Genomic DNA, 115343 nt, shown 5'->3' with positions numbered 1-115343 from the left:
TATTATCGATTATCTCCAGGCAGAGCATTCTCAAGCCCCAGAAATACTAGAAGTAATTGACCGTTTGCTTGCCTCTGAATCTGCTGCATCGAGTGCATACTACGAAGAATCTACGAAGATGAGACTTCTACAACCTTACTTAAAGGACCCGGTCGTTAAATGGTATTTCGGGTTGCGACAGTTTACTGATAGTTTTTTTAACAAAACCTAACTATCAGTAATCATTCAGCTGCTATCAGCCAATGGCCAAGGCCATTGGCCTTGGCTCACGGCTGACCGCTGACTGCTGTTCGCGCAGCGTGCGCGTAGCGCATATGCTTACGGAAAAACTAAAAGACCCAGACGCTCATGCTCCCAGCCTCTGTTTTTTGGATAATCGTGAGATAAGTTTGTTATACAAAGACGGATCAGAGATTTGTAATGGTTGAGGCATGGCATCAAACTCTTCCTCTTCCAAAGCGAGGTAAGTATCAATCTGCTCACGATTAGCTAAGTAGAACGCGATCGCTCCGTAAACCTGTTCAAGGTTGACAGTGGGAAGGATTGAACAATACTTTCTGGTGATAATCCGTTGCGGAAAGTATATACAACGGAGTCTAGAGAAATTCGTGTGCCTGCAATCCAGTAACCATTGTCCCGATATTCTATATAAGTCTTAGCTTCTATAACTGGCATCAATTTACCTTGAATATATGTATTGAGATCATATAACTGAAACAACTGAAACAAAAAACTGAGATCAATACTGAGGCATTCTGCTCTTGTCTGCCAATTATTCTGAAAGTATCGATTACCGCTAAGTATTTTTACTTACGTTACTTGGAGGTTTAGGGATGCAGTCGGCCAAAGGGGGTTTCCCCCACTCGCGCTTTGCATCAAGACAGTGCTCAGGCTTCTCTCGATATCCCCTGAAGCGCGTTCGCGTTCGCGCAGCGTAGGCAAAGCCTAAAGCGTGACCTACGGTCAATCGCGTTTTCTGGTTGCTTTACCGATGTGATACTTAAGGATAGGTGTGGGTGGGATACAAAGTACCCGCAAGGGTACTGTAAAGTCTCGTAAACTTTGCCATCATAACTAGTATAAAGCCTATTTACAGTAATCCTTGCAGAAAAATCCCAACTCAAGGTGATAAGTAATTAAGGCGTCAAGTTACCCACTCGTAATTAACGTGAGTTGAGGGGTCTAACCAATCCCTAATTTCTGGAAATTTATAGGAGTCAGATCATCATGGAAAAACATCAACCAATAGAATTTTCCCTAGAACAGGAGTTCAATCTTAAAGTTTTTGAGACGCAAATTCAAAATCTCGACCTTGAACAAGCAAAGAATCTTCTGTGCGAGCTCTATAGACAGATGTCAATTCGTGAAATTCATTTCAGGAATTTCGTTAAGCACAGTTTAATCGGAAATCCTCCACCTTGGAGTGAGTAAGCTCAGGGAGCAAGGGATGAAAGTAAGCTTATGCGCTATGCGCACGCTACTTGAGGTGCTATCAGCTATCAGCTATCAGCTATCAGCTTGCATAGGTAAACATTCGTTTAATTTATTGCGAATCGGCGCAGCTACCCTGGGTTTATGTTAAGCATGATAGCTGACGGCTGACCGCTGACCGCTGACCGCTGACCGCTGACCGCTAAATGCTTACTTTTGCCTCATACGGTAAATTTGCCAATTAAATTCTGATTAGCTTAACCCAATTATCCGGAATCCACAGCTAAATTACTGAAGAAACAATAAACACAGCAGTTAGAGTCAAGGCGACTGAGACATAATAACATTATTAAGTGCATCAAGTAGGTAGCTAGAGATACATTTAACATGACTGAATTGCTAAATTATCTATGAATTCAGTAAATCAGCAATTCAGGGTTATTTCTCACCTACTTACTGTTCAAATGGTCAGTTAACCAAGGCTCTCTAGCTTTAATTCACAATCAAGGAGTATCCCATGGTAAAACAAATGTGCTGGTTATCGAGCTTTGGTAGCAATGAACCAAAAATGTTGCACTTGCGGACTTCCCCTTATGAGGCTTGGCGTCCGTACACAGCTTTTCCCCAATATGCTGTCCCAGATTATCCAGTACCTGGCGGTTCTAAAGGCTGGGCAACCTATCAGAAACTAAGACTCTCAGACTGGGTTTTGGTTCCTAGTGACAATGAAAATATGGATTATAAAGCAAGTTAATAATTTAGTAATAAATGAAGAATTAAGAATGTAGAATGTAGAATGTAGAATTCTTAATTCTTAATTCTTAATTCTTAATTCTTCAACAGTTAAACTAATTACTTGACTAGATAAGGACTGGTTAACTTATCTAACTGTTGCACTAACAAGCTAAGGAATAAACCGACATCAGTAACAACACCAACCGATTCTACTGAACCGCGATCGCTTAATTTTGTCACTACGGCGGGGTTAATATCCACACAGACCATCTTCACTCCGGCTGGAGTCATATTGCCGACGCCAATAGAATGGAGCATAGTAGACAGCATCAAGATCATATCTGTCCCTTCCAATAACTTGGCATAGTCTTGCTGTGCTTTAATCAAATCCATCTGGGTATCTGGCAGAGGACCATCATCTCGGATGGAACCAGCTAGGACAAATGGTACGTTATTGCGGACGCATTCATACATCACCCCTTTAGTTAATACACCCTGTTCTACAGCTTGGGCAATACTACCGCAGCGACGGATAGTATTGATTACCTTGAGATGGTGTCGGTGTCCACCATGGACAACTACTCCTCGTTTCATATCCACACCCAAAGAGGTTCCCATCAGGGATTGCTCGATGTCATGAACTGCGATCGCATTTCCCCCTAACAGCGCCTGAACATACCCAAGTCGAATCAAACTGGATAAATGTTCACTACCGCCAGTGTGAATTACCACAGGTCCTGCTGTCACTACAACTCTGCCCCCTTGGTCCCGAATTTGGCGCAGCTCCCAAGCAATTTGTTCGACTACTAATTCTACCCGGCGCTCACTAGAGACCCCAGATGCCATAAAACTAAATTCTTGCTGATTGCGTTGTTCACGGGATTGAGTTTTGCGCACCGTGCGGATTCCTTCTACTCCCACGATCACCTGCTCTCCAACTTCCAAATCCCGCAGCACTTTACAACGAGCGATTACACCGTCTGGGGTTTCAGTTATTGCGATCGCACCATCCATGCGTTGATGTTGTACCTTCACCCACTCACAATTTACCCGTACTTCCGTCGGATAAATGGTAGTAACATAAAAGTCATCAGGAGCAACCCCTGCTTGAGTAACAGGTTCCAAGTTAGCATCACACACCTCTTGGGCAGGAGTGACAGCTCCTAGATCAATCAGCTTAGTCATAATCTCTGCCATCACCTCATGATCTGGTGCAGAGACTTTCAGTTCAGCATTAGAGGTGCTTTGCCGCTGTGTTCCTAGGTCGAAGTTAAGTACCTGGAAGCTACCCCCACCTCCTACAATTAAATCCAAGGCACGGCTGATGATACCAGAATCAAGCAAATGACCTTCCAAACGAATAATGCGACTTTCAACCGGTTGATTGCCATGGATTTCACTGCGGACTGGTTCAGTTACCCGTAAGGTTAGGCATTTAGCAGCACCACCAGCTTTGAGAAATTCCGTCAAGGGGGTTTCAATCACCTCAAACCCAGCTTGACCGAGCCGATCTTTCAAGCGATCGCTAACTTTGTTCATCACTACAAGTTGATCAATATTGACCGCATTGCAAGCAAAGTTCACTGCATCAGCTTCCTCTATGGCGATTCGTTTTTCCGGTGCTACCCGCATTTCGATTAAGCGGTTGGAATAGGCATCAAATGCTGGGGGATAGTAGAGTAAATAGCCACCACTCAGGGGACAGAAGCAAGTGTCCAAGTGATAGAAACGTTGATCCATTAGGCGCAGGGACACAACTTCAATATCTAGCCATTTAGCAAGGTATGGATGGGAATCAAGTTCTGAGCGGAAGCCATAGCCAGCCCACAGCCAACGCCCTTCCCGGTCTAGCAGAGCATCCCCAGCTCCTTCAAAGGGTAAGTCTTGAGGAAGTTCATAGACAGTGTAGCCATTGTCATTAAACCATTGCTTGAAATAAGGTTCTTCTCCCTGGCGCTCTTTGTGGAGGAAGCGGCTAAGCACTACATTCTTGCCCAAGACTAATCCGGCATTGGCTGCAAATACCATATCTGGCCAACCGGATTGAGGAGAAACTAAATCGACTAGGGCATGCTCTTTGATGACATAGTGCAGTTTTTGCCACTGTTCTACAGCGCGATCCCTCGATGACTTGTGAATATTTCCCTCCATCCAGGGATTAATCACATAATCCACATCGTAGTGGTCAGGGGGACACATGAGGAAGCGAATTGATTCTGTCATAGTCGATTTCTGATCTGGTAGATACCTACACGACCAAGGTAAGTCAGCAATCACACCAATGTCACGACAATTTGCCATTGACAGGGGGGTAAGTTAAGTTGGTGGATTAATCTTAAAGATTTTATCCATAAACTTATTATTATACCATGAAAAAAATATTTATAACTAGACTGAAGCGAATTCTGCTTACCACCAGCATCAGTATTGTGAGCGTGCCACTGTTGATCTATGGCGGATTGCTGGTCAAGCGTCCGCTTCCCACCGACAAGCAGCAACAACTGTTCCAAGGCATCGTATATCAAAGAGATGCTCGGAAATCCCCCCGTCCGCTGATGGTACATACTGTTACCATAGACCTAAGCGCACCAGGAATTAAACTGTTAGTAACACCAGGAAATAAAGTCGATAAAAACGAATTTGCTGCCCGGACTACCTCGGAATTTGTGCGGGAGTTTAAGTTACAATTAGCTATTAATGGTAGTTTCTTTTATCCTTTTCGGCAGTATCCACCGAATTCCTATCCTAACAGTGGTGATCCGGTCAAAGTACAAGGCCAAGTTATCTCTGATGGGAAATCCTATGCGCCTCCAAAATCTACTTCTTCAGTGCTTTGTATTTCAAAGTTTCTCCAAGCTGAAATTTATGCTCAAATTTATCAAAGCCGTTGTCCTCCAGGCACATCGGAGGGACTAGCCGGTAGAGAAATTTTACTAAAAGAAGGAAAGCCAGCAGTATTGGGAGGTCGTGGAGGTGAGAACCTATTCTCTCCCCGCACTGCTGTAGCTATTGATAAATCAGGCAAAACTTTGTGGTTAATTATTGTTGATGGTCGCCAGCAATTTTACAGCGAAGGAGTTAGTTTGGCTGAGTTGACTACTATTATTCAAGAATTAGGAGCCGATAGCGCCCTCAATTTGGATGGGGGTGGTTCCAGCACTCTCGTAATAGCAAATAAGACTAAGTTACGGGTATTAAATTCACCGATTCAGACTCGTATTCCTACGCGCCAACGTCCAGTTGCTAACCATCTGGGCATCTATGCTTTACCGGTAGAGAATAGGGAGTAGGGAATAGGGAATAGGGAGTAGGGAGTAGGGAGTAGGGAGTAGGGAGTAGGGAAAAAAATATCACCATTAATTGATGATTTTTATAGCTATTTTATACCCAAAGATAGTAGTTAATAAACCCCATTAATATAATACAGTTTAAATGCACAATATACCAATCCTAAATGAATTGTGATAATTTTTGTTCCCTGTTCCCTGTTCCCTGTTCCCTTTGGTATAGCTTAGAGCATGAAAAAATTAAATATAACTAGACTTAAGCGAATTATGGTTATCACCAGCATCAGTATTGTGAGCGTGCCAGTTTTTATCTATGGCGGATTGCTGCTCAAGCGTCCGCTTCCCACCGACAAGCAGCAACAACTTTTACCAGGCATTTTTTATCAAAGAGATGCTCGCAAATCACCCCGTCCGCTCATAGTACATACTGTGACCATAGACCTAACAACACCAGGGATTAAACTATTAGTAACACCAGGAAATACCATCAATAAAAACGAATTTGCTGCCCGGACTACTTCGGAATTTGTGCGGGAGTTTAACTTACAATTAGCTATCAACGGTAGTTTCTTTTATCCTTTTCGGGAGTATCCACCTAACTCCTATCCTAAATCTGGTGATCCGGTCAAAGTAGAAGGGCAAGTTATCTCTGATGGAAAATCCTATGCTCCTCCAAAATCAAAAAATTATTCAGTGCTGTGTATTTCAAAGCTTCTCCAAGTTCAAATCTATCAAAACCGTTGCCCTCTAGGCACATCTGAGGGATTGGCGGGTAGAGAAATTTTACTAAAGGAAGGGAAGCCAGCAGTATTGGGAGATAGTACAGATGAAAAACTATTGTATCCCCGCACTGCTGTGGCTATTGATAAATCAGGCAAAACTTTGTGGTTAATTATTGTTGATGGTCGCCAGCGCTTTTACAGTGAAGGGGTTACTTTGGCTGAATTAACTAGTATTATTCAAGAATTAGGAGCCGATAGCGCCCTCAATTTGGATGGGGGTGGTTCCACCACTCTGGTAGTAGCAAATAATACAAATAAGCTAAGAGTATTAAATTCACCGATTCAGACCCGTATTCCTACGCGCCAACGGGCAATTGCTAACCATTTGGGCATCTATACTTTACCGATAGATGTGTTGAACAACCTCCCATTAATCCAGGACGAAAGGATCTCACCCAATTTACAACTACTATATCTTTTGCTAATGATAGTTGCTCTATAGCAGTGCTAAATGATTCGTGAAATGTAGTGGCCGAAGCGAACGTGATAGCCTCGTCTTAGCCGAATCCCCATAACCATTGCCCAGCAATGATTTTAATATTTACAGATTTTTTGAATAACTTAGAATTGGTATATAGTCAATTGCTTGTGGTATTCTAATCAAGGCAATCGGATTAAATTACAGTAATGCTTAATACAGATTTACTTGATCAAGAAGTTCAGTCACTTTTTCAAAGGATACGGACTAACTTAACTTTACCTGAGTGTCCTCCCGAAAGGTTAGAATACTATATCAAAGAGCATAGTGGATTTTCCCGGCACAATCCTATGCTCCTGTCTGTAGCTTCTGAGAATTCTCAATCTGCTCCTGCCATATCTGTGGAATTACAGCGAAACTCTGATGAAGAAAGTGGAGCTTCTGGTGAAGAGTCCCATTTTGCTATCTATACCGATGGGCTTCGAGAGTCATTCCAATTTAAGGTGGATGAGTATGTGCTCTCAGTAGAAACTAAGGGTTTCCTGGAAACTATGCTTGACCTTTGTAAGTCAGGCTCTGCGAGTAAAATCTGTGGTGTTTTTTATGCAACTGAGGCAGGTGCTATTCCAGAGTTAGAGCTAGTTCGCAATCTAACCGATTTGTACTCAACGTCTCAGGAGAACTGTCAACCCTCAGAAAAATTGACATACTTCTTCGATCTTCATCTCAATGGAGTAGAACAGGAACATAAAGATGGTCTGGGTACCTTTATTAACCACTACGAACAACATAGTTTAAACTTAAGTGAAATCCATGAGGGTTTCTCTGATTCTATAGCAGCAATGGATACCTGGTGGAATAATCTAAAACAGGCAGTTATAGCTAACAATTAATTAATCAATTAATTCAAGAGTATCGACTGATTGTCCTATTTTAAAATAGGGAATTCCACTCGCAAGTCGTTTCCATCGTTATCAGGCAAAGCCTCCGATCAGACACTTCTAGGTAGAGCCTAAAAACGAGAGTTAAGTTATGGATAAAGCATAGAATAGGTGATTATTCTATGCTACATAAACTGTTATGGATTTAAACTATAGCTAATAAGGTATTTGGTGCAGGCGTTAATCATCGCAGATAAATAAATAACCCCAGAAAAAGAAGTTATCTCTTTTGATTATAATTTTTGCCTAATTTTAGGCATTGAGATGTACCCGGAAACAGTGGCGTTTCCTTACAGTAGTTAGCTTCCTTAGAAGCTATCACCCACTACCCACTACCCACTACCCACTAGCAAAGACACTATTAATTATGGGTAATTTAATGGACATAATATAACTACATGACAGATCAGTTCGAGTCAACAGAAGAGCAGTTTTCCCAAACCCTAATGATCATGGCGATCGCTGCTTTATTTTTCGCTTTAATATTTCTATCTTCAACACCAATCTTCATCCGATTCAGTGAGCGTGAAATCTCTGCGAGCGCTACAGCATTTAATCGCTTCTGGATTAGTACCACACTCTTGGGTCTGTGGAAAGGACTCCAAGGGTTACGCTGCCGAATTTCTCTTGATAAACCGATAACACAAGATTATTTGCCTGACTCAGGTTGGGTGTGGGGCGGATTGCTAGGAGTCGGGATTTTTTTCTCTGCTGACATCATCATCTGGGCTTGGTCATTAACTCAAACCAGCGTCGCCAACGCAACTCTACTGGCTAATCTCACGCCAGTGTTTACCATTTTAGGGGGATGGCTGGTATGGAAAAGAGGCTTTGAAAGCAAATTCCTGATGGGAATGAGCCTCGCCATGGCAGGAGCGATCGCAATTGGACTAGAAGACTGGCAAATCACCACTGGCAAAGTAGAGGGGGATATTGCTGCCATACTGGCTTCAATCACTTTTGCTGTCTATCTATTGATTCTCGAAAGACTCCAAACCAGGCTTAAAGCAACCACCATCTTGTTTTGGAGTTCTGCGATCGCTACCGTGTTTAGCCTACCTATCGCCCTACTGAGTGGAGATAACCTGTTTCCCTATTCCTGGCAGGGATGGAGTGCTATTCTTTGCTTTGCTTTAGTCTGTCAGATCTTGGGTCAATGGCTGCTGGTATATAGCCTCGATCACTTTTCCTCAGGATTTGTTGCTGTTTTTTTGTTATTAGAACCGGTCCTAGCAGCTATCGGTGCCTGGATACTCTTCTACGAACAATTGAGTCTTTTTAACTGGATTGCTTTTGGAGTTGTTTTGGGTGGCATCTATTTGGCACTATCTAGTGAATACAAATCACCTACTTAGTGAAGGTTCAACAGTGAAAATTGACAGAGAGTTAAGATAGCATAAATAAAACAAAAAAAATGTTTATTATGATCAACAACTTTCCACCAAATTACTATAATATTTTACTCGGAAATTAACTGTCACGAGTACTCAAGCATGGTAGACAAAAAAAAGCTCCTGGAAGACACCATGACTTTATTACTGTCAGTAACCCCAGATACATCTTTGGGTAAACTGTTAAACCTTTGTTTAGCAGCTAAGGCAGATCCGAGTATCAGCAAAAGTGCCCGTGAATTTGCTGTAGAACTTCTCGAAGATCCTAGCAACATTTACTCTTGGACCATGGATGTCATTGGGAGCGATGCCAACTATACCGATGCAGAGTGGGAAGCTTTGAACGATATGAAACTGGATGATACTGAAGCCTTTGTAGCAGACTTCCAGTCGGAGTTGGAAAGTCTGGACTTGGATTGAGATCACAGGGTATCGACGCAGGGTGAAGGGTTAAGAATTTAGGTGGGGAGAGGTCTAATCATCAATAATAATGTTGACTATAAACATATTATCAACACTCAACCTTGGCTTTTCGGCCACGCTACCGAAACAACCTACCCTTCACCGAAGGCCAAAGGCGAAAAACCTTCAACCTTCAACCTTCAACCTTCAACCTTCAACCTTCAACCTTCAACCTTCAACCTACACCCTTCACCATTACTTTACCCTAACAATCATCCCTTCTTTGACTATAAACGCGCGATCAAACACTTCTTTGACTTCCACTGCTAGGTTGTCGAGAAAATCATCACAGTGATTGGGTTCGTGGTGGAAGATAGCCAGTTTCTTAACACCAGCAGCTTCTGCGAGCTTCACCCCTTCCTGCCAGGTGGAATGTCCCCAACTTACTTTGGGAGATTTGGGGTTGTGGTATTCTTCATCGGTATACATAGCATCGTAGATTAACATATCAGCATCACGGGCTAGATACACCACATTTTGATCAAGGCGGTCGGGAAAATGTTCTGTATCGGTGCAGTAGCACACGGAATGCCCTTGCCAGCTTACGCGATAGCCTATAGCACCATTAGGATGATTTAAAGGAGCAGTTTCTATGGTAATATCTTTTATGGTGATAGTGTTATGACCTGCTTCTAAGTCATAGAACTTCAAATCTGCCTTGACTTTGTTAGTAGGAACTGGAGCATTCAAGTGTAAGACCCGCTCCTTGAAGTGTTTCTCCATGCACTCCCCGGGGGGAGCTGCGCCATAAATATGTAAAATGTTCCCTTCCACAAAGACTGGAATGAAAAATGGCACGCCTTGAATATGATCCCAGTGGTAGTGAGTAAAAAACCAATAAGCTTCAATGGGTAACTGCTGCTTAAGGCTTTTTCCCAGCAACCGCAAGCCAGTACCACCATCGAAAATCAGGCGTAACCCAGCCACTTGCATCTCTACACAAGACGTATTGCCGCCATATTGAATTGTGTCCTGTCCAGGGCTAGGTATACTGCCTCGGACTCCCCAAAATTTAACCGAAAACTCGGAGGAAGTGCTTATCTTCATTGGTAAGTTAATGCTTCAAAGTACCGCACTGACCCTGATGACGCAACAGGTGATCGCACAATACCAAAGCAACCATTGCTTCTACCATAGGTACGGCCCTGGGTAAAACACAAGGGTCGTGACGTCCTTTAGCAGCTAGAATGGTTTCTTCACCAGTAGTGGTGACAGTACGTTGTTCTTTGCGGATGGTAGCAGTGGGTTTAAACGCTACTCTAATAATAATAGTCTCGCCATTACTAATGCCACCTTGAATGCCACCGGAGCGATTTGTAACAGTGCGCACTGCACCGGTTTCGTCTGTGTAAAATTCATCATTATGCTCACTGCCGGTAAGTAGAGTGCCCCCAAAGCCAGAGCCAATCTCGAAACCTTTACTAGCTGGTAGGGACATCACCCCTTTGGCTAAATCCGCTTCTAGCTTATCAAAGACTGGCTCTCCCAAGCCTTTGGGTATATGGCGAGCCACACATTCTACTACACCCCCAACGGAATCACCGCTACGTCCAGTTTCTTCAATCAGTTCAATCATCCGTTCAGCACATTCTGAATCAGGGCAACGAACAATATTACTTTCTACCTGGTCTTGAGTAACGGTGTTGGAGTCTACGATACCTTCTAAGGTTTTGATACGCTTGACGTAGCCAATGATTTCTACACCAGCAGCTTGCTGGAGAATTTTTTTTGCGATCGCACCCGCTGCCACTCGCCCGATGGTTTCCCGGGCTGAAGAACGTCCTCCCCCCTGCCAGTTCCGAATGCCATACTTAGCATCATAGGTAGCATCAGCATGGGAAGGCCGATACGTCTTTTGCATCTCGCTATAGTCTTGGGGCCTAGTGTCTTTATTGCGCACCATAATCATAATTGGTGTGCCTAGGGTTTTGCCCTGAAATACTCCTGAAACAATTTCACAAGTATCAGTTTCTTTACGAGGAGTAGTAATCTTACTCTGACCCGGACGCCTGCGGTCTAAATCTACCTGAATTTCTGCCGCAGAAATTTCCAATCGCGGTGGACAGCCATCAATGACTACCCCAACCCCACCCCCGTGGGATTCTCCGAATGTAGTGATTCGAAACAGATGTCCAAAGGTATTGCCCATAGTTCGTGCTTTAGTAGTGTTCTAATCGTAGTACTTAGTTATTTTATGAAACCACGACTTGCTATCCCTTTAGCCTACTCGAGTCCATTCCCATCCCCTGTCGGTTTGAACACTGCCCAAACCTCAGATCACCTCCGTTTCTTTCCCTGATCCGACCTTCTCTATTCCCTACCTGCAGCGCTATAAATTTTAACTAACTTTTCAACAATCCCAATTTTTCCTGGAGAGCGTGACGCATAATATCCACTGGTGGAGTTTGTCCTAACCAAATTTTGAAAGCTGCTGCTCCCTGTTGCACCAGCATTTCCAATCCATCAATAGCGTACGCGCCCTGTTCCTTGGCTTGTCTTAAAAACTGAGTGGGATTAGGAGTATAAATCAAGTCATAAGCGATCGCATTTTCTGGCAACCTAGCCATGGTTACCTGATCCACAGGAGACTGCTCGACCTTGGGATACATTCCCACAGGAGTAGCATTAACTAACAAATTGGCTTGAGCCAGGAGTTCCGGTAGTTGTTGCCAAGGATGAGTATGAATAGTAATAGCAAGGTCAGAATTAATCCAGCTTTGCTTAAATTGACCTAACTTGTCCTGATTGCGGCCAAGCACATGAATCTCAGTACAACCGAGTTCAGCACAACCTACTACTACGGCTCGTGCAGCACCACCACATCCCAAAATGACTACAGTAGTTTGACTCCAATCCCGGTTATACCCTTGCAACGGGGTGATAAATCCTTCGATATCGGTATTCGTACCAATCCAACCGATATCGGTGCGATAAACAGTATTCACTGCTCCCACCCCTTGAGCCACTGTTGAAATTTCCGACAACAAGGGGATGATACTCTGCTTGTGGGGAATGGTGATACTGAAGCCCACTAGACCAATCGCCTCAAAACCAGCGATCGCATTTTTCAAATCTGCTGATTTTACCGGTAAGGGTAGGTAGACATAATCCACATCCAAAGATGCGATCGCTCGGTTATGCATCAGTGGTGATAAAGAATGTTCCACTGGATCACCAATCACACCCAGTAACTTTGTTGTTCCTGTTATTTGCACCATCACCCACGTTCTACGCACATAACTTTATAATTTTAAGCCTGAAATAGTTAATAATTGCGACCTTAATATTTCTTATTAACTATTTTTGATTAAGATTGCTGCCTTCGGTTGACAATTCGTTTACAATTCACCATCAACCGTCCACAATACTTACCCCAAGCATCACATTTGAATGAACTCTCATTTTTCTGATGGTGGCTAAAATAGATCATATCGAGCCAATTCTAGTGCCAATTATAATACTAATTAACTAGGCAGCAACGGCATGAACCCAACTGGTATTCAAAAGAGTGGAGCCATGAATTCAATCATTTGTATGAAATGTGAGCAAATCAATCCCAGTCGGGCAAGTTTTTGCTCTCGTTGTGGTGCCTCTCTACTCCCTCCCAGTAGCAGTCTCTTAGACACTAATCTAGACAATAGTAATCTAGACAATAGTAATCTAGACAATAGTAATCTAGACAATAAATTAGAGACTGGAAGCCGATTACGCGATCGCTACATAATTCAGCGCACCTTAGGACAAGGGGGATTTGGCAAAACCTACCTCGCCAAAGACACTGGACGCTTTAATGAACTAGTAACCCTAAAAGAGCTGACTCCAAGAAACCAGGGCACCCAACCCATTGAAAAAGCCGAAGAACTATTTCAACGGGAAGCAACCATGCTGCACAAGCTTTCATCCCCCCAAATTCCGAGATTCTGGGAATTTTTTCGGGATGGCAAACGGTTGTTTCTCGTCCAAGACTACATTGAAGGAAAAACCTATCAAACCTTACTCGAAGAACGAGTAAGCAAAGGGGAACGGTTCAGCGAAACCGAAATTCTCCAACTGTTTCAGCAATTGCTCCCGGTCTTAAGCTACCTACACCAATTAGGCATAATTCACCGAGATATTGCTCCGGACAATATTATCCGTCGTGCTTCCGATGGACTACCAGTATTAATTGACTTGGGTGGTGTCAAACAAATTGCCCTAGAAGTCAATACCCCCGTAACCAGTGGGCAAAACTCCGCCATCTACGCTGGTGGGACTTGCTTAGGTAAAGTTGGCTATGCACCTGATGAACAGCTACGCTTAGGGATTGCTGCTCCCCATAGTGACCTGTATGCTTTGGGAGTAACAGCACTAGTACTAATGACTGGTAAACAGCCCCAGGAACTGGTTGACCCTTATACCCTTAGCTGGCGAACTGAAGAAGAAGTAACTTTATCTCCAGATTTTAATACTATCCTATCTCGTTTGCTAGCATCCCAACCCTCTGAGCGATTCCAATCTGCTGAACAGGTTCTAGACCTAATCCAAACCGATGATTCTGATGATTCTAAGGTTAGAGAAACAGAAATCAAGGGTACTGTGGCTGTAACTCCCCAGTCTAAATCCTACCCACCACCTACTCCCATCAATAATTCCGGTTGCAAGCAAGTGTTTGACGAATCTGTTCCAGTGCCAGCAGAGATTCAAGGCTGGAACTGGGGTGCCTTTTGTCTACCAGGTTTGTGGTGTGTCACCAATCAAGTTTGGATTGGACTGATTGCCTGGACCGATCTATCCTTAGTGACTGGATTTTTGGCTTGGCCAGTGATGGGGATTATTTTGGGCATCAAGGGCAATGAGTGGGCATGGAAAAGTCGCCGTTGGAAGAGTATCAAAACCTTTAAGCGCCATCAACGGGGTTGGGCGATCACATCTTTCATCATTATTGGTATGATAGTTACCCTACTATTGTTGTTATTTTTAGTATTCTTTATTGGGATAACCTCCCTAGTGCCGTGGTGAATCACCGATTGCTCAACTGTAGCATCCGTGTGTTCAGTGCGTTGCATGCTAGTTTCAGGTTAAACCCAGGGCATTGCTATTACTACCTACCATCACTATCTAAAGGAGAAGAAAAATGACTAGCTTTCCTGCCTGGACTCAAATAATTGTCGCCATGTCAGAATCACAAGTTTTTTACACAGAAGAAGCAACAGGCTATGACAGCATCAGCTTGATTTTACCTGGAAAGCCCTTCGATCTAACCCTTTCCTTAGACACCTATGAAGACGCGATCGAGATAATTTTTTAAATTTATCCAGACCAAAATGCTTACCGATTAAATATGCGTAACAAGCAGGAAGGAGTAGACCTCCAACAGAAAAGTACTGAAGAAAATTTAGATTTAACTGGATTAGACGCACGGCAAATTGGAACCTACAGTGAATTTTGCCGACATTTAGAGGAATTGTATGGAGTAGCTCAAGAAGTAGGTTGGTAATCGTAAGCGATCAGCTTTTGAAGAAAGAGCTAAGCATTGGTTAATGTCACAGGCTAGAAGCCTGTGCCACAAATCTGTTCCCGTAGCGTAGCCATAGGCCAAGGACTTTTATCAATACTTTCACTTATCATTAATCTATCAATATTAAATTCTCCCGGGTTTATTTTAATCTGACCGCTGAACGCTGACTGCTGTTCGCGCACCGTGCGCGTAGCGCATATGCTTTGCTAACTAATTACCAGGTTTTACAGCTTGTCTTTTGATATTTTAAATGACATGATATACACTACCATGGGCAATTTAGCAAAGTCCATGGTTAAAACAACAACTGTCGATCGGATGAGCAAGACCTTATTCACTTACCGACCCAAAGAAATCCCACTCAGCCCTCAGCACTTAGCACTATTTTCAGCACTTAGAACTATTTTAAGATTAGCATCAGCCAGTTTGCTAACTATCAGCTTACTAGGTAGTGGTTGTGGAATGGCTAGCCATGAAGATCTAGATTCTGAACAGACCCATGCTCAGGTCCATGGTGATAAAACTGAAACCGGTAATCACCATAGTAAAGACATGGAGCATAATCACCATAATCACAAAGTCGGCAGCAGTAGTCACCATGGTGAAGATATGGGTCATCATCATGGCACAATGGAAATCCCTTCTGGTCAACCTGTTCCAGATGTTGACATAGTGGTGTCTCCAGATCCGATGATAGGATGGAATTTAGAAATAAAGGTTTCTAACTTCCAATTTTCTCCCAAGAATGCTAGCAAAGCCCATCAACCAGGAGAAGGACATGGCCATCTATTCATCAATGGCAAAAAAATTACCAGGATTTACAGCAATTGGTATTATATTGGCAAGCTTGAACCTGGTAGAAATGAAATCACGGTTACCTTAAATTCCAACAACCATCAGGATTTAGTTCATAATGGTGAATTGATTTCAGATACTGAAATTATCGAGCTTACCTCAAATTAGGCTAACTATAGGGTGATGATTGATGGGGGAAGCTAACACATCACTGGAAACTTCGGATCATTAGTAAACAGGGATGTATCGCTTTTTAGTAGTGTTTTCTTTCACTACTGTTTCCGCCAATTTTTCTTCCCTTGTCTGAAGTTACGCCGCCCGCCCGAAGTAACTAGATCTGAAGTTACTGATAACTGGAGGGATGTCTATTGTGTTATGGCTATGTGTTGTGGCTACGAGGATGACCCGGAGTCCACGCCTATCGTAAGCATCCCGTATTGCTGCTACCTTCCGGTCCTGACAAGGTTTGGGCGTTGCGATCGCGTCGATCCGAGCCACTTATTATAATAGCATCAATTTGGCAAAATGGGAAGGAAGATCTCAGTTTTGATCTATTTCGCGAATATCCCCACCCCGTAATAGCATGAAGAGCTTACACAGTGGGGCATACCGACTTTAACCATAAATTTCCCACTGCCGCGAGGGGTAACTTGAACAATCGGATATTGACCATAGTCAGTATCATAGTCAACGGTTTGGCCATTGTTATCATACAGACCTAGGTCAATATCGAGACAAGCATCATCACAAAAACTTACTAAGGTATAAGATTTACCAGCTTCTAGATCCAGGGTAAATGCATCGACTTGGTTCCGGGAAAGTCTATTTACTACCGGTCGATGAGTTGGCATATAATCGCGGTCTCTTAAATACTGTGCTGCTGCGATTAATTTATTTTCAACTTGCCCCTGACGAGGAGAGCTAGCCAAACCAGCAGTGGGGGTGAATAGTAAGCTACTAGCTAGGAGAGCTAGGCCATTCCGAACTATCTTAGTATTAATCATATATAATAGCAATAAGCGTTTGATTTAATGTTGACTTAAGAGTGATTTTTAGTTATTCCAATTCTCAGCAATGCCTGCAACCAATAAATCTTACCTTTTGGTAATTGATAATTGGAGTAGGATTACCGATGGCTCGAACAATCTTATGTTGCAGGCTTAAAAAGCCTTCTAGCATAACAATCTAGTAATCTTAGTGTCACTCATGGTTGATTAGTGCTTGTTGTGCCAATCCAAAATCACCAATAATGTAGAGGCGCACACACAGCATTTTCAAACGAGTAGCAGATTCTTGGGTAGTCAATAGGATTCACTATTAACAGTTATAGCAGTCGCCAGGGCAGGCGCGGACATGACAAAAGTCTCAAACCTAAGTAAGCGCAAGAGTTTGACTTCTGACTTCTGACTTCTGACTTCTGACTTCTGCTATATCACTAGAATCTTGATTACTGACTAGCTCCTCTAGGTGGCTTATGTTATGATTATCGGAGACTAATGTATGGGATAACGTATACTAATGTATAACTTATGTATGATTACCCTCAAGGATTATCAATCTGGCAGGTAATTAAAAATTAGCTATTAGCCATTCCAGAAGCTGATAGCTGATAGCACCTCAAGTAGCACCATCTGTAGCGCATTAGCTGATAGCTGAGGAATAAGTACTATTAAACTGACGATACTTACCAAAAAAAATACTCCGCTGGTGAGCGAAGTAAGTAAGTTTAAAGGAGCAATGATAAGCTTTGCTGAACTAAGGAATGATATGAATTAGACTTGGGTAGTTAGCAAATAGTGAATTACCAATTATCCATTACTATTATCTATTACCCATTACCCTAAATCATGCCATTAATCAGCAATGTCAAATCCTTAGGTACACAATATTAAAGCTTGGTGCCGCACTCAGGACAAAAATTGTTACTTGCTACATTCTTGGCACCACAGTTACTGCAATAGATTAGCTCCGTAGCATTCTTGAGTATTGGTTTTTCCGGTAAACCAATCATTTGGGCATTACTCTTACCAGGGGCTACCATTGGGTAACAATTCTCGTCTTTGGTTACATGAACATCTAACAACACAGGACCATCGTAGGCTAGCATTTGTGCGATCGCATCCTGTAGTTGATCCCGACTGGTAACTATCATGCCCTTAACCCCGTAAGCCTGAGCCAGTTGCACAAAATCCGGCATCCCGACTTCCATATTTGACGAGGAATAACGCTGCCCATAGAACGCTTGTTGCCACTGGCGTACCATTCCCTGCCAACCGTTGTTAATAATCACGGTCTTAACATTGATGCCATATTGGGCGAGGGTACCCAGTTCCTGGATATTCATCTGAATACTGGCATCACCGGCAATACAAATCACTTGCTGATCTCGGAATGCTACCTGGACTCCCATGGCTGCTGGCATTCCATAGCCCATAGTGCCCAATCCCCCACTGGAAATCCACTGGCGCGGTCCATTATTAAGAAATTGCGCTGCCCACATTTGATGTTGACCGACATCCGTGGTGTAGTAAGCTTTAGGTGATTGACGCCCTACCTCTACAATCACTTCTTGGGGAGATAGACTATCGGGGTATTCAGGCACCTGCAAGGGATATTCCTGACGCCAACGGTTAATCCGTGCTAGCCACTCCTGGGTTTGATTAGGTTCTGCTGAGATATTCATTTCCTGGTAACGGCGCAACATATCTTGCAAAACCCGGCGCACATCCCCTACTATTGGCACTTGGGGATAGCGGTTTTTCCCAACCTCAGCCGGATCAATGTCGATGTGAATGACTTGAGCGTGAGAGGCAAACTGATCCAGTTTCCCGGTCACCCGGTCATCAAATCGCGCTCCTACAGCAATCAGTAAGTCACACTCACTAACAGCAAAGTTAGCATAGGCAGTGCCATGCATCCCCAGCATTTTTAGCGATAGGGGATGGGATTCGTCAAATGCTCCCTTGCCCATCAACGTGGTAGTTACCGGAATTTGGAAGATTTCTGCCAGTTGGCGCAGTTCATCATGGGCACCAGCAGCAATGGTTCCGCCACCAACGTAAAGCAGGGGTCGTCGTGCTTGCCGAATTAAATTTAGGGCTTGGTTAATTTGGCGGGGATTGCCCTTTAGTGTTGGACGATAGCCCACCAACTTGAGTTGATTAGCTTCCACCGGTACATAGTCACATTCCTCTAAACCCACGTCTTTGGGTACGTCAATCAGGACTGGCCCAGGACGTCCGGTGCTAGCGATATGGAAGGCTTCGGCAACAATCTGCGCCATATCAGCAGGGTTACGCACCACATAAGAGTGTTTTACAACCGGCAAGGTAATCCCAAAGATATCGGTTTCCTGGAAGGCATCAGAACCAATAGCAGCACGGGCGACTTGACCGGTTACACAAATTAGGGGAATTGAGTCCATGTGAGCAGTAGCTATACCGGTAACTAGGTTAGTGGCTCCCGGACCAGATGTAGCAAAACAGACACCGACTTTGCCAGTAGCACGGGCATAACCATCAGCAGCGTGGGATGCTCCTTGCTCGTGTCGGACTAGGATGTGCTGTATTTTACCAGCATCTTCCCAGTGGTATAGTTCGTCATATATAGGTAGAATTGCACCACCGGGATAGCCGAAGATATGGGTCACACCGTGACGGTGGAGACTATCGATTAGAGCAAATGCTCCTGTGCGGCGAGTGGGGGTAGTTGATGAGGCTGGGGTTGTTGAGATTACTTGGGATTGCACGCTTATCACCTCTAGTGGTAGATCGGTTCCTTAGGTGCGACCTGTGGCCAATTAAATTCGCCAAGGTCAAGAACACCTATGCTGTTAAGGGTGTTAGATTGCTGATAATAGCTGAGCAGAATTTTAGAATAACTGTTAATTTTACTACAGTACGGGTTTTGTATTTCAGTTTACTCTTAATATATGGAACTGTCCAGACAACTTGGCAGGATTTTTCCTTTGAGCACTCTGGGTCTATTTATCAGCTAGAAGCCTAAGATAAATAAATCAACTTTTTACTATATACGAGGGTTAACTATAAGTAGTTATGCTTTAGGAAAAATTTATAATTTATGGTATTATTTTTTTTTAGTGCTAAATAATTCCAACTGGCATCAAGTTTCAAATTTATATTTGAGGGAATAGGGAATAGGGAATAGGGAATAGGGAATAGGGAATAGGGAATAGGGAATAGGGAATAGGGAATAGGGAATAGGGAATAGGGAATAGGGAATAGGGAATAGTAATACTATTTGAGGAGTTAAATACAATTGAAATTAATTTTATTTTTTTTCTGGTAATATATTTCAATATAAAATAAGTTAAATATGATAGTTTAAACACTAAAAAACACAACTAAAACCAACATTTATTTAAAATTGCCTCTTGTTTATTGCATTATTTAAATATTTGTTGAGTATAATAAAACCAGAATATCGTTGATTTATCAGACATTGCCAGGGAAATGAATATCCAAATCTGCCATCAGGGTGCTTAAGGATATTTGGCGCAAACGAGCTAATTCTGCCATGGCTTCGACACGTTTAGCTTCGATGGTTTCCACTTGATCACTTAAAGCCAAAAGTTCCCTATACTGACCAGGTGTCAGCATCTCCATTCTTCGTTTTTCAATCAGTTCATCGTAACGGTTTTGAATTTCTGGTGGTACACCTTGATTAATAGTTATTAGCAACCTAGCCTGATCTGAAGAAAGACTGGGGGCTTTCCGTTGTGCCTGGAGGGATATGATGTATGCTCCAACTTTCTCCAGTTCAGATAAACTGAGTTGTTCAACAGCTCTCAGTAACTGCTCGTAGGAGAGCTGAGCTTCAACTTTAAGATTTACCATTGGTTGTTGTCGATTTTAGCGCTAATTAAATTATAAAAAATTAAATTATAAAAAAATAGGAGCGAAGCATTGGGATAATGCTAAACACTCCAAGCTAGATTTTATGTTTAAATGTTTCGCGATAATTAGGATAAAAAACCCTTTTATAATCCAGTCCTTGATTAGGGTAGGAAAGTTGCTCGACGCGCGACCTAAGGGTCGAAACAACCCTTAGGTAGACTAAAAAACTTAATCAGCAGTGACAGGTAATTGGGTTTTTCCAGACAGCAACGCTTTAGTTGTGGATTCTCCTGCTTGTCGCAATTGTCGTCCTAGCTGTAGGTTCAATAACGCTAGGGCTAGGGACTGACCAATGATGGCCAAGAAAACACTTCCATTAGCATAGGGCAAAATACCCCAATGAAATACCGAAAATAGCCATACAGCAGGAGTCTCATAGGTAGTCATCGACCCAATCGCAAACAGGATGGGTGGTAAGAGAATCAATCCTCCTACCGCTATTACTGCACCAGCGGCTCGCTTCTGTGTTTTCATCAACAGCATCAACTGAGCAACTGTGGCGTAAATCATGATCAGACTGCTATTGAGCAACAGTGTGAACAGGGCAGTTATCTTGTAATCATTGGCAGGCCAAAGTAATATCCACGTCAGTAACATCGCAGATGCGATCGCACAATTTATTGCCACTGCCACCACAGCCGGACTTTTGTCACCCCAGATTAAGTCAGCTATCAGCCCTCCTTTTTTGCGGAAAGTCCGATCCTGATGTCGGTAACGAGCCCAATCTTGTAAGGTTTGTCGATGGGGACTCAAGGCAGCAATCAGAGCTAAAAACAGCACCACGTTGAACAGCAGCAGCATCTCTGAATTCTCCTCCAAGCCATGGGTATAACCACGCCAGTTTTTGACTTGAGGGTTGAGGGCAAATCCTAAAATCGCTGCTTGCAAGCTAGCGGTCAGCCAGTAACTCTGTTGCTTGTTAATCACGGTAGCTTTAGGGTTATGGAAGCAACGATTTAGCCCTTGCCCAAGCCAGTAGGTCCCAACACTGTAGTTGAGGACAATAAAACCAGCCATAGTCCAGAAACTGGCACCGATCTGGATACCAAACCAGCGCAAATCTTGGAAACTACGCTCAACAGGATAAAAACTATTCGGATCAAAGGAATTAGAATCAATCAGGTACGGTAAGACAATGGTGGGATTAAACAAAGTCAGCCAGTCAGCTGGGTAATGGCTGACACCAGCGTTATCAATCACCATGGTCGTGATCCACAAGGAAGTGAGTACAGCTCCTGCACCTAACCAAGCTTGGAAACCTCCTAGAGATTTGCCAACTAAACCAAATAGTAGCGCCATACTATAGCAAAATAGGCAACTGGTACCAAGAACGATGTAAAATCCTATAAGCTCAATCAAAGGGATTTTACCGGCAATAGCTGCCCAAAAATGCAATGGTAAGGCGAAACCAATTGCTAGATAAAGCAATGCTGGTACCCCCAGTAGTTTGCCACCTAGGATGCTCCGGCTTGACTGAGGTGTCAGGCGCAGAAAGTTCAGGGTGCCACGACTTTCTTCTTTGGAGAGGTCACTGATTAGCATATAGGTGCCAACCACCAACAAACTGAATATCCCGATAAGACTCAGGCAGACAAATACATTTTGCCACCATAGAGGCCAGTTAATCTCAGCTCCCAAGCTATATGGTAGCTCAAGTCCCAAATCGATCAGCATCACCAACTGACCAATCAAGGATATTGCCACTGTAATCAGGACATTCCGCTGTTTGAAACGGCCTTTGAGTTCTCGAAACACCTGGGGATTCAATTCCCCAAGTTGGTTAACTAAATTATTAAGTGCCATATCGCTATTAGTCTCCTTTTACTCGCCATGTGATGAGGCAGCTATGATCGAGCTATGATGCTTGCTGATGACCTAATTTAAGGAAAATTGTTTCTAAGTCTTCTTGAGAGCACTGGAATTCTGTCAAGGGAATCCCAGCATTAACCAGCGATCGCAATAGCTGTGCACAATCCTCTTGACCTCCTGAAAAATGAATCCGCATCCGACCTGGTTCTGGTAATATCTCCCAGTCTTCTACAAGGGGATTATTTTTCAATTCCCCTTTAAGTACATCCAGCTGACCTAGGCTTGACAACAGAATTTGCTGGCGACCAAGACGCTGGTAAAACTCATCTAGGGGTGCGCTTTCTACCAAATACCCTAATTCCATGATGCCTACTGAACTACACAGTTGGGCTAAATCACTCAAGACATGGGAGGAAATCAGAATCGTCATCCCCGCTTCTTGGAGAACCTTAATAATTTCCCGAAACTTCATTCTAGCAATGGGGTCAAGACCAGAGACTGGCTCATCCAGCAGCAGTAAAATCGGTTCATGAATGATAGTGCGAGCCAGGCTCAGGCGCTGTTTCATCCCCCGGGAGAGGGTAGAAATCAAACTATTACGCTTGTTGGTCAATTCAATCAGTTCCAGAACATCGTATAAGCGTTGTCGGCGTTTTGAGCCTCGTAATTTATATAGACGTGCGAAGTAGTCTAGGTAGTCCCAAACCGTCAAATCTTCATAGAGGGGAAAATCATCAGGTAGATAGCCTAAACGCTGTTTTAGCCTAGGATTGCTTTGATCTCTTAGCAAACGCTGACCATTGATGTAAATCTCACCAGTGGTAGGTTCTTCCGCTGCAGCTAACATCCGGATCAGGGTGGTTTTCCCAGCACCATTCGGTCCAATTAAGCCGTAAACTTCGCCGCTTTCCACTTGCAAATCTACCTCATGCACAGCCACATGGCGGTCGAATTGCTTCGTTAGTCCACGGGTATCAATAGCCAGTTCTTTTACCATCAGAGTCTGGTTTTACCTGTTTAAATTGCCTAAGAGTAAGGTCTTTCTAAGCCAATAAAGGACAAGACCAAAGCCTCCTCTTGGTGGGCGTTACCTAGCGCTTTCAAAAAGGGCGGGGTCGCACCACAAAGGGAAATTCATAGTTTCGCTTAACCCATTAAGAATTAAATTCGCTACGGGTCGCACCTGATGTTGGTTTTTTCTCCAGCCTAGCGCTTTCTTGTTGATCTATGGGTTGACCTAGGGCGGTTGAGCTTGGGTAGAATTATTTTAATTATTGATTTTTATCAGTTATCGCTAGCTTAGGGATTCGTTCCGGACTGTTACCTTGTTGCGAGGTCTGAGTCTATCAGTTACATCGGTGACATCCCTTAACCTATCCCTTGCCAGCTCTGCTGAACAAAAAATTACCCTGAGATACCGGCCAGATGCTATAGTATCGAACGCTATAACTTATACCCACGACACCTCATACTTGAGCATCGACCAAACTAACTATGACTTATTCCTACCGCATTACCCTGCTACCTGGTGACGGGATTGGCCCAGAAATCATGGCAGTAGCTGTAGATGTGTTGAACGTTGTTGGCAAGCGATTCGATATTAATTTTAAATTTACTGAAGCCCTAATTGGTGGCGTAGCTATTGATGCTACTAATGAACCCTTACCTACTGATACGCTAGAACTATGTCGCAATAGTGATGCAGTTTTACTCGCTGCCATTGGGGGTTACAAGTGGGATAATCTGCCGCGCCACCAACGACCAGAAACCGGATTGTTGGGATTAAGAGCAGGGTTAGGGTTGTTTGCGAATCTGCGACCAGCGACAATATTCCCCCAACTGATTGATGCCTCGACCTTGAAACGAAACGTGGTTGAAGGGGTAGATATTATGGTGGTTAGAGAACTGACTGGTGGCATCTACTTTGGACAACCTAAAGGGATTTTTTCTCAGGAAACTGGCGAGAAACGGGGAGTCAATACTATGGCTTACACCGAAGCCGAAATTGACCGCATTGCTAGAGTAGGGTTTGAAACGGCTAAAAAACGCGGTGGTAAACTTTGTTCAGTGGATAAAGCTAATGTGTTGGATGTCTCCCAGTTGTGGCGCGATCGCATTACAACCCTAGCAGCGGAATATCCGGATGTGGAACTGTCTCACCTATACGTGGATAATGCTGCTATGCAATTGGTCAGAGCTCCGAAACAATTTGATACCATTGTTACCGGTAATATGTTTGGGGATATTTTATCCGATGCTGCTGCTATGCTTACCGGTAGTATTGGCATGTTACCCTCTGCTAGTTTAAGCGAATCTAACCCTGGAGTCTTTGAACCGGTTCATGGCTCGGCTCCAGATATTGCAGGTCAAGATAAAGCGAATCCCCTAGCTATGGTACTCAGTGCTGCGATGATGTTACGTTATGGCTTAGACCAGCCGGAAGCAGCAGATTGCATTGAACAAGCAGTTGTCAAGGTTTTAGATAAAGGCGATCGCACAGGAGATATCATCTCAGAAGGCATGAATCTCTTAGGTTGTCGTGCTATGGGAGATTCCCTAATTGAGTGCTTAGAGCAATCTTGATGTTATCCCTTGATATTATCAATTGATTTTATCGTGTAAACCTGCGGTTACTTATAATAACTCAGGAAAATCTCTTGGTTTCACCTGGTTAATCAGTGCCCTCTTGTCGAAATACCCCCTTGCCGTGAGGGCGTGATTGCATTAAAGTCAAACTGAAATAATAGGGTAAAAAGTGTGGTGTATACATCACAGCAAAGACAAGAAAACTACCAAACTCGGATTGAGCTACCGAAGCTGATAGACCCTACGGTTTTGAGAGCAGCTAAGCATATCTACCGGGTTTACTACGAAGTTCATCCATACCAAGATGAACAGCCATCTGGTGTAGCCATTGACAGATATACCCTCAGAGGAAAGTTAATCTTTAGTCAGAGACCTATCCTTCTACCAACTGAATGCTTTGTGCCTTTGAGTCAACTAGAAGGAGACTTTTATTAATAAATATTAAGGAAATCGGTCATTGGTCTTACTTCTATGGTATAGAGCAATAGCAATTAGGAAGTGACACAGGATATGGTGGGAGTATCCGCTGCCTTGACAACGTTAATAGCTTTCGCAATAGTTTTCGCTATCGGTGCATCTATTGGCAGTTTTCTCAATGTAGTCGTTTACAGACTACCTGCTGGTTTATCCATCCTTTGGCCCCCCTCCCGCTGTCCCCATTGTCTACATAAGCTGGGAAAGCGAGAGAATGTTCCAGTAATGGGCTGGCTGTGCTTAAAAGGACGTTGCCGTCACTGTAATACCAAGATTTCCAGCCGCTATCCCCTAGTAGAGGCCATAACCGGTTTACTGTTTTTACTAGTTTTCTGGATGTATGGTTGGGGTTGGCAAACCCTAGGGTATTGGGCGTTTTTGAGCTGGTTGTTGACTCTGGCTCTGATTGATATCGATACTATGACCCTACCGAATGCCCTAACTCAGTCTGGATTAGTGGCTGGTTTAGTATTTCAAGGAACTACTGGTTTTTTGCAGGGGTCTCAACCCATAGCAATAATTCCTCAATTAATGACTGGGGTGGTAGGTGCAGTCTTAGGGATTTGGTTGTTTGACCTGATTGCCTTTGGGGGTTCGATTGCCTTTGGTCAATCTGCTATGGGGGGAGGAGATGCTAAACTAGCGGCGATGATGGGAGCTTGGTTAGGGTGGAAGTATTTGCTCTTGGCTAGTTTCATCGCTTGTGGTGTAGGGGCGTTTGCTGGTGGCGCAGCCATTGCCCTGGGTTGGATGAATCGCAAACAGCCAATGCCATTTGGTCCTTTTCTAGCCTTGGGAGCAGGATTGACCCTACTTTGGGGTAAATTAATAGTGTCCACTTACCTAGAACTATTTTTCCCATTTAGCTAAACATTATCGGTTGAAGAATGCTCCATCTAGGTTTTAGGTTTTAGGGAGTAGGGAGTAGGGAGTAGGGAAGTCAGAAAAGGGATCCCCCCTAACCCCCCTTAATAAGGGGGGAACGGAAGTGGGAAAAAATCCTTTGTACCTCATTGCTATGAGAAACACTATATAACAGTAAACCTATAACAGTAAACCTATAACAGTAAACCTATAACAGTTAATTGACTATCTTAATCTTAACTATAACTAACTATCAATTATAAAGCATAACCTACAAATATAAATAGAACTATATAGCGTTACTTATAATTATTATGAGGTAAATTATATGAGGTAAATTAAATTTTAATCAACGCCACTCCCGACTCCTGACTCCCTAAAACCTAAGACGAAAGTCCCTCACCCACTTGATAAATGCTATATAGATAGATGAAATTGAACGGCTCTGAAAAATCTTTGGAATCCTATTGGTATAGCAATCCGTGTAGGAATTCTGATAATTATTGATCCGAAGTTCCCAGATCCGCTGTTCCCTGTTCCCTTTGCTATATTAGCCTGTGTCTTGGATAACAATCAGAACTACCAATCTTCGCTGGGAAGCCGAGCTGATGCAGCAGGTGCTAGCCGCTCATGATATTCCAAGTCGGATTATTGATATTGGGATCATGTCTTATTTAGGTGCAGGTAGTCCTGCGGCTTTACAAGTTCGCTCACCAGATCAATGGACAGCCTTACTCTTGTTGAGTTCCCCAGAAGAAGAGCAGGCAGGACAATCATAAAAATCAGACTATAGCTAAAAAAATTTAGATAGTACGTTAACTTAATAATTTTTATGTCTCTATTCGATTGGTTTGCAAATAGACGAAAAATTGAACCAACCCCTAAACAACCTCAAGAACGGGAGATTGCTGATGGGCTATGGAAAAAGTGTGAAGCTTGCGGAGTTCTATCCTACGCCAGAGACCTGCAAGCTAATCAAATGGTTTGCAGTGAATGTGGCCATCACATGCGAGTCCCTAGTGACGAGCGGATCCGCCAGCTGATTGACCATCAGACCTGGATATCACTGGATGAACACCTACATCCGACGGATCCCCTGAAGTTTTGCGATCGCAAATCCTATAGTGATCGTTTGCGAGACAGCCAAGAAAAAACTAAGCTCACAGATGCCGTACAAACTGGCACCGGTCAACTAGAGAATTTGCCCATTGCTTTGGGAGTAATGGACTTCCGGTTCATGGGCGGTAGTATGGGTTCGGTAGTTGGGGAAAAACTGACTCGTTTGATAGAAGAAGCAACCAAGCGACAGCTACCGGTTGTAATTGTTTGTGCATCTGGTGGAGCCAGAATGCAGGAAGGGATGTTAAGCCTGATGCAAATGGCCAAAATCTCTGGTGCCTTGGAACGCCATCGTCAAGCCAGACTACTCTACATTCCAGTTCTTACTCATCCTACCACCGGTGGGGTGACTGCCAGTTTTGCCATGTTAGGGGATATTATCATAGCGGAACCGAAGGCATTAATTGGATTTGCTGGACGACGAGTGATTGAGCAGACCCTCAGAGAAAAGCTACCGGATAATTTCCAGACCTCTGAATATCTGCTAGACCACGGCTTCGTTGATGCCATTGTACCTCGCACCCAGTTGAAAAAAACCCTAGCCCAGCTGATTCGCCTCCATCAACCCCAGGCTACTATACCGGTAGCGGTTTCCCTGCCAAAAGCAGTAGGGATTAGGGAGCAGGGAGTAGGGAGTAGGGAGTAGGGATTAGGGAGTGTGGGGAGGGTGGGAAGTGTGGGACCCACCCCTAACCCCTCCCAGGAGGGGAAGTGTGGGGAGATGGGGAGATGGGGAGATGGGGAGATGGGAAGCGACTGGCTTGGTTTCTACGGGGCTGACAAGGTGCTCCCGATAGATTACAAAACCGAATGCTGCTTTCTGATAACACCACGAAATAATCCTTTGGTTTCATCATCTTCTCTATTGCTAGCATGCCTATTGCCTTCCCCTCCTGGGAGGGGTTAGGGGTGGGTTCCTCTTGCCTTCCCCTCCTGGGAGGGGTTAGGGGTTGGTTCCTCTTGCCTCTTGCCTTTTTCCCCCAAACCTCCCACACTTCCCAGACTCCCCCCTCTCCCCACACTCTTACCCCTGTTCCTTAGTTATTATCAGGTTTAATTATTATGGGCTTTGCAGACCTATCAATTGTGGAAATTGCTGCCGAGTATGACCTTCGGGTAGAAGAGGTATTCGATCTATGCCAGCAGTTGGGCATTGCTTACAAAAATCAAGACACCCATCTGCCTCTAGAAGATGCCAAGGCTGTTATATTAAAGATTTTGTCTCAAACAAAGGGTAATGGCTAATTGGTAATCGGTAATACCTGAGTTCGATAGCCGTGATTGGTTGACTCAGATCCCCCTCAGCGAGAGAATGTGCAGGGAATCAGTTAATGCTGTTTTGAAAAACTAATCCCATATGAGCCACATTTTTAGTTTAGAGGAGAATCAAAAATGAAGCGATTTATCTTGCTGATCACGGCAACCCTATTCTTTGCCTTTCAAATTGCAGTGGGCAGTTCAGCAGCCCTTGACCTGTCTAAAGAGCTCCGCACCGTACCTTCCAATGAAGCAGGTGACACGGTGGTGATGAGTAACAAAGAGATTGTTAAAGGCTTACGCCTGTTTAACACTGTATGTTCTCAATGTCACAAAGGGGGTTACACTAAAACTGACCCTAACGTTACTCTTGGTGCTGAGGACTTAGAATTGGCAACACCACCCCGTGATAACCTGGATGGTATCATAGACTATATGAACAATCCTACCACCTACGACGGGGAAACAGAGATTTATGAATTTCATCCAAGCACTAAGAGTGCTGATCTTTTTGTCTATATGAGGAACGTCTCCCAAGATGACCTCCGTAATATGGCTGGTTATATTCTCTATGAGATCAACCAGAGACCTGATACGTGGGGTTGTGGTAAAGTCTGTAACTAATTGTTGTTTGTACAGAGGTTAGAAAGCACGAAGCGAAAGGCTTTATGCTTATTTAAGCAGCAAGGGCAGAGGCTTCTTCTTTTGGCAGTTAGGGGTTAGGGGTTAGGAGTTAGGGGTTAACCAAAATCAATAACCCTAGCTTCTTTAACTAGACCTGATTCGCTAATAGAAGAAGCCGCTGCCCTGTTGCTCAATCAGTACATATCACTTTAAATACTCAATGCTCCGTAGATTATTAGACTTCTTTGAGAAGTTGGGAACAGTGGACAACAATTCACGGGAAAAGTATCAAAAAACTAGTTTGGCAAGAGGTCTATTCGTATCAATCCGTTATTTGCTGCTAGTTGTTCTGGTGTTCTGCCTAGGGACATGGACGGTTAGTTCACCAGCTGAGGCTGCGGTTAACCAATATGTCAGGCGCTACCTAGATGTGGCAGAACCTGTAGCGATTGCTGTAGATGGCAAGGGAGAGACTAAGCTGTTTAATGGCGAAGACTTGTCTGTTGGTATAAAATTGTTTTCCCAAAATTGCCAGATGTGTCATGTGGGAGGAGCTAATCTCATTGATCCCACTGTGTCTCTATCTCTGAAGAGACTAGCTAAGGCAACACCACCTCGAGATAATCTCAATGGTTTCATTGCTTTTATGAGGCAACCGAAGACCTATGATGGTAAAGATGATAGCTTCTCGTGCCGCAAAGTCCGAGAGAGTTGGATACCACAGGAGGAAATCGAGAAATTAGCGGCATTTGTGATCAGAGCCGCACAGAAAGGACCAGGATGGGGCACTGAGGATTTATTTTAAGTTAGGAAATAGGGAATAGGGAATAGGGAATAGGGAATCGGGAACAGGGAATCGGGAATCGGGAATCGGGAATCGGGAATCGGGAACAGGGAACAGCGAATAGGGAACAGCGAATGGTAAATAGGAAGAAACAGAGATAAAAATTACTACACTAATTGCTGATTTAACTCCCCATCTCCCCATCTCCCCATCTCCCCATCTCCCCATCTCCCCATCTCCCCATCTCCCCATCTCCCCACACCTCCCGCGCCCCCGCCCCACCCTCCCGACTCCCGACTCCCTAAAACTTAGTTAATAATCACCTGCTCGAATTTCTTCATTAGCTGCTTCTTGGGCTTTCTTCATAGCACTTTCTAAGGATTGCTCACCCAGTAAGGTACTCAGAAATTGATTATCGAAATGGGTTTGAATGGTTGGCAAGGTTTCCCCAGCCTGCCAAATGGTTGCATAGGCGGCTCCTTTAAGAAAAGGAGCATAGAGGGGATTGTTTTTATAGCCTAGTTCCGATAACACAGAGACCCGAGAAGGTAGTACTAGTCCCGCTTTTCCCCAAGCTTTCATTCCTTCTTTGCCGGTAAGATAGGAAATGAGTTCCCAAGCTGCTTCTTTATGTTGAGCTTGCTTGTTCATAACATAAGCAACGGTATAAGCCATGGTTCCTTTTTTACTACCTAAGGAGGGAACTTCAGCGGTGGCGAATTTAATGTTAGGAAATGTATCTTTGAGATAAGGAATAGCCCAGCTACCTTCCATTACCATTGCGGTTTTACCTTGACCAAACATTTCGCTACCAGAACTAGCCCCAACGTCTGAGGGTAAGGCAGCATACTGGTAGTTTCGGTATAGGTCAATGACAGTTTGAAGACTTTTAAAAGTTTCAGGAGTGGCAAAGGTAGCATAGCCGTTATTGTCAACTAACTTACCGCCAAAGGCTTTAATTAAAAAATAGAGACGAGCCAGTTCCTGATTAATTCCTAAACCATAGTGTTCATTCCTGCCATCGCGATTCTTATCAAAGGTTAGTTTTTGGGAATAATCCCGTAATTCTTCCCAAGTTTGGGGTGGTTGAGTTAAATTAGCTTGTTTGAATAATTGCTTATTGTAAAAAAGGGCAAGGGTGGAAAAATCTTTAGGCAATCCGTAGATTATTCCATTATATTGGAATGCTTTAAACAGAGAGGGTTCAAAGTCAGCTACATCAAAATTATCAGTGCGCTTAATGTAGTCATCCAAAGGCTCCAAAACATCATGAATCATTAGTAATGGGGCTTCATAGGCATCTAAATAAAAGACATCTGGAGCTGCATCACCAATTAATCGGGTTTTGATTACATCCATGTACTGACCAGTGATGACTTCAAGCTTAACCTTTACCTTGGGATGTTTAGCTTCAAATTCCTTTAGTAATTGCTCTAGTAATTGTTTTTCAGTAGGGCTGCTTTGCCAACCACCGAGAGTAACGGTGGTTACTCCATCTAGGTTACTGCTGCCACAGGCTATAATGCAGAGAATTATCAGCGGTAAGATTACCCATTTTGACAGGATTTTATTCATTTGTTGAGGGTTGACGGGTAAATTTAAATTAATTTAACCTACTCATTCTACTAGAGGGCAATACCAATTATGATCAGAGTGTCTAACCAATTCAGAAATCCTAAAACACTGATTAAGGTAACTGGTTGGCTACTGTTACTACTGACTGGGCAAACAGTTATGGGGGACCTTACGCCAGCTAGTGCCCAAACTTCACCAGAACCGAGATTTTTTGGGGAACCTCTACCAACTATGAGGCCATCTTCTCTACCATCGGTTAATACTTCCCCTTTAATTTTGCCAACCGCCTCACCCAATCGGCCAAGCAATACACCAAATACACCATTACCACCTGAGTTAAACGTCAACGACACTAATAGATCAATAACTAATCCATCAAGAACTAATAGATCAATACCCATCGCTAATCTCTATCGGGTTGATGTGGTGGGTGATAGTGATTGGTTGTTATCCCAAGTACAAGCAATTGAAGCACAAGCGTTTGTGCGCGAGGGAGAGGGGGTGATTCAAGCAGGTACATTTATGGATCGCTACAATGCTCAGTCTCGTCTCCAGGCTTTGGAAGCTTTGGGAATTCCAGCCCGCATCACAACAATTGCACAACAAGTATTTGATAATGGTGCTACAAATATGAGCAACATAGCAACTTTCTCATCTGATGGCTCAATCACCTATGGCTCCCGTTTGGTGTATCCAGAAACAGGATTAGATTTGGCGAACCGTGGTGCTGTCAGTTCTGGTTCTAATCCAGGGGATTCAGGAGAATCCAGGGGTAGGAGCTATTTTGTGGCTATTCCTGGAAATGCTCAGAGGTTACCAGAGATGGTCACGGAATTGGTTAAAATTGGGATTGCCCAGGATTTAGTCAGCCAACGAGATGCCCCAAGAGGTAAACATGTTGCTGTTGGTCCGTTTAAAAAGCGGGGTGATGCAGAACGTTGGAGTAATCGTTTGCGCTCTGCTGGTTGGGATGCACGGGTGTATTTTGGTCGGTAGGAGCTCAGGGTTGAAGGTTAGTGGGTTGAAGGTTGAAGGTTAGTGGGTTGAAGGTGAGTTGCTTGAAGGTGAGTTGCTTGAAGGTGAGTTGCTTGAAGGTTGAAGGGTTAAGGTGACGCGGTTGAAGGGTTAAGGTGAAAAAATTAACAGTTAAGTAGCTGGACAAGAATAAATCTCGCTGTATTGACTTGTGTAAAATTCCTAAAAGTACCTCTCTGTTTTCCCTGTTCCCTGTTCCCTGTTCCCTGTTCCCTATTTCAAGAGTTAATTTTACTTTTGTCGGACACTTAATAATTAAGAATTGATGGAGTCTCAGAATCGGCGAGAAGTAATTGAGCAAGTGGTGGTAACTGCTGAGCAGATGCGTGAGATTGAAGGGCGCATCTTTGAGGCGGGGATGCCTGTAGCAGCTTTGATGGAAAAGGTGGCAGGATTGATTACTCGCTCTATTCAAAGTCTTTATCCCTGTGCTGAGAAGAGGCGAGTGGGTGTGTTAGTTGGTCCTGGTCATAATGGGGGTGATGGGTTAGTTGTTGCTCGTGAACTTCATTTACAGGGGTATGAGATCCACATTTACCGTCCTTTGTCGAAACTGAAGGAATTGACTGACTACCATGCTCGGTATGCGCTTAGCTTGGGGATTCCTTTTTATGACGAGATTGAACCGCTGTATGAGTGTGACCTGATTATTGATGGTTTGTTCGGATTTGGACTGACGCGATCGCGAAGCGTGGCCTACGGCCAATCGCTTTCTGGTAGTATCGCTGAGGCGGTTGAGCTGTTGAATCAATGGTCACAACCGGTGGTGAGTATTGATTTACCTTCGGGATTACATACTGATACTGGGGAAGTTTTGGGCATCGCGGTTCGGGCTACCCGGACATTGTGCTTAGGGTTGTGGAAGTTGGGGTTTCTCCAAGACCAAGGGTTGGATTATATTGGTGAAGCTGAGTTAATTGATTTTGGTATTCCCCTCAAGGATATTTGGTCAATTTTAGGTGAACCACCAGATTTGCTCAGAGTGACAAAAACTGTTGCGAAACATTTTTTACCCTTACCTCGCCCTAAGGTAACTCATAAGTACCAACAGGGTCATCTGTTGCTGATTTGTGGCTCTAGACAGTATTCAGGGGCAGCAATTCTGGCGGGATTAGGGGCTCGTGCTAGTGGGGTGGGGATGCTTTCGATGGCAGTGCCGGAGTCTATCAAACTGCTAGTGGTCAGTCACTTGCCAGAAGCAGTGGTAATTGGTTGCCCAGAAACGACGGCGGGTGCTATTGCATTTTTGCCTGAGTTAGTCTTAGAGAAGTTACACCAACCCTCTGGTAGCTATCAGACTTCAAATCAGACTTATAATGCGATCGCATGTGGTCCTGGTTTAACAAAGGATGCTAAGGATATAGTGCAAGGGGTTTTAGCTGCCCAATGCCCAATGGTTTTGGATGCGGATAGTTTAAATATCCTGGCGGAACTGATCACTATTCCCACTTTGTTGAAGCGTCCAGGCCAGACAGTGTTAACGCCTCATGTTGGAGAGTTCCGACGTTTATTTCCTGATTCCGCAGAACTGTTACCGGATCGAGTCAAGGCGGTGCGGAAGGCATCCCAACTGAGTCGGTCTGTGGTGTTGTTAAAAGGAGCCAGGAGTGCGATCGCAAATCCTATGGGCTCGGTGTGGCTGATTCCTGAAAGTACACCAGCTCTAGCCCGAGGGGGGAGTGGGGATGTGCTCACTGGACTAGTGGGAGGTTTGATGGCTCAGCCACTCCTGTCTGAGCATCCTTTGGAGGCAATAGTGGCAACGGCAGCCTGGTGGCATGCCCAAGCTGGCATTTTAGCGGCTCAGGAGCGGAGTGAGTTGGGGGTCGATGGGGTAACCTTGGCGGAGTTTTTGATGGCAGTGGTGAGAGGGAATAGGGAGTAGGGAATAGGGAACAGGGAATAGGGAACAGGCAAGAGGCAAGAGGCAAGAGGCAAGAGGCAAGAGGGAAAACTAATCTGACTCCCCATCTCCCCATCTCCCCATCTCCCCATCTCCCCACACTCCCTGCTCCCTACTCCCTACTCCCTACTCCCTCTTGTTAACAAATTAAACCTAGAGCTTTCTCTTTAATTTTATCTTCGTCAATCTTTTCTTTGAGTTCACTATCTGTATATCTGCCTTCTAAGGCTTCTAATGCTGCTTTTTTTAGGGCTGTTTCAAAGGCATCGGTTAAAATTTCTAATAATTCCTCTTGATTGGCATAATATCCCCCTGATTTTCGCCGTTTGTTAACTCGTTTAATGGTTTTGCTGGCATTATAAATCGAAAATTCCCAAGAGCGGGTAGTGCGTTTTTCTACTTCTTGTTTTATTAAATGTAATAGTAAAATGACTGCATAGCTATAAATTTTATTTAGTTTATCCTCCCTTGACATTTCTTCTAGTTCATCAACAATTTCTAAGGCTTTATGATAGTTTCTTTCTTCAATGAGTTGACGTAATAAGGTTAATTCTTCCATATTCTGGGTTGATGGCATTAGGGAATCGGGAATCGGGAGTCGGGAATCGGGAGTCGGTACTATGAAAAAATTATAGCTATTAATTTATCATAACTACTCTATAAGAGCCGACTTTTTTAATTAAGCAGCTATTCTTCGAGCACTTCATCAGCCATCTGCACAATCTCTCTATACAAGCGATCGCTCACTCTAAATCCGGCTTGATTGATTAGATCATCGACAATCGGTTTCACTGCTGTAATCAATCCCTGTTTCTTGGCAGCTAAAAGCAATCCCAGAATACCTGTAAATTTTCATCCAAACCGAGATGCAATTACTCTTGCCTGATAATCATCAATCAGTAATCGATTGGCGTTGAGTTCAATTGCTAAAGCGATCGCTTCAGATTCTCCTGCATCAATTTCAAGCCTAAGTTCTGCAACCAAGCTACGATTCGTAGCTTGTCGAGTCTGAATCCAGGATAGAGTTTGCACTTCTTCCGACCCTGGAACCTCGTATGGTAGATCTACCATCTCATTGTAAACCGCTTGAGGAATTATCAACACTCCATAGAGCTGCCGCAGTATATCAATTTTTTGAATCGCTGATAAATTAGTAATGGGTGATGTGTTACTAACCACGATCATATATCGCCCAATTCCTTCAATGTTTGAATGTCTTGTTGAAAATCTTCACGGTCATAATTGATACAAATGCTCCGATTAGAGAGTGCTTGTTGAAACTCAATTAGGTGCATCCCAGCTAGCTCACGGGCTTTACCAATACTAATTCTTTTCTGTTTATATAGCATAATGGCAATCTCAAGCTTCAAATCGGCTGCCGATAGTTTAGCAGCTTGCAACAACTCATCAGAAATTACAACACTCATAACCGACTCAGCATTTTCAACCCATTGTTTTGATTGTAGCCCAATGCCCACCTATTCAGAAGCGTCAACTTATCCAGGTATTGGCGGACTATCAGCCGATTCTTCACTTTCGGATTTTCTTTGCTTTTGGAGCAAGAACTCAGCAAAGTCAAACACTAATTGACGTTGCTTTGGCGACAATACCTGCAAAACTGCCAGCACATCATGTGGAATTACCATCGGTGGGGATTTTGATGTTCCCATAGACTACTCCTATATAGCACTACCCATTAAGATGTTTGACATTGTCAGCCATGCAAAGCGCGAGTGGGGGAAACCACGGCAGTCGCTCATGGGGGGGACCCCCAAGACCGCGCTGCCTTCCCAAGACCGCGCTGCATCGCTTCTAAACTCCGAAACCTACTCCTAGCTTACTTTTGACTTCTGACTTCTCACTTCTGACTTGCGCGTAGCGCTATAAATCATCGGGATTGATGCCAAGGGTACGCAATTTTTCTGCCAATCGTTCTGCCCGTTGGCGTTCTTGTTTTGCCCGTTGGCGTTCCTGTTCTGCCCGTTGGCGTTCTTGTTCTGCCCGTTCTGCTGAAGTCTCAATCCAATTACCAACTCCATCATACCAACGCAGCCACAACCCTTGTGTTTCTTGATATTTCCCAAGCCAGACTCCTAACCCTAATTCCAGTTCTGGAATCCAAAATTTAGGTTCAGAAAGTTCTACTTCCTGATACTGGGTGGGCATTAATTGAAACACTCGCAACTGGTTTTCATAACGGTCAAAGACCACATAGTAAGGAATGCGCATATACTGCTCATAAGCTTGCCATTTGCTTGGTGGCTTGTTGGCAGACCTTAGGGTTTGTCCTAAATCTTCAGCTTCGGTACCTGGTGATAGGAGTTCCACTACCAAAAATGGCGCTCTTCCTTCCTGCCAAACCACATAATTCCAGCGCAGGTCTTCTTGTTTTTCAGCAGGAGTTACATCTAATACCAGAAACCAATCTGGTCGCTTATGCCATAAGTAATGACGACTGTTGTAATATACATTCAGGTTTGTAGCAATGAACATCTCCTCCCTGGGATAGTTGGGAGGTTGGCAGGTTTCTCGCAGTAGTTGGGGTTGGAAGTCGTGAAATTCGTCAGGCAAACCAGGTTCCTCCCGGTCTTAACGAGGTGGATCAGTATTTTTGAATTTAGAATGAAGAATTTAGAATGAAGAATTTAGAATGAAGAATTCACCATTCTGCCTTCACCATTCTCCATTCTTACAAACAACCTCCCCTTCACCTAACACCAAAGGCGAACAACCTTTTTGATTTAAGAATTAATAATTTAAAATGCGCGAATTGGTAATTATCCATTCTTAATTCTACATTCTCAATTCTACATTCTCAATTCTACATTCTTCATTCTGAAGATTCTTCTTCACCAATAGGATTAGGAACATCAAAAATAATCACAAATTCAGCCTCGGGCATCAGCCGTTTAAGAGCTGTCATATGACCCTCCGCATTGGATCGGTTACGGAAACGAGCGACAACGACTCGTTGCATCTGTGGTAACAAGCGAACGATTGCCCATGGGTATAGGCGTTGACTGTACGACATAATAAAATTACCTCCTTTTGAGTGGGAGACCCAGAGCCAGCCCGTGACGCTCTAACATCTGTGGGCTGGCTCTTCACTTATCTCCTTTTGAGTGTTCCTTTTTCTAGAATAGCATAAAAATTGCATAATTATAACATATTTTGAAAATTTTTGTAACAATTTTTTGATGGAGAGGGAACAGCGGATCTGGGAACAGCGGATCTGGGAACAGGGAATAGTAAGTGCGATTGACTTGCTTGTCACGCTACGCGATGCTCCAAAAGAGCCGCTACGCGATTGACCTGCTTGTCACGCGGGGCGCGTTCGCTTTTACTGATCACAGCTAGATGCGATCGCATTTACTGATCAAAGCTAGATGCGATCGCATTTACTGATCACAGCTAGATGCGATCGCATTTACTGATCACAGCTAGATGCGATCGCATTTACTGATCACAGCTAGATGCGATCGCATTTACCGATCACAGCTAGATGCGATCGCATTTACTGATCAAAGCTAGATGCGATCGCATTTACCGATCACAGCCAGATGCGATCGCATTTACCGATCACAGCTAGATGCGATCGCATTTACCGATCACAGCTAGATGCGATCGCATTTCCGTATCACAGCCAGATGCGATCGCATTTACCGATCACAGCCAGATGCGATCGCATTTACCGATCACAGCTAGATGCGATCGCATTTACTGATCAAAGCTAGATGCGATCGCATTTTCGAGACCACAGCTAGATGCGATCGCATTTACTGATCAAAGCTAGATGCGATCGCATTTTCGAGACCACAGCTAGATGCGATCGCATTTACCGATCACAGCTAGATGCGATCGCATTTACCGATCACAGCTAGATGCGATCGCATTTACCGATCACAGCTAGATGCGATCGCATTTACTGATCAAAGCTAGATGCGATCGCATTTACTGATCACAGCTAGATGCGATTGACCTGCTTGTCACGCGGGGCGCGTTCGCATTTACCGACCATAGCCATCTGCGATCACATTTATCTACCACAACCCATACTCTTCCCCCGATTCCCGATTCCCGATTCCCGATTCCCAATTCTAAATTCGCGCATTCTAAATTCGCGCATTCCCGATTCCCTGTAGTATCCACTGTCTAGAGAGGTATTTTTCACTTACGATTGAAAATTGTTATAGTTACGGGTTATTCAACAGGAAAACAAAGGGAGCTCTTGCCGAAATACCACCTGTAATTTCTGAAGCTTACAATAGTGATGGTTAAGGGAACAGGGAACAGGGAATCGGGAATCGGGAACAGTGATGCCCTAAATCAAGACAGGGAATCAACCTCAAAGAAGACTGTAGCTCATAACTGCAAGAAATGCCATATTTGGAGTTTAGGCAAAAGGTAATAGGCAATAGGGAAAAAATCTTGTGTATGTCAGATGGTGGTGCGTTACGGGACGGGCTTTAACAGGGGCGAAGAGTCTCAAAATCATAGGCTTTCTGTCCCTAACGCACCCTACACCCTACACCCTACACCCTACTCCCTATTCCCTATGGTGGTGCGTTACGGGACGGGCTTTAACAGGGGCGAAGAGTCTCAAAATCATAGGCTTTCTGTCCCTAACGCACCCTACACCCTACACCCTACACCCTACTCCCTACTCCCTGCTCCCTACTCCCTGCTCCCTACTCCCTCCTACCTAACCAATTGAAAACCTTTAATAGTCGCTTGTTAACCTATTCACAACTTCAGCACAAATCATGAAAAACAACTCAGAAATACCAATCCCCAATCCTGCCCAAACCATGATGGCGGATGACCAATCCATGACCAATTCACCAGAAACTATGGACAATCAAGACCTAGGGATGGCAACCGCCCCATCCATGGAAAGCCCAAAAGAAGTCATCAACGTTGACGCCCAACATTCCTATCCTCCCTATCCTCCCTATAACCCACCATCCCTAACCCTTGACACAATTACTACTGTGACTATGCCAGTGCTGACTCCTGGTAACAATGGTGACGCCGTGCGATTTTTGCAGCAGATCCTAATCAGCTTGGGCTACACCATTGTTAAATTTAACGCCAATTTTGACCGATATACCTACCTAGGTGTAACTCAATTCCAACGCAACAACCGTTTGAAAGTGGATGGAGTAGTTGGCTGGCATACCTGGCGTAAGTTGGGTGAAGCTAGTGTCTCCCGGCGTCGTTACTAGGGAGTAGGGAAAGTTGAATGTAGAATTAAGAATGTAGAATTAAGAATGTAGAATTAAGAATGTAGAATTAAGAATGTAGAATTAAGAAGGTAGAAGGGAGAAGGGAGAAGGGAGAATTAAGAAGGTAGAAGGGAGAAGGGAGAAGGGAGAAGGGAGAAGGGAGAATGGTTAATTTTAAATTCTTAATTCTTAATTCTCAATTCTCAATTATTAATTCTCAATTCTTAATTCTTAATTCTTAATTCTCAATTCTCAATTATTAATTCTCAATTCTCAATTATTAATTCTCAATTCTCAATTATTAATTCTCAATTCTCAATTCTCAATTCTCAATTATTAATTCTCAATTATTAATTCTCAATTCTCAATTCTCAATTCTCAATTCTTAATTCTCAATTCTTAATTCTCAATTCCCTATTGATTAATCATTGGTCAAGGAAAAATTGACAAAAATATTCTATAGTTTCACTATTGCTCAAACCCGTCTAGAATCTCATCTGGCAACGGGGCATCAAAATCATCTGGGACTTTGAACTGGCCTAGACAGAGTGCAAATGGACGTAACTGCTTTTGAGGAGGAGTGGTTTCAGACTTAGGAGCATCCATGATTGATTACCCTAAACTATAGTCCACTTTATTCTAGCTGGGAGTAGGGAACAGGGAACAGGCAAGAGGCATGCATGCAAGAGGCAAGAGGCAAGAGGGAACGCTGAGCTGACTCCCGATCTCCCCAGACTTTCGACAGTTGAGAAAACCGTTGCACTGAGCACATAGTTCCGAAACTCCCCCCCCCCGAAGTCGCTTTTCCTAATCAATAGTGATCACAAAACCGTTGCACTGGCCGCACAGTTGAGACACTTGGGACACTCCCCTTGCTCCGAAGTCCCGTTTTTATCAATAGGTATCAGAAAACCGTTGCACTGGCCGCACAGTTGATAAAACCATTGCACTGGCCGCACAGTTAATAAAACCATTGCACTGACCGCACACTTCCTCCTGTTCCCAGATCCGCTGTTCCCTGTTCCCTACTCCAAAAACCGTTGCACTGACCGCACACTTCCGACACTATTGCCTATTGCTAGCATGCCTATTGCCTACTCCCTACTCCCTGCTCCCTACTCCCTACTCCCTTCTAATTGCTATACTCAAACCGTTGGCTCTGGAACCGTGATCATGTACCAAATTCAGTTGAAGGAAGCAGAGACTAGACTCGCGGAACTACTTGAAGCAGCAGCAGCAGGGGAAGAGGTTGTCATCCTCGGTAGTGATGGGAAATCGTTTAGAATTGTGCCAATGATGGCAGTACAAGCAACGCCTAAGTTTGGTAGCGCTAAGGGGTTAGTTAAAATGTCAGAGGATTTTGACCAGCCGTTATATAGCAATTCTCTTTCCCATGAGGTACAAAGGGATCCCCCTAAATCCCCCTTATAAAGGGGGACTTTGAAGTTCATAAGCGTACCTCATAAATGCTAGAAACGTTATAATATTCTAGGGAACAGTGTATCTATTGATTTTTGAATCATTATAAAACGTAAATGTAGCAATGCCTGCTAAGGATATATTTCATGATGTTGTTAAAAAAGCGCTTGTCCAAGATAATTGGGTAATTACTCACGACCCCTTAACCTTAGATTTACGCGATCGCCAATTGCATATCGACTTAGGTGCCGAAAGGTTAATTGGTGCACAGAAGGAGAATCAGCAAATTGCTGTTGAAATTAAAAGCTTTGTCTCATCTTCTAGTGTTTTTCAATTTCATTTAGCGTTAGGGCAGTTTTTGAATTACCGAATCGTACTAAGCCTCAAACAACCACAAATAGTACTTTATTTGGCTGTTCCTTTATCGATTTACGACGATTTTTTTTGTGAAGAGCTCCCTCAACTTAGTATTAAAGAGTATGAAGTTAAGCTGTTAGTATTCGATCCTAACCAGGAGGTAATTGTGCAATGGATAAATTAAACCAGTATCGTGAAGCGATTAAAAAAATCTTGACCGATTACAGCAAGATAAAACCTTCGTTTGGTGATATAGACCGCTATACTTCCTTTGATCTAGAAAACGACCACTATCAAATATTCAGTGTGGGTTGGGAAGAGCATCGCCGTGTCTATGGCTGCTTGATTCACATTGATATTATCAATGACAAGATTTGGATTCAATATGATGGGACGGAATATGGTGTAGCGAATGAGCTTACTGATGTGGGAATTCCTAAGTATGACATTGTATTAGCCTTTCACACTCCGTTTATGCGTCGGTATAGTGATTTTGCGGTCGGTTGAAGGGAATAGGGAGTAGGGAGTAGGGAGTAGGGAGTAGGGAGTAGGGAGTAGGGAGTAGGGAGCAATGGAAAGAGCCCGTATTCAAAATTTTTTGTGAGTTGAATCGCAGAATTTTTCTTATACAGTAAGCTTTCTAAGTTTTTTGACTGTAAATTTAGCATAAAAGGTACTGAAGAACCGATTTTGCTTTTGTTTCAGGATTGTGACAGCATAGGGATACAGCGTTTTTCATAACTATCAGGTAGACAGGATTTTTTCCCTCTTCCCACTTCCGACTTCCGAAGTCCCTACTCCCTACTCCCTACTACTCCCTACTCCCTGCTCCCTACTCCCTAAAACCCAAGAATTTTTACCTCACCCAAATAAGAATTGCCATCAGTGAAGAACCGATTTTGCTTTTGTTTCAGGATTGTGACAGCATAGGGATACAGCGTTTTTCATAACTATCAGAGGGAATAGGGAGTAGGGAGTAGGGAGTAGGGAGTAGGGAGTAGGGAGTAATGGAAAGAGTCCGTATTCACAATTTTTTGTGAGTTGAATCGCAGAATTTTTCTTATACAGTAAGCTTTCTAAGTTTTTTGACTGTAAATTTAGCATAAAAGGTACTGAAGAACCGATTTTGCTTTTTTTTCAGGATTGTGACAGCATAGGGATACAGCGTTTTTCTTAACTATCAGGTAGACAGGATTTTTTCCCTCTTCCCTCTTCCCTCTTCCCTCTTCCCTCTTTCCTCTTTCCTCTTCCCTCTTCCCTACTCCCTACTCCCTACTCCCTACTCCCTACTCCCTCTTCCCTACTCCCTACTCCCTACTCCCTACTCCCTACTCCCTACTCCCTAAAAAAATCTACCTCACCCAAATAAGAATTGCCATCAATGTCAGATATTAATAATTTTAAAGACTTACTAATTTGGCAAAAAGCCATGGATATAGCCGAAAAGTGTTATTTATTAACTAAATTTTTTCCTAAAGAAGAATTATACGGTATGGTTCAACAAATTAGGAGAGCTGCAGTTTCTATTCCAGCCAACATAGCAGAGGGATATGGGAGAAGGTCAACTCCTGAGTACATTAGATTTCTTAATATTGCCCAAGGGTCAATTAATGAATTAGAAACACATCTTATTTTATCTTCTAGAGTAGGACTATCTAAGCAAGCAGATATAGAATTGATTGTTTCTTTACTCACAGAAGAAACTCGAATGATTATTGCTCTGATTAGAAAGCTAGAGCAATGATAGGGAGTAGGGAGTAGTAGGGAGTAGGGAGTAGGGAGTAGTAGAAAGAGGCCGTATTCAAAAAAATTTTTTAGTTGAATAAGGGAGTAGGGAGCAGGGAGTAGGGAGCAGGTAAGAGGGAAGAGCCAAAAAATCGGCTCTTCTGTACCTGATAGTTATGCAAACCGCCGTAATTATATTACCTGCTACCTGTTCCTTTACACTAAAATAGTACGTCCTAAACCATACTTCGGTTGCTATAACTTTAAAAAAGTTATAGCGTTTCTAGGACTCATGAGGTACACGGGATTGTTTCACTCTTGGCTATTGGCTATTGGCTATTGGCTAATCCCTACTCCCTACTCCCCAGCTCCCCTACTCCCTACTCCCTACTCCCTACTCCCTACTCCCTACTCCCTACTCCCTACTCCCTACTCCCTACTCCCTACTCCCCAGCTCCCCTACTCCCTACTCCCTACTCCCTACTCCCTACTCCCTACTCCCTACTCCCTACTCCCTACTCCCTACTCCCTACTCCCTGTTCCCTATGCAATAATAACGATAGACAACAATGGGGGAGTCATGAACATGAGCGAAGTTGTGTTTTTGGTTGAGGAAGATCCGGAAGGGGGTTATACAGCCAGAGCTTTAGGAGAATCTATATTTACTCAAGCAGACACGTTAGATGAGCTGAGAACGATGGTTCGAGATGCTGTTGAGTGTCATTTTGAAGGTAGTGATAAAGATGTAGTGGTTTCGCTACGGTCTGGTAAAGGTAACAGGATCTAAAATCACGAATTGTTTACCACTATAGCAGTTCTCAAAGATCTGACTCCCCATCTCCCCAAACTTCCCATCTCCCGATCTCCCCAGCTCTCCATCTCCCGATCTCCCCAGCTCCCCAGCTCCCCACACTCCCCACACTTCCCACACTCCCTACTCCCTACTCCCTACTCCCTACTCCCTATTTCCCGTCGATAGCGAGCACGTGCTGGTGTCCCCCAGCATACTTGCTGCTCTGGGATATTACTAAACACACTGCTGCGAGCACCAATTACGGCATTGGCTCCAATTTGGACACCGGGCGCAACGAAGCAATCGGTGGCAATCCAGGCTCCGTTACCAACATGAATCTCACCTGTGATTAACCCAAATCTTGGGTCTTTGATATCGTGACTACCGGTACAGAGGTAACATTTTTGGGAAATAATGCAGTGACTACCAATGCGAATCCGATCGATGCTGTAGAAAACCACATCATCCCCAATCCAACTGTAGTCACCAATTTCTACTTTCCAGGGGTAAGTAAAACGAGCAGTGGGTCGAATAACGACATTATTACCAATCTTGGCTCCAAATAATTGGAGCAGCCATCGGCGGAAACCATTGAAGTTATGAAGACTTAAGGGAAATGCGATCGCTTGCACCAACCACCAGATTAAGACTAACCAACTGGGACGCCCTCGGTCAAATCGAGATGAGTCGTATTTGCTTAAATCTACTAAGGGGGCTATTTCTAAAGCTGGTGGTTTACTTAAGTCAGTAGTCATATATTGGTTTGGTTGAAGGTTATCTGTCAGAATTAAGAATTAAGAATGTAGAATGTAGAATTAAGAATTAAGAATTAAGAATGTAGAATTAAGAATTAAGAATCTATAAGGCAGAATCTAGAATGTAGAAGGCAGAAGCCAGAAGGCAGAATCTAGAATGTATAATTTATAATTCTACATTCAAAAATGTTGTTCGCCTTTGGTATTCGCGTAGGGTAGATTATCTGTCAGAATGCATAATTCCAAATTCTACATTCTTAATTCTACATTCTTAATTCCCGATTCCCGACTCCCGATTCCCGATTCCCGACTCCCGATTCCCGACTCCCGATTCCCGATTCTTCATTCTTCATTCTTCATTCTTCATTCTTCATTCTTCATTCTTCATTCTTCATTCTTCATTCTTCATTCTTAATTCCCAATCATGCTCTCAAATAATAATGAAGACTCGCTCCAGTACGACCAGTGATAATCCAGACCACCGAGCGCCCTACATCCCGTAGCACTGGCAGCCAGGATTCCTCAGGCTGCTGGGAAGGAATGGCGACAGGAGTGAAGGCAATACCCTGACTGCCGAAAATAAAGAAGGCGATCGCAATCGACCGACGCATATGAAAGTCTGAGGTGATTAGATAGACATGGTGGATATCATGGGTTTGGAAATCTTGAACCAGGGAGGTAAAGTTGGTGACGGTATCGATAGCACGGCGATCAAGATTTACTCGCTGATCAGGAATACCTGCTTCCCGAAAGACCTTTTGGGCTTGTGGGGTCGGCTCTCCAGAAGAGACCCAAATATCAAGGTTAGGATGTTGCTGAGCAAACTCAGCTGTAAATTTTTCCCGTGTGATATCTCCACCGAGGGTCAGAATCACCTCAGGAGTGGGGGATTGGAGATGGGCGAGCCCTAAGCGAATGGGAATAAAACTAACAGCAATACATAGGATGCTAAAGGTAAATGCTACCCGCATTTTGCCTAGGGTTTTGCGAGGGTAGCCAAAGCCAGGTTTATTGGTGAAACGTCGGCGTGAAGATAAGTTTCGTTTCATGGCTCAATACAAGGATTTTCCCGTAGGTTGAGTTGTAGGAAGCTTCGGAGCAGGGAGTAGGGAGTAGGGAGTAGGGAGTAGGGAGTAGGGAGTAGGGAGTAGGGAGTAGGGAGTAGGGGTAGGTTTTTTACATTTGGGTCGGGAGTCGGGAATCGGGAGTCGGGAATCGGGAGTCGGGAATCGGGAAAAGCGGGAAATGGGGAGAATTATCCCGGAAATAATTGTGTATTTTGATACAGATTTTTAGGAATTTATACCTAATAAAAGTACATACTCGCCCCTTTGTAAAAAACCTACCCTTGTCAGGTAGGGAGTAGGGAGCAGGGAGTAGAAGAGTCTTGGGGATCCAGTCCGGTCTTGAGGGTTCCCCCCATCTCCCCATCTCCCCGCGCCCCCGCCCCGCGCCCCCGCCCCACACTCCCGATTCCCGATTCCCGACTCCCTACTCCCGATTCCCGATTCCCGATTCCCGATTCCCGATTTGACAATGGTTAAAATTTACTGCTTCTGTAATTTTTCAAATTCAATCAACCGAATAGATAACAGAGTTTCCGCTAGCATCCGTTGAAATGCATAATACCAACCATGCCAACCATCGAAAATTCCGCCCTTAAGAATCAGACAGTAAAATAGGATAATAAAGGGAGCAATAATTTTTTGTTTGCGAATTTTATCCCCTAAACTCAATTCATGTTTGGGTGCCTGTGTAAGCTTTTTGACTTCAATTATCATGTATCGGTCTTGCGCCCACAACCAACGATTTAACGGTTTGCGGTCATCATGATGGATATAAGCAGAGAGTATTGCTGATTTGCCATCTACAATAACTCGATGTGCATGACCATCATCTTGATAAGTTGCTTTTTCTCTTTTGTAGAGTACTTTTCTTGGTGGCAATAAAGTACCATGCAAAGGTTTTCCAAAGATACAATACTTGAATCGAACACTATAACTGTTTAGGTCTGGTGACGTTTGCAAGGTTTGTATTTCACTAATTAGCTCATCTGTTAAAACATAATCAGCATCTAGGGATAGTACCCATTCAGATTCTATTTTTCCTAGTCCATAATTACACTGGGCAGCAAAGGAATCAAACTTTCTTTGAAAGACTTGTAATTGAGGAATTGAATCTAAAATTTCTAAGGTTTCATCTGTGCTGTAACTATCAATTACAACAATTGTCTTTGCCCAGGTAAGCTGTTGAAGGGTACGTTGGATGTTGGGCGCTTCGTTGTAGGTCAGAATGAGTGGGGTAATTTTTTCTAGCATTCCAGATAAATTAATTAGGGTGATTCGGACTGAATTAATGTGCTAGATTACAATATGCTTTGCTTTCCAGAAGTCCAGAGCCAGAGGTTACCTTACTGAATCGGTAAATTAATTTAAATTTTCGGTATTTTTAAAACAACGATTATCAAATACATTTGTGCCTTTACGTGAGACTCATTCATACTTTCAATCGGCAAAACCAAAATCACAGAAGTACATATTCAATATCAATTCAGTTGATTATTTGATCACAGATTTAAATCCTACGATATGTAAAAAATCTATCCATGTCGTGGAAAAGCCATATTTATGTAGTATTTTAACTATCATTTCAATAGCATTTGTGTAACCGTTTTCTTCGAGAAGCTTAAAATGAACTTCAATGAAAACTGCTTTTAATGTTGAGGAGGAAAGAACTGTCTGAATTCCTTTAAGTACTTCTAGTTCAAAACCTTCTACATCTATTTTTATGATATTGGGGTAATAACCCAGATTTTATAATAGAAGATCACCGGTAGTGACAGATATTGTCAAAGTATTTGATGAGGACTTTGATAAGCGATTATTTGGTGAACTTGGATCTTCATCAACAGAAAGCTCGGCTGTTCCAACATCACTACTAAGTGCTGATTCAACTACAGTCAAGTTTGTATAACTATTCGGATTAATAAGCTTTCTACATGCGTTCGCACTCGATGGCGCTGGTTCAACTGCAACGACGTGACCTTCAGTTCCAACAATATCCAAAAATTTCCGGGTATAGAAGCCAATATTAGCTCCTATATCCCACACTGTATCTCCAGATTTTATACTCTCAAGTAACTCTTTATTAAAATGAGCTTCATACTCTTTATTTATTGAGCCAGCAATAGTTTGTATAATTGTTATTCAAAAATAATATTTTCTCAAATTAGAGCGAATTTTAATTGCGAATGGAGACTGAATTAAATACGATGTTATTTTCATAGTACAGTAGTAATCAATAGGCTTAAATTTCAACTAGAATTTGATTGAATAACTCTGCTTGCTTCTGAGTTAGCGCAGGTCTATTTATAATCTCTTGATTTTTTTTAATATGAGATGGATTGAACATGCTAGTGACAATAGCATAGGGAGAATAAATAGATTTGAAATAACCCAGTAAAATTGAATAGATATCTTGAGGCTTTTCAATCGAAAAATTAAAAGTACTACTGAAGTTATTTAAGGAGTCAATACGAACTAAATTATTAAAATTTTTTTGAGAATTTTTTCCTATATTAAACGGTGAATGAACAATGACTTTTATTCCATTTTTATTAAGTTTTTTAATATAAACATAATCTTGTTTTTGGCTGATTTGGCAAGGAAGTTGAATTAGATCAGGGTTCAAATTATTGGTGGCAAAAAACTTGGCGGCTAAATCTAGTGATTGATCAGTCGAGAATCCATAATTTTTGATCGTACCACGTTTTTTTTCTGAATCCAAAAAATTAACTATATCAGTAATGTCATTAGGCGGATTTTGAAAATCGTATCCGTGGAGTAATATATTATCAATATAATCAGTACGCAAAGATTTAAGGCTTTTTTCTAGACTTGTCTTCGCTGTATCTACAGAAAAATCAATTTTTGGTGCAACTTGACTAGCAGCAGACTTAACTAAGGTTTGAGTTTTAGGATTAATACTAATAACTTTTCTGGCTATATTTTTAGATAATCTGATCAGCCTGTTGTTTTTTGGGACAAGACCAAATTTTGTTGTTATTTCTACACTGTCTCTAGGTATTTTATTTTGGACTAAGAAATTTCCTATCCTAGTATAGATTCTGCTTCACCCCAGCCATAAGAGCGTGCAATGTCAAAGTAATTAATTCCTTCTTCGTATGCAATTTTTAGTGCTTGAATACTTTTACGCTTGTCAACTCTACCTAATATAGGAGCGCAACCGAAACCTAGTTTAGTTGTTTTCATATTAGTAATACCTCAATTGTAGAAATAAGCGATCGCGTTGAATTGGTGGTAAAGCTTTATGGAAACAAGAGGCATCTTCTAGAAAGCATTTTCCTGCTTTTCCTTGAATTGTTATGATATCCTCTTGGGGGTAATATTGCTGTATTGTTTTATCTGGACATCTAGCACTGCGAAGAAGCATTGATATTTTTTTATTTTTATGGCTAGACTTGACGAGGACATGGGCACCACTATTAACATCTACATTGGTTAAGTAAAAACTAATGTATAAGAAATTAAATCCATGAATGTCGTAATGATAATCAATAGTTTGTGACTGTATTCTTCTTTCTTCTGAAGATAGGTTATTTGCAAAGCTCCACCATAATCTTACATCACATTTTTCAGGAAAATAACCGAGATATTTTTCTGAAATTTCTAGCAATAAATCATCATGTCTAAGCCGATATATTTCATTTATTTTCAGTGGTTCATCTAGATCTGCCATAGCAATTGTATGTTTTGCTTTGAGATGAGTAATATATTCCTGATAAGTAAATGACAGATTTAGTGATGCGGTAGATAAGGGCAATTTTTTAGCATAATTTACTATAGAAGCTAATGATTGCTCATTTAATTCTAGTTGATCGTAGTAAGAGTCTTGCTTGATAGATTCAACAATCCTATAAATATTGAGATTATATTTTTGAATTATTTGGCTTGTAAAGCTTATTTTTGTTTGTGGTTTATTTATAATTTGTATAAGTTTTTTATACTGAGAATATAGACCTCTAAATAACCAAAATCTGCCCAGTATATATTCAAAGTTACCGTTTTTGATTCTTGTAAAAATAATCCGATAGTCTAATTTAGGGTTATCAGATGTATATACTACTTTGTCGATGAAATTGTTCATATTTATAATCTTATATTAATTAGTACTTTAAAGTTGATGTTTCTGTCTCTTTAATAAAGATGATAACTCAATCCTCAAATATATTCTTAGAAAGGTTTTTGATGAAGAATAGCTTGATAAATGTCAATCAAATTAGCTGCAATCCTTTTCCATGTGTATTGTTCAAAGATAAGTTGACGAGCGCGAGTTCCCATTTCTTTGGCTTGTTGGGGAAATTGCAAACACTGGGTTAAAGCATTGGCAATAGCATCAGCATCAATATCAACTACATATGCAGCGTCAGCCTTCGCAGCTTCTGGAAAATTACAGCCTGTGGTAATAACACAAGGTAAGCCTGAAGCCATACCTTCCAGCACAGACATACTAAACCCTTCAGAATAGGATGGGGCAACATAAATACTAGCAGCAGCAAGAGCAGCATATTTGAGAGAGCCTGTTAGCATCCCTGTAAAAGTAACAGCATCGAGGCAACCTGCGTTAGCAAAGTAGTCTTTAGCCGTAGATAAGAAACCAATGTTATCAGGACCAGCAAGAATTAGGTGAGTGTCGGAAAATTGAGGGTGTATCTTACCAAATGCTGTGGCTAGCAAGTCTAATCCTTTTTTGGGGTCGATACGTCCTAGGAAGAGAATCAGAGTTTTGTTACGAGTAGCTGGAAACTGTTGATAAAAAAGTTCCGGATTAGGGAGTTCTTCAAAGTCTTGACGGTGGATGCCGTTAGGGGCAATAGTAACAGGAGTTTTGAGGTTGAGGGGTTTAATTTGTTCCGCTTCCGTAGAGGCTAGCATTTGCAGTGCGCTAGCGTTTTGGAGAGCAGGCTTTTCTAATAGAGTGTAGTAGATACGTTTTTTCCAGCCTTTATAGGAAAGTGCCCAAGGGTCAAGCATGCCGTGGGGGATAATAACATAAGGGATATTATACCATTGACAAGCCCAGTAAGCAGCTAGGTTAGGAACTGAAAAAATTGCATTAGTTTGGACTAAGTCATAATCGCCGATGTGTTGGAATAGCCACTTACTAAGGGAAAAACTAAATTTGTAGTCTCCAATCCCTTTGTAAGGAAAAAACTGCAGGCGATAATTAGTTTTAGGTAACCAGGTTTTGATAGGGGCTTCTATCACCTCAGAACCATTAGCATTAGTGGCTACCAGGTCAACAGTAATGCCTAAGTTACCCAATGCTTGAGCTAGTTCCACTACGCATTTAGATGTACCCCCATAAACAGCCCCTAAAGCAGGAATAACAATCAGAAGTTTCATCAGTAATTAGTGATTAGCTAAGGCGTATTTAGCAGCTTTTATCAACCCTTCAGCAAAATAGTCCGGAGAGAATTTCTGGATGTGTTCCAGGGCGGATTGACTGATATTGTCTAGGTCAATTTCCCCTGAACTTACCTTAAGCATTAACTTAGTTAGCTGTTGCTTATCATAGGGATTAAAACCAAATCCATTGATACCTTCAACTACTAAATCTTCAAAACAGCCACAGCGATTAGACACTAGCACTGGTAAGCCAGCCGCCATAGCTTCATTCACAACTAATCCCCATTGTTCGTGAGTACTAGCATGGATAAAGCAGCCAGCGTGAGCAAAATAAGGCAGAAGTTCTTGTTGTTGTAAAAAACCAGTTAGATGAATAACCTTAGTCAACCCTAAGTCTTTAATCTGTTTCTCAATTTGAGAGCGCATTGAACCATCCCCACACAGGACTAAATCCCAAGCCCTGTCTTTAGCTATTTGACGATAGGTAGCGTAGGCTGAAATTACAAAAGGGAGATTTTTCTTAGGTATAAAGCGATTGATAGCCAGGAAGTAGGGCTTGTTTAAAGGAGGTGCCAGAGATTTAATTTTGTCGGGATGGAAAGCATCATTACCTACGACATTATAGCCGCAAAAAATGGCTTCCTTAGGTACTCCTAATTTGATCAAGTAACGTTTTTGTGGTTTTCCGCCCACTAAAGCCGATTTATACCGGTTAAGTAGCCAGCGCTTTATCGTTTCACGCCACCAAATTCTAGTAAAATCGGTTTCTGTAGTCTCCGAAAGCAAAATTGGTAGTTTACCGTGCCATAAACTCCATACTAAAGTGGCAATCATAGCTGATCCAAAATAGCCAGCAATCACCACCACATCAGGCTGAACCTTCCTTAGGGTAGAGTAAATTTTTGGGAGTAATTGATGATTTTTTACATCCTCTCGCTGCCGGTCTTTAACAATAGAAATTAGCGCAAAAGGAATATTATTTAAGTTAGCTTTCCAGGCATATTCAGCTTCGGATCTTGCTAATTCTATGCCAATCACATTCCAGCCTATTTGATGACAATGCTGGTGTAAGGCACTGACACGGGCAATATGGTAGGGGCCATAGTTAGTAAACAATACTGCGATTTTGAGCACTTGATTTAGATAAAAAAATATATATACTAAATTCTGTTTTAAGTCGCACCTAAATTTTGCGTAGGGTGCGTTAGGGGGGTTTTCATTTTCCGCCTCGTAGCCAGGGTTAGGTTGCTGCCCGTAACGCACCACCGGGTCAAACAGCTTTTAGGAGATGCACCCCTTTTGCCTCTTGTATGCCTTTTTCGGAAATACTTGCGTTTACAACCTAGATCCAAACGCTATAAATGAGATGTAGAAATAAATCTTCCCTGAGCTTTTTTGGATCCGTAGCGTTCTAGCATAAGCACAAACACATATCCAAACAAAGCGGGCCATAATACCAGTAGGGTAAATTCTCTACCTAAGTTAAACGTTAGCCCTAAACAAATCAGAAATAATCCTAACCGCAAGGTGGAATATTGCTGCTTCCAAAGCCTACTCATAAAACTCACCCAGCTAGCCATTAAAACCGCTGCACCCATTGGTCCCAAAATAGGACCAAAATTATAAAATCCTTGTCCAATTAATCCAGTTGAAATAGTAGCAAATACCCCAATGTCATTATCAGCACCACCAAATCCCCTTAAGATAGCATAATCAATTCCAATTAGAGGTTTATTAGCCCATATTGCCCTAGGAATTATATTAGCTGCTTCTGCTAAATAGCGACCTCCGTACGTTAACTTTAGGCTTCCTTCTTGGTAAAATTGATTGATATAACATAGCTCTTCTAGCATATTTAATCCCAAGTGCCCTTCTTCCTCTACTTCTTCTTGGAATTGCGGGGCAACATCTGGATTCAATAATTCATTAAAACCAATGTTACGATAAGTAATAATTAACGTCAGCAATTCATTAATAGCCCAAAAAGTAGCCATGCTAATTAACACCTTTTTCCAAAGCGGATCTGGGGAAAATAACGCATAGCTAAAATAGCCTGGCATAATCACTGCTAGAAGTTGGTTACGGGCTCCCATAAAAATAAAATAGGGCAGTACAATCAAGACAAGCAAAAGATTTAATGTCTTCAATTGACGGCCCATTGGGAGGGGCAAAAGCACGCCAAAGAAGGCACAAACTAGGGTATAAACATAGGCTGCGGAAGAAACGATAAATCCATCACCACCAGCAGCAGCGGCTCTTCCCCACATCTGCCGTCCCACACGAGCTCCAAGTGGAAATAAAGCAGTGAAAATATCGCCGTTGAGACGGCTAACACCATATCCTAATAAACATAGCCAAACAAAAGCTAAAACTATTAAAAGTTGCTCAGGATTAAAGGCAGTAAATTTCCAAGCAGTATGGTAGTTTTTAAGGAATCGGCGAGAAAGGGAAGGGATTACTAGGCGAAAAGTGATTAAAAAAGTAATTATTTGCCAATAACAGTATTCTAGTATTAATGAATCAAACTGCAGAAAATTTTCAGGGGTGTAAAATAGTTCTACAAAATACCAGGCTCCAATAGTGGCATACACCGCCAGGGCGGGAATACTCCAAGCTCGTTTGTCTCTGACTAAAAACGCTTCAATGACTAAGATAAAAAGTAGGCTTGAAGCCATGACATAAATAGGGACAAGGGCTTCGGGAAACCCTACAGAATCAGTCATTAATCAAAACAATAACAAAGGGAACAGGGAACAGGGAATAGGGAGTAGGGAGTAGGGAGTAGGGAGTAGGGAGTAGGGAGTAGGGAGTAGGGAGTAGGGAGTAGGGAGTAGGGAGTAGGGAGCAAAAATTCTCACAATTCATTTAGGTACCCTATATGTTGCAGATTTTGTTGGAGTTGGGACAAACTAAATTGAGAGAGATTTGTGGAGTTTTGAGCAAAATACTGCAATTGTTGAGGGTGATTAAGACACCATTGCAAGGTTTGAGAAATCGCTTCTCCTGAAACCTCTGGTAAGATCAAACCATTCTCTTGATCTTTCACCACTTCTCCACAATATCGGGACACTATCAGGGGTAATTTCCAAGCTTGAGCTTCTAGTTGAGTTAAACCAAAGCCATCGGAAAGGGTAGGGAAGAGAAATACATCTGCTTGTTGATAATACTGGCTGGTGGCACTGCGAGGAACGGAACCAATCCAGCGCACATTTGGCAAGTTTTGTTGGGCTGGGGTGAGGGTAATCCCTACGGATCCTACAATCTGAAATTCAATGGGTTCGTTTTGTAATAATCTAGCTGCTTCCAGCAGGGGAAAGATACCTTTACGTAGGATAACTTGTCCGAGGAATAGCACTCTGAGGGGACGCTGAGGGGAAAAGTGTTCTGGATAGGTGCGCACAAACCCTTGAGATTGGGTAGGTGCTTGGTAAGCTAAGGGAATTACGGCAATTTTCTCTGAGGGTACCCCAACTTGTTGTAGGGCTTGGCTAGACCAGGTGGAGTTAACTAAAATCCGGTCTGCCAAATGACATTCTTTTTGCCAGTTAGTCCAATAGTCTGGGGGTGCTGGTTGCCAGGTTGATTGATAATGGGGATATTGGCGGTGGGCTTGGGCAACAATTTTTTCTTCGACAATTCCTGGATCTATTTGTCCGAGGACAGTGCGCCACCCTTGAGCTTTGGCAAATTGTAATAGATCTAAGGCTGCGTAGCTGTAAGTAAAGAGGATGGGAGGTTTATTAAATTTTGGAGCAATTTTTGCCAGATAGTTGACAGCGTTTTGTTGAAACCAGTGATTACGGGCAATAATTTGTTCCCAACCACGCACTTTTTGCAGACGTTGCTGGATTTCTAGCTGAATCAAGGAATTGGTAAAGGCGTGAGTGGATGCTTGAGCAAGATCTGGGTGGAAGCGATCGCGTAAACTGGTGAGTAGGTTTTTGGGTAGATAGTTGAGGGGAGATTGGGGGGTAATCCAAGCGTCTGTGATTAGGTGAGATAGATTACCTTGCTGATGTAGGGATCTGGGGATTGCGTAATGTTCTCTTGCTCCGATTTGACAGCAGATCCACTGATGAGATTGTTTAAACACAATTTTAATTATTATCTAATTGGTATTTTTTACAGGATCCATGGGTGGTAATGTAAGTGATAGTCTAACTCTGGATTTCTCTTCTTGATAAATCTAGCGGGATTACCTGCCACAACGGTTTAGGGTTCCACATCTTTAGTGACTACTGACCCTGCACCAATTACCGCACCTTCTCCTATTTTTACTGAAGGTAAAATAATAGCTCGATAGGCAATCCAAACGCGATCGCCAATAATGACATCTCCACCTCGATCGGCAAAACTAGGGGATTGGGGATTATGTCCTAAGGTTAAAATTGTTGCCTCTGGACCAATAGAAACATCGTTACCAGTGTGAATTTGATAATGGCGACCATCCAATAAACAACCAAAGTTAATTACGTTGCGATCGCCTAAATAGACTTTACGCCCGTTAAGAAAGCGACAGCCCATTTGAACCGATGTTTCCTTTCCTAGCCTGGCTAAATATGCCTTGAGGTAAGCAATGCGGATTTTACGGGAGGGACAGTTACTAAGCCAATGGTTGTAGTGATAGTTGAGCAAACTACCTGCAATAATTTTAGGATTCACTGATTAGGACTTATAGGCAGATTTGTTTAAGTTTTTAAAACACTAAGAACAATCTGGGCATTTTCCTGCCAAGAATTGTCCCGAAAATACTCTTCCCAGCAAGGTTTAACTGGCGTTTCCAGCCATGACTTTAAGCCCTCGACAATTGCTGTTACACTATTAGGTTCAACCCACAACCCCAGTTGATATTTTTGCACTACCTCTTTCAAAGGTCCTTCTCCACTAGAAGCCAAGCAAAGTTTATGATGGTGAGTTGCCAAGCTTAACACACCACTAGCAGAGCGAAATGTCTGATCATAAGTCAATAAAACTAAATCACTCATGTCAAACAAATTAGGTATTTTACCTTCAGGAATAAAGCCAATCTGCCAGCGACAGCGATCCGCTACACCTAATTCCTCAGCTAATTCTTGATAACGACGAGCAAGTTGTTGACTAGAAGACTGTTCTTTTCCTGCAACTACTAAATATACATCAGGGACACGAGCCATTGCCTCAATTACCAGGTCAAGGTTTTTGTTCGGACGAATATGCCCAAAGGACAACATCACCTTAGCCTCTGGAGGTAGATCAAGTGAGTTGCATGTTTTTTCCCTAGATTGATTTGCTGGGGGCAATTCATAAATACCGTGGGGAATTACGGTTGTGCGCAATTGAGGCATAGGGCGAACCGTATCCAAATCAATTGCTTCATGAACAAATGCCTCCCGCAGAAACGAATAGCCTGCTGCAATAGAGCAACGATGCCACCATTGAGGCCCCAGGACAAAATCTCGCACGGGATCGTGAACTACTGCACCGAATATTACTCCCCGATTGGCTAATTGCCTCAGGCGATGGGCCCACAAGGGCGCAAGGTATTCCAGGTAAGAACCCATTAAGACGTGACAAAACCGATTTTCTTCAATAAAACGGGTTAATCTAGCAATATTGGTGAGCAGATTATAGGAAAGATAGCCTGCTTTAAGAACCTTGGGCATTCGTTTATGCACCCCAGGACTTGCCGTGGTATCATCCAAAATAGGTACAATCTCATAGGCTTCTCCCCTACCTACAGGATAGTTGGGCGTAGTCAGTAACGTTACCTCTGCACCAGCAGATACAAGGGCATTAGCTTGGTAATGGGCATAGTCAGCTAGTCCTCCATAGCTGGCAGGAGAATAGTATAAAATCCTCATGAAATTAGTTAGCTTTGAGCAAGTTATGTTAGATAATTCAAGAGCAATATAATTAACAAATATCCATGCGAAACATAAAATCAGAGCTTTTTTAAAATGTACGTATACTCATCATAATAAAGATCTCTCGTTTGAAAACGATAGTCTTTCCATAGACTGAATAAAAGCTTCCTTAGGCTTCTGAATTTACTTCCTAGCGGCTTAGGATAGATTGATTTTTCAAATTCAAAATCATATCTTCTGCAAAGCTCATTGATACAGGATGGTGTTATCCAGTTAACGTGCTCCATATTGACTGGCACTAATTTATACTTTGTTCGCCATTGATTAAAGCTTTTGCCAAAGGGATTAGGTGTTGATATTAGTAGCTTTCCACCTGGTTTTAAAGAACCATGGCAGAACTTAAAAAATAATCCTAAATCTGAAACATGCTCAATTACATGGCCTGCATAAATTATATCGAAATAATTTTCTTTGATTGGTTTTCCACAGGCATCTGCAGCGATAAGGTTATCAAATCCGAACTTAACTTTACACTCTTCTACTAATTCGGAATTTAAATCTAGTCCCCATACTTCTTTTCCAGCAGCTTTTTTTCTTAATTTTCCATGAAACCAGGTATCTTTGTTAATATAGTCAAGTGTATGTTCAACAAAACCAATATCTAAAATATTTTCAAACTGACTGATGTAAGAATATAGAAAATCATTTCTATACTGAAATACAAATTTAGATATATTATCGTAAAATTTTTTCCACTCTTGATGTGTATAACCTTGATTGGGATCGAGTGAATATTGAGTCCAATTGAACATATCTAATGATCGCTTTTTATAGTACGATAGGGTGGTAGTGGTAATTTATTTATTGAAATCAAAAATTAAAAGGTTCAAAAGATTCGGAATCATAAGCTGGTTGTATCAAAGCTGCTAAGTTAGATATCGCTTGTCTTAAAACAGATTTTGCAGGTCGGTATATTAAGCGTTTTAGTGGAAACATTTTAGAAACCTCAATTGTATTTTTAGCTTTATATTAAGATAAATCACCACTCCAGGTAAGGGTATAAAAACTCTGCTGAGGAACTTCAGAATCAATGGTATTAATTGAACTAATTTTTTTAGCTAAAACCATTAAAAAAGTAGGTTGATTATTTCTGAAAACGGCCTGTTTTCTTACTTTATCTGGATCTACAACAGAAAACCAAGTGACATTATTCTTGTGCCAGTCATCTTCTACAATGAATACTTTCTCTATTTGAAAGCCATTGTTTTTAGAAAAACATCTGAATAAAATTTCTGGACTAAATTGATAAAAACCATGTCCTGGAAAATTATTACAAGGTGTTATTGACATGAAATTTCCACCCACATTAACCATATCCATACAGTTTTTTAATGCAATAGAAAAATTAAATATATGTTCTAAAGATCCGCCATATAAAACAACTGAATATTTATTTTTATAGCAATCTGGTAGCGGTAAATTCATGTCATGAACATAAGTGCAATTTTCATAATCTGAGTAATCAAAAGAATCAATAATACTCGCACCAATGTGCAGAAAAAAACCATCGGCCTATCCTCCATGTTTTTGAAATATTTCCTGTAAGTACTTTTCAAATACTTCTTGACCAAACAAGGAGAAATTATTCTTAAGCTCACAGGAATCTAAATGTAACCCCTGCCTACCTATAGTAGCTGTATGATCGAAATCAACTCCTTGTGATTTAGCATATAGTAAAAACTTAGTACCGTGTCTATCTAGTCCCATCTTACTTACCTCAATATGTAAATTAAATAAATTATAAATTTAAGCTATATTCTTTTGAAGAATCGTTGTAACTTATTATAAGTATTTGTCTTTAATAAGATAATATTATTAATGGCTTTTTTTATATAAAAAATGTAATTTATTATAGATACAAAACTTACCATTATTTGTTTATTTCTTCCTTGAAAATGAAGTGTAAAAAATTTAATAATTTTTCCCGATAATTTATGTTTTCCATATGGAATATATTGCTGCCAATTAATCAACTTTAAACCATCTGATTTGAGTTGATAACCACCTGCATCTGAATCAATACGCTCATCAAATGTGCAGAGCTTTGAATTAATTAACATCGGTTTAAAAAGGGTCGCAATCTTATCAGGATTACTGAGGGTAAATTTATGGAAAAACGTCATATCGGAAATGCCACCGCATCCCGCTTCAGCGATAAAATTTTCATGATGACACCGTAACCATTGCCTCAAATCTTCCTCATCATAGTGTCGGCGAATAAAACTACAGAATTCACCTAACAAATTCGGCTGATTTATAAAATTTGTATGGGCTGAATAAAACACCATCGTCATGCCAAATTTAGACAAGTTCTGGGCTGGCTCATCTAATGAATCGTACACTAAAATATCGGAATCCAGATAGACACACCGACCAATATCTGAATTCTGTGTTAAAAATTCATGGAGAATGAACCATCGAGCAATGCAAAATCTCTCAAATTCTTCACCGTTTGTACTCAGATGGATATAGTTCTTCAAAGATAACTGAGCGCTTTGGGTATAGTTCTTTGTGTAGTAGTGCTCAATGCCTAGTAACCAGATGAAATGGGCATTTGCCTTATCACCTAATAGTATAATTCGAGAGTTTGGATTGGTCTGTTTGGCATGCCAAACTGCATAAAAAAGACAGTCAGCATTACCATGGTGGATAAAAATGATTGGAATGCTCATTATAGCGGTTTTTAAGCTAGTAAGGTACAAGTTTTTTGGTTTTAGGGAGCAGGGAACAGGGAGCAGGGAGGAAGGAGAAGGTAGCAGTAAAGTCAGAAGAGGGAAGAGGTAAAAAATTCTGTGTACTTCATTAGGCTAAAAACCGCTATAGTCTCAAAGCAAAGCCTCTAAAGGTTTATGCAAACGACGACGACAGTCTTGACAGTGTTTAGCACCATGTAAATACCCTTTGACATAGCCCCATAATGCCCACAGTTTTGCAAGATAATGGAAAGCTATCAGATGAAATAGTGCAAATGAGACTCCTAACTGAGCCAGTTGTTGAGCCTTGGGGCTAAATTTTAATATGCGATGGCTAATGGATATTAGGCTAAAAAGCAGCCCTACAAGAGTTAGATAGGATAAAGGCGTGTCAAGGAGGAGCAGACTTACGCTGGCTACACCTAGAACTTCAAGCAATAATCTGCCCCCCACTAAGACAAAGTAGTTATTGCGGGTCATGGCTTCTCCATCACCGAAGAAGTTGCGCTTCTCTTCTTTGAGATATTGCTGTAAGCGCTCAAATCTGTGCCAATAGCAGCGCACGATAGGTGCTGCAGCTGACTTAATGCAATGCTTTTTAATTAAGTAGTCAAAAACTGTGTCGTCAGCTGCCAGCGTCAGATCTTCTGGGTAACCTCCAACGTTTTCCCATGCCTGTTTGCGATATGCAACTGAGCGCGATGTTGCATTTGCTTCAGGCGTTGCAATAAAAACATGCCCTCGCAGCACTAACTCAGTTTTAGCCCAGGGTGTATGAACTGAGTCGGGCTTAACAGACCAGCTACCAACTACATAATCAACACTAGAGTCAGCTTCTAGCGGAGCAACGAGTTCTTGAAGCCATTCCGGATCCCACTCACAGCCAATATCAGTGGAAATGATAAGGTCATGTTTTGCATATTGAATGGCTAAATTGCGTCCTCTAGCCACATTGCAACCTACATCTTGATAGCATCGCAAAGGGATAGTTCCTTGCTCAGCATAGGTTTGCATTAACTCCCACGAACCATCGGAAGAACCACCATCAACAATAACAATTTCCTTAGGGTAGCGTGTTTGTTTTTCCATTTGTTGAAAAAACAACTTGAGACCCTCACGATCGTTTAAGACAGTTGAAACAAGAGAAGTCATTATGAATCTAATTCTCGACAAACAGATACCCAAAGTTCAATATTACGAGCAACATTTGAGAAATATTGCTCAAGTGCTGCGTCCCATAAAAAGCCTTTCTGTCTATGGCTCCACTCCATGATCCATGAAGCTAAACATACGGCAGCTTCGCTATAGGTTGTGGCTGTAGGTAACGGTTTCTCTAATAGTGGTAACATATCGTCAATTACCACCATGCCTGCTAGTTCATTCCAGAGATCTTTGTAGAGATTGTGAAATGAACGACGATGCTCTACTACAGGACTACCTATGCGTACTCGATGGCCGACAGCTTGGGCACATTTCTGAACAAAGAAACCACTAAAAATATCACCAAAGCGGTCGAGCTTCATTCCTCCAACTGGATGCCCCATCTTCACATAATAGTAAGCTGGAATTGCATCTCGAATTAACGCAGTATTTTGGGTATTTATAGGCATTAGTGTTTCTGGAGCTAGAAGCACACTTTGGCTAAATTGGGCTTCTGCCGCACATCCAGTGACTAAGCGGGTAGCTGCATCCACATCAGGATCTCCAGACCATAGACCAGCATTAATGCTAACTAGACCAGTACTAGAGGTCGTATCAATGTTGCTACAGCGAGGATCACGTCGCTTGTAGGGAAAACCACGGGCATACACAGTGCCGCTGACACCTTGGCGTTCACAGTTAACATCCATCATGGTGCAGAGGTTGAACCACTGTTGATAGCCAGTCGCTGTCGGTAAGGTAGTCTGTTTGCCAACATGTTGATGACCTTCTAAAAATGGCCAATCAGCCCGAGGATAGTTGTCATCATCAATGGCAATAATGGCATCACAGCGATCGCGGTAGGCCATTAGAAACCCTACATTCCGACGGTTATCAGTTTTCCAAGGAATCTCAGCTGCTAGTTCTGGAAATGGAGCTAAAAATTTATTCTGTTCTTCTTGGCCGAGATAAAACCAAGGCAACCCCTCCCCCTGATACTTTTCGACTCGCTGACGACACTCAGGAGGTGTAGATAGATCGCCAACAATATAAAAGCGAACCTGATCAAGCTGGTTTCTTGCTTTGAAATGCTCGAAATATTCGTCGAGAAAGTTACCACTGTAGATAGTTGTTACTACAATTCCAAATATCATAAATAATTCACCTTAACTGTTGTGACTAAATTTTGTTGCCAATACATGATAGAAAGGAATCGATGCAATCCTAGTACTTCCCTTACCCTGAGTGAAAAAGACCTACAACCTTTTCGATTTGAGCATTCTTTGAGCCATTCCTTAGCGATTTTCATTGCTTCATGAGCAGTTGTGGCGTCATTTTGTAGTCGTGCCTTCAGATAAATATCTGAGTAGAGACGCATGAGACTTTCACAATGTTTTGCGGTTAGCGATCGCTGTTGTTGACTAAGAAACTCTATGTTAGCGGTAGTAATTGCCTTCATAGATTGAAACCATAAAGCCAGAACATCTGGCTGATTTCGGTTGTCTTCAATTTCTTGGCGATAGAGTGCACCAGCGCTAGCAGTATATGCTACCGAGAATGTAGAAGTAAGGCGAAACCAAAAGGCTGTGTCTTCACTCATATAACGGTCAAGCGCTTCAACCCAAATAAATGGTGTATGCAAAATATCTCGCCTAACTATTGCTGAATGCACTGCCCAGGAAGCAAAGGCAATTGCTCCATCAGGAAAGCCAGAAGCTGTTGAACCATAGCCAGCAGGTGCTTTCAAGGTGCGCTGTTGTGGATTTGAATTAGTATATTCTTGCCAATGTCCGGCAATGATAGCTGCGTCAGGATGATCCTCAACAGGCGACAATAAATTTTCTAAATGAGTCGATTCTATCGTGTCGTCAGCATCTAGAAATAAGACCCAGGTTCCTGTTGCATGCCTTAACCCCACGTTGCGAGGTGCTCCAGGCCCACCTGTACGTTTAGGACATGAAATAAGATGGATTCTCGGGTCACAATATTTTTGGACGATTTCTAAGCCGTTATCTGTAGAGTTATTATCTACGACCCACAGTTCCCAATCAGTAATGGTTTGTGCAAGGACAGAATTGATCGCTGCACCTATATAAGGGGCTTTATTGTAAAGAGGGACAATAATACTAACATCAGGCATAGTTTCAAAAACTGAATTAGTTTCATTCACCAGTTTTGTTATAATTTTGGCATCTTTAAATAAAAACCAAATCGCTAATTGCCTTACAAAAAGCTTCTTGAATTACTAATGGATTAAACTGTTTTTGAGCAGCCAGGCAAGTCTGCTTAGCATAATGCTTGCGGAACTCAGCAGTTCTCTGGAGTTTTTCAAGGGCTGAAACTAATTCAGCTGGATTTTCCCTAGTCACACAGATGGCCTTATTACCTTCCTTAGCCCAACGCACCGCCGAAGCATACTCTGGTCCCCAAATCACAATCGGTTTACAAAATTGAGCATATTCAGGCAATTTAGAAGGAAAACTCGTTTCCATGCGCCGCCTCATAGCAGGATCAAAACTCATGGTCACCAAACAAGCATCGGCTGAACTTAGCCACTGGTTCAACTCAGATCTGGGTGCAAAGTCTAGCCACAAACCGCGCTCTCGCATTTCCTTTTGAACATCTGCCGACCAATTAGGGTTTTTTCCCCGAAGCTGTACCTGTAAACTAGGATGATCTTTAACTCCCTGCAACAACTCCCCTAACATTGGGCCATATTCATAGAGATTTCCAGAATACACAACTCGCAAGGGACGAGATTTATCGACTATGGAATTATTAGATCTTGGTTCAGATGGTAGAGAAGCTGGAATGGGATAAAGAATTTGACTATTGGGATGCGAACCTAAAGCGTTTTGCATGCCTTCACTGACGCAAAGTACCAAGTCTGAGCTATCATGAAGCTGCTGGAAACGCCGTGCGATTAGTTGCCGAAAAGGGGCATGAACAATAGGTAAATCTGGCCACCAGTCATGGAAAATAGTTACTAGGGGCAAGCCATGTTTTTTGGCAAAGCGCAAAGCCGCCCAGCAGCCATCACCATGAGCAACAGTGAGCACAATTGCTTTTTGGCTTGATAGTTGGTGAGAATGGCACAGGGGATCCCAACTGCGACCATGAGTGAGAACATTTAAATTGTTGCCCCAGGTATGAAATCGAGTGCGATTCAGCCTTTTTACTAATCTTGTTGGTAAGTCTTGGGGATTGGGCACCACTGAAACCTTCCACCCATCTAGCTGACTTAGATGGCGGTGCAGTAGGATTTCTCCTGCACTAGTTGGCGCAGGTTGTACGGAAGAGATGACAATAATCTCCGGCTTAATAAGGGATTTACAAGTTACCATACTGGTATGTTGGTTTTGAGTATTAGAGAGCAACGTCGGGCTATTAAACGGCATTTGCAGCAAAATCCGAGCTTAAAGTCTCGGTTGGAAGAAGCAATGATAAATGGCTATGAAGCATGTGTTGATTTGGCTTTACGAGAAAGCGATTTACAATTGCGAAGGTTTCCAGAACGTTGTCTTTACTCGTTTGAAGAGATTATTAAGGATAGTTTTTTTTACGATACTAGCCAAGATTGGTAAAATTAGCTTGTTGGTTTACTTAGCCGATCCTTGCTTTCCTCTAAGATTGAACGGTATAGATTTATGTGTCTCTCAGTTTGAAGTTTTGAAGAATACTCTGCAACCGCCACTTTTCGGCACTGTTGACTCATGTACTCACGCAAATTGTGATCTGTTAGGAGTTGAATAATACCGTTACAGAAATCTTCAACATTCTCAGGTTCTGCTAAATACCCGGTGGTTCCTGGTCGTACCAAATCAGGAACACCACCTACTTTAAAACTAACTGTAGGAGTACCACAAGCCATAGCTTCTAGGGCTACTAACCCAAAAGCATCAGCACGAGTGGGAAATAAAAATAGATCAGCAGCAGAATAAGCTATTGCTTTAAGGTGATCACTACTAACAAAACCTAAGTTTTGTGTTTGTATACCAACTGATTCACTGATTACTTCACCTCCATCTCCTAAAGTCAGCAGTACTATTTCCCCTTTGAGAGATTGAGGTAAACTTGAAAGTGCTTTAAGTAGAAGGTCTCCTCCTTTACGAGAGTTGGTTAGATTTTGCGCCCCAAACATCAAAACCTTCTTGTTAGTAGGTAATCCCAATAAGGAGCGACATTGTTTAGTATCAAAGGGCTGATAAGCTTCTATATCTACACCAAGAGGAATATAGTGAACTGGTATATGACTAAGTATGCTTTGTTTTGCTTGTGCAGCGTTCCATTGGCTAGTAGCAATAATTGCAGCTAAATTAGATCGCCGATAGCTCCACTGTTTAAGTTTCCACTCAATCGCAGTAGCGTCCCTTGTTATAGCAGGATCTGTGTCTAGATAAGGACATGAACCACATCCGCTCTGCCAACGTTTACAATCAAAACTATAGGCACAGTGTCCTGTAAAACTCCACATGTCATGCAGTGTTAACACGGCTGGCTTGTTACGAGTAATACTAGGCAAAGCCAGATAGTTGAGATAACCAGTATGCAGATTATGAAAGTGGAGGACATCGGCATTTTCATAAAATGGATGTTGGCAAATTTCTGCACTGTTAGTTATATAAATATTATTTAAACCAAAAGCTGTCGTGAGTTTACGAAGCTGATCATCTATCTTACCCCGAGGAGGAACTTTAGCTACGCGACTGCTATTAGTGATTGCAGAATCAACCAAAAATCTAGAGTCGATTTCATTTCTCAGTAGCCCTTGATGAATACGATAGGCTGCGATCGCAGCTCCACCTATTTTATCAGTTTGGTTAATATGAAGAATAGTCATTTAAATATCAAGGCTACCAATCGCCTTCACCATAAAACTCTGAAGCTATTGGTTCAGTTATATGTCTAATAGCTAAAATTTGTTCTTGCTCAAGAAATTGCTTCCAATCATAGACATGTTTATCACTGCGAAACCGTTTCACATGAGAGTTTAAATCTTGCTCTTCTGGTAATTCATTAATAGCGTGATGTTTAATTATCTGCTCTACATTGTCCGTAAATTCAAGATTCAAATCTTGGCACAAACTACGAAATCCCTCTAAAGGAGCAAGAGCTAAGTCTTCATAACGATAGAACAGCCAATTTGGATATTGCTTACGGTAACTAACTACCATTGCATAAATTGCTTTCCAAAAAACAGCTGCCCGTTGCCAAAGTGGCATTGTTTCATCTATTGCAGCAACAATTTCAGTTTCTAAATCAGATAATTTTTCGAGTAGTTTTGGCTGCTCAATAAAAACTGATTGAAACGAATGCATATGAGTTGGATCTTTTAATACACTCCAAACATAGGCAGCATAATGACGGATAATTACCACAACATCCATATCAAATTGTGTCGCTAACCACTCAGTAGAAAAAATTGCAATGGGGTCTTTTACTAAGGGACGAACTCCTAAAAAGCCAGGAAAATAATAACGAACTATTTTTGACGCTGTAGGACGTATTTTTACTTGATTAAGTGCAACCGATAGCTCTTGAATTAAGTTATTATCAATATTTATAAATTGCTTTAAATAATGATGAAAAAACTCTTGTTATTGTGGTGTGACGTAGTGAAACAAACGTGGTATTTTTTTACTATAAGTACCCTCGGCAATTGCCACATTAAATGGTTCGTGAATGTAGCGAACATAGGGAGAATAGGAAATTGTTTTGCCAATCCACGTAGAGCCTGAGCGGTTGCTACCTGTTACTAAAATAGGGCGATTTGAACGCATTATGGTAAACTAGAAAACTGTTTGATTTTTTGGTGTTCAACCTAATTGCATCAAGATTTTTTTGATAGTTGCTTTAGTCTTAAAAACTAAGTAAAAAAATCTTCCTTCAAAGGTCAGCCCATGCTGTCCGCAGAAGTGAAGAAAATCAATTCGTTCTTTTCTAGTTAATTGATTCTTTTTGAATAGGAATTTATAGCGTTGCTTATACTCTTTAAATGACTTTTGAAAGCATTCCAAGTTTTGAGATGAAAAATCATATTCTCGTGCTGCGTGAGTCCAACCGACTTCTTTTTCCTGCACTTCTAATATAAGCTGAGCGTGTGCTTTTGCCAGTAGGGTTGCTGGTTCTAACTCGGGTATAGCCTGCTCTAAGCAATCCATATACAAGTTAAATGGAATACGAAAAAGGAAAGGCGTATGTGTGGAGCGGGTAGCGCGATTGCCATCACTACCACTGTAGGTAAGCATCCGTAGCATTGCACCAAAATCTATGGCGCAGATGCCCAATTCTTGTGACAGTTCATAACAGAGAATTTTGGCACCGCCACCTAGCGCCAGAAACAATGTGTCAATTTTATTTTTTTGTACAAACTCCCATAGATCTTCTTTTATAAGATCGAGATTATCATTTAAATTATGACCATTCTTTCTAACCTGATGAAAAAATACGGTAGCAGATGGAGACCAATAATTTTGGGCGATTTTTCGATACTCCTGCTTTTCAAATATAATTTTTAGTAAACTTGCCTCTGCTCCTGCAATTCCTACACGGCGATGCTCACAATAGTTCTTGAATTCTGTTTCTATCCATGTCGGTAGAATGTATGATGTCTCTTTTGTGGGATTACACAATAGTTCATTATCTCGGTTTAACTTCAGTTGGGGTAAAAGTTGTTCATTAATCCAAAGAAGTTGATGGAAGTCTACATAATCCGCATTTTGGAAAGCCTGCAAAAATCTTGCTGAATAGCGAAGTCCGATACCCGGATTTCCGTATGGTTTTGTACCGCCGACTACTCCATCAGTAGTGTCCGCTTCGCCAGAGAAGCCATCTTGAGCGGCTAGGAGTAAGGTAAGATCCATGTCACCAAGACGAAGGAAAGAAAACGGACGGCTGTTCATCGCCTCGGTTATTCTTCGAGCTTCCTGCTTTCGTTGCTCCATCCATTGTAAGGGTTTGGAACAAAGAGGTTGGTGTTGCTTGAGGTTGAGGTTTTTAATATAGGTTTGGTGAAGGGACATTTAAGCACTCTTAAGTTCTCATATTTTATGATTTCAATAACTTTTTTTAAAAAAAAGTTATATTTTTGTGTCTATTTTAGATATAGTCATTGAAAGTTTTTAATCTAGCTTTTGTTTACAATAATGATATCTATAAATAAAATTATTATGCATCATATATTGATGTTTTTCTAGTAAATAATTTAAGTTGTGAAACATCAAGTCCAACTCTTCTTTGATCCTGTAGATTTTTGATGAGCGTTTTCTAGTATTCTGCTTCACCTGTTTAATCGAGATAATTTCATTTCCTGTTAGACAGTTGGGAGTTTCTCCAAAAACTGAATAGTAGTCTTTAAACTTAAATCCCTTTCCTGAAACTTTATTACTCAGTTGCATCCATATAGATGGAATACCAAATGCGTCTGCAATTATAAGTCCGTGGAGAGACGATGAAGCTATAGCTTCGCATCGAGTAATATCTGCAATGACTTCTTTTGGGTTACGTGTTACGTCAATCAATAATACATTTTTAGATTCTGCTTTGCTTAATGAAATAATTCTTTCATCTAATGCATCAACATAATGTGGTACTAAACCTAAATCGTACTGTTTTTAAGATTCTGCATAACAATTAGGTGCTAGCAGTCCAGGATCTCCTAAGGTAATTGTCTGAGAAGCAAAAACCCGCTTTCTAGTTAAATGACCTCTGACACCAATAATAGATGCACTAGTAAAACAGTTACTAGAAGATGAAAACATGAATCCAGAACCTAAAATTAGACCACTAAAGTTATACGATAACTTCTATAATATGCTGCCAATAGCAGTTGCATGATCTTCATTTGGTAAAGTATGTTCAACATCATATCCATAGTGTGAGAATATATCTCTGTTTAACTGATCGCCAAAATTTTTGATATTACAGTAATATAGCTTAATTGGAGGCATTTTTTTCGTTTAAGTGTTTTACATCCACTCAAAATAATTAGGATAGGGACATTTGAAAGATTTGTTTGCTGATTTAAGCTGCCACCTGACTACTTTGCAATTTCCAATAGCGTGCATAGCGCTCACCTTGATGCAGAAGCGACTTATGAGTACCGTGCTCCACAACCTCTCCCCGCTCTAGCACTAAGATTTGATCAGCCTCAGCAATGGTCGAAAGTCTATGGGCCACAACAATCACTGTTCGTTCTTTCTGGAACTGTTCCAATGCCTGCTGAATCAACTCTTTCTGCTGTTTGAACTTGGCAATTTAAGATGCCATAGTTTACGTTTTAAACTCACCTCCCATTCTCCAGTTAGCAGCCCTTTGGCTAGGTTATTAGAGATTGCCTTAAGCGTCAGGAGCAAAAGCTGCTTATATAACTTCATTAGTTCTGGAATAGCCATAGTTGCGATTGAACTATTCGGAAAGACTGGATAGTTTCGCTGAATGCCAAATCCTAAGTAGTTGAAAAGGTCTGGACTAGGGTTATCGATAAACCCAGCATTGACCAGATTTTGCTCTCCATGGCCAAGATATTCATCTTTAATTTGCTCGACCTGGAACTGAAAACTATTTCGAACATGATGTCTGTCTTTAAACGGGCGTGCTCGATGAATACCATGCAAATCAAAGATGATGAGGTCGCCCTTCTTTATTTCAAAGGTTCTGATATTCTGCTGATAGTGCGTCTGAACCCAGCGATCGCTGATATAAATCTCATCGTCATACTTTGATGACCAAAGGTGGGAACCCTCAATATACTGAAACGGGCTTAAATTTGGCTCGGAAAGATATATAAGAAATACCAGACATTGCATCTCGTGCTTACGCAAAAACTGACTACCTTGCAGCAGATTATTGTCTGTGTGCCACGGCATATGAAACCCTCGACGGGTCTGACAGAACCTGTGATTTATCAGCTGATATCCTGCTTGGAAATAGGCATTACAAACATCTAAAACCTGTTGAGACGTAATCAAATCTTAGGCTCGCTTCGACTTGGCCAGGCAATGGCTCAAAAACTTCTGATTTCCTGAACAAACCACACCTAGGTCATTTTTATTGATCAGAATCTCATCAAAGTCGATTTCTTCTAAGAGCCGGTCAGCCTCTATCTTATCTAATGCACTTTCTGCGAAGTAATAGCCCTTTTCTCTAAGAGAGCTGACAATTTCAGCAGTGGCAGTAATATTGAGAGTATTCCAAGAAATAACAATACACCAGAAATGTTGAATCTATTTCACGTCTGTACCTACATTTAGATACCTGACTGGGTGATCAGTAACCTGGTGAACTTGGTAGGGTGTGGGGTGTGGGCGAACGGGTGATTATAAAAATGATTATAAAAATCAAGGAGCTGAGGCGTTGCTTAATAATGGAATGATTTTAAGAGTTTTGTGGAATGGGCATCTTGCCTGTTCCTGGAGGTGCGCGAACGGGTCGCACCTTGAGCGAATTTAATTCTTAATGAGTCAAGCGCACCGAATATTTTCGGGCGGGCAGGATGCCCCTTACAAGGGTAGGTTTTTTACAAAGGGGCGAGTACGTACTTTTATTGTCTTGATGATTTTTAACGACAATAATGGTACATTTTCTTATACCCCACACCCCACACCTGATGTCAAAGTTAAAAACCTACCCTTATCAGCAACTCCCAACTCCCGATTCCCGACTGCCGACCCAAATGTAAAAAACCTAGCCTTGTAAGCTCCCCACTCCCCACTCCCTGATCAATTTTAGGGTCAAGAATCAAACAGCCCTGCTTCAAGCTACTGCCTTAAACTGCCACCTGGCTACTCTGCAACTTCCAATAGCCTGCATAGCGCTCACCTTGATGCAGAAGCGACTTATGAGTACCGTGCTCTACAAGCTCTCCCCGCTCTAGCACTAAAATCTGATCAGCCTCAGCAATGGTTGAAAGTCGGTGTGCCACAACAATCACTGTGCGTTCCTTCTGGAACTGTTCCAATGCCTGCTGAATCAACTTCTCGGATTCACTATCTAAGGCACTGGTTGCCTCATCCAAGATTAAAATCTCTGGCTGTTTAATTAATGCCCGTGCCAGAGCCAATCGTTGCCGCTGTCCACCCGAGAGTCGATAGCCCCGCTCACCCACCACGGTTTCGTATCCATCAGGCAAGGCCAAAATAAACTTGTGGGCTTGAGCTGCTTTAGCTGCTTCCACCACCTCATCCAAGCTTGCTGACGGACGACCGTAACGCAAATTTTCTAAAATACTGTCATTAAAAATAAACGTATCTTGACTGACCACCCCGATCTGTTGCCGCCAGTTTTCCAAGCAATAGTCTGCTAGAGGACGACCATTGACTAGAATATGTCCTGCCGTGGGTTGATACAGCCCAAGGAACAAATCTATAATCGAAGACTTACCTGCCCCCGACCCCCCTACTAAAGCAGTTACTTTGTTTCGAGGCAGAGTAAAGGTGAGATTCTTGAGGGCAAACGTATCATCGTTAGTATAGGAAAGGCTTATAGACTTAAACTCAATATCTTCCCTTAGCCGTGTAAACGGCTCCGTGCCCGAGTGCTCAAATACCTTATCCCGCTGGTCTAAAATCATCTCTAACCGTACCATCCGGGCGCTGTTATCCACAAAAAGTGTAATTGTGTTTGAAGTTGCTCTCAAGCGCCCCGATAACCTTTGCAAGGCCAGCAAAAAGGTCAACAACAGGGGTAGGATTGTCGCCTTACCCCCTTCAAATAGTACTGCTGAAGCCGCCAAAATTCCCAGGGCTACCATGGGCAAAGTCTCTAAAATTGGCTCCGGCAGGAAAAAGACCAATGCCCGCTTTTTTAGTTGTTTCTCGATTTTACCTAATATCTGATTTGCCCCCGTTAGTGTCTGTGGCTGGGTACCAAAGGTATGCAACAACCTCAATGCCTGGATGCTCTGAGTAATATACTTAGCCGACTCCACCTGGCTTGCGGTCACCCGCTTTACCACTCGTCGTAATCGGGGAATCAGCTTGTACTGCACATAAGCCACCGCCAGAATCAGCACCGTTGCCGCCCCTGCCAAGATTGGGGATAGACGCACGATAATAACCAGGTACACCAAGGAGAATGACACACTCACCACCAGATTGTTGAATTGTGTGATATTTTGATCGACTGCGAAAGCCGCATCATTGGTAAAAAGTACTAGGTCACCGACCTTATAGCGGCTCACACAGCCATAGCTAAAGGTCATAATCCGTTCAAACACTTTCCCCGTCACATAGGGCTGTGCTTTGGCCGATAGGTAAGCTGTCGATACCTTATTGAGATAGTTACTCAGACTTAAGCCGATTTGCAGCACCACTGCCCCAAAGATTAATACTAAAAACATTTGCTCTGGTGGCAAAGGCAGAATCTTAGCAAGGGTTTTAGCTATGGTTGGATTGGTTGGTGTATCTGTTCCAGGGTCATCAGTCCCCGTTAGGTAACCCACGGCCAGATAAATAACACCTAGGGTGCTGCCCTCTAGGACGGCACTGACGAGATTGGTAACCAGGTTCATCCCAATCAGCCACCAGTTTTTCCGGGCTGTCTCCCCGACCAGACGATAGGCTGGCGATCGCAAATTGGGAATGAGTTTTTTCAGTTTTGTCACAATTACTATTAATTAGTCAGCAAATATATAGCGTTTTAAAATCAGATGTGAAACTAGAATTGAAGGGAACAGGGAACAGGGAACAGGGAATAGGGAACAGGTAAAGAGAGGGGGCGTTGCGTCAGTCAAGTAATGAATCGGAGTAGAGTGGGCATCTTGCCCGCTCGAAAATATATTGAAACTGGCAAGATGCCAGTTCCACGCAAGATGCCCATTCCACGGCAAGATGCCCATTCTACAGGTGCGACCCAAGGGCGCGAGGGATTGCTCGCGCCCTTGGAGGCGCGCACCTACTCTTAAAATCATTCCATTATTCAGCAACGCCGAACAGGGAACAGGGAAAGAGAGGGAGGTGTAGGGAAAGGCTTCCATGCAAAAGGCAACAGACAAGAGATAATCAGGATTTTTTCCCTCTTCCGACTTCTCTGTTCCCTACTCCCTACTCCCTACTCCCTACTCCCTACTCCCTACTCCCTACTCCCTACTCCCTACTCCCTACTCCCTACTCCCTACTCCCTACTCCCTACTCCCTACTCCCTGCTCCCTACTCCCCAGAACTATGTACTTAACAAAATCCCAAACTGCTATATACTCAAACGGTTACTGCTGATTTAGCCAAACGAGCTTGCCAAGATTCCACAATTTGCTGAATTGTTTCTTCCAACGACACCGAAATATCCCAACTGGGGTAATGCTCACGCATCTTACTCAAATCGGAGTAATAACAGATATGATCGCCAATCCGATTATCTTGTACATAGGTATAGCGCATCGCTTTACTACTATACTTCTCTGCCAGCTTAAATGCTTCCAGAATTGAACAGCTATTGCCTTTTCCGCCACCGATGTTATAAACTTCTGCTATTCGAGGTGCTTCGATAAAAGCGTGAATAAACCGCGACACATCCAGAGAGTGGATATTATCCCGTACTTGCTTACCCTTGTAGCCAAAAATCTTGTATTCCCGACCTTCGAGATTACACTTGACCAGATAACTTAGGAAACCGTGGAGTTCCACACCGGAATGATTTGGTCCGGTCAGACAACCACCCCGTAAACAAGCTGTGGGCATGTTAAAGTAGCGACCATATTCCTGCACTATCACATCAGCAGCAACTTTGGATGCGCCAAACAAAGAGTGCTTTGATTGATCGATGCTAAAGGTTTCAGGAATACCGTTGGTGTAAGCCGGGTCGTCATAATCCCAACGAGTGTCTAGTTCCTTAAGCTGAATAGTATTGGGGCGATCGCCATACACTTTATTGGTAGACATGTGTACAAAGGGCGACTCTGGACAAGATTGCTTCGCAGCTTCTAGCAAGTTCAAAGTTCCCACTGCGTTGGTATCAAAGTCAGCGAAAGGAATTGCTGCGGCGCGGTCGTGGGAAGGCTGGGCTGCTGTATGTACAATCGCGTCTGGCTTGAGCTGCGCCATTAGGTCTAAAATACCTTTGCGATCGCGTATATCGAATTCATGATGAACAAAATCTTGAATTGTCTCTTGCAACCGCTGCTGATTCCAGCGTGTATCCCCTTGGGAACCGAAGAAAACAGCCCGTTGATTATTATCAATACCGTGAATTTGCCAACCTTGTTGAGCAAAGTAACCACAAACTTCAGACCCAATCAATCCTGAGGAGCCTGTTACCAGTAATTTTTTCATAGAAAAGCTTAATTTTTTATGTAAATAATCTATAGTGAAACTAATAAGCTCAAAAAGCGATTCATCGTTAACGCTTCTCTAACTGATATAGCAGAAGTCAGAAGTCAGAAGTCAGAAGTCAGAAGTCAAACTCTTGCGCTTATTTAGGTTTGAGACTTTTGTCATGTCCTAACTGCCCTGGCGACTGCTATATCTTGCACCTTGAATTAAAAGCTCTAAAATTTAGGAGTCACTAGTCAGTAGTTATTATGCATCAAAAATTAATTCCCATTTAACTGGAAATTAATCAGCGTTTGATCAGCAATAATATTCTCATAAGTGTTTAAAATTAAAACGTTAAACACTTCTGGGCAAGAGGCAAAATGCCAAAGTTTGTTTTAGAAACTATTAAAGAATAAACTCAACTGATTGCCTCTGTTATTAATCAACTCTACTAGTTGACGACTCTTACCTCTTGCCCTTGGCATTTTGCCTATACTTTAGCTAGTAATTTATCATAACTACTCATCTAAAAAACTAAATCGCCCCAAAATCCTTAATCCCATGAAAACCAATTCGTTTAGACTGGCGACGGGTAAACTCTCCCACTGAAGAGTTGCCATTCGGATCAATCACCCCTGTTACCTGCTGCCATAACTCAGCAGGAGCCAACGATACCTTATAAATGCGATCGCCACTCTTGCACACGTGATACCACTTGGTTTCCTGGCACTCACTACACCAAAAAGCCTCTAGCCATTCTCCTTCGATAGCTACCGTGGTTTTACTGGCTATCAGCATCAAGGCATATTTTTGTTTAACACCACGCGCCTGAAGTTGTCCTGGCCGGTCAGCAAACAACCGATACTTCTGACTAACGCTATCAAGGTAGGAACCATGAATCGGACATAAAATAGTTCTTCGTTTAGAACGCTTCCGGTTCCGTTGACATCGTTTGGTTTGAGGTGTTGATTGACTCATTTTATAGGGGTTCTAAATTCGGTGATCAACTTTTGGGATTTTAGGGAACAGGGAACAGGGAACAGGGAATAGGGAGCAGGGAGCAGGGAGCAGGGAGCAGGGAGCAGGGAATTTAGAATTTGGAATTTAGAATGCGCGAATTTAGAATCGGAAACAGGGAGTATGGTGAGTAGGGATAAGAGTATGGGAAATGTGGTAAGGCAATGGTAGAACAGGCATCTTGCCTGTGCCCCAAAAGTAGAACAGGCATCTTGCCTGTGCCCCAAGAGTAGAACAGGCATCTTGCCTGTGCCCCAAAAGTAGAACAGGCATCTTGCCTGTGCCCCAAAAGTAGAACAGGCATCTTGCCTGTGCCCCAAAAGTAGAACAGGCATCTTGCCTGTGCCCCAAAAGTAGAACAGGCATCTTGCCTGTGCCCCAAGAGTAGAACAGGCATCTTGCCTGTGCCCCAAGAGTAGAACAGGCATCTTGCCTGTGCCCCAAGAGTAGAACAGGCATCTTGCCTGTGCCCCAAAAGTAGAACAGGCATCTTGCCTGTGCCCCAAAAGTAGAACAGGCATCTTGCCTGTGCCCCAAGAGTAGAACAGGCATCTTGCCTGTGCCCCAAGAGTAGAACAGGCATCTTGCCTGTGCCCCAAGAGTAGAACAGGCATCTTGCCTGTGCCCCAAAAGTAGAACAGGCATCTTGCCTGTGCCCCAAAAGTAGAACAGGCATCTTGCCTGTGCCCCAAGAGTAGAACAGGCATCTTGCCTGTGCCCCAAGAGTAGAATAGGCATCTTGCCTCTTGCCTTGCGCGTAGCGCTATAGCTTACCCTGAAACTTTTCTCCCGACTCCCGACTCCCGACTCCCTACTCCCTATTCCCTATTCCCTACTCCCTACTCCCTACTCCCTTCTTCTCCAAGAAGTCCAACAAATTCTCGCAGAGCCACACTAGAACCAAACTGCCATGCCCTATTAATGTATTGGGGAATGGTTTCTTTCACCGGGAAATTTGGAAAAATTTGGCTAGTTTGAACCTCTAAATAGCGATCGCTTTCAAATCGATAGATATGAATTGTGTCAGCTTTGTAAATCCAAACTTCTGGAACAGCTAGGGGAATGTAGTCATTAATATCAGTAATTGAAGTCAGGTCAATTTCTAGGGCGAGATCCGGTGGTGGATCTTGGCTCAGGTCTAGTCGTCGCTTTCCTAAAATTGCTTGATAATTTTGGATGTAGAAACAAGCATCTGGCTCCACTCCAGGCATCCCCGCTTTCCGAAGGGTAATCGGATCAAAGCTCTGCCAATCTCTTCCTTGATACCGTAGCAGTGCTTTAACTAAGTCAGTCAGTATATTCATATCGCAAAGGGAGTAGGGAGTAGGGAGTAGGGAGCAGGGAATGCGCGAATTTAGAATCGGGAATCGGGAATCGGGAATCGGGAATCGGGAATCGGGAATCGGGAATTGGGAATCGGGAATCGGGAATCGGGAATCGGGAATCGGGAATTGGGAATCGGGAGCAGGGGGGAGAAGAGTGTAGAACAGGCATCTTGCCTGTTGCCTCAAGTGTAGAACCGGCATCTTGCCTGTGTCCCCAGTGTAGAACAGGCATCTTGCCTGTTGCCTCAAGTGTAGAACCGGCATCTTGCCTGTGTCCCCAGTGTAGAACAGGCATCTTGCCTGTTGCCTCAAGTGTAGAACCGGCATCTTGCCTGTTGCCTCAAGTGTAGAACAGGCATCTTGCCTGTTTCATTTTATTCAAAAGCTGATAGCTGATAGCTGATAGCTGATAGCTAAAACTCTTCCCCCTACTCCCTACTCCCTACTCCCTACTCCCTACTCCCTACTCCCTACTCCCTATAATTACAAATCATCAGGATTAACCCCAAGGCTACGCAATCGTTCTGCCAATCGTTCAGCCCGTTGGTGTTCCTGTTCTGCCCGTTCTGCTGAAGTTGGAATCCAATTACCTGCGCCATCATACCAACGCAGCCACAACCCTTCTGTTTCTTGATATTTCCCTTGCCAAACGCCTAACCCTAATTCCAGTCTTGGAAACCAAAATTTCGGTTCAGAAAGTTCTACCGCCTGATACTGTATGGGCATTAATTGAAACACCCGCAACTGGTTATCGTAACGGTCAAAAACCACATAGTAAGGAATCCGCATATATTGCTCATAAGCTTGCCATTTAGTAGGTGGCTTGTTCGCAGACCTTAGGGTTTGTCCTAAATCTTCCGCTTCCGTACCTGGTGATAGGAGTTCCACTACCAAAAATGGTGCTTTTCCTTCCTGCCAAACCACATAACTCCAGCGCAGGTCTTGTTGTTGTTGAGCGGGAGTCACACCCAATACCAGAAACCAATCCGGTCGCTTGTGCCATAAGGAATTACGGCTATCGTAATATAAATTCAGGTCTGTACCAATGAACATTTCCTCCCTAGGGTAGTTGGGAGGTTGGCAAGTTTCCCGTAATAGCTGGGGTTGGAAGTCATGAAATTCGTCAGGCAAACCAGGCTCCTCTGGGTCTTCACTAGGTAGATCATACATAGTGGGCATAGTTTCCCTGGGAGGACGGGGTGGGTCAGTTTGGTACATGATCCTCTGTTGAACCTGATAGTTTGAGCATAGCATTTTGGGGTTTAGGGAGCAGGGAGCAGGGAGTAGGGAGTAGGGAGTAGGGAACAGGGAACAGGGAGTAGGGAGCAGGGAACAGGCAAGAGGCAAGAGGCAAAAAATCCTGTGTACCTCATAGCTGTGAGAAACGCTATAGGTCATGAACAATGTAATAGCAAAGGGAGTAGGGAGCAGGGAGTAGGGAGTAGGCAAGAGGCATGCTAGCAATAGGCATGCTAGCAAGAGGTGAAAAATATTGTGTACCTCATAGCTATGAGAAACGCTATAAAAAAACTTGGGAGATATCCTCTTACCTCTAAAACCTTGTTAGAGTCAACTTCAGCATAGCTGCCTTCAGCATAGCTGCCTTCAGCATAGCTGCCTTCAGCATAGCTGCCTTGGGCGTAGCGCTATACCTCATAGCTTACCCTACTCCCTACTCCCTGCTCCCTACTCCCTACTCCCTACTCCCTGCTCCCTAAAACCTAGATATTTGTACCTCACAAGTCGTGGAATTGCTATAATCGCGCTACAAACTCTTGATGGGTCTCGGAATCTATCCCTTCTTGCAATACCGCCAACACTTGCTGCATCTTTCCAGCTAATAAAGCCTCCACCCCTAAGCGCAATCCAGGAAACACCTGGCTACTCAATATACCTGCATCTGGCTGCTGCTGCACATATTCCCCTTCGCGCAACACATACCAGCGAAACTTCCGCTCCTGGGTTAGCCAAACTAAATACTCTTTCACTCCATTCCGACGATAGGCTCGCAGCTTATCATAGAGGTCATAGGAAGCACTACTAGCGGCAACCTCCACAATCAACTCCGGCGCACCTTCAATGTAATCATCCTCACTAATTCTCGACTGTCCACCTTTGTCTTGTTCAATGCGCAACAAAGCGTCTGGTTGGGGTTCATTATCAAAATCTAGCCGCACTGTAGAATTGTCACACAGCATAATGCCAGGGGTTGCGGCTTCATATGTCCCTAGCCAGGTAATAATCCTACCATGAGGTTGACCATGCTTATTGACCCTAACTGGTGATGCCACATAAACTACCCCCTCAATTAACTCCGCCTTCCTAATTTCAGGCGTTTGATCATAGCGTCGTTCAAATTCTACTCTACTTAAGCGATCGCCATTTTCCAGAATAGGTAGTTGAGTTATTACGGGAGTAGGGGATTTCACCACAAGACTTGCTCCATAAAATTTATACCAACATCTACTTTTATAGCAATTATACAACTTGTGAGCTACAAAGTTATAGGTTTTTAGGGAGCAGGGAGTAGGGAGCAGGGAGTAGGTAAGAGGCAAAAGGCAAAAGGCAAGAGGCAAGAGGCAAGAGGTTAAAAATATTGTGTACCTCATAGCTATGAGAAACGCTATAAATTACATTTGGGTAGTGTTAAATACGGCAGTTTGTATAACTATCAAGTACACAAGATTATTTTCACTTTTCCCTCTTACCTACTCCCTACTCCCTGCTCCCTACTCCCTACTCCCTACTCCCTACTCCCTACTCCCTAAAATAAAATAATAGACATACTCTCCCCCTTAATCACTTTCCTGCTGTTGACATCACAACTAATGAAAAGTGGTGTGGGGAGAGACTGAGATCAACAGGACCATCGAAGCCCACTCCTAAACATAAGGATCTAGATAGTAATAACTAGCTAGTATTTAATTTTAGCGGTCAGCCGTCAGTGGTCAGTGGTCAGCGGTCAGCGAACAGCGATTAGCTGATAGCTGATAGCTGATAGCACCTCAAGTAGCGTGCGCGTAGCGCTAATCGCTGATAGTTAATAGCTGATAGCTGATAGCTGATAGCTGATAGCTGATAGCTGATAGCTGATAGCTAATCGCTGATAGTTAATAGCTGATAGCTGATATTTTACGATTATTTCCTAAACAAATCAGTCAATCAAACCTTAGTAGTTAACCCCCAATTAGTTATTCTAATTAATCTAGAGTTTTCAGGACAATTGAGTATTATTTTTAAAAAAAGTTCTGAAATAATTGATGTCATAACTTGGTTCAATTATCCGATAATTTCCTTAAAAAAACATAAATAAAAATAAATCGTTGAATAAGTGCTGATTATTTAGGCACTAATTCTGTATTCTTAGTAACCTAGAGCTTTCAGGACAATTTACTAAATTGCTGGAATATAGCATTGATTATACCTATGAGGTAAAGTCTTTACTGGCGCTGATTGCCTTTAAGACCTTATTAATTCTGACCTTTGGCTTAAAAGGATCAGCCAAATACCTAATTATAAAGATAATTAATATAATTATTGAGATAAAATTGTTTAATCTTTAATTGAATTTTATTAAACCATAATCCCTGTAAATAATACTATCAAAAAACAGCCCATAAGTCAATGTCATAGGCAGTAGGGAACAGGGAGTAGGGAGCAGGGAGTAGGGAGCAGGGAGTAGGGAGCAGGGAATAGGGAGCGTTGCGTCAGTCTTCGCGCTGAATAGGAGTAGAGTGGGCATCCTGCCCGCCCGAAAATTGTAACGGGCAAGATGCCCATTCCACAAGATGCCCATTCCACCTCACTCTTAAAATCATTCCATTATTAAGCAACGCCCCCTACTCCCTACTCCCTACTCCCTACTCCCTACTCCCTACTCCCGACTCCTTACTCCCTACTCCCTACTCCCGACTCCCGACTCCCGACTCCCTACTCCCGACTCCCTACTCCCTATTCCCCACTCAACGCTTCACAAAGAACCTGATCATACTGTTTAGCAATGACTTCAGGAGTAAAATTCTCTAATAAATACTCACGACCAGCCTGACCTAGGGACTTGACTAACTCCTGATTAGCCGCCAGAGAGCGGATATAGTCAGCCAGACCTTGGCTGTCTCCATTCACGAAGCTGGCACCGCACTTAGCTTTGGCGATCAGCTCAGTTAAGTAGGCTTCCCGAGAGCAAATTACCGCCACGGGAACCCCAGCAGCTAACGCAGAGTAGAGTTTGCTAGGAGCCACTAAGGTTTCCATACCAGGAATCACACTGACTAACGAGAGATCGCAAGCGGTTAAGGAGTAGGGCAGCACCTCTTTGTCTTGGTAGGGCAAAAACAGAAAGTTAGTTAAGCCTAAGCGCTTCACGTCCTCGATTAACGTCTCTCGCTTCGCGCCACTACCAATACAGACAAACTGAATCGGTTCGTCTTTTAGTAATTTAGCAGTCTCAAGAATGGTGTCGATATCATGGCAGCGCCCCATATTACCAGAGTAAAGCACCGTGAATTTATTAACTAAGTTGTGCTTTTGGGCAAACCAGTTATCTGGCTTGGCCAGTGGCACAATCACATGTGGGTTAGCCCAACTGTGAATCACTGCCACCTTGTTAGCCAATTTAGGACAGGTATATATTACTCGTTGCTTCATGGCTGAACTGAGGACAATAATTGCCTCCGCTTTACGCCAAACCCGACGATTAAGACCTCTCCAAAATCGAGCTAAGGGATGATTGTGACCAATAACTCCTAATTCTACAGCAATGTCTGGGTAAAAATCGTAAATTAGGCAAACATAGCGCATCCCAAAAATTTTACGAGCCAGGTAGGCAACCACAGGGAAAAACGGTGGCGCAGTCGTTAATAACACCAAATTACGACGACGACAGTTTTTAACTAAGTGCAAGAACGCTCGCACAGCAAAAATTAAGCCATTCATAGCCTTGCCACGAATGCGCTGAGGCCACAGTTGAGACGCACGCGATCGCTTAATTTGTACTTTTCCCAACTTTTCATACATTGGTGCAGTGGCAGTCCCAAAGGCATAGCCTGGTTGCCCAGTAAACACCTTAATATCTATGCCTTGTTTGCCCAATTGCATCACCAACTCTTGGATTAACTGGCCAGTAGCAGCATAGTCAGGAGGAAAAAACTGAGTTAGTACAGACAGCCGCAGAGACTGCTCACTAACTGTTGTTGTTGGTAAGCAGCCTTTCATATGTTTCGATGTTTTTGGTTGTTTAATTAGAACCATAAGTCCACCTATAGTCTTTTGAGTTGGTTGAAGTACTTTTGTTTTAGGGAGCAGGGAATCGGGAGTAGGGAATCGGGAATCGGGAATCGGGAATTGGGAATCGGGAGCGGTGCGACCCGTGGCGAATTTAATTACGGGTCAAACGCACCGTAGGGAATTGGGAACAGGCAAGAGTTGCTAGTGGTGCTTCAGGGACGGGCGAGCCCTGATTTTCTGGGTAGCTTAGGATAATCCGTCCCTGAAGCACCACCAGGTCAAACAGCTTTTAGCAGATGCAGCCAGAGGCAAGAGGAGGGTGGGGAGTGTGGGAGGTGTGGGAAGTGTGGGGAGAGAGGGAGGAAGGAGGGGAGTAAGAAGCGAGTGGGAAAGGAGTGAGCGCGCGGAGATGGCGCGCGGAGTATGGGGAGATGGCCAGATGGCCATCTCCCCAGCCATGCTTAAAATTCAGATGTAATAAGATTTGTAGCAATTCTTGTACTGATCAGGTACAAAGAATTTTTTCCCGACTCCCAGGGAGTGCGCGTTCACGCTTAGCTTTGAAAAAGCGCGGGGTCGCACTGCTCCCTACTCCCGACTCCCGACTCCCGACTCCCGACTCCCGATTCCCCACTCCCTACTCAGGACTTCCTACTTCCTCATCAGTTAAAGAGCCATGAACAGACTCCCATGCTCTCCAAATCATCAATCCCAGTAAAATCGTTGTGCTACCTATAATTAGCGGACTGCGAGGAACCTCAACACACACTAGAGCTAAACTGCCAACCCATAACGTTAGGGCGTAAATCAGTAACACCGTTACTCGATGAGACAAACCTGCCTTTAACAAACGATGATGGAGATGGCGTTGATCGGCCTGGAAAGGTGAGCTGCCGTGACATAATCTCAGGGTAATCACAGCAGACATGTCTAAAAGGGGTACTGCCAAGACCAGCAAGGGTAAGAGGACTGTGGTAGCTACGGCATCCTTAACCAATCCCATCACACTTAAACTAGCGATAGTGAAACCGATGAAGTAGGAGCCACCATCTCCCATAAAAATTTGGGCTGGATTGAAGTTGTAGTACAAAAATCCTAATAAACTCCCCACTAATGCCGCACTAATTAGTGCGGCCTCGGTTTCGCCCATAAACAAACTGAGGAGGAAAATCATCACCCCAGCAATACCAGCTACTCCTGAAGCCAAGCCATCCAGTCCATCAATCCAATTTATGGCGTTGACAACCCCTGTCAGCCAGAGCACCGTCAGGGGTAAGCTGAGCCATCCTAAATGTACTATTTCCACTCCTGGAAGACTGACAACGCTAATCCGCAACCCCATTTCCCAAGCGACACTAGCAACTCCTGCTTGCAGTAACAAGCGCATTAAGGGCGATAAACTCACCAAGTCGTCGGTGACGCCAATCAAGAAAAAGCAGAAACTGCCGAGAACAACTGCCCAAACCTCTGAATAAACGTCAGGGGGAAAATCAGCCAACCCTCCTAGACTCCATACTAAAAATAGAGCAAGTAAGGTGCCAGCACAAATAGAAATTCCCCCTAAACGCACCATCGGTTGTCGATGCACTTTACGCTCGGCTGGTAAATCAGTATACTGATAGTTGATGGCAGCCGCTTTAACTAAAGGAATAGTATTGAAAACAATTAAAGCCGCGATAATGAAAGCAAGTACATAATATCCAGGGGAAACCATGGTGTAATAGCATAAGAATTACTACATCTGAGAACCAGGATTACCTCTAGACGCTCGTATTCGAGAAGCCTCTAATTTTTTTGCAAGCTGATTTGCTTGCTCTAATAAACTTGGTAAATTTCCACAATTAGAAGGCATACAAGCATCTAGATTTTCCATAAGCTGTTGAATCGTCTGGATCTACTAAGATCCAAAACAAAACCAGATCCGTCACCTGCACCAGCAATATTTATTACGGCGGTCGTAATTACCAGAGTGTAGTGCACTCCCAGGCAAAAGATTCAGTAATTAAGGTAAGATGCAATCAAAACCTGTTAATTACTCGGAGCCGTTTATGTAGTGACTGTAGGAATAGAGTTTATTCTCTTAGCTGATGAATAATATGCTATATTTTATTAGCCACTTATTCCTACTAAAATCAACAAAGTTTTCAGGATTATTTCAAATAAAAATATATTATTTTACTTAAAATACCATTAATTATATTATTAATACGCAAGTGTTGGTGCTACCAAATCAAAAAATGATTAATTAAGATAAGATTAACTCAAAACCTGTTAATTAGTCGGAGCCGATTATTTAGTAACTGTAGGAATAGAGTTTATTCTCTTAGCTGATGAATAATATGCTCCCTTGGGTTATCCTATCCTTTATACTAAGCTTAGCGATAATCTCAGGATTAATTTAAATTATTCCATCACTAAAAATATTAATAATCAGAGGTTAAAGATAGGTATAATAGAATGAAAAGCCACTTTGACAGCACTCGATATCCATTCGTGGTTAAAACAGACTTAATTTTTTAAATCCGTAATCATCCTTAAAAATCAGGTAAATATGAAGTATTAAATTCACGATTACCTTCACTTTTGTACCGAATTATAAGCCTAAAATTAATGATACGTTTAAATTTTACCGATCACTTCCCTGCAAATTAGACCAATTCTTCAAAGGTGGAATAAAGATGCAGATGGGAAGATGGGGAGATGGGGAGATGAAATTGATGTGTAGCGGTGTGAGCACGAATAATTGGTATTATATTTCTTGGCCAAGATTTAGAGACTATTTTAGAAATATAGCGTTTATCATAGTAATCAGGTACACAGAATTTTTTCCCTATTCCCTAATCCCTGTTCCCTAATCCCTGTTCCCTAATCCCTGTTCCCTAATCCCTGTTCCCTACTCCCTAATCCCTGTTCCCTAATCCCATTAACCCAGGACGAGGTAACTTACCCAAGGTCAAACTGCTATAATCAAGTATAATTACTTATTAACAAAAGAACCGTCACTTTAACGTCTTAGCAATGCTATCATCGGGGCAGGGTCATCAATGATTGCAGGAAAAGAATCCTGTAGGGAATAATCCTGATAACTACACTAAGACCAGTATTAAGGATAGAGGTGCATTAACTTAGGTCCGTGACAGTTACCCTCAGCCTCTCCCCGTAGTGACTCTTTAACTATATGTAGTAACTATAAGTCCTGTTGAACTTTCAAAAGCTATTGGTAACAGCTCTACATTACTACCCAGACAAAACTAACCAAAGTTAGGTTAACGTTGTTAACCTAACCGAAGCTCTAACTGGTTTTAGATAACTTACTTTACTGTCTAATCAGCAAATTTTCTGTTGCTCGATAAACCTTACTGATAGAATTACCGAGGTGCTTAGTCCAAAAATTGGAGTTTGTTGAAGTCCATAAAATAATCTTATGCTTAGAGCCTTAGTACTGATTCCCATGTCAGCCGCCGTTAGCTATTCTTTAGGGTTTGGGCTGAGTAACAATTGGAATTATAAAGATAGTCCTATTGTCAAACTACTTTGTGCTGATCAATCAATAAATGTCAGTTCCTACCATCAAGGAAAAAAGGATACCAATCCCCAAGATTCAAAAGCCAATACTTTCCCAAAAACCTTTGCTAATCCCAAGTTTTCCCTTGATAGTCCTATTGTCCAACTGCTTTGTACTGATCAATCAAGAAAGGTCAGTTCCTTCCATCAAGGAAAAAAGGATACCAATCCCCAAGATTCAAAAGCCAATACTTTCCCACAAACGTTTGCTAAGCCAAAGTTTTCCCTTACCCAATCTCAGTTAAACCAAAGTAATTCACAGCCAACCCTACCAGGGCTCAGCCGACAAACCGTTAGCCCAAAAAACTTTGCAAAGATTCAACCATCCCTTCCTGCTGCAACCGTTATTCCGCCAGAGATAGTTAAAACACTACCGATTGATCGAATTGTTGCTCGCTCCGTTGGCGGTGATTTGCTCACAATGCGATTTGAAACAGTCGATGCAGCTCCAGTGAAGGTACCGAAAACACCGCGAGCTGAGATGATTTCCCCAATAGCTAAGGTCGAGAAACAAAAGAAATCGGAGTTAGGAGCAAATGCCAACAATACCAATAGACCTCTGGGGAAATTAACCTTTAGCTCAGAGGTGACTTGGGTTAATGGCTCGTTTTACCAGATGTCTAATCAAGCAGAGGATCATCCCGAAATTGTCTTTACAGTCGATGCAGCTCCAGTGAAGGTACCGAAAAAACCCCGAGCTCAGATGATTTCCACGTTTACCCCAGTTAGCCAAAGTTCCTTCCCCTTGCCAGGTGCTCCCACTCCAGAATTAGTGACAGCACAATCTGAAATACCAGCTCCAGGGATAGCTAAGGTGGACAAACAAACGAAATCGGAGGTGGTAGCAAATGCCAACAATACCAATAGATCTCCGGGGAAATTAACCTTTAGCTCAGAGGTAACTTGGGTTAAAGGTTCATTAGACTTCTTTCAGAAGAGGGAACAGCGGATCTCGGAACAGGCAACAGTGAACAAGAATTCACGAAAAGCGATGCAGTCGGCCAAAGAGGGTTCCCAAGGGGTTTACAAGGTGCGGGCGCAGGTGACCAACACAGCTCCTCCCCACTCGCTATTCCATCAAGAACAGTATCAGAAAAATACTTTTGCAAAAGGTCTATTGTTCCAGAGGTCTAATCAAGTAGAGGATCATCCTGAGATTATCCTTGCCCATGCCAACTTAGCTGCTTCTGGGAACTTAGCTATGGTTACATTCAGGGAATTACTGCCTAATGGTGAACAGCTGAGGGAGATTCTACCTGCTCCGACTATTGCTCAATCGACTATTGCTCAATCGACTATTGCTCAATCTAGACCAACACCGTCCCAAGGTCAGTCCACAGAAATCGTACCTCTGCCGACCTTTGAGCAACCTACCCAGACACTACCATCGTCCCAAGGTCAGTCCACAGAAATCGTACCTCTGCCGACCTTTGGTAAACCTACCCAGACACTACCATCCCCCTATCCAACTGATGTTACCACTCCTGTACCTGCTGTAGAGCCCGTTAGCCCTGTTATAGACCAGACCTATACCCTTGGTGCAGGTGATTTGATTCTAATTACTATTTTCAAGATGCCAGAATTTAGTGGCGAACAACAGGTTGGTGTAGATGGCTCTATCAAGTTGCCCTTAGTCGGGAAACTGAGCGTTGACGGCATGACCTTAGAAGAAGCCGAAATCGCGATCGCAGCTAAATATCAATCGGAATTGCGCTCTCCTGCCATCACGGTAAGTTTAGTAAAACCCCGCCCCTTAAAAATAGCTATTTCTGGGGAAATTAAACAACCAGGCTCCTACATTTTACCTTTCGTCAATGATGGCCAGTTTCCCAGTCTCGCTCAAGCGGTCCAGCTTGCTGGCGGGATAACCCAAGCGGCGGACTTAGAGGGAGTCAAAATTCGGCGTTCTCAACCTTCTGGTATCACCCAGACTATTACCCTCAATCTTTGGGCACTGCTGCAAACTGGTGACTTAAGTCAAGACCTGATTTTGCGGGATGGGGATGTAATTATGATTCCAGCCACACTTTCGGTTGACTTAACCAAAACCGCTCAACTAGCAGCGTCTAATCTGGCTAGCACTGAGGAAATATCTGATGTTGCCGTGGTAGGGGAAGTCTTTCGACCAGGGGCTTACCGCCTAGAAGGAGGACAAAACGGTACTAGTCGCCCGACAGTTAGTCAAGCGATTCAAACCGCCGGAGGCATTAAACCCTCAGCTAACGTGCGGGAAATTCAAGTGCGTCGCCCCACTCGCGATGGCACTGAACAACTGATTAACATTAACCTCTGGAAATTATTACAAGATGGCGACCTTAGTCAAGATTTGGCCTTGCAAAAGGGAGACACAGTAATTATTCCTACTGCCAGAGAAATTACTGCCACAGAAGCTGCTCAAATTGCCTCGACTAACCTTTCTCCAGATGTAATTCGGGTCAATGTTGCTGGAGAAGTGAAACAACCAGGAACAGTCGAAATGCCATCTAATACCACTCTTAATGAAGCGTTGCTTTCTGTGGGTGGATTTAATGAGCGAGCAGAAAAAATTGTGGAGCTAATTCGTTTTAATCCTGATGGTAGCCTAACGCGAAGGGAAATCGAAGTCAATTTTAAACAAGGAATTGATCCCCAAACTAACCCTCTGCTATCCCAGAACGATATTATCATTGCTGGTCGCTCCAGTTATACCAAAATAACTGATACTATCTCTAATATTTTAGAACCAATTTTAAAAATATTGAATCCTTTACGTTCCTTGTTTTAAATTATATTTATCTATATATAAATTTAAATGACTTGATAATAAAACAATTAAAAATAATTTATTATTAATCCTGAATAATGACTGCTGAATTATAAATTTTAGAGCTTTTAATTGAAGGTGCCATATCTCTGTATAACCGGTACCAACCAACTCTTGTGTAGTCAACTGTTCTAGGATCCCCCTGATTAAATTGGAAGCGAAACTCAATGGTTCATAACTTTTCTCCCTCTCCTCCCCCAGTTCCAAGTAGTAACGGTAGCTTTCCCCCTTTACCTCAAGGGTCACAGTCGTTAGAACCAGAAGACAGTGAGTGGGATTTAGGGCGTTGGTTTGCGCTAGCGCGACGGCGAGGAGTAGTCATTGTAGGGGTAACAGTGACAGGGATATCCTTCGTCATCCCGAGAACTTTAAATGAAGAGCCAAGTTACGAAAGCAAATTTCGGATTTTAGTAGAGCCTGTTAATGCTGAAAATGACTTAGGCAGTTTAACGCCTGGTTTAGGGAACCAAAACATTCAATCTAGTTTAGACTACCAAACCCAAATTCAAGTCCTGCGTAGTCCTGAGCTCATGGAAGTAGTGCTCGCAGAAATCAAAAAAAACTATCCTGAAATTAGTTATGATTCCTTAATTGGCAATTTAAAAATTACTCGCTTAGGGAAAACTAAGATCTTGGAAATCAGCTACCAGGGAAACGATCCGGATCTTATCCTCACGATTTTAGACCAATTAGCCAAAGTCTACCTGAACTACTCCCTGAACGAGCGCCAGACTAACTTACGCCAAGGGATTCAATTCATTGAAAACCAGTTACCATCTTTACAAGCCAGGGTAAATGAACTGCAAAACCAATTACAAGCCTTTCGACAGCGATATCAGTTCACTGACCCAGAGATGAAAGCTGCACAAATCACGTCTCAAATGACCGCCTTGAAGGAGGAAAACTTAGCCCTTGAACAACAATTAGCTAAAAGCCGCTTCAATCTTAGTTCTCTACAAGAAGAAACTGGGGCTGTGGCCGCTCTTAGTGAAGCTACACTATATCAGGAAATTATTGGTCAGTTAAGAGAGGTGGAAACGCAAATTGCTGAAGAATTAACTCGCTTCCAACCACAAAGCACAGCGATTCGACTTCTGCAAAATCAACGGCAAAACCTCCTGCCGATCCTAGAGCAAGAAGCAGAGCGAATTTTAGGAGCCAAGTTAGCAGAAGCTGTAACTGAAGTGCAAAGGCTTGAAACCCAACGTCAAACCTTATTAGTTGCCGAACAACAGCTAAAACAACAGGATCAACAAATACCTGCTTTAACCAGACAATATAGCGACTTACAGCTAGAAATACAACTTGCTACTGAAGGGTTAAACCGTTTTCGGGCTACCTGGGAAACGTTGCAAATCGAAGCCGCCCAAACCGAGATTCCTTGGGAAGTAATTGAAGCCCCAGTTCGGCCAGTGGCTCCCATCTCTCCTAATATTCAACGTAGTATAACCTTGGGAGCTGTAGCTAGTCTTGCTGTAGGCATTGGTGTGGCTTTGATTTTGGAAAAATTAGATAACGTTTATCACACTGCCCTGGAACTAAAACAGCAAACCAAACTCCATTTGTTAGGGAATATCCCCATTAATAAACAAATAGCAGCAACGCCAAGTAATAACTCCCTAGCCAAAGTAGGAGGTTTATTGTCTAAACCTTTTACGTGGCTAATACCAGCTTTGAAGCAAAAATCAACGCCTTACATCTATGATGGTTACTCCCAATCCTCACACTTTTTGGAAGCTCTACGAATACTCAATACCAATATTCAATTACTGAGTTCAGACCGCCCAATCCGTTCTCTGACAATCAGTTCAGCTCTGCCTAGAGATGGGAAGTCAACCATTGCGGTTTTCCTGGCTCAAACAGCCGCAGCGATGGGAAAAAAGGTGTTATTAGTGGATGCAGATATGCGTAAACCCCAAGTTCATCCAAGATTGGAGTTACCCAAGGAGTGTGGATTAATAAATTTAATTGCCGACGATAACCTAACGCTATTTATTAAAGCGCTAATTAACTACGACAATAATAATATAATTGAAGACCCGAGTATATCTGAATTAAAACAGCTAATTGACACGCTAAATCCCGAATCGACATCTATAGATCAATTAAAAAATAAAATTACAAATCGAATTAAGTACAAATTTAGATATCCATTAAGATGGCTACTTCCAAGTGAAGATCAAATTAATTGCCGGAGTATATCTAACTTAAAATGGCTAATTCAAAATGTAATTACCCAAAAACGACCTGAGCACCCTAACTTATCAATTTTAACTACAGGGGAAATTACTTCAGACCCTACCAAACTGCTCTATTCCGAGAAAATGAAAAGATTAATCAAATATTTCGAGGAAATGTTTGACCTAGTCATTTATGATACTCCCCCAGTTTTGGGATTAGCAGATACTACCTTGCTTACCCCTAGCACCGATGGGTTGATTCTGGTAACTCGGATTGAGAAAACAGACCGTTCTGCTCTGACCCAAGCTCTTGAGAATCTGAAACTGTCTCAAATTAAAGTTTTAGGGATTGTTGCTAATGGTGTTAAAGATGAATATCGTGGCCTTGACGAGGGCGACAAAAACCCTGACGGAAGAGTGCATCCCGATTTTACAGGGAGCATAAAGACTAAAGTTCTGTTTTGACAAATTAGAGCTAAGCTTTGAGAAGTTGATTTATGATCAGATCAGTATGGATGCTGACAAACATGCCCAAATCAAAGCCCACGCCCGAGCAATTGCCGCTTTGCGTGTGCGTAGAAACAGACCCTGAACAGGTTAAAACCTTGGCAGGCATAGAAGAAGCAGTTCGTGATCACATTCTCGAGCATGTCAGCCCAGAGATAGGGGATTTTTTATCCAAACGAGCAGCGGTACATGCGCCGGACGTAAACGCACTATCTTCATCACTCTCCCTATTTAACGGAAACAACTCGATGGGAGCAGCCAGATGCGATCGCAGTTCGTGGCCATTTACGCCAAGTATTGGATCAGGTCGCTGCTGCTATTGGTTCCCTACCGGAAAAACGACCACTGGTAGATTTAATCTTAAGTGGACACGCCCATTGCTTTGAGCATTTGCGTACCCTTGATACTAAACATGCTGACTCCAATTTAAATTGGCTGGTCTGTGGGGGAAGTGGTGCTAGTTTGCGGGGTCAGCGCAAAGATGAGGTTGAAGTGATGGAAATTAGTCAGGGCGGTTATGTTCAAATGGTGGCGCGATCGCTTTTATTTATCGGACGCAAAGGTAAAGGTAGAACAGCTCGCTCTCCTCATACGTTTCTAAGGATTGATGTACATCAGGGTGTGCCCCCTAAGTTTGTAATTCGGCCATTTATAGTTGAGAAACTCAAGAATAAGTGGAGTAGTAGTGCTATCAAACCCTTTGTGATCCAGAATCTGTAAACACTATGGAATTGAGAACTGCTATATTATAATGCGTTGATAGTCATAGGCCATAACAACAAATGAGTAAACTGCGCAACATACTAATGGGTGCTGGTATAGCAGCAGTCGGTGCGGTCGGAACTAAAGTGGCTGTGGATTATTTCCGCAACCGTGATAAAGAAGAGGAGAGGGACGAAAGTGAAGGTGACGCAGAAGTTACCTCTCCCGAAGAAGTTGCCTACGCTATCGTACAAGACAGTTCTGTGCAAAACTTCTTGGATGTTAGCTTTGGAGCTCCTGGTCGTTATGTCCCCACTCGTGCGCCTAAAGTATTCGACTATCAAGACCAACAATATATGGTCATTTGGGCTTACGACAATCAGAAAGAAAAAAACCAAATGTTGGCATTCATCTATACCGATGAGGGTCGTAAGATGGTAGCTAGTGTGGGATACACTGCTGACGCAACGGATTACAATATCAATTTAGACAGCACACCTTTCGCTGTTGAAGTGAATGGGGAACAAATTACCTCTGGTCAAGATCAAACTGACGGAGCTGATGAAGTGGATTTTGTCCTAGCTGGTAGTTAAATCGGATTTTTCATTGGATAATCTCTGAATAATAAAAGCGATCGCTTGTCTACGGGGATAAGCGATCGCTTTTATTTAGCGATGCAGGTACACAGTACACAGGTACACAGGATTTTTTCCTACTCCCTACTCCCTACTCCCTACTCCCTACTCGGTGCTCCCTACTCCCTGCTCCCTAAAACCCAGAACGAAAGTACTGACCCAATTGAAAACTGCTGTAAGCTATAGAGTAAACCATTTCTATAGCTTCCGGTCAATGACGTCAAAAAAACGACCGAGAGAACAAATTATTGCTGATATCAGTATCAATTATGTGGAACGATATGTATTCTTATGTGGTTACTCAGTAGAACGAGTTGAGCTTGAGTACACTTATGGGTTTGACCTAATTATCTTTACCTATGATGCCAATTGTGAACTTGAAAATGGTAAAATTTACGTCAAGCTAAAGGCAACCGATTTTCTGAGCATGCTAGCCGCTGATCAAGAAACAATCGGCTTTCCCCTAGGACGCTCAGACATAGAGCCATGGTTAAAAGAACCAATGCCATGTATTCTGATTGTATACGATGCTCAGCTCGATCTAGCCTATTGGCTGTACTTGCAAGCCTACTTTGAAAACTGGGAAAACTTTGATCCATGGCAAATGGAAGAAACGATTACTGTTAATCTTCCTAAAAAGAATATTGTCAATCAAGATGCCATTAAAAAATTCGCTCGATATAAAAATGATGTGCTGCGCCAGTTACCGGGAGTGATTCGTCATCGTGCTTAGAAACGTTATTTTTGAAGAGTGTGAGCATTTAGCGGTTAGCGGTCAGCTCTCAGCAGTCAGCCATCAGTGCTCAGCTCTCAACAAATCAACAAAATGATTACCTGTTGTCTTGATGCAAAGCGCGAGTGGGGGGAACCACAGCAAAGCGCGAGTGGGGGAAAGCTCCAATACCCCGCTGCCTCACCATCTCCCCACACTCGACCATTGACTCTGGACTTAGATATACGCCTCCATTCCCTCACAAGAACAAACCAAATTCCTATCCCCAAAGGCATTATCTATGCGCCCTGCCACAGGCCAAAACTTGTGTTCCCTTAACCAAGATGCAGGATATGCAGCTTCTTCACGGGTATAGGGATGAGTCCATTCACTGACTATCAAGGCTTCTGCAGTATGGGGAGCATTCTTCAGCTGATTGTCCCTTTGGTCTACCTGACCCGATTCAATCGCTTTAATTTCCTGGCGGATGGCAATCATGGCATCACAGAAACGGTCGAGTTCCTCCTTCGACTCGCTTTCAGTAGGTTCCACCATCATTGTCCCCGCTACAGGCCAGGATACCGTTGGAGCATGGAAACCATAATCCATCAGGCGTTTGGCAATATCATCCACTTCGATGCCCGCAGACTTTTTAAGCGATCGCAAATCCACAATACACTCATGAGCTACTAATCCATTGTTCCCCTTGTACAGAACAGGATAGTAAGGGTCTAACCGCTTAGCCATGTAATTAGCATTAAGAATAGCCACCTTAGTCGCCTCAGTTAACCCCGCACTCCCCATCATGGCAATATACATCCAGGAAATCGGTAGAATGCTGGCACTTCCCCAGGGTGCCGCAGAAATTGCACCAATAGATAAAGTGGAAGGTTGAGGCTGTAAGGTTTTGGGCAGGAATGGTACTAAGTGAGGCATCACCCCAATTGGTCCCATGCCAGGTCCACCCCCACCGTGGGGAATACAGAAGGTTTTGTGCAGGTTCAGGTGACACACATCCGCCCCAAAGTCCCCCGGACGGCACAGTCCCACTTGGGCATTCATATTCGCCCCATCCATATAAACCTGCCCCCCATGGTTGTGGACAATGGCACAGATATCTTTAATCTCTTCTTCAAACACACCATGGGTAGAGGGATAAGTCACCATCAGAGCAGCTAGGTTTTGGCTATGGTGCTCGGCCTTCTTCCTCAAATCATCTAAATCAATGTTGCCCATCTCATCACAAGCAACAGCCACCACCTTTAAGCCAGCCATCACCGCACTGGCGGGATTGGTGCCATGGGCAGAAGTAGGAATTAGACAGATATTGCGATCGCTTTCTCCCCGGTTTTGATGGTACTTACAAATAGTGAGTAATCCTGCATATTCCCCTTGGGAACCAGCATTAGGTTGAAGAGAAATGCCAGCAAAGCCAGTAATTTCTGCTAACCATTCTTCCAGCTGCTGGAATATAATTTGATATCCGTGAGTTTGGGACAGGGGAGCAAACGGATGAATCTTGCCAAATTCCGGCCATGTCACTGGCATCATCTCAGCAGTGGCATTCAGCTTCATGGTACACGAACCCAGAGGAATCATGGAGGTGTTTAGAGCCAAATCCTTACTTTCCAGGCGGTGCAAATAGCGCAGTAACTCTGTTTCTGAGTGATAGCGGTTGAATACTGGGTTGGTTAAGTAGGTACTACGGCGAGCAAATGGTTCATTAAAATCAGCTGTCACCTTAGTTGTTACCTCAGCCGCCAACTCTTCCACAGTAAAGAGTAGGGATGCACTGCTGGGTTCCCCTAAACTTGCAAAAATTTCCCACAAGTCTACTAAATCCCCAGCCGTCGTTGTCTCATCCAGGGAAATCCCGATAGTAGTTGAATCAATAATACGTAGGTTAATTTGACGTGCTTCAGCTGCTTCGATAATTCCGGACACAGAGCGATCGCTTAATTCTACGCGCAAGGTATCAAAAAACGGTTCTGAGCTAATACTGTAACCTAAGCGTTTCAGTCCCTCCGCCAGGATAACCGTTAATTGATGAATTCTCTCGGCAATACGTTTGATTCCCTCTCGCCCATGATAAACTGCATACATTGAAGCTATCACCGCCAACAGCACTTGGGCAGTACAAATATTGCTCGTAGCTTTGTCACGACGGATATGTTGTTCACGGGTTTGCAGTGCCAAGCGCAGTGCTGGTTTACCATTAGCATCTTTTGATACACCAACGATACGTCCTGGTACTTGCCGTTTATAAGCTGCCCGAGTAGCAAAATAAGCTGCATGAGGTCCCCCATATCCTAAGGGAACACCGAAGCGCTGGGTACAACCTATGGCAATATCAGCTCCGAATTCTCCAGGGGGTGTAAGTAGGGTAAGGCTTAGAATGTCAGCTGCCACAGTTACTAAGGCTTTAGCACCATGAGCCTTATCAATAAATTCCCGATAATCGTATATCGTGCCATCCGTTGCTGGGTACTGAAGCAGAGCTCCAAAAATATCTTGGTCAAATTCAAAAGTGCGGTGGTCACCAACAATCACCTCAATTCCCAAAGGTCTAGCCCTGGTTTGTACCACTGCGATAGTTTGGGGATGACAGGTTTGGGAAACAAAGAAGTGTTTGGCTTTCGTCTTACACAGACCATAGCTCATGCTCATAGCTTCCGCTGCTGCTGTTCCTTCATCCAACAAGGAAGCATTAGCAATTTCCAGACCAGTCAAGTCTATAATCATTGTCTGGAAATTGAGTAGTGCTTCGAGTCGCCCCTGAGCAATTTCTGCTTGGTAAGGGGTGTAAGCCGTGTACCAACCAGGATTTTCTAGGATATTCCGTTGAATTACAGGTGGGGTAATGCAGTCGTAATATCCCATGCCAATGACAGACCGGAATACTTGATTCTTAGAGGCAATTTCTTTTAGCTGAGCCAGGGCAGCATACTCGCTTTGGGCTGGTGGTAACTGCAGGGGTTGATTAAGCCAAATAGCGGCGGGTACAGTTTGCTCAATCAGGCTATCTATAGTGGATATACCCAGGACCTTGAGCATTTGCTCTATTGCATCTGGATTTAGACCTATGTGTCGATTGACAAAAGCATCGGTAGATGGTAGTGTTTGTGATGCGGAAAGATTGGGGTCAGATTTCAGCAACGACTGAGTATTTGCTCTATTTTTTTGATCCTGGATATCCAAATTCTGCATAGTAAATCAATTTGTGAATTAAGCAGCGAAGGCGGGGGTCACTTTTGATGGCTGTGACCCCCTAAGTTGGTAAATCTGTAAATCTATAGATACACAAAGCCCGGATGTATAACTAAAGCGATTTAGAACTAAAGCAATTTAGTTCTAAATATACAATATGAAAACCTAGCATTTGACAAGCTAGGGGTGTTGCTAGATTGATTCTAGATACACAACTTTACACAGCTGGGTGTAGTGATGACAACCCTATTTATCAGCTTTTTACAGAACCTTCGCTATAGCTGTATCTTAAGTTACTTGCTGTTAAACCCAATTTATAATCTACTCTGCCTCGACTTTGGCACGGTACTCCTCAGCAGAAAGGACACCCTCCAGTGGGTTATCAGGGTCATTCAGCCGCACTTTAATTAACCAGCCTTCACCATAGGGGTCTTCTGCAATCTGTTCAGGAGCCTCGATCATCTCCTCATTTCTTTCTACCACCGTACCCGATACCGGGGAATATAGATCCGAAACTGCCTTGACCGATTCAATGGTACCAAAGCTTTTGTCATTTTCTTTGTTACCCTTCTCGATAGTGTCGTCAATTTCTGGGAGTTCCAGAAGAACTAAGTCACCCAGTTGGTCAATGGCAAAGGCGGTAATACCAATAGTGGCAATTTCTCCATCAAGCCGTACATATTCGTGGCTATCAAGGTATTTCAGGTCATCAGGATATTCAAAGGCCATGTCAAGTCCAAAATCAGCAGCAATGCTAATTATCCTTCCTCATTTGTCTTTCGTCCAGCAGCCTTTGACAGTTGACCGTTGACCGTTGACAGGAAACCCTAAGGATTTCAGTAGGCAAGCATTTCTAGAGTTTCACGTAAGTAACGACGCACTCGGCTATCAAGACTGTAATCCTGAAATTGTTCACCCAAGGGATGTTCCATTTGCCAGCGTTGGAATCCTGAACTAGCGGCTATGGCTTGTTTAAGACTGTCCCAAACTTGAGTGTCGTGATCTAATGGTCCGGATTCGGATTTAACGAAGCTTGCCATATGCACCTTACCAAAATTTAATACAGATGAATCTAGTTGGGTCATGCTTAAGTGGTAAACTATTAAGCTTACCTGTACACTATCCTATCTGCTTTTTTAGGATTGTGCTTTTAGCAACACTTAATACTTACAATTTGGCAGGGTTAGGGTTGGAGGTTATCGGTTAACAGGTTAAAAGTTGCTTTGGATGGAACCTTGACAATTGCAAGCTTGCCACAGAGCAACTCGTCTCAATAACCTTTAACCTTCAACCTTAAACAAAACAACCTACCCGGCAATGGATGCCTGGGTAAGAACACCCCTCAGCCCTACTTCAGGGAGAGAGTCCGTCGCTTGGTTACCATCTGATAGGTTTCAATGATATCTTTTTCCGCCCAGTCGTTGAATTTATCAACACCCATACCACATTCGTAGCCAGCATTGACTTCCTTGACATCATCCTTAACACGCTTGAGGGAATCCAAAACTCCTTCGTAGATAACTTTGCTACCACGCCGCACTCGTAAACGGCAATTGCGCACGGCTTTGCCTGAGAGTACATAGCAACCCGCAACGGCACCACGACCCACTGGGAAGACAGCTCGAACTTCTACTTCACCCAATGGTTCTTCTACCTCTTCTGGCTCTAACAGACCTTCCATAGCACCTTGAACATCATCCAGGAGTTTGTAGATAATGTTGTATTCCCGCACATCTACCCCTTCCTGTTCAGCTGCTGGTCGAGCACCAGGAGCTAAGGTAGTGTTAAAGCCAACAATAACTGCACCACTAGCAGCCGCTAAGTCCACATCCGTTTCGGTGACTTCCCCAGGGGCAGCCAGTAGAACTCGAATTTGCACTTCATTTTGGGGCAGCTGTTCGAGGGATCCCAGAATAGCTTCCACCGAGCCTTGAACGTCTGCCTTCAAAATCAAGTTGAGTTCCTTGAGTTCACCTTCTTGAGCCTGGGCTGATAATTCAGTGAGGGTAACTCGCCGTGATTTCATGCGAGTTTGCAGGCGAGATTGACGTTGCTGTTGAGCTCTTTCTCCAGCAACTGCCCGGGCTTCTTTTTCGCTCTCAAAGACTTCAAACTCATCACCAGCAGCTGGAACATCACTCAAGCCAAGGACTTCCACAGCAAACGAGGGACTGGCTTGTTCGACTCGCTGTCCTCGGTCATCAAGCATGGCTCTGACCTTACCGAAAACTGAACCAACAACCAGGCTATCACCCACCCGCAGCGTACCGTTTTGCACTAAGAAGGTAGCAACAGGCCCTCTAGCTTTATCGAGGTGAGCTTCAATCACCGTACCTTTGGCTGGTCGATCCGGATTAGCAGAGAGTTCTTCTAGCTCTGAGACCAATAGAATCATCTCCAGCAGTGAATCCAAGTTTTCCCTTTGGATAGCACTCACTGGTACCATGATCGTTTCACCACCCCATTCTTCTGGAACCAAGCCCCGTTCTGATAATTCTTGCTTAACCCGATCAGGTTGAGCTCCGGCTTTATCAATTTTGTTAATAGCAACGACCATGGGAACTTCAGCAGCTCTAGCATGACTAATGGCTTCAAGGGTCTGAGGTTGCACCCCATCATCAGCCGCTACTACTAGCACAGCAATATCGGTTACTTTTGTTCCCCTTGCCCGCATGGCTGTAAAGGCTTCGTGACCGGGGGTGTCTAAGAAGACAACCTGTTGAATTTTCTCCTCATGCTCAACATCTACGTGGTATGCACCAATATGCTGGGTAATTCCACCGGCTTCTCCTTGAGCCACTTTTGCTTCACGAATGGCATCGAGTAGAGTCGTTTTACCGTGGTCAACATGACCCATAATTGTCACCACAGGTGGACGCCGCTCGAGGTTTTCCAGGTCTTGGACATCCAGCATTTCCACCTTAGTCGCAGCAGAGGCTTCTTCTTCCATCTCGACCTTGACTCCCACTTCCTCAGCTACCATTGTGGCAGTAGGAACATCCAAAGTCTGGGTAACACTCACAGCTATGCCTTTGAAGAAGAGCATTTTAACAATGTCAGTTTCTGCAATAGCAAGTTGATTAGCCAGGTCTCTAATGGTGAGTGAGTCTCTCAAAACAATTTGTTCTGGGCGTTTGGGCTGACTTTTCTGTGTACGACGGCGATCGCGCTGATCCGACTTGTTGCTACTACTGGCTTTAGCAGGCTTCTTCTTTTGGTTAACACTGGCAGTATGTGCTTGGCTTTGCTGTTTTTGTAGTGACTTTGGTTTGGGAGGACGAGCCAGAGAAAGACTAACTGAAAATGAACCATCGATTTTGTTATCGATTTGATCTGATTCTGTTTCAATATCATCTTCATCATCCAGAATCATTTTAGGTCGCCGCTTGAGTTTGGCGGATTTACCCTTCTGGGCTTTGTCTTCGTCTTCTCCATTTTCTGCCTCCCACTCTTTTTTCTTAGCAGGTCGGGGGACAGATGGTCGCCGGAGCTTGACCTCCTTGAGCAGTTCCTCAGATTCATTGACTAAGGTGTTGGTCTCTTGATCAGAGCCATCATCTGTCAGACCCGTTGAGTCAGCATCGATTGCTGCTACTTGAGAATTGTCTTTATCAAGACCTGGTTTGGTTCTTTTTGGAGGTCGCTGGAGTTCAGGAACGGTTGGTCTTGGTGAACTAGAACGCTTTGGTGGTGATGTTTCCGAGGGCGTTGACTGTTTATTAATAACAGGGGATTTGTTAGGGGATTTGTTAGGAGTTGGACTCTTTACTGACTTTGAACCGGAAGAACCTTTTTGGTTTGACTTTATCGGTCGTTCAACCTTAGCCGGCTGACTTTTTGATTGTGATACTCTGACAGGAGGTCCAGTTAATTTTGGTTTTTCTGTAATCTTAGCTGAGGCAGTACTCTGCTGTGAAATCTTCTGGACTGGTTTAGCGGCTAGTTCTGGTTTAGCGGCTGGTTCTGGTTTAGCGGCTAGTTCTGGTTTAGCGGCTAGTTCTGGTTTAGCGGCTAGTTCTGGTTTAGCGGCTAGTTCTGGTTTAGCTGCTGGTTCTGGTTTAGCTGCTGGTTCTGGTTTAGCTGCTGGTTCTGGTTTAGCTGCTGGTTCTGGTTTAGCTGCTGGTTCTGGTTTAGCGGCTAGTTCTGGTTTAGCGGCTGGTTCTGGTTTAGCGGCTAGTTCTGGTTTAGCAGCTAGTTCTGGTTTAGTATCCTGCTTAATCTTGGTGTCCTGTTCAATGACCTGCTTAGGTCGATTGAGAGTGCTAGGTTGACGAGGGGGTATAGCAGTCGGCTTAATGGGAGGTTGGGGTGGGATTGCCATTTGATTACTTCTCTGGCTAGAAGTATTCCCAGAACTGCGTTTGTGCTTACGAAGCTCCACAATTTGCTGCTTCCGCTCCCCTTTGGGACGTCGAACTAATTTACCAGAGCTTAACTTAGAACCTTTATTTGCCGATGACTCACCTTCGCTATTGCTTACAGCTGCTAGTTGGTCAGAATATTTTTCGGCTGTCGTGCGAATCCGTTGGGCATCCGATTCTGTAATCGTGCTACTGTGACTTTTAACTGCAATATTGAGTCCTTCACAGATGCTCAAAATTTCCTTGTTGTCCAAATTCAATTCCCGTGATAATTCGTAAATTCTGACTTTGCCGCTGTTCATGCACTATTCCCCTGTCGTACCTACGTGTTGTTAAACCATACTCAACTACTCGAATGACTTTTTACTTTATCAAGCTTTATTGGAAAGCTTAAACGATAAGATAAGCGATGCTCAACAGATAATCAACCATCCATGCTTTTTCGTTGGTGTGTTCACCTCAACGGTAGTTTGATAAGTTTATCTATTATCGCGTGCTTCTTTCCTGTGAAAAAAGCCAAGCAGCATTTTAAATTGACGGTTCGGTTAAACCGCCTAATCACCGCGTATGCCTTTAAAGGTAGCTAGCGTATAATCGAAGTAAATTCACCTCCCTGTTGAAACCAGAGCATCAATAGAACTAATGACTTCCTTAGTATCCTAACGATTACTTATGTTCCCCGGACGAACATACATGGAAGAAATTGCTGCTAGATTCACCCTTTAATTACCTAAATTGGGTTGGCTTGGCATGGTAGCTAAACGCTGCCATAAAGTTTCGTACAGATTTTTTGGCACCGATGCACGCAGTGATCGCCCCAGTCGGTTTTTCTTTTGAGCCGCCGCTAGGCAACTCAGTTGAGGACATAAGTAAGCTGAACGACCCATACCCTGATCTAATTGTACCTTTCGTGACGGATAGACTCGGACAATACGCCAAAACTCCTGTTTTGGTGCTACTTTCCGGCAGCTAAGACAACGTCGATAGTTTGGTTTCATAAGGGTTTTCGGTTTGGAAAATCTCAAAAGTCCTCCTTCTTTAAAGGGTACGGTAGATGGAGGCTTGTAGGGCGTTTGCGATTGGGCAAACGCCCTGTTTTACCTGATTGAGTTACCCAATGAAACCAAAAATCAATGCCAGAAGGCGGTACGGATGTGGGCTAACCGGTGGTGTGAGCAGAAGATGAAAAACTATAGTAGAGATCCTCACACCCTTGAGACTGGGATGACTAACACAAGAATAAAATCACCACACCAACCGGCAGTAGGGGGTAGGGGGAGTAGACTAACCCAGCAATAAGTGGAAGTATTCAATAACTCATTGGCTTGGAAGAAAACTGTAAAAGAATTCTTGACCAAAGCCGAAACCCCACACTCCACTACCATTCTAAACCAACAAGCTTAGGGGTATCATTGTATACCATTACCATTCTCAACCTTGGCAAAACTTTCCTCACCTCAGGGTTAACCCCTAAAATTCCTCATTCTTCTTCTTGAGTATTCAAATCAAGCACTGGCTCAGCATCCAGCACATTTTCTGGTGTTTCTACTCCTTCTTGGTAATCTTCCTGTAACTCATTGCTATCGACATCTTCTTCTTCTAGGGTATCCTGTTTAGACATGTCGGTAGTGTCTTTTTTGTATTGCGCAGCATCTTTAATGTCAATCTTCCAACCCGTAAGGCGGGCGGCAAGGCGAACATTTTGTCCTTCTTTGCCTATAGCTAAACTCAGCTGGTCTTCTGCTACTAAAACATGAGCTTGACGTTCTTCTGGATTGACTAGTAGCACCTGATCCACTTGGGCTGGGCTAAGAGCGTTGGCAATATAGGTAGATGGATCAGGAGACCAACGAATTACGTCGATTTTTTCACCTCGTAATTCATTCACCACAACTTGAATGCGGGAACCTCTAGCACCAATGCAAGCTCCCACCGGATCCACATCTCGCTCCAGGGTATCTACAGCAATTTTAGTCCTTGGTCCAACATGACGAGAAGGAGGATTAGCTTCCCGTGCCACTGCGACAATCCTGACCACCTCATCTTCTATTTCTGGGACTTCGTTGGCAAACAGATAGACCACTAAACCAGCCGCCGCTCTGGATACCACCAGCTGAGGACCACGGTGAGGGCCTTCCCGGACTTTTTTGAGATAAACCTTAAAGGTGGAGTTAATGCGATAGTTATCATTGGGTAGCTGTTCCCGTTTGGGCAGTTCGGCTTCTACCTCTGGCCGACCAAAACCACTGCTGAGCGCCATAATCACAGACTGCTGCTCAAATCGTAGTGATCGAGATTGCAGAACGGTTCCTTCTAGGTCTTGAAACTCTTCTTTAATCAGCTTACGCTGCTGGTCTCGGAGTTTTTGAGAGAGCACCTGCTTGGTTTGAATCGCTGCCATGCGACCAAACTCTCCTTGGTCTGGAGTCACATCCAAAACCACTGAGTCTCCCAATTGTGCTTCAGAGGCAACTTCCTGGACTTCTTTGAGAGAAATTTGATGGTCACTATTTTGTACCTCTTCGACAATGGTTTTGGTAGACAAAACCCGGAAGCCTTCTTCTTCAATATCAAGATCCACTTCAAAGTTGTCAAAATATTCTTCGTCAAAATGAAATCGTTGGTCTAGCCGTTGAGAACGGCGATAGCGCTCATAGCCTTTTAGCAGTGCTTCTCTTAATGCCTGTTGAACTGCAGACCTAGGTAAATTGTGGCTTTGACTAATTTCTTCTATCATTGCCTTAAGTCCAGGCAAACTAACTATCGACATCAGCAAATCTCCGTCTTAAATCTATCCATGGCAATTGTCTTGGGATTTAAAGTAAATCAAGTTCAACTTCAATCCTCAGCCTTGAAGCTTGTAGGGGAGAAGCACTTGTAGATCTATAGTCGAGCCATTGTCTTTAACAAGTGCTGCACCCCTAGCAACCTTCAAGAAAAATTTAACCCCCATCATCCAGTTTTACTCTGGACACGAGCTGACGGGGAATGGCAAACGCACGACCCTTGAGATTGAGATAAACTCCGCTCTCATCCCGGCGAATTAACTGCCCGCGCCACTCTTGCTGCCCCTGATAGGGTTCAGATGTCTGAACAATCACACCAAACCCTTTGAAAGAAATGAATTCTCGGTCTGTGCTTAAGTCCTGTGTGATCCCAGGACTGGAAATTTCCAAAACGTAGGTGTCTAAAATGATGTCCTTAGCATCTAACTGAGCTTCTAAAGCACGACTCATGCGTTCACAGTCATCCAAGCTAGTGTCACGGATGGGGTTGCGGATATAGACACGCAGCACCGGTGGGCGTCTGTTGGTCTGGAAGAGAGCCTCTACAATCTCTAATCCTAAATCTTGAGCCAATGGCGTTGCCAAATCGATTAGTTGTGGAATCAGGGGATGAGTCATGGCACCAATCCAATAAAAAAAGTGGGGTCAACCCACTTCATGGCAAAATCTTCTCCAAGAAGTCTAACCGCCCAAAAGCTTCTGCACATCTAGTTAGCACAAGCCCAATCTCTAGTTACTGGTCCTGAGCTATTGTTGACAAGGTCATGGGCTCGAAGACTCTAAACCCTAGGACAAACCGGAAACTTCCCGCAGAATCATTGATTAGGAGTTACCAGCTTGCCGTTGCTATGTTTGAGTGTGACAGCTCCCACACTGACTCGTTGAGTTCAGTGTAGGCTTCCCAGCCAATCCAGCTATTGCTTAGGAGGCGCTGGGCTTTAAGAACGGACTGCCCTGCCGCTCTGTTTTCTTGAGGCGCGACCCCGTAATTTAATTCGCCATAGGAAAGCGCGCCTCCATGTCTTTTTTTTAAAACTGTTGTGCTGACAAACCAGCATTTAAGGCCGTAGGCCACGCTACGCGAACGGCTTTGTTTATCAGTACGCATATTATAGCAATTCCATGCATACCCTGTGCAAAATTAATCCCACACTCATGGCATAGCATTGAGATGTGGGGCTTCTTTTGCCGGAAGCTAACGCAATTAGCAGCTCAAATGCTTGCCTGATCAAAACTTGAACATGGGTAGTTTTGAGGTCTAATCCCTGCTTGGTGTCTGGTGCGTCGGCACTTTCCCACTTCACAGCCCTTTTCCTCAGAGCAAGCTGACCCTAGAAGTCAACTTGGTTTTTGTTGACCCATAAGTATTTTAGCTTATGGGCATTATTCGGTCAAACTGTATGATGATCTCTGACTATTTACAATAATTTAAAAAAATGTTTATTTTTTTTTATTTCTATATTTTTTTAATTTCATACTAAGTTGCGATCAAAGGTACAACTTTATCTGCCCCCAATCTCCCCATCTCCCCATCTACTATCTTTGAATGCAACTCGGTATCAATCATCAATTGAATGGTTTTACTGTCAATTAACCTAGTTTATAGATCCGCTAATAAAAAAACAATCAATTAATTATTGGAATAATCTTAATTTTTTTTTACTACTGTTATTCCTGAAATCTTTGACGAATTGCTCTGGTTTCATCTAAGATTTTATCTAAGTCTTCTTCAGATAAGCGCCGGACATAATTTATTTTGAATTCCTCTAACCAAGCTGTGATCAAATACTGAATCTCCTGTAATCTATCCTTGGTCTTAATTTCTGCCCCTAAGACTTCCCTTAAATTTTTGAGTAGGTGTTCCAGGAGTTCGTCGGCAACTGGGTCTTCTTGTATCAGAGTATTAATCCCATCATAGAGTGCCTCAAAAATGTTTTTCACTAATTCCTCTGTGAGCTGCTTCTGGAATTGTCCCAGTCCTGGTACATTCTGAAGTCCCTGATAAAGTGTGGACTGTTTAATCCCCATGTCCACATAGTGTTTCATGAGAGCCTCTAGATCAGGACGGATTTTGGGTAAGACTTGATCAACTGTCATCTTTACCATGATGGTGGTGAGCTCTGACACTTCATCAGTGTCATTAAGGTCAATGTAGGGGCGGACTTCCTGTTGAGACAACCATTTGGTAATTTCACCCCGGCTAATGGAGCCCTGAACTTCGTTAATAATTTGAATGACGACCACTTCCGTCATCTCTTGAGCAATACTGGCAACAAATCCCGAGCGGATTTCTCTGGTAATGACACTCAGGTCTATTAATTTAGCTTGACCTAAACGAATGGTAACGGGAATAATTCGTAACCACCGCCATAAGGGTATTAGCAAAAATATGTCATACCAGCGCCACAGCATGGCATTTTGCCACTTGAGTCCAGAATGACGGCGACTGATTAACCAGGTACGAGCCAAAAACTCTGTACCAAATAAGATAAAATATGGGAAGTCAATCAGTCCGAATAGGTCTACGAATTCCCCATTTTCTCCAATTGGACGGTAATAGTTAGTTTCTATTAAGGGTTTAATCTCGGTGTTAAAAAATCCCAAACCTTCCTCTTGACTATGGCTTGCTAAGTACTTTTGAGTCCAGAACTCCTCAAATGACTCTTTTGCTGACTTATCAGGATTTTGTATATGCTTACGCATCTTATTTTTCAGCTTTTCCAAGTTTCCAGTTTTATTGGCTACTTGAAAAGGATTAGTATCAATCATTTCTAAGCTAAGTTTGCGCAGCTCCTTAAGTTTTTTTTCTACTTCTATAGACTCTTCTATAGAAGATAATCCTATCTTGTTAATCTGATTTTCTATTTGCTCAACTTTGTCCAAATATTTTTTAGTATCTCGGTTGTCTTCAATACCTTTAAATTGGTCGTAGAATGGAGTGATATCAGGAATGGGAATTGATAGGGGAAAGCCTTTGGATTTGATCGGACCAATGCTAAAGCTAAATACCTGAATTTTCTGATGTAGCCAGAAATCTCTTAAGGGGATATAGCTGAGGTCAAACACCACCAAGAGTAGGTTAATCAAGGCGATGATCGCCATTAATCGTTCAAACCAAAGAATGCGGCGGGTTTTAACTTTATTAGGTATTTTGACGAATTTTTCTAATTTTTGTAAAGATGACATCGGGAAACTTGGGCTTTCTAGCACTAGATGCTGATGTTTAACTCAATACATCTGAGTTAAACATCAGCTATTCCTTCCTGATAATACAGTTCTAGCCGCTTTTTTAGGATTTATTCTGATTCAGTAGTGTTGATATTGAGAACTTAAAGTATTTAAGCACTTAGTGACAATACCGGTTTGACAGCATTAGTGAATTGAATTGCTATAAATTTTCACATCTGATTTTAAAGCGCTATAGTACGAAACTAGGGCGTGTGCTCACGCCCTAGTTACAACTAACTGTATTTCGAAACCTTTTTCAGTCCCTTAGCGCATTGTGACAAACTCTTCTGCAGAACTGGGATGAATTCCAACAGTAGCATCAAAGTTAGCTTTGGTAGCTCCAGTTTTCAATGCGATCGCAATTCCTTGAATAATCTCTGCTGCATGGTCTCCTACCATATGAGCACCCAAGACTTTGTCAGTGTTTTGGTCAACCACTAACTTCATCAGGGTTTTTTCATCCCGACCGGGTAGAGTATAGTACATCGCTCTGAACCGAGAACGATAGACTTTTACCGCATCCCCATATTTCTCCCGTGCTTCGGCCTCACTTAGACCAACCGTAGCTGCTTCGGGTGTGGTAAAAATTGCGGTTGGGACATTCTCGTAGCTCATGATCCGGGATTTGCCACCAAATACGGTATCGGCAAAGGCACGACCTTCATTAATCGCAACGGGAGTTAAGTTCATGCGGTTAGTACAATCTCCTACCGCAAAGATATGGTCTTCTGTGGTAAGACTGTACTTATCGACTGCGATCGCACCGTTTTCAATTGCTACTCCAGTATTCTCTAAACCTAGATTCTGGATATTGGGTATACGACCTGTGGCAGCTAAACTGACTGCATCAGCAATTATAGTTGTTTGTGATTGTCCTTGTACCGTTACATTCAGACCGGCTGATGTGTTTTCAATAGCGATGATCTTACTGTTATTTAGCACGCGAATCCCATGGTTCTCCATGGCTTGTTGAATCTCGGAACCGATTTCCGCATCAAATCCCCGTAAAATCTGATCACGACGAATAACCACCGTGACTTCAGAGCCTAAGCCATTGAGAATACAGGCAAACTCGACACCAATATAGCCACCCCCAAGAATCACGATCCGTTTCGGTTGTTCCTTGAGGTGGAAGATATCATCAGAGGTAATCGCGTGTTCAATTCCAGGAATATCGGGCTTGACTGGATGTCCTCCTACTGCAATCAAGATTTTCTGGGCAGTTACTTTGCGTCCGCCAATGTCTATGGTGTGGGAATCCACGAACTTAGCATAACCCTGAAACAGTTCCACCTTGGAGTTATCCAACATACGTTGGTAAATGCCATTGAGGCGTTCTGTTTCCTGATTGACTGCTGTGATCATTGTTGTCCAGTCCAGGGTACTGTGTACCTTACTCCAGCCATATCCCTGTGCCTCTTCAAATTGATCAGGAAAATGGGAGGCATAAACCATCAGCTTCTTAGGAATGCAGCCACGATTTACGCAAGTTCCACCTAAACGGTCAAATTCTGCAATGCCTACTTTTGCCCCATATTCTGCGGCTCGTCTAGCTGTAGCAATTCCTCCGGAACCTGCACCAATAACGAATAAATCAAAATCGTAGCTCATGACTCCCCCAAACTTCTGAATTACTATTCGGTTGAAAGATTACTTATTTTTGGTAGATAGGCGCAATAGGCGTCGGAGGTAAAATTTTACTGATCGTCCAAGGTAATGATTGTTGTATCACTCTCAAGTCAATCCACGATTATCAGGACTTACGCACCAAACTGAAAACAGTAGAGGCGTTGCAGGTAACGCCTCTACTGATAAAGCCTTAACTAAGCTGGGAAGTATCTCAACTTTTAGCTGACTTCAAGTATGCCAACATGGTATCTGCATCTGAGACCTCGAAGGGATCGGTAGGGCAGTTATCTTCATAGCCTGGTTCTACAAACATTTTTTCAATCTTGCCGTTATCTACCACCATAGAGTAGCGCCAAGAACGCATACCAAAACCGAGATTATCTTTTTCTACCAACATCCCCATTTTGCGGGTGAATTCCCCATTACCATCGGGTAGCAAGAAGATATTCTGAACCCCTTGCTGTTTGCCCCACTGGAACATCACGAAGGCATCGTTGACAGATAAGCAGATCACTTGATCAACCCCTTGTGCTTTGATCTCGTCATAGAGTTCTTCATAGCGGGGTAAGTGGGTTGATGAACAGGTGGGTGTGAAGGCACCAGGAAGGGAAAATAGCACGATACGCTTACCGCCAAAAATTTCCTGTGTAGTGCGGTCTTGCCAGCGGAAGGGATTGGGTCCAGCAACTGACTCATCTCTGACTCTGGTCTTAAATACTACGTCGGGTACTTGATTGATAACCATCTTGTCTTACTCATTCCTTTATGATTGTTACTCTTTAATCGTAGTCGTAACGAGTATGAGTTGTCAAGGAAATTTAGCGGATTTAGTTAAACAACAGTTGACGGGTACCCGTCAACTGTCAAGCAACCCTTAATTCTTGATTTTGATGGCTGTGCCAGTCGCGGTAATCAGTAGCAGCACCCCCTTTTCATCAACGTTAATTGTGCCAGTATCCATAGCAATGCCAATCACAGCATCTGCTCCTAGTTCTGAGGCACGTTGCTTCAATTCTTTGAGGGCTTCTTGGTGTCCTTTTTCAAAGACTTTTTCATAACTGCCAGTACGTCCTCCGATTAAATCTCGAATACCAGCAAAGAAATCTCGCAGTGCATTGGTGCCGTAAACCACCTCAGCAGTGACAACGCCCAAATACTCTTCAACAATCGCACCTTGAATAACATCAGTAGTAGTTACAATCATCAGTCCTGCCTCAAAAAATGAATCAAATGCCACCAGAATAGCTAATTGCTATGGCTTAATCATGAAATTATCGAAATACAACTACTTATTAATGGCATGCTACACCATCCTGACGTGCTGCCCTTTGCACCGCAGCAGCAACCGCAGGAGCGACTCGCTCATCAAAGACAGAGGGAATGATATGTTCTCGATCTAAATCACTGGGATTAATCAGGGATGCGATCGCAAAAGCTGCTTCGAGACACATATTCACGGTAATGGTTGACGCCCGACAATCTATAGCGCCACGAAAAACCCCTGGAAAAGCCAGAACATTATTAATCTGATTGGGATAGTCACTACGACCTGTAGCCATTACTGCTACATCATCTACTACCAATTCTGGCTGAATTTCCGGGATAGGATTAGCCATAGCCATGACAATGGGCTTCTTGGCCATGGACCTGACCATGTCTGGGGTTAGAACCCCAGGTACACTCACCCCAATAAACACATCGGCATTACCAATGGCACCAGCGAGAGTACCCGAAGCATCCACAGCAAATTCTTGCTTTTGCTCAGTCAAGTTAGGGCGTTTAGTAGAAATAATGCCTTGGGAGTCGCATATCCAAATTACACCTGCACCAGCTTTACGGAGTAACCGGGCAACTGCCATACCGGCAGCGCCAGCTCCATTAATAACAATTCTTACCTCTTCTAGGGATTTCTTGACTAGCTTCAGGGCATTGGTCAAGGCAGCAAGGGTGACAATAGCCGTACCGTTCTGGTCATCGTGAAAGACTGGAATATCTAACTCCTGCCGGAGTCTGGCTTCAATATCAAAGCAACGGGGAGCACTGATATCTTCTAAATTAATACCACCAAAAACCGGCGCGATAGTTTTAACGGTTTCCACGATCTGATCCGTATCTTGGGTAGCTAGGCAGATAGGAAAAGCATCAATACCAGCAAACTCTTTGAACAGCATTGCTTTACCTTCCATCACTGGCAAAGCGGCTTCTGGCCCTAAGTTACCCAACCCCAACACTGCACTGCCATCGGTGACCACAGCAACCATGTTGCTTTTAATGGTAAAGGAGTAGACCTGTTCTGGGTCAGATGCGATCGCTTTACAAATCCGACCTACACCAGGAGTGTAAGCCATAGCCAATTCAGATTGATGCTTGAGGGGGATTTTGCTGTTGACACTGATTTTGCCACCGCGATGGAGGTTGAAGGTGCGGTCATAGACATTTAGGATTTGGACATCGGGAACTTCTGACACCGCTTGTACAATCTGTTCAGCGTGTTCAGTGCTAGCTGCATCTACGGTAATCTCGCGAGTAGCAATTTTCCGAGTTTTCTCCACCACCATAATTTCTCCCAATTGACCGCCAACAGATGCGATCGCTTGAGTTACGCTGGCTAACATCCCGGCACGGTTGGGGTATGTTAAGCAAATAGTCAAACTGAAACTAGGATTTGGGGTCAGGTCTACCATGCTGTCTGATCTGGGATTATAGAAATATGTTGGCGCAAGCTCATTTCCTGCTATATCAATCTAGACTAAACTAGACTTTAGTTCATAGTTGATCGCAAGCATGGAATAGGAATTATTTGCCGGACCCAGGAGATCAAGAGGATTCTAGCCTCCAATCAACTGCCAGAACCGATCATCTTCTGAAATAGCCTCAAAATCCGGGTCATTACTCGCCTCTTCCCGATACCTTGGATTTAGCTCAATCGCCTGCTCTAGGTTTTCCACAGCTAAGGTGACTTGACCCTGGGAAGAATAAACGATTGCTTTGTTATAATAACCAGCAGCATACTCAGGTTGAATCTCCAAAGCCCGATTAATGCTTTCCAATGCCTGATCATTCTGTTCTAGCTTGACTAAGGTAGAACCTCTGTAATTCCAGGCTTTGTGGGAGTCGGGATTTAATTCAATAGCCTTGTCAAAAGAAGCAACAGCTTCTTGGTATCTTTCTAATACATCCAGAGCCATGCCTCGATTCAACCAGGCTACTGTATTATCTGGCTGAACTTGGACAGCTTGGTCGAAGGATTCAAACGCCTCTTCATGCTTTTGTAGCATTCCCAGTGCTACTCCTCGGTCAACCCAAGCTTGATGATAGTTTGGCTGAATTTCTAGGGCCTTGTCATAGGAAGCGATCGCATCTTCGTAGCGTCTCAACCGTCTTAGGGTCATGCCCCGGTTTAACCAGGCTTTGTAGTGGTCTTGCTTGAGTTTAACCACCTTATTAAAAGCAACCACTGCTCCTTCATACCGCCGGAGTTCCATCAAAGCCAGACCTCTTTGATACCAGCTATCTGGGTCATCTGGCTTAAGCTCAATTACTTTGTCATAGGACGCGATCGCATCTTGATACTGCTGTAATTCCCATAATGCCATACCTCGCTGATACCAAATATCAGGGTTATTCGGTTGAAGGTCAAGAGCTTGATCATAGGAAGCGATCGCATCTTGATACTGCCCTTGAGAGAATAGAGTATTGCCCTGATTCACATAGTCATCTGGATTCAAGAACAATTTAGGATGGTTCGATTTGAGGCGTTCTAATTGTTCCGTCAGAGTTTGAGTGTTTTGCAGCACTTCAGACAGAGCAGCTTCTGCAATGGATGTTGGGGAAATCTCTGCTAGTTGTTGTAGAATTTTATCCTTCTCGGTTTGAGCCTCAGATTCCACCTCAGACAGCTGAGCAGCCAAGGTGGTTTCCAATTTGTCCAGATTTTGAATGATTATATCTTTTCGCTTTTGAATGTCCGACTGTAAATCAGAAAGTTGAGTTTTCGCCTCTGTTTCTAATTTTTCCAGACTCTGAATGGTCTGAGCATTCTGGGTTTGAATTCCTGACTGAGAGTCAGAAACCTGAGTTGTTAAATTAGCCTCTAGCTCTTTCAGATGCTGGAGAGTCTTATCGATTTGCACTTCAATCTTCGACTGGGATTTTGAAAGTTGTTCAGTAATGTCAGTTCCTAATTGCTCTAGCTTCTGAAGAGCTAAATCGATTTTATGTTGAGCTTTTTGTTCAGCCTCCACCTTAATGTCAGATAGCTGAGGAGTAAACTCTGTCTCTACCTGTTTTATATTTTCTAGTATTAAATCCCGTTGCTGTTGAGCCTTGGCTTCAAGTTCAGACAATTTTGAGGCAAACTCTGTCTCTGATTGGTTCAGTTTCTCCAATACTTTATCTTGATGCCCTTGGACATTGGCTTTGAGTAAAGATAGTTGAGGAGCAAAATCAGAGGTGAGTTTTTCTAGATTCTTGAGGTAACTGTTCCTTTCTTTATCAGCCTTTGCCTTAAGCTCAGACAGTTCAACAGCAAAATCAGACTCTGATTGATTTAGTTGCTGCAGGACTTTATCCTTATGTTCTTGTACATTACCCTGAACTTCAGATAGTTGAGGAGCAAAGTCAGCCCTTGATTTTTCTAGGGTTTGCAGGTAATCTTCGCTTTGTTTTTGAGCCTTGGCTTTCAAGTCAGACAGTTCGGAGCCAAACTCAGTCTCTGATTGGTTCAGTTTCTTCAGTATTATCTCTTTCTGGGCTTGTACATCCGCCTGGATTTTCGATAATTCTGGAGTAAATTCAGCCCCTAATTTTTCGAAATCTTTTAAAGTTAAGTCCTTTTGGTTTACCGCAGTTTCTTTCAGGTCAGACAGTTCGGAGCCAAACTCTGTCTCTAATTGCTTCAGTTTCTTCAGTATTGTCTCTTTCTGGGCTTGCACATCCCCCTTGAGTTCAGATAATTGGGGGGCAAACTCAGCGCTTAAGTTTTCTAGATACTTCAGAAAACTATCCCGTTGCTTTTTAGCGTCTTGCTCGAGTTTAGACAGTCTTGAGGCAAAGTCAGTCTCTAATTGTTCTAGCTCTTGTTGAGTATCGGTTTTTTGCGTCTTGATTGTCGTTAATGCCTGTTGCTGGGACTGAGACAATTTGGATAGCAGCTTAGATAGATTTTCTCGTTTAACACTTAGGTCTTGTTTAAACTCTGCCGCCTGCTGATCTAGCTCCAAAGCAATGTCTTCAGTTTTTTCGAGGATACTTTGAACATTTTTATTGGCACTGACAATCCTATCTTCCAAGTCAGTCAGTTCATTGAGGTGAGCTCTCACGATTTGGGCAACCTCACGAATCACAGACCTTCTTAGCAGCCACAACGCTGCGATCGCAGCCACCAGTAGCAGTACCAGAGTGACCAACACAACCAGCAAAACATTAGACAGGAGCGTCACCCGCTGAAAGCTAAGATTCGCATCAGTTTGAACTTGCTTTTGACTTGAGCTCTGAGCGACTATCTGTTTTGGAGGGTCAGGTTCGATGGATTGGGCACTGCCAAGGCCAACAGGCAACAGGAAGAATGACAAAACAATAGTGCTTCGCCACACCAGTGCTAACATGTGTTGATTTTTACGCTTCATCAGAACGTCCTTTCTCTGTTGGTCATCTTGTACTGCCCATAGAGGCTCTATCTTACGTGCCAAGATCAACTCCCCTACTTAAATCCATTTCTTCTAGTTTGCCACCTCCATGACTGAAAGGGTGAATGCCCTTTGATCCCAGTTTGCCAATCAGTAGACCAATCAGTAGACCACAGTTAACACACTTTTGGTTACACCAACAGGTCCTTCTCAGCTTACCCCCTAATCAGCTATGGGGCTATCCAAGCTATAGCAAGTCTTCAAAGTAGCACTACAGATGCAGATGGCCAGAGGTCGGGATGACCAGATCGGGAGATGGCCAGATGAAATTGATGTGCAATTAATCCAGGAATTAACGAGAATCCCTACCTTCTGAAGGCAGGGATTCTCGTTAATTGGTATAATGTAGTATACTGTCAAGGAAACTTAGTACTAGTGCAGGGGAAACCGAAATAAGTGAAATGACCAGCTCCGACCTCTGTAGATGAAAGTGGTGACTTATTTCTGCGAGCCTGGACTAGGTGGAATCAGTAAAGTTTACGTTCTTCCCACAAGAAGCAGTAGTACGGTACACTGCCCAAGCCAGCATTAGTCAAAATTGATACCTTTATGACTGGGTTGGGTTCACAATTGTCTTCCTCAGATATCAAATCTAGGTTGGCCTGGTTAAAGAAGATGCCTGAAACCCGGCTTTTGATAGCTTGGAAATTATGGGCAATCCCAAGGAGCACAGATGACAGCTTTTGCCAGACTACAGCAAAGGTTGGTTTGATGGTTTCGTTAATTGTTGTTAGCATGTCAACACCCTTTATAGTATGGATTGAAAAAAAATTGTCTTAAAATGCACCCTTTTATACCCATGGCCTACTTGCACTGCTTCAACCTTTCCAAAAGAAGCAGTAGTACGGCACAGTGCCCAAGCCAGCATTAGTCAACATTGACACCTTTATGACTGGGTTGGGTTCACAATTGTCTTCCTCAGATATCAAATCTAGGTTGACCTCGTTAAAGAAGATTCCTGAAAACCTGGTTTTTATAGCTTGGAAATTATGGGCAATCCCAAGCAGCACAGATGATAGCGTTTGCCAGACTACGGCAAAGGTTGGTTTGATGGTTTCGTTAATTGTTGTTAGCATGTCAACACCCTTTATAGTATGGATTGAAAAAAAATTGTCTTAAAATGCACCCTTTTATACCCATGGCCTACTTGCACTGCTTCAACCTTTCCAAAAGAAGCAGTAGTACGGCACAGTGCCCAAGCCAGCATTAGTCAACATTGACACCTTTATGACTGGGTTGGGTTCACAATTGTCTTCCTCAGATATCAAATCTAGGTTGACCTCGTTAAAGAAGATTCCTGAAAACCTGGTTTTTATAGCTTGGAAATTATGGGCAATCCCAAGCAGCACAGATGATAGCGTTTGCCAGACTACGGCAAAGGTTGGTTTGATGGTTTCGTTAATT

128 protein-coding genes, 1 other RNA gene and 4 pseudogenes (1 of these 133 only partly in view) are annotated in these 115343 nt (G+C 43.0%); 47 read left to right on the top strand and 86 right to left on the bottom strand.

Annotated elements, in window-relative coordinates:
* On the top strand, positions 1–211 hold the final stretch of the coding sequence (locus F6K53_RS13140) for a methyltransferase domain-containing protein (RefSeq protein ID WP_293019272.1). It extends 548 nt beyond the left edge of the window; 211 of the gene's 759 nt are visible here — the last part of the coding sequence; its start codon lies off the left edge, out of view; it ends in the stop codon at positions 209–211.
* 278 nt (positions 212–489) lie between these two features.
* Here the strand turns inward: F6K53_RS13140 and F6K53_RS13135 are convergent, their stop codons facing one another.
* A complete protein-coding gene (locus F6K53_RS13135) occupies positions 490–675 on the bottom strand; it encodes a DUF433 domain-containing protein (protein WP_293019273.1) in 186 nt (61 codons plus the stop codon).
* 552 nt (positions 676–1227) lie between these two features.
* Between F6K53_RS13135 and F6K53_RS13130 the strand changes: the two genes are divergently transcribed.
* Both F6K53_RS13130 and F6K53_RS13125 read left to right on the top strand, forming a co-directional pair.
* Positions 1228–1431 (top strand): NblA/ycf18 family protein, encoded by a 204-nt coding sequence (locus F6K53_RS13130; protein WP_075903326.1) that lies wholly within the window; start codon positions 1228–1230, stop codon positions 1429–1431.
* A gap of 517 nt (positions 1432–1948) precedes the next feature.
* Positions 1949–2185, top strand: a complete 237-nt coding sequence (locus tag F6K53_RS13125) for a hypothetical protein (RefSeq protein WP_293019275.1) — start codon at positions 1949–1951, stop codon at positions 2183–2185.
* 98 nt (positions 2186–2283) lie between these two features.
* On the opposite strand, the gene F6K53_RS13120 is transcribed toward F6K53_RS13125, so the two are convergent.
* A complete protein-coding gene (locus tag F6K53_RS13120; protein ID WP_293019306.1) occupies positions 2284–4389 on the bottom strand; it encodes a TIGR00300 family protein in 2106 nt (701 codons plus the stop codon).
* A gap of 146 nt (positions 4390–4535) precedes the next feature.
* Here F6K53_RS13120 and F6K53_RS13115 point away from each other — a divergent pair, with 146 nt between their 5' ends.
* The 6 genes from F6K53_RS13115 to F6K53_RS13090 all read left to right on the top strand — a co-directional run bounded on the left by F6K53_RS13115 (position 4536) and on the right by F6K53_RS13090 (position 9656).
* Positions 4536–5456 (top strand): phosphodiester glycosidase family protein, encoded by a 921-nt coding sequence (locus tag F6K53_RS13115; RefSeq protein ID WP_293019276.1) that lies wholly within the window; start codon positions 4536–4538, stop codon positions 5454–5456.
* Positions 5457–5720: 264 nt separating this feature from the next.
* Positions 5721–6677 carry a phosphodiester glycosidase family protein gene (locus F6K53_RS13110; RefSeq protein WP_293069791.1) on the top strand — a complete coding sequence of 319 codons (957 nt, stop codon included), beginning with the start codon at positions 5721–5723 and terminating at the stop codon, positions 6675–6677.
* 185 nt (positions 6678–6862) lie between these two features.
* Positions 6863–7546: a DUF3865 domain-containing protein gene (locus F6K53_RS13105; RefSeq protein WP_293044304.1), complete on the top strand. Its 684-nt coding sequence runs from the start codon at positions 6863–6865 to the stop codon at positions 7544–7546.
* Positions 7547–7992: 446 nt separating this feature from the next.
* Entirely contained in the window at positions 7993–8949 is a 957-nt protein-coding gene (locus F6K53_RS13100) for a DMT family transporter (RefSeq protein WP_293019279.1), read from the top strand.
* A 138-nt stretch (positions 8950–9087) separates the two neighbouring features.
* Positions 9088–9405, top strand: a complete 318-nt coding sequence (locus tag F6K53_RS13095) for a hypothetical protein (protein WP_293019280.1) — start codon at positions 9088–9090, stop codon at positions 9403–9405.
* Between the two features lie 104 nt (positions 9406–9509).
* Complete coding sequence (locus F6K53_RS13090) at positions 9510–9656, top strand: hypothetical protein (RefSeq protein ID WP_293069794.1); 147 nt, start codon at positions 9510–9512, stop codon at positions 9654–9656.
* On the opposite strand, the gene F6K53_RS13085 is transcribed toward F6K53_RS13090, so the two are convergent.
* The 3 genes from F6K53_RS13085 to F6K53_RS13075 all read right to left on the bottom strand — a co-directional run bounded on the left by F6K53_RS13085 (position 9643) and on the right by F6K53_RS13075 (position 12665).
* Complete coding sequence (locus F6K53_RS13085; protein WP_293069795.1) at positions 9643–10494, bottom strand: MBL fold metallo-hydrolase; 852 nt, start codon at positions 10492–10494, stop codon at positions 9643–9645. The genes F6K53_RS13090 and F6K53_RS13085 overlap by 14 nt on opposite strands.
* A gap of 7 nt (positions 10495–10501) precedes the next feature.
* A complete protein-coding gene (aroC, locus tag F6K53_RS13080; protein WP_293052914.1) occupies positions 10502–11596 on the bottom strand; it encodes a chorismate synthase in 1095 nt (364 codons plus the stop codon).
* A gap of 193 nt (positions 11597–11789) precedes the next feature.
* Complete coding sequence (locus F6K53_RS13075; protein ID WP_293069797.1) at positions 11790–12665, bottom strand: shikimate dehydrogenase; 876 nt, start codon at positions 12663–12665, stop codon at positions 11790–11792.
* A 298-nt stretch (positions 12666–12963) separates the two neighbouring features.
* Between F6K53_RS13075 and F6K53_RS13070 the strand changes: the two genes are divergently transcribed.
* From F6K53_RS13070 to F6K53_RS13055, 4 genes are all read left to right on the top strand, one after another.
* Positions 12964–14445, top strand: a complete 1482-nt coding sequence (locus F6K53_RS13070; protein WP_293069799.1) for a protein kinase — start codon at positions 12964–12966, stop codon at positions 14443–14445.
* 115 nt (positions 14446–14560) lie between these two features.
* Positions 14561–14734 carry a hypothetical protein gene (locus F6K53_RS13065; protein ID WP_293069801.1) on the top strand — a complete coding sequence of 58 codons (174 nt, stop codon included), beginning with the start codon at positions 14561–14563 and terminating at the stop codon, positions 14732–14734.
* A gap of 33 nt (positions 14735–14767) precedes the next feature.
* On the top strand, positions 14768–14923 hold the full coding sequence (locus F6K53_RS13060; protein WP_293069803.1) for a hypothetical protein: 156 nt from the start codon (positions 14768–14770) through the stop codon (positions 14921–14923).
* A 312-nt stretch (positions 14924–15235) separates the two neighbouring features.
* The gene (locus F6K53_RS13055; protein WP_293069805.1) at positions 15236–15907 is read left to right on the top strand and encodes a hypothetical protein; all 672 of its coding nucleotides are present in this window, start codon (positions 15236–15238) and stop codon (positions 15905–15907) included.
* Between the two features lie 231 nt (positions 15908–16138).
* Here the strand turns inward: F6K53_RS13055 and ffs are convergent.
* The 7 genes from ffs to F6K53_RS13020 form a co-directional block, all read right to left on the bottom strand.
* An RNA gene (ffs, locus tag F6K53_RS13050) (signal recognition particle sRNA small type) lies at positions 16139–16235 on the bottom strand.
* 55 nt (positions 16236–16290) lie between these two features.
* Complete coding sequence (locus F6K53_RS13045) at positions 16291–16743, bottom strand: hypothetical protein (RefSeq protein ID WP_075903342.1); 453 nt, start codon at positions 16741–16743, stop codon at positions 16291–16293.
* A gap of 884 nt (positions 16744–17627) precedes the next feature.
* A complete protein-coding gene (ilvB, locus tag F6K53_RS13040) occupies positions 17628–19487 on the bottom strand; it encodes a biosynthetic-type acetolactate synthase large subunit (RefSeq protein ID WP_293081030.1) in 1860 nt (619 codons plus the stop codon).
* Positions 19488–19861: 374 nt separating this feature from the next.
* Positions 19862–20017 carry a hypothetical protein gene (locus tag F6K53_RS13035; protein ID WP_293081027.1) on the bottom strand — a complete coding sequence of 52 codons (156 nt, stop codon included), beginning with the start codon at positions 20015–20017 and terminating at the stop codon, positions 19862–19864.
* Positions 20018–20193: 176 nt separating this feature from the next.
* A complete protein-coding gene (locus tag F6K53_RS13030; protein ID WP_293019301.1) occupies positions 20194–20595 on the bottom strand; it encodes an STAS/SEC14 domain-containing protein in 402 nt (133 codons plus the stop codon).
* A 228-nt stretch (positions 20596–20823) separates the two neighbouring features.
* On the bottom strand, positions 20824–22458 hold the full coding sequence (locus F6K53_RS13025; protein WP_293081024.1) for an ABC transporter permease: 1635 nt from the start codon (positions 22456–22458) through the stop codon (positions 20824–20826).
* A 52-nt stretch (positions 22459–22510) separates the two neighbouring features.
* Positions 22511–23461, bottom strand: a complete 951-nt coding sequence (locus F6K53_RS13020; protein ID WP_293081021.1) for an ABC transporter ATP-binding protein — start codon at positions 23459–23461, stop codon at positions 22511–22513.
* A gap of 497 nt (positions 23462–23958) precedes the next feature.
* Here F6K53_RS13020 and leuB point away from each other — a divergent pair, with 497 nt between their 5' ends.
* The 9 genes from leuB to psbV2 all read left to right on the top strand — a co-directional run bounded on the left by leuB (position 23959) and on the right by psbV2 (position 30193).
* Positions 23959–25047: a 3-isopropylmalate dehydrogenase gene (leuB, locus tag F6K53_RS13015; protein ID WP_293081018.1), complete on the top strand. Its 1089-nt coding sequence runs from the start codon at positions 23959–23961 to the stop codon at positions 25045–25047.
* A gap of 174 nt (positions 25048–25221) precedes the next feature.
* On the top strand, positions 25222–25485 hold the full coding sequence (locus F6K53_RS13010) for a hypothetical protein (protein ID WP_364303462.1): 264 nt from the start codon (positions 25222–25224) through the stop codon (positions 25483–25485).
* A 75-nt stretch (positions 25486–25560) separates the two neighbouring features.
* Entirely contained in the window at positions 25561–26394 is an 834-nt protein-coding gene (locus tag F6K53_RS13005; protein ID WP_293069847.1) for an A24 family peptidase, read from the top strand.
* A 551-nt stretch (positions 26395–26945) separates the two neighbouring features.
* Positions 26946–27167, top strand: a complete 222-nt coding sequence (locus tag F6K53_RS13000; RefSeq protein WP_293025401.1) for a hypothetical protein — start codon at positions 26946–26948, stop codon at positions 27165–27167.
* A gap of 53 nt (positions 27168–27220) precedes the next feature.
* Positions 27221–28153: an acetyl-CoA carboxylase, carboxyltransferase subunit beta gene (gene accD, locus F6K53_RS12995; RefSeq protein ID WP_293025400.1), complete on the top strand. Its 933-nt coding sequence runs from the start codon at positions 27221–27223 to the stop codon at positions 28151–28153.
* A 75-nt stretch (positions 28154–28228) separates the two neighbouring features.
* On the top strand, positions 28229–28414 hold the full coding sequence (locus F6K53_RS12990) for a hypothetical protein (protein WP_293081015.1): 186 nt from the start codon (positions 28229–28231) through the stop codon (positions 28412–28414).
* Between the two features lie 155 nt (positions 28415–28569).
* Positions 28570–28752: a translation initiation factor IF-2 gene (locus tag F6K53_RS12985; RefSeq protein WP_070395846.1), complete on the top strand. Its 183-nt coding sequence runs from the start codon at positions 28570–28572 to the stop codon at positions 28750–28752.
* 147 nt (positions 28753–28899) lie between these two features.
* Positions 28900–29388 (top strand): photosystem II cytochrome c-550, encoded by a 489-nt coding sequence (gene psbV / locus F6K53_RS12980; protein WP_293025398.1) that lies wholly within the window; start codon positions 28900–28902, stop codon positions 29386–29388.
* Positions 29389–29608: 220 nt separating this feature from the next.
* Positions 29609–30193, top strand: a complete 585-nt coding sequence (gene psbV2 / locus F6K53_RS12975) for a photosystem II cytochrome PsbV2 (RefSeq protein ID WP_293081012.1) — start codon at positions 29609–29611, stop codon at positions 30191–30193.
* Here the strand turns inward: psbV2 and F6K53_RS12970 are convergent.
* From F6K53_RS12970 to F6K53_RS12960, 3 genes are all read right to left on the bottom strand, one after another.
* Positions 30185–30400, bottom strand: coding sequence for a hypothetical protein (locus F6K53_RS12970; protein WP_293081009.1), 216 nt, complete (start codon positions 30398–30400; stop codon positions 30185–30187). The genes psbV2 and F6K53_RS12970 overlap by 9 nt on opposite strands.
* A gap of 84 nt (positions 30401–30484) precedes the next feature.
* Positions 30485–31747, bottom strand: coding sequence for an ABC transporter substrate-binding protein (locus F6K53_RS12965; protein WP_293081006.1), 1263 nt, complete (start codon positions 31745–31747; stop codon positions 30485–30487).
* 50 nt (positions 31748–31797) lie between these two features.
* A complete protein-coding gene (locus F6K53_RS12960; protein ID WP_293081003.1) occupies positions 31798–32148 on the bottom strand; it encodes a hypothetical protein in 351 nt (116 codons plus the stop codon).
* A 25-nt stretch (positions 32149–32173) separates the two neighbouring features.
* Here F6K53_RS12960 and F6K53_RS12955 point away from each other — a divergent pair, with 25 nt between their 5' ends.
* Positions 32174–32743, top strand: a complete 570-nt coding sequence (locus tag F6K53_RS12955) for a hypothetical protein (protein WP_293081001.1) — start codon at positions 32174–32176, stop codon at positions 32741–32743.
* A gap of 4 nt (positions 32744–32747) precedes the next feature.
* Here the strand turns inward: F6K53_RS12955 and F6K53_RS12950 are convergent, their stop codons facing one another.
* On the bottom strand, positions 32748–32909 hold the full coding sequence (locus F6K53_RS12950) for a hypothetical protein (RefSeq protein ID WP_293080998.1): 162 nt from the start codon (positions 32907–32909) through the stop codon (positions 32748–32750).
* Positions 32910–33047: 138 nt separating this feature from the next.
* On the opposite strand from F6K53_RS12950, the gene F6K53_RS12945 reads away from it, so the two are divergent.
* A complete protein-coding gene (locus F6K53_RS12945; RefSeq protein WP_293081099.1) occupies positions 33048–34667 on the top strand; it encodes an NAD(P)H-hydrate dehydratase in 1620 nt (539 codons plus the stop codon).
* Here F6K53_RS12945 and F6K53_RS12940 read toward each other — a convergent pair.
* From F6K53_RS12940 to F6K53_RS12905, 8 genes are all read right to left on the bottom strand, one after another.
* Positions 34586–34777, bottom strand: a complete 192-nt coding sequence (locus F6K53_RS12940; RefSeq protein WP_293069830.1) for a hypothetical protein — start codon at positions 34775–34777, stop codon at positions 34586–34588. The genes F6K53_RS12945 and F6K53_RS12940 overlap by 82 nt on opposite strands.
* A 47-nt stretch (positions 34778–34824) precedes the next feature.
* Entirely contained in the window at positions 34825–35244 is a 420-nt protein-coding gene (locus F6K53_RS12935; protein WP_293081096.1) for a DUF29 family protein, read from the bottom strand.
* Positions 35245–35372: 128 nt separating this feature from the next.
* Entirely contained in the window at positions 35373–35522 is a 150-nt protein-coding gene (locus F6K53_RS12930) for a DUF3368 domain-containing protein (RefSeq protein WP_293025404.1), read from the bottom strand.
* 15 nt (positions 35523–35537) lie between these two features.
* Complete coding sequence (locus F6K53_RS12925) at positions 35538–35864, bottom strand: DUF3368 domain-containing protein (protein WP_293025391.1); 327 nt, start codon at positions 35862–35864, stop codon at positions 35538–35540.
* 2 nt (positions 35865–35866) lie between these two features.
* Positions 35867–36112, bottom strand: coding sequence for a UPF0175 family protein (locus tag F6K53_RS12920; RefSeq protein WP_070396993.1), 246 nt, complete (start codon positions 36110–36112; stop codon positions 35867–35869).
* Between the two features lie 69 nt (positions 36113–36181).
* Positions 36182–36355, bottom strand: a complete 174-nt coding sequence (locus F6K53_RS12915; protein WP_149031291.1) for a DUF2281 domain-containing protein — start codon at positions 36353–36355, stop codon at positions 36182–36184.
* 211 nt (positions 36356–36566) lie between these two features.
* Positions 36567–37256, bottom strand: coding sequence for a Uma2 family endonuclease (locus F6K53_RS12910; protein ID WP_293025390.1), 690 nt, complete (start codon positions 37254–37256; stop codon positions 36567–36569).
* Between the two features lie 259 nt (positions 37257–37515).
* Positions 37516–37716 (bottom strand): hypothetical protein, encoded by a 201-nt coding sequence (locus tag F6K53_RS12905; RefSeq protein WP_293025389.1) that lies wholly within the window; start codon positions 37714–37716, stop codon positions 37516–37518.
* A 529-nt stretch (positions 37717–38245) separates the two neighbouring features.
* Between F6K53_RS12905 and F6K53_RS12900 the strand changes: the two genes are divergently transcribed.
* Both F6K53_RS12900 and F6K53_RS12895 read left to right on the top strand, forming a co-directional pair.
* Complete coding sequence (locus F6K53_RS12900) at positions 38246–38419, top strand: hypothetical protein (protein WP_293080994.1); 174 nt, start codon at positions 38246–38248, stop codon at positions 38417–38419.
* Positions 38420–38653: 234 nt separating this feature from the next.
* Complete coding sequence (locus F6K53_RS12895; protein ID WP_293080991.1) at positions 38654–38827, top strand: hypothetical protein; 174 nt, start codon at positions 38654–38656, stop codon at positions 38825–38827.
* Positions 38828–38959: 132 nt separating this feature from the next.
* Here F6K53_RS12895 and F6K53_RS12890 read toward each other — a convergent pair whose 3' ends face one another.
* Positions 38960–39100 carry a hypothetical protein gene (locus F6K53_RS12890; RefSeq protein ID WP_293025386.1) on the bottom strand — a complete coding sequence of 47 codons (141 nt, stop codon included), beginning with the start codon at positions 39098–39100 and terminating at the stop codon, positions 38960–38962.
* A 32-nt stretch (positions 39101–39132) separates the two neighbouring features.
* Between F6K53_RS12890 and F6K53_RS12885 the strand changes: the two genes are divergently transcribed.
* Positions 39133–39399 (top strand): hypothetical protein, encoded by a 267-nt coding sequence (locus F6K53_RS12885; protein WP_293069835.1) that lies wholly within the window; start codon positions 39133–39135, stop codon positions 39397–39399.
* Between the two features lie 49 nt (positions 39400–39448).
* On the top strand, positions 39449–39910 hold the full coding sequence (locus F6K53_RS12880) for a peptidoglycan-binding domain-containing protein (RefSeq protein ID WP_293025384.1): 462 nt from the start codon (positions 39449–39451) through the stop codon (positions 39908–39910).
* Between the two features lie 468 nt (positions 39911–40378).
* Here the strand turns inward: F6K53_RS12880 and F6K53_RS12875 are convergent, their stop codons facing one another.
* Entirely contained in the window at positions 40379–40516 is a 138-nt protein-coding gene (locus F6K53_RS12875) for a hypothetical protein (RefSeq protein WP_293025383.1), read from the bottom strand.
* 28 nt (positions 40517–40544) lie between these two features.
* Positions 40545–40682 carry a hypothetical protein gene (locus F6K53_RS12870; RefSeq protein ID WP_293025382.1) on the bottom strand — a complete coding sequence of 46 codons (138 nt, stop codon included), beginning with the start codon at positions 40680–40682 and terminating at the stop codon, positions 40545–40547.
* 296 nt (positions 40683–40978) lie between these two features.
* On the opposite strand from F6K53_RS12870, the gene F6K53_RS12865 reads away from it, so the two are divergent.
* The 3 genes from F6K53_RS12865 (at position 40979) to F6K53_RS12855 (ending at position 42193) form a co-directional block, all read left to right on the top strand.
* A complete protein-coding gene (locus F6K53_RS12865; RefSeq protein ID WP_293062178.1) occupies positions 40979–41341 on the top strand; it encodes a hypothetical protein in 363 nt (120 codons plus the stop codon).
* A gap of 112 nt (positions 41342–41453) precedes the next feature.
* The gene (locus F6K53_RS12860) at positions 41454–41870 is read left to right on the top strand and encodes an element excision factor XisH family protein (protein ID WP_293080986.1); all 417 of its coding nucleotides are present in this window, start codon (positions 41454–41456) and stop codon (positions 41868–41870) included.
* Positions 41858–42193 carry a XisI protein gene (locus F6K53_RS12855; protein ID WP_293080983.1) on the top strand — a complete coding sequence of 112 codons (336 nt, stop codon included), beginning with the start codon at positions 41858–41860 and terminating at the stop codon, positions 42191–42193. Before F6K53_RS12860 ends, F6K53_RS12855 begins: the two co-directional genes overlap by 13 nt.
* A gap of 375 nt (positions 42194–42568) precedes the next feature.
* On the opposite strand, the gene F6K53_RS12850 is transcribed toward F6K53_RS12855, so the two are convergent.
* Positions 42569–42790 (bottom strand): hypothetical protein, encoded by a 222-nt coding sequence (locus tag F6K53_RS12850; RefSeq protein ID WP_293025377.1) that lies wholly within the window; start codon positions 42788–42790, stop codon positions 42569–42571.
* Between the two features lie 277 nt (positions 42791–43067).
* Between F6K53_RS12850 and F6K53_RS12845 the strand changes: the two genes are divergently transcribed.
* The gene (locus F6K53_RS12845) at positions 43068–43430 is read left to right on the top strand and encodes a four helix bundle protein (protein WP_293080980.1); all 363 of its coding nucleotides are present in this window, start codon (positions 43068–43070) and stop codon (positions 43428–43430) included.
* Between the two features lie 306 nt (positions 43431–43736).
* On the top strand, positions 43737–44198 hold the full coding sequence (locus tag F6K53_RS12840; RefSeq protein ID WP_293080977.1) for a hypothetical protein: 462 nt from the start codon (positions 43737–43739) through the stop codon (positions 44196–44198).
* 161 nt (positions 44199–44359) lie between these two features.
* Here the strand turns inward: F6K53_RS12840 and hpsU are convergent, their stop codons facing one another.
* A complete protein-coding gene (hpsU, locus tag F6K53_RS12835; RefSeq protein WP_293080974.1) occupies positions 44360–44959 on the bottom strand; it encodes a hormogonium polysaccharide biosynthesis acetyltransferase HpsU in 600 nt (199 codons plus the stop codon).
* A 232-nt stretch (positions 44960–45191) separates the two neighbouring features.
* Here hpsU and F6K53_RS12830 point away from each other — a divergent pair, with 232 nt between their 5' ends.
* Entirely contained in the window at positions 45192–45374 is a 183-nt protein-coding gene (locus F6K53_RS12830) for a hypothetical protein (protein WP_293025373.1), read from the top strand.
* Between the two features lie 7 nt (positions 45375–45381).
* Here the strand turns inward: F6K53_RS12830 and F6K53_RS12825 are convergent, their stop codons facing one another.
* Positions 45382–46008 (bottom strand): YdcF family protein, encoded by a 627-nt coding sequence (locus F6K53_RS12825; protein ID WP_293080971.1) that lies wholly within the window; start codon positions 46006–46008, stop codon positions 45382–45384.
* A gap of 127 nt (positions 46009–46135) precedes the next feature.
* Entirely contained in the window at positions 46136–46390 is a 255-nt protein-coding gene (locus tag F6K53_RS12820) for a hypothetical protein (RefSeq protein WP_293025371.1), read from the bottom strand.
* Between F6K53_RS12820 and F6K53_RS12815 the strand changes: the two genes are divergently transcribed.
* Positions 46366–46503: a hypothetical protein gene (locus tag F6K53_RS12815; RefSeq protein WP_293025370.1), complete on the top strand. Its 138-nt coding sequence runs from the start codon at positions 46366–46368 to the stop codon at positions 46501–46503. The genes F6K53_RS12820 and F6K53_RS12815 overlap by 25 nt on opposite strands.
* A 3-nt stretch (positions 46504–46506) precedes the next feature.
* Here the strand turns inward: F6K53_RS12815 and F6K53_RS12810 are convergent, their stop codons facing one another.
* The 20 genes and pseudogenes from F6K53_RS12810 to F6K53_RS12715 all read right to left on the bottom strand — a co-directional run bounded on the left by F6K53_RS12810 (position 46507) and on the right by F6K53_RS12715 (position 64467).
* Positions 46507–47277 carry a glycosyltransferase family 2 protein gene (locus F6K53_RS12810; RefSeq protein WP_293025369.1) on the bottom strand — a complete coding sequence of 257 codons (771 nt, stop codon included), beginning with the start codon at positions 47275–47277 and terminating at the stop codon, positions 46507–46509.
* Between the two features lie 240 nt (positions 47278–47517).
* Positions 47518–48135, bottom strand: a pseudogene (locus F6K53_RS12805) (FkbM family methyltransferase).
* Positions 48136–48265: 130 nt separating this feature from the next.
* Positions 48266–49024, bottom strand: coding sequence for an aldo/keto reductase (locus F6K53_RS12800; protein ID WP_293025402.1), 759 nt, complete (start codon positions 49022–49024; stop codon positions 48266–48268).
* A 44-nt stretch (positions 49025–49068) separates the two neighbouring features.
* The gene (locus F6K53_RS12795; protein WP_293025368.1) at positions 49069–49230 is read right to left on the bottom strand and encodes an aldo/keto reductase; all 162 of its coding nucleotides are present in this window, start codon (positions 49228–49230) and stop codon (positions 49069–49071) included.
* A 1-nt stretch (position 49231) separates the two neighbouring features.
* The gene (locus tag F6K53_RS12790) at positions 49232–50125 is read right to left on the bottom strand and encodes a phytanoyl-CoA dioxygenase family protein (protein ID WP_293025367.1); all 894 of its coding nucleotides are present in this window, start codon (positions 50123–50125) and stop codon (positions 49232–49234) included.
* A gap of 86 nt (positions 50126–50211) precedes the next feature.
* A complete protein-coding gene (locus F6K53_RS12785) occupies positions 50212–51384 on the bottom strand; it encodes a glycosyltransferase (protein WP_293025366.1) in 1173 nt (390 codons plus the stop codon).
* A 6-nt stretch (positions 51385–51390) separates the two neighbouring features.
* Positions 51391–52521 (bottom strand): glycosyltransferase family 4 protein, encoded by a 1131-nt coding sequence (locus F6K53_RS12780; RefSeq protein ID WP_293025365.1) that lies wholly within the window; start codon positions 52519–52521, stop codon positions 51391–51393.
* 221 nt (positions 52522–52742) lie between these two features.
* The gene (locus tag F6K53_RS12775; protein WP_293080964.1) at positions 52743–54110 is read right to left on the bottom strand and encodes a hypothetical protein; all 1368 of its coding nucleotides are present in this window, start codon (positions 54108–54110) and stop codon (positions 52743–52745) included.
* Positions 54103–54252, bottom strand: coding sequence for a hypothetical protein (locus F6K53_RS12770; RefSeq protein ID WP_293080961.1), 150 nt, complete (start codon positions 54250–54252; stop codon positions 54103–54105). Before F6K53_RS12770 ends, F6K53_RS12775 begins: the two co-directional genes overlap by 8 nt.
* The gene (locus F6K53_RS12765) at positions 54242–55480 is read right to left on the bottom strand and encodes a glycosyltransferase family 4 protein (RefSeq protein WP_293080958.1); all 1239 of its coding nucleotides are present in this window, start codon (positions 55478–55480) and stop codon (positions 54242–54244) included. The genes F6K53_RS12770 and F6K53_RS12765 overlap by 11 nt, the downstream gene beginning before the upstream one ends.
* Before the next feature lie 122 nt (positions 55481–55602).
* Positions 55603–55731 (bottom strand): annotated as a pseudogene (locus tag F6K53_RS12760) (DapH/DapD/GlmU-related protein); the annotation flags it as partial.
* Positions 55732–56075: 344 nt separating this feature from the next.
* Positions 56076–57227, bottom strand: coding sequence for a glycosyltransferase (locus tag F6K53_RS12755; RefSeq protein ID WP_293017700.1), 1152 nt, complete (start codon positions 57225–57227; stop codon positions 56076–56078).
* Between the two features lie 80 nt (positions 57228–57307).
* On the bottom strand, positions 57308–58042 hold the full coding sequence (locus tag F6K53_RS12750; protein WP_293017702.1) for a class I SAM-dependent methyltransferase: 735 nt from the start codon (positions 58040–58042) through the stop codon (positions 57308–57310).
* A 217-nt stretch (positions 58043–58259) separates the two neighbouring features.
* Positions 58260–58715, bottom strand: coding sequence for a hypothetical protein (locus F6K53_RS12745; protein WP_293017704.1), 456 nt, complete (start codon positions 58713–58715; stop codon positions 58260–58262).
* Positions 58716–58802: 87 nt separating this feature from the next.
* Positions 58803–58997, bottom strand: coding sequence for a hypothetical protein (locus tag F6K53_RS12740; RefSeq protein ID WP_293017705.1), 195 nt, complete (start codon positions 58995–58997; stop codon positions 58803–58805).
* Between the two features lie 44 nt (positions 58998–59041).
* Positions 59042–59962, bottom strand: a complete 921-nt coding sequence (locus tag F6K53_RS12735; RefSeq protein ID WP_293017706.1) for a hypothetical protein — start codon at positions 59960–59962, stop codon at positions 59042–59044.
* A 153-nt stretch (positions 59963–60115) separates the two neighbouring features.
* The gene (locus tag F6K53_RS12730; RefSeq protein WP_293017707.1) at positions 60116–61135 is read right to left on the bottom strand and encodes a glycosyltransferase; all 1020 of its coding nucleotides are present in this window, start codon (positions 61133–61135) and stop codon (positions 60116–60118) included.
* Positions 61135–62277 (bottom strand): hypothetical protein, encoded by a 1143-nt coding sequence (locus tag F6K53_RS12725; RefSeq protein WP_293017709.1) that lies wholly within the window; start codon positions 62275–62277, stop codon positions 61135–61137. The genes F6K53_RS12730 and F6K53_RS12725 overlap by 1 nt, the downstream gene beginning before the upstream one ends.
* The gene (locus F6K53_RS12720; protein ID WP_293017711.1) at positions 62274–63293 is read right to left on the bottom strand and encodes a glycosyltransferase family 2 protein; all 1020 of its coding nucleotides are present in this window, start codon (positions 63291–63293) and stop codon (positions 62274–62276) included. Before F6K53_RS12720 ends, F6K53_RS12725 begins: the two co-directional genes overlap by 4 nt.
* Positions 63294–63318: 25 nt before the next feature.
* Positions 63319–64467 (bottom strand): glycosyltransferase, encoded by a 1149-nt coding sequence (locus F6K53_RS12715; RefSeq protein WP_293017713.1) that lies wholly within the window; start codon positions 64465–64467, stop codon positions 63319–63321.
* Positions 64468–64473: 6 nt separating this feature from the next.
* On the opposite strand from F6K53_RS12715, the gene F6K53_RS12710 reads away from it, so the two are divergent.
* A complete protein-coding gene (locus F6K53_RS12710; RefSeq protein ID WP_293017715.1) occupies positions 64474–64707 on the top strand; it encodes a DUF29 family protein in 234 nt (77 codons plus the stop codon).
* A 2-nt stretch (positions 64708–64709) separates the two neighbouring features.
* Here the strand turns inward: F6K53_RS12710 and F6K53_RS12705 are convergent, their stop codons facing one another.
* From F6K53_RS12705 to F6K53_RS12675, 7 genes and pseudogenes are all read right to left on the bottom strand, one after another.
* Entirely contained in the window at positions 64710–65963 is a 1254-nt protein-coding gene (locus F6K53_RS12705) for a glycosyltransferase family 4 protein (RefSeq protein WP_293017717.1), read from the bottom strand.
* A gap of 13 nt (positions 65964–65976) precedes the next feature.
* Entirely contained in the window at positions 65977–66510 is a 534-nt protein-coding gene (locus F6K53_RS12700; protein ID WP_293017719.1) for a sulfotransferase domain-containing protein, read from the bottom strand.
* Positions 66511–66720: 210 nt separating this feature from the next.
* The gene (locus tag F6K53_RS12695; RefSeq protein ID WP_293017721.1) at positions 66721–66903 is read right to left on the bottom strand and encodes a hypothetical protein; all 183 of its coding nucleotides are present in this window, start codon (positions 66901–66903) and stop codon (positions 66721–66723) included.
* 36 nt (positions 66904–66939) lie between these two features.
* Positions 66940–68145 carry a hypothetical protein gene (locus F6K53_RS12690; RefSeq protein WP_293017723.1) on the bottom strand — a complete coding sequence of 402 codons (1206 nt, stop codon included), beginning with the start codon at positions 68143–68145 and terminating at the stop codon, positions 66940–66942.
* A 99-nt stretch (positions 68146–68244) separates the two neighbouring features.
* Positions 68245–68697, bottom strand: a pseudogene (locus F6K53_RS12685) (polysaccharide pyruvyl transferase family protein); the annotation flags it as partial.
* 448 nt (positions 68698–69145) lie between these two features.
* On the bottom strand, positions 69146–69352 hold the full coding sequence (locus F6K53_RS12680) for a hypothetical protein (protein WP_293017725.1): 207 nt from the start codon (positions 69350–69352) through the stop codon (positions 69146–69148).
* Positions 69349–70092 (bottom strand): phytanoyl-CoA dioxygenase family protein, encoded by a 744-nt coding sequence (locus F6K53_RS12675; RefSeq protein WP_293017727.1) that lies wholly within the window; start codon positions 70090–70092, stop codon positions 69349–69351. Before F6K53_RS12675 ends, F6K53_RS12680 begins: the two co-directional genes overlap by 4 nt.
* Positions 70093–70672: 580 nt before the next feature.
* Here F6K53_RS12675 and F6K53_RS12670 point away from each other — a divergent pair.
* Positions 70673–70819 carry a hypothetical protein gene (locus tag F6K53_RS12670; RefSeq protein WP_293017729.1) on the top strand — a complete coding sequence of 49 codons (147 nt, stop codon included), beginning with the start codon at positions 70673–70675 and terminating at the stop codon, positions 70817–70819.
* Between the two features lie 70 nt (positions 70820–70889).
* On the opposite strand, the gene F6K53_RS12665 is transcribed toward F6K53_RS12670, so the two are convergent.
* The 8 genes from F6K53_RS12665 to F6K53_RS12630 form a co-directional block, all read right to left on the bottom strand.
* Positions 70890–72725 carry an ABC transporter ATP-binding protein gene (locus tag F6K53_RS12665; protein WP_293017731.1) on the bottom strand — a complete coding sequence of 612 codons (1836 nt, stop codon included), beginning with the start codon at positions 72723–72725 and terminating at the stop codon, positions 70890–70892.
* A 12-nt stretch (positions 72726–72737) separates the two neighbouring features.
* Positions 72738–73115, bottom strand: a complete 378-nt coding sequence (locus F6K53_RS12660; protein WP_293017733.1) for a hypothetical protein — start codon at positions 73113–73115, stop codon at positions 72738–72740.
* A gap of 202 nt (positions 73116–73317) precedes the next feature.
* On the bottom strand, positions 73318–74388 hold the full coding sequence (locus tag F6K53_RS12655; RefSeq protein ID WP_293017735.1) for an NAD-dependent epimerase/dehydratase family protein: 1071 nt from the start codon (positions 74386–74388) through the stop codon (positions 73318–73320).
* Between the two features lie 516 nt (positions 74389–74904).
* On the bottom strand, positions 74905–75348 hold the full coding sequence (locus F6K53_RS12650; protein WP_293017737.1) for a hypothetical protein: 444 nt from the start codon (positions 75346–75348) through the stop codon (positions 74905–74907).
* On the bottom strand, positions 75345–76094 hold the full coding sequence (locus F6K53_RS12645) for a hypothetical protein (protein WP_293080946.1): 750 nt from the start codon (positions 76092–76094) through the stop codon (positions 75345–75347). The genes F6K53_RS12650 and F6K53_RS12645 overlap by 4 nt, the downstream gene beginning before the upstream one ends.
* A 132-nt stretch (positions 76095–76226) precedes the next feature.
* Entirely contained in the window at positions 76227–76913 is a 687-nt protein-coding gene (locus tag F6K53_RS12640; protein WP_293017741.1) for a Uma2 family endonuclease, read from the bottom strand.
* 282 nt (positions 76914–77195) lie between these two features.
* Positions 77196–77930, bottom strand: coding sequence for a Uma2 family endonuclease (locus F6K53_RS12635; protein WP_293017742.1), 735 nt, complete (start codon positions 77928–77930; stop codon positions 77196–77198).
* A 536-nt stretch (positions 77931–78466) separates the two neighbouring features.
* Complete coding sequence (locus tag F6K53_RS12630; protein ID WP_293081093.1) at positions 78467–79144, bottom strand: Uma2 family endonuclease; 678 nt, start codon at positions 79142–79144, stop codon at positions 78467–78469.
* Between the two features lie 204 nt (positions 79145–79348).
* Here F6K53_RS12630 and F6K53_RS12625 point away from each other — a divergent pair, with 204 nt between their 5' ends.
* Entirely contained in the window at positions 79349–79480 is a 132-nt protein-coding gene (locus F6K53_RS12625) for a hypothetical protein (RefSeq protein WP_293017744.1), read from the top strand.
* An 859-nt stretch (positions 79481–80339) separates the two neighbouring features.
* On the opposite strand, the gene F6K53_RS12620 is transcribed toward F6K53_RS12625, so the two are convergent.
* The gene (locus F6K53_RS12620) at positions 80340–80513 is read right to left on the bottom strand and encodes a hypothetical protein (protein ID WP_293017746.1); all 174 of its coding nucleotides are present in this window, start codon (positions 80511–80513) and stop codon (positions 80340–80342) included.
* 150 nt (positions 80514–80663) lie between these two features.
* On the bottom strand, positions 80664–81962 hold the full coding sequence (locus F6K53_RS12615) for a glycosyltransferase family 4 protein (RefSeq protein WP_293080943.1): 1299 nt from the start codon (positions 81960–81962) through the stop codon (positions 80664–80666).
* Positions 81963–82369: 407 nt separating this feature from the next.
* Here F6K53_RS12615 and F6K53_RS12610 point away from each other — a divergent pair, with 407 nt between their 5' ends.
* Positions 82370–82618 carry a hypothetical protein gene (locus tag F6K53_RS12610; RefSeq protein WP_293017750.1) on the top strand — a complete coding sequence of 83 codons (249 nt, stop codon included), beginning with the start codon at positions 82370–82372 and terminating at the stop codon, positions 82616–82618.
* Here the strand turns inward: F6K53_RS12610 and F6K53_RS12605 are convergent.
* Positions 82576–83652 (bottom strand): MraY family glycosyltransferase, encoded by a 1077-nt coding sequence (locus F6K53_RS12605; RefSeq protein ID WP_293080940.1) that lies wholly within the window; start codon positions 83650–83652, stop codon positions 82576–82578. The genes F6K53_RS12610 and F6K53_RS12605 overlap by 43 nt on opposite strands.
* A 970-nt stretch (positions 83653–84622) precedes the next feature.
* On the opposite strand from F6K53_RS12605, the gene F6K53_RS12600 reads away from it, so the two are divergent.
* The 8 genes and pseudogenes from F6K53_RS12600 to F6K53_RS12565 all read left to right on the top strand — a co-directional run bounded on the left by F6K53_RS12600 (position 84623) and on the right by F6K53_RS12565 (position 93062).
* Positions 84623–84793 (top strand): hypothetical protein, encoded by a 171-nt coding sequence (locus F6K53_RS12600; protein WP_293069920.1) that lies wholly within the window; start codon positions 84623–84625, stop codon positions 84791–84793.
* A 569-nt stretch (positions 84794–85362) separates the two neighbouring features.
* The gene (locus F6K53_RS12595) at positions 85363–88266 is read left to right on the top strand and encodes an SLBB domain-containing protein (RefSeq protein WP_293080937.1); all 2904 of its coding nucleotides are present in this window, start codon (positions 85363–85365) and stop codon (positions 88264–88266) included.
* A 206-nt stretch (positions 88267–88472) separates the two neighbouring features.
* A complete protein-coding gene (locus F6K53_RS12590) occupies positions 88473–90950 on the top strand; it encodes a polysaccharide biosynthesis tyrosine autokinase (RefSeq protein ID WP_293080934.1) in 2478 nt (825 codons plus the stop codon).
* Between the two features lie 46 nt (positions 90951–90996).
* Positions 90997–91206: pseudogene (locus F6K53_RS12585) on the top strand (ISKra4 family transposase); the annotation flags it as partial.
* Positions 91207–91289: 83 nt separating this feature from the next.
* Positions 91290–91712 carry a hypothetical protein gene (locus tag F6K53_RS12580; RefSeq protein WP_293080932.1) on the top strand — a complete coding sequence of 141 codons (423 nt, stop codon included), beginning with the start codon at positions 91290–91292 and terminating at the stop codon, positions 91710–91712.
* Positions 91713–91774: 62 nt separating this feature from the next.
* Positions 91775–92287: a hypothetical protein gene (locus F6K53_RS12575; RefSeq protein ID WP_293080929.1), complete on the top strand. Its 513-nt coding sequence runs from the start codon at positions 91775–91777 to the stop codon at positions 92285–92287.
* A gap of 45 nt (positions 92288–92332) precedes the next feature.
* Positions 92333–92515: a hypothetical protein gene (locus F6K53_RS12570; protein WP_293017760.1), complete on the top strand. Its 183-nt coding sequence runs from the start codon at positions 92333–92335 to the stop codon at positions 92513–92515.
* 28 nt (positions 92516–92543) lie between these two features.
* Positions 92544–93062 (top strand): DUF4365 domain-containing protein, encoded by a 519-nt coding sequence (locus F6K53_RS12565; protein ID WP_293017762.1) that lies wholly within the window; start codon positions 92544–92546, stop codon positions 93060–93062.
* Positions 93063–93278: 216 nt separating this feature from the next.
* On the opposite strand, the gene gcvP is transcribed toward F6K53_RS12565, so the two are convergent.
* The 17 genes from gcvP to F6K53_RS12480 form a co-directional block, all read right to left on the bottom strand.
* A complete protein-coding gene (gene gcvP / locus F6K53_RS12560) occupies positions 93279–96248 on the bottom strand; it encodes an aminomethyl-transferring glycine dehydrogenase (protein WP_293080925.1) in 2970 nt (989 codons plus the stop codon).
* 321 nt (positions 96249–96569) lie between these two features.
* On the bottom strand, positions 96570–96977 hold the full coding sequence (gene gcvH / locus F6K53_RS12555) for a glycine cleavage system protein GcvH (RefSeq protein ID WP_293017766.1): 408 nt from the start codon (positions 96975–96977) through the stop codon (positions 96570–96572).
* A 107-nt stretch (positions 96978–97084) separates the two neighbouring features.
* Positions 97085–97288, bottom strand: coding sequence for a hypothetical protein (locus F6K53_RS12550; protein WP_293017890.1), 204 nt, complete (start codon positions 97286–97288; stop codon positions 97085–97087).
* A 308-nt stretch (positions 97289–97596) separates the two neighbouring features.
* Positions 97597–100911, bottom strand: coding sequence for a translation initiation factor IF-2 (gene infB / locus F6K53_RS12545; RefSeq protein ID WP_293017768.1), 3315 nt, complete (start codon positions 100909–100911; stop codon positions 97597–97599).
* A gap of 420 nt (positions 100912–101331) precedes the next feature.
* Positions 101332–101607, bottom strand: a complete 276-nt coding sequence (locus tag F6K53_RS12540) for a YlxR family protein (RefSeq protein WP_293017770.1) — start codon at positions 101605–101607, stop codon at positions 101332–101334.
* 482 nt (positions 101608–102089) lie between these two features.
* Positions 102090–103379, bottom strand: a complete 1290-nt coding sequence (nusA, locus tag F6K53_RS12535; protein ID WP_293017772.1) for a transcription termination factor NusA — start codon at positions 103377–103379, stop codon at positions 102090–102092.
* Positions 103380–103551: 172 nt separating this feature from the next.
* Positions 103552–104013, bottom strand: a complete 462-nt coding sequence (gene rimP / locus F6K53_RS12530) for a ribosome maturation factor RimP (RefSeq protein WP_070395891.1) — start codon at positions 104011–104013, stop codon at positions 103552–103554.
* Between the two features lie 491 nt (positions 104014–104504).
* Positions 104505–104699 (bottom strand): hypothetical protein, encoded by a 195-nt coding sequence (locus F6K53_RS12525; protein WP_293017777.1) that lies wholly within the window; start codon positions 104697–104699, stop codon positions 104505–104507.
* A 364-nt stretch (positions 104700–105063) separates the two neighbouring features.
* Positions 105064–106605: a hypothetical protein gene (locus F6K53_RS12520; RefSeq protein ID WP_293080922.1), complete on the bottom strand. Its 1542-nt coding sequence runs from the start codon at positions 106603–106605 to the stop codon at positions 105064–105066.
* Positions 106606–106887: 282 nt separating this feature from the next.
* A complete protein-coding gene (gene gor, locus F6K53_RS12515; RefSeq protein WP_293040026.1) occupies positions 106888–108234 on the bottom strand; it encodes a glutathione-disulfide reductase in 1347 nt (448 codons plus the stop codon).
* Positions 108235–108463: 229 nt separating this feature from the next.
* On the bottom strand, positions 108464–108997 hold the full coding sequence (locus tag F6K53_RS12510) for a peroxiredoxin (RefSeq protein ID WP_293017783.1): 534 nt from the start codon (positions 108995–108997) through the stop codon (positions 108464–108466).
* Between the two features lie 129 nt (positions 108998–109126).
* On the bottom strand, positions 109127–109456 hold the full coding sequence (locus tag F6K53_RS12505) for a YbjQ family protein (RefSeq protein WP_293017785.1): 330 nt from the start codon (positions 109454–109456) through the stop codon (positions 109127–109129).
* Between the two features lie 88 nt (positions 109457–109544).
* Positions 109545–110936, bottom strand: coding sequence for an NAD-dependent malic enzyme (locus F6K53_RS12500; RefSeq protein ID WP_293017787.1), 1392 nt, complete (start codon positions 110934–110936; stop codon positions 109545–109547).
* A gap of 144 nt (positions 110937–111080) precedes the next feature.
* On the bottom strand, positions 111081–113942 hold the full coding sequence (locus F6K53_RS12495; protein WP_293080918.1) for a tetratricopeptide repeat protein: 2862 nt from the start codon (positions 113940–113942) through the stop codon (positions 111081–111083).
* A 464-nt stretch (positions 113943–114406) separates the two neighbouring features.
* Positions 114407–114676 (bottom strand): hypothetical protein, encoded by a 270-nt coding sequence (locus F6K53_RS12490; RefSeq protein ID WP_075904793.1) that lies wholly within the window; start codon positions 114674–114676, stop codon positions 114407–114409.
* An 81-nt stretch (positions 114677–114757) separates the two neighbouring features.
* Positions 114758–115015 (bottom strand): hypothetical protein, encoded by a 258-nt coding sequence (locus F6K53_RS12485; RefSeq protein ID WP_075904795.1) that lies wholly within the window; start codon positions 115013–115015, stop codon positions 114758–114760.
* An 81-nt stretch (positions 115016–115096) separates the two neighbouring features.
* Positions 115097–115342 carry a hypothetical protein gene (locus tag F6K53_RS12480; protein ID WP_293080915.1) on the bottom strand — a complete coding sequence of 82 codons (246 nt, stop codon included), beginning with the start codon at positions 115340–115342 and terminating at the stop codon, positions 115097–115099.
* Between the last annotated feature and the right edge of the window lies 1 nt (position 115343).

Origin of the sequence: Moorena sp. SIO4A1 (genome assembly GCF_010672065.1) — a bacterium.
Classification (GTDB): domain Bacteria; phylum Cyanobacteriota; class Cyanobacteriia; order Cyanobacteriales; family Coleofasciculaceae; genus Moorena.
Note: the sequence above shows the minus strand (reverse complement) of the source record. Positions and strands in the feature narration are given on the sequence as shown.

What these genes read in the sequence shown, in the direction of transcription:
- F6K53_RS12905 (WP_293025389.1), bottom strand. Translation starts at nt 37,716, where the DNA reads ATGTCGTACAGTCAACGCCTATACCCATGGGCAATCGTTCGCTTGTTA.
- F6K53_RS12870 (WP_293025382.1), bottom strand. Translation starts at nt 40,682, where the DNA reads ATGTGCTCAGTGCAACGGTTTTCTCAACTGTCGAAAGTCTGGGGAGAT.
- F6K53_RS12575 (WP_293080929.1), top strand. Translation starts at nt 91,775, where the DNA reads ATGAGTAAACTGCGCAACATACTAATGGGTGCTGGTATAGCAGCAGTC.
- F6K53_RS12990 (WP_293081015.1), top strand. Translation starts at nt 28,229, where the DNA reads ATGGGGAGATGGGGAGATGGGGAGATGGGAAGCGACTGGCTTGGTTTC.
- F6K53_RS12650 (WP_293017737.1), bottom strand. Translation starts at nt 75,348, where the DNA reads ATGAGTCAATCAACACCTCAAACCAAACGATGTCAACGGAACCGGAAG.
- F6K53_RS12605 (WP_293080940.1), bottom strand. Translation starts at nt 83,652, where the DNA reads ATGGTTTCCCCTGGATATTATGTACTTGCTTTCATTATCGCGGCTTTA.
- F6K53_RS12750 (WP_293017702.1), bottom strand. Translation starts at nt 58,042, where the DNA reads ATGTTCAATTGGACTCAATATTCACTCGATCCCAATCAAGGTTATACA.
- F6K53_RS13005 (WP_293069847.1), top strand. Translation starts at nt 25,561, where the DNA reads ATGGTGGGAGTATCCGCTGCCTTGACAACGTTAATAGCTTTCGCAATA.
- F6K53_RS12935 (WP_293081096.1), bottom strand. Translation starts at nt 35,244, where the DNA reads ATGGAAGAATTAACCTTATTACGTCAACTCATTGAAGAAAGAAACTAT.
- leuB (WP_293081018.1), top strand. Translation starts at nt 23,959, where the DNA reads ATGACTTATTCCTACCGCATTACCCTGCTACCTGGTGACGGGATTGGC.
- gcvP (WP_293080925.1), bottom strand. Translation starts at nt 96,248, where the DNA reads ATGCAGAATTTGGATATCCAGGATCAAAAAAATAGAGCAAATACTCAG.
- F6K53_RS12845 (WP_293080980.1), top strand. Translation starts at nt 43,068, where the DNA reads ATGTCAGATATTAATAATTTTAAAGACTTACTAATTTGGCAAAAAGCC.
- F6K53_RS12690 (WP_293017723.1), bottom strand. Translation starts at nt 68,145, where the DNA reads ATGTCCCTTCACCAAACCTATATTAAAAACCTCAACCTCAAGCAACAC.
- F6K53_RS13060 (WP_293069803.1), top strand. Translation starts at nt 14,768, where the DNA reads ATGCGTAACAAGCAGGAAGGAGTAGACCTCCAACAGAAAAGTACTGAA.
- F6K53_RS13030 (WP_293019301.1), bottom strand. Translation starts at nt 20,595, where the DNA reads ATGGTAAATCTTAAAGTTGAAGCTCAGCTCTCCTACGAGCAGTTACTG.
- aroC (WP_293052914.1), bottom strand. Translation starts at nt 11,596, where the DNA reads ATGGGCAATACCTTTGGACATCTGTTTCGAATCACTACATTCGGAGAA.
- F6K53_RS12860 (WP_293080986.1), top strand. Translation starts at nt 41,454, where the DNA reads ATGCCTGCTAAGGATATATTTCATGATGTTGTTAAAAAAGCGCTTGTC.
- F6K53_RS12985 (WP_070395846.1), top strand. Translation starts at nt 28,570, where the DNA reads ATGGGCTTTGCAGACCTATCAATTGTGGAAATTGCTGCCGAGTATGAC.
- F6K53_RS12790 (WP_293025367.1), bottom strand. Translation starts at nt 50,125, where the DNA reads ATGAACAATTTCATCGACAAAGTAGTATATACATCTGATAACCCTAAA.
- F6K53_RS13065 (WP_293069801.1), top strand. Translation starts at nt 14,561, where the DNA reads ATGACTAGCTTTCCTGCCTGGACTCAAATAATTGTCGCCATGTCAGAA.
- F6K53_RS13055 (WP_293069805.1), top strand. Translation starts at nt 15,236, where the DNA reads ATGGTTAAAACAACAACTGTCGATCGGATGAGCAAGACCTTATTCACT.
- F6K53_RS12505 (WP_293017785.1), bottom strand. Translation starts at nt 109,456, where the DNA reads ATGATTGTAACTACTACTGATGTTATTCAAGGTGCGATTGTTGAAGAG.
- accD (WP_293025400.1), top strand. Translation starts at nt 27,221, where the DNA reads ATGTCTCTATTCGATTGGTTTGCAAATAGACGAAAAATTGAACCAACC.
- F6K53_RS12595 (WP_293080937.1), top strand. Translation starts at nt 85,363, where the DNA reads ATGCTTAGAGCCTTAGTACTGATTCCCATGTCAGCCGCCGTTAGCTAT.
- rimP (WP_070395891.1), bottom strand. Translation starts at nt 104,013, where the DNA reads ATGACTCATCCCCTGATTCCACAACTAATCGATTTGGCAACGCCATTG.
- F6K53_RS13115 (WP_293019276.1), top strand. Translation starts at nt 4,536, where the DNA reads ATGAAAAAAATATTTATAACTAGACTGAAGCGAATTCTGCTTACCACC.
- infB (WP_293017768.1), bottom strand. Translation starts at nt 100,911, where the DNA reads ATGAACAGCGGCAAAGTCAGAATTTACGAATTATCACGGGAATTGAAT.
- F6K53_RS12565 (WP_293017762.1), top strand. Translation starts at nt 92,544, where the DNA reads ATGACGTCAAAAAAACGACCGAGAGAACAAATTATTGCTGATATCAGT.
- F6K53_RS12730 (WP_293017707.1), bottom strand. Translation starts at nt 61,135, where the DNA reads ATGACTTCTCTTGTTTCAACTGTCTTAAACGATCGTGAGGGTCTCAAG.
- F6K53_RS12735 (WP_293017706.1), bottom strand. Translation starts at nt 59,962, where the DNA reads ATGAGCATTCCAATCATTTTTATCCACCATGGTAATGCTGACTGTCTT.
- F6K53_RS12700 (WP_293017719.1), bottom strand. Translation starts at nt 66,510, where the DNA reads ATGGATGTTGTGGTAATTATCCGTCATTATGCTGCCTATGTTTGGAGT.
- F6K53_RS13045 (WP_075903342.1), bottom strand. Translation starts at nt 16,743, where the DNA reads ATGATTAATACTAAGATAGTTCGGAATGGCCTAGCTCTCCTAGCTAGT.
- F6K53_RS12645 (WP_293080946.1), bottom strand. Translation starts at nt 76,094, where the DNA reads ATGCCTGTTCTACTCTTGGGGCACAGGCAAGATGCCTGTTCTACTTTT.
- F6K53_RS13130 (WP_075903326.1), top strand. Translation starts at nt 1,228, where the DNA reads ATGGAAAAACATCAACCAATAGAATTTTCCCTAGAACAGGAGTTCAAT.
- F6K53_RS12740 (WP_293017705.1), bottom strand. Translation starts at nt 58,997, where the DNA reads ATGGGACTAGATAGACACGGTACTAAGTTTTTACTATATGCTAAATCA.
- F6K53_RS12510 (WP_293017783.1), bottom strand. Translation starts at nt 108,997, where the DNA reads ATGGTTATCAATCAAGTACCCGACGTAGTATTTAAGACCAGAGTCAGA.
- F6K53_RS12785 (WP_293025366.1), bottom strand. Translation starts at nt 51,384, where the DNA reads ATGAAACTTCTGATTGTTATTCCTGCTTTAGGGGCTGTTTATGGGGGT.
- F6K53_RS12775 (WP_293080964.1), bottom strand. Translation starts at nt 54,110, where the DNA reads ATGACTGATTCTGTAGGGTTTCCCGAAGCCCTTGTCCCTATTTATGTC.
- F6K53_RS12895 (WP_293080991.1), top strand. Translation starts at nt 38,654, where the DNA reads ATGCGATTGACCTGCTTGTCACGCGGGGCGCGTTCGCATTTACCGACC.
- F6K53_RS13085 (WP_293069795.1), bottom strand. Translation starts at nt 10,494, where the DNA reads ATGAAGATAAGCACTTCCTCCGAGTTTTCGGTTAAATTTTGGGGAGTC.
- F6K53_RS12830 (WP_293025373.1), top strand. Translation starts at nt 45,192, where the DNA reads ATGCATAATTCCAAATTCTACATTCTTAATTCTACATTCTTAATTCCC.
- F6K53_RS12540 (WP_293017770.1), bottom strand. Translation starts at nt 101,607, where the DNA reads ATGAAACCAAACTATCGACGTTGTCTTAGCTGCCGGAAAGTAGCACCA.
- F6K53_RS12485 (WP_075904795.1), bottom strand. Translation starts at nt 115,015, where the DNA reads ATGCTAACAACAATTAACGAAACCATCAAACCAACCTTTGCCGTAGTC.
- hpsU (WP_293080974.1), bottom strand. Translation starts at nt 44,959, where the DNA reads ATGACTACTGACTTAAGTAAACCACCAGCTTTAGAAATAGCCCCCTTA.
- F6K53_RS13120 (WP_293019306.1), bottom strand. Translation starts at nt 4,389, where the DNA reads ATGACAGAATCAATTCGCTTCCTCATGTGTCCCCCTGACCACTACGAT.
- F6K53_RS12960 (WP_293081003.1), bottom strand. Translation starts at nt 32,148, where the DNA reads ATGGGTATTGATCTATTAGTTCTTGATGGATTAGTTATTGATCTATTA.
- nusA (WP_293017772.1), bottom strand. Translation starts at nt 103,379, where the DNA reads ATGTCGATAGTTAGTTTGCCTGGACTTAAGGCAATGATAGAAGAAATT.
- psbV2 (WP_293081012.1), top strand. Translation starts at nt 29,609, where the DNA reads ATGCTCCGTAGATTATTAGACTTCTTTGAGAAGTTGGGAACAGTGGAC.
- F6K53_RS13105 (WP_293044304.1), top strand. Translation starts at nt 6,863, where the DNA reads ATGCTTAATACAGATTTACTTGATCAAGAAGTTCAGTCACTTTTTCAA.
- F6K53_RS12810 (WP_293025369.1), bottom strand. Translation starts at nt 47,277, where the DNA reads ATGCTAGAAAAAATTACCCCACTCATTCTGACCTACAACGAAGCGCCC.
- psbV (WP_293025398.1), top strand. Translation starts at nt 28,900, where the DNA reads ATGAAGCGATTTATCTTGCTGATCACGGCAACCCTATTCTTTGCCTTT.
- F6K53_RS13095 (WP_293019280.1), top strand. Translation starts at nt 9,088, where the DNA reads ATGGTAGACAAAAAAAAGCTCCTGGAAGACACCATGACTTTATTACTG.
- F6K53_RS12965 (WP_293081006.1), bottom strand. Translation starts at nt 31,747, where the DNA reads ATGAATAAAATCCTGTCAAAATGGGTAATCTTACCGCTGATAATTCTC.
- F6K53_RS13070 (WP_293069799.1), top strand. Translation starts at nt 12,964, where the DNA reads ATGAATTCAATCATTTGTATGAAATGTGAGCAAATCAATCCCAGTCGG.
- F6K53_RS12635 (WP_293017742.1), bottom strand. Translation starts at nt 77,930, where the DNA reads ATGTACCAAACTGACCCACCCCGTCCTCCCAGGGAAACTATGCCCACT.
- F6K53_RS12640 (WP_293017741.1), bottom strand. Translation starts at nt 76,913, where the DNA reads ATGCCGGTTCTACACTTGAGGCAACAGGCAAGATGCCTGTTCTACACT.
- F6K53_RS13125 (WP_293019275.1), top strand. Translation starts at nt 1,949, where the DNA reads ATGGTAAAACAAATGTGCTGGTTATCGAGCTTTGGTAGCAATGAACCA.
- F6K53_RS12755 (WP_293017700.1), bottom strand. Translation starts at nt 57,227, where the DNA reads ATGAGGATTTTATACTATTCTCCTGCCAGCTATGGAGGACTAGCTGAC.
- F6K53_RS12795 (WP_293025368.1), bottom strand. Translation starts at nt 49,230, where the DNA reads ATGAAAACAACTAAACTAGGTTTCGGTTGCGCTCCTATATTAGGTAGA.
- F6K53_RS12940 (WP_293069830.1), bottom strand. Translation starts at nt 34,777, where the DNA reads ATGGGGAGATGGGGAGATGGGGAGATGGGGAGTCAGATTAGTTTTCCC.
- F6K53_RS12970 (WP_293081009.1), bottom strand. Translation starts at nt 30,400, where the DNA reads ATGGGGAGATGGGGAGATGGGGAGATGGGGAGATGGGGAGTTAAATCA.
- gcvH (WP_293017766.1), bottom strand. Translation starts at nt 96,977, where the DNA reads ATGGCCTTTGAATATCCTGATGACCTGAAATACCTTGATAGCCACGAA.
- F6K53_RS12855 (WP_293080983.1), top strand. Translation starts at nt 41,858, where the DNA reads ATGGATAAATTAAACCAGTATCGTGAAGCGATTAAAAAAATCTTGACC.
- F6K53_RS13135 (WP_293019273.1), bottom strand. Translation starts at nt 675, where the DNA reads ATGCCAGTTATAGAAGCTAAGACTTATATAGAATATCGGGACAATGGT.
- F6K53_RS12655 (WP_293017735.1), bottom strand. Translation starts at nt 74,388, where the DNA reads ATGAAAAAATTACTGGTAACAGGCTCCTCAGGATTGATTGGGTCTGAA.
- F6K53_RS13110 (WP_293069791.1), top strand. Translation starts at nt 5,721, where the DNA reads ATGGTTATCACCAGCATCAGTATTGTGAGCGTGCCAGTTTTTATCTAT.
- F6K53_RS13100 (WP_293019279.1), top strand. Translation starts at nt 7,993, where the DNA reads ATGACAGATCAGTTCGAGTCAACAGAAGAGCAGTTTTCCCAAACCCTA.
- F6K53_RS12920 (WP_070396993.1), bottom strand. Translation starts at nt 36,112, where the DNA reads ATGAGTGTTGTAATTTCTGATGAGTTGTTGCAAGCTGCTAAACTATCG.
- F6K53_RS12500 (WP_293017787.1), bottom strand. Translation starts at nt 110,936, where the DNA reads ATGGTAGACCTGACCCCAAATCCTAGTTTCAGTTTGACTATTTGCTTA.
- F6K53_RS12695 (WP_293017721.1), bottom strand. Translation starts at nt 66,903, where the DNA reads ATGCGTTCAAATCGCCCTATTTTAGTAACAGGTAGCAACCGCTCAGGC.
- F6K53_RS12850 (WP_293025377.1), bottom strand. Translation starts at nt 42,790, where the DNA reads ATGCTAAATTTACAGTCAAAAAACTTAGAAAGCTTACTGTATAAGAAA.
- F6K53_RS13020 (WP_293081021.1), bottom strand. Translation starts at nt 23,461, where the DNA reads ATGGTAAAAGAACTGGCTATTGATACCCGTGGACTAACGAAGCAATTC.
- F6K53_RS12715 (WP_293017713.1), bottom strand. Translation starts at nt 64,467, where the DNA reads ATGGTAACTTGTAAATCCCTTATTAAGCCGGAGATTATTGTCATCTCT.
- F6K53_RS12770 (WP_293080961.1), bottom strand. Translation starts at nt 54,252, where the DNA reads ATGAATTGTGAGAATTTTTGCTCCCTACTCCCTACTCCCTACTCCCTA.
- F6K53_RS12610 (WP_293017750.1), top strand. Translation starts at nt 82,370, where the DNA reads ATGGCCAGATGGCCATCTCCCCAGCCATGCTTAAAATTCAGATGTAAT.
- F6K53_RS13025 (WP_293081024.1), bottom strand. Translation starts at nt 22,458, where the DNA reads ATGGCACTTAATAATTTAGTTAACCAACTTGGGGAATTGAATCCCCAG.
- F6K53_RS12875 (WP_293025383.1), bottom strand. Translation starts at nt 40,516, where the DNA reads ATGGATGCTCCTAAGTCTGAAACCACTCCTCCTCAAAAGCAGTTACGT.
- gor (WP_293040026.1), bottom strand. Translation starts at nt 108,234, where the DNA reads ATGAGCTACGATTTTGATTTATTCGTTATTGGTGCAGGTTCCGGAGGA.
- F6K53_RS12820 (WP_293025371.1), bottom strand. Translation starts at nt 46,390, where the DNA reads ATGGGGAGATGGGGGGAACCCTCAAGACCGGACTGGATCCCCAAGACT.
- F6K53_RS12880 (WP_293025384.1), top strand. Translation starts at nt 39,449, where the DNA reads ATGAAAAACAACTCAGAAATACCAATCCCCAATCCTGCCCAAACCATG.
- F6K53_RS12590 (WP_293080934.1), top strand. Translation starts at nt 88,473, where the DNA reads ATGGTTCATAACTTTTCTCCCTCTCCTCCCCCAGTTCCAAGTAGTAAC.
- F6K53_RS12490 (WP_075904793.1), bottom strand. Translation starts at nt 114,676, where the DNA reads ATGCTAACAACAATTAACGAAACCATCAAACCAACCTTTGCTGTAGTC.
- F6K53_RS13075 (WP_293069797.1), bottom strand. Translation starts at nt 12,665, where the DNA reads ATGGTGCAAATAACAGGAACAACAAAGTTACTGGGTGTGATTGGTGAT.
- F6K53_RS12710 (WP_293017715.1), top strand. Translation starts at nt 64,474, where the DNA reads ATGTTGGTTTTGAGTATTAGAGAGCAACGTCGGGCTATTAAACGGCAT.
- F6K53_RS12725 (WP_293017709.1), bottom strand. Translation starts at nt 62,277, where the DNA reads ATGATATTTGGAATTGTAGTAACAACTATCTACAGTGGTAACTTTCTC.
- F6K53_RS12915 (WP_149031291.1), bottom strand. Translation starts at nt 36,355, where the DNA reads ATGGGAACATCAAAATCCCCACCGATGGTAATTCCACATGATGTGCTG.
- F6K53_RS12615 (WP_293080943.1), bottom strand. Translation starts at nt 81,962, where the DNA reads ATGGTTCTAATTAAACAACCAAAAACATCGAAACATATGAAAGGCTGC.
- F6K53_RS12825 (WP_293080971.1), bottom strand. Translation starts at nt 46,008, where the DNA reads ATGAAACGAAACTTATCTTCACGCCGACGTTTCACCAATAAACCTGGC.
- F6K53_RS12945 (WP_293081099.1), top strand. Translation starts at nt 33,048, where the DNA reads ATGGAGTCTCAGAATCGGCGAGAAGTAATTGAGCAAGTGGTGGTAACT.
- F6K53_RS12550 (WP_293017890.1), bottom strand. Translation starts at nt 97,288, where the DNA reads ATGGCAAGCTTCGTTAAATCCGAATCCGGACCATTAGATCACGACACT.
- F6K53_RS12745 (WP_293017704.1), bottom strand. Translation starts at nt 58,715, where the DNA reads ATGAATTTACCGCTACCAGATTGCTATAAAAATAAATATTCAGTTGTT.
- F6K53_RS12705 (WP_293017717.1), bottom strand. Translation starts at nt 65,963, where the DNA reads ATGACTATTCTTCATATTAACCAAACTGATAAAATAGGTGGAGCTGCG.
- F6K53_RS12600 (WP_293069920.1), top strand. Translation starts at nt 84,623, where the DNA reads ATGGGAAGATGGGGAGATGGGGAGATGAAATTGATGTGTAGCGGTGTG.
- F6K53_RS12900 (WP_293080994.1), top strand. Translation starts at nt 38,246, where the DNA reads ATGCGATCGCATTTACCGATCACAGCTAGATGCGATCGCATTTACCGA.